Raw genomic sequence first — 112,898 nt, 5'->3', positions numbered from 1 at the left:
ACTCACTTTGGACGTTGGATCAATGACCCAGATGATGACACCTGCCAGAACACTCGAGCGAAGGTTTTAGTTCGTGACTCTGCAGGGCCTGTCACCTTTAGAAATGATAAAAAATGCGTCGTCGACACCGGCGCTTGGGAAGATCAGTACACAGGCCTAACATTAAATAATGCTCGGCAAGTTCAAGTCGATCACTTGGTTCCGTTAAAACACGCGTACGTAACCGGAGCATCGAACTGGGATTTTAGAGCGCGCTGCCTTTACGCCAACTTTATGGGGAACAAACATCACTTGATCCCTGTCTATGCTCACGAAAATATGAGTAAAGGCGATTCGGGTCCAGATAGATACATTCCGCCTAATCAAAACATCACTTGCGACTATCTAAAGACTTGGATGAAAGTCAAAATTGCATGGCGCTTGATTCTGCCTGCAGAGGAAATGTCTGCGATCATGAATCTGATCAAACAAAACGGATGTAGCACTAAGTCGTTCACAATTTCGGTCGATGAATTAAACGAGACTCGTCGTTTTATGAACGAGAATCTTGACTATTGTGTGAAAAATCGTCGGCAATAATGAAGTCCGCTTATATTAAAGGCTTCACTTGCGCCGCTGGAGCCTATATTTTTTGGGGTTTTTTTCCCTTATTCTGGCGACTCCTTGCGGCCTTCTCGCCCTGGGAGATTCTGATTCACCGAATCCTTTGGTCTTTTGTTTTCTACTATGTTGTAGTCTTCACTCAGGGTAATACCGCAGGACTTAAAAATTTCTTAAAATCGCCAAGATTGCTTCTATTAACTTTGGCATCGTCGCTACTCATAGCTATCAATTGGGTTGTATTTATATGGGCCATCAATAATGGCCATACCGTCGACTCAAGTCTTGGCTATTTTATTAGCCCAATTCTAAGCATCTTAATGGGGATCGTCTTTTTTAAAGAAACTCTGACTAGAAACAAATGGATCGCCTTGGTTATCACAGTCTCGACCGTTTTATGGCTGATATTTTCAAGCCCATACTTTCCTTGGGTGGCACTGAGCTTAGCAATTACGTTTTCCTTGTATGGAGTGATCAGAAAAGTATCTAAAAGCGAAACAATTCTACACTCGACGTTTGAATCTGGCTTAATAGTTCCCTTTGCGATTATTGCAGCGCCTTGGATCTGCACGATGAATCCTTTGACGGCCCCGTTAACGCCAACGCTACTGTTAGCCTTAGGGGGAATATTAACTGGATTTATTCTTTGGATTTTCGCCATCGGAGCTCAAAATCTTGACTACTCTACGATGGGGTTCTTGCAATTTATTTCACCGTTTTTGCAATTCCTTACGGGGATTTTTGTCTTCAAAGAACAACTGAGCCAACAACGATTGATAGCTTTTATTTTAATCTGGATCGCTATTGCTATCGTTTTACAAGATATCTTTGCGCAACGGAAACTGCGAAACAAAACGCTCGGCTAATGCTGTGATCGTAAGACTTGGATTAACTCCCAGGTTAACGGGCACCACGCTACCGTCGCAAACATAAAGACCTGGGTAACCGAATACCTCGTGATGACCATCAATGACACCATCCTGGGAACTTGACCCCATCACGCAGCCGCCTAAGATATGCGCGGTAGCTGGAATCCCCAACAAGACCTCTGAAAATACATTTTGGGGAATTCCTTTTACTTGTTGAGCCAAATGTTGGGTCGCACTCTGAGCCACCGGAAGAAAGCTTGGTATTTTCTCGTTCTTCTCGTCCCCGACTAACGAACTTCTAAACAAAGTCAAATAGCTACGCCCCCAGCGAATTTTCATTTTTTGCTCTGAAGATTGCATCACAAGAAGAATCACTGAACTTTTTGCCCAATCCTTTACAAATAAAAGTCGCAACATTTGCGGAAAAGAAAAAATCATGTTTACAACCAACTTTAACGGTCTAGTCCACACACTCCCCTGTCCTGTTAACGGCACGGCCAACCATCTCATCACGTCTGATCCCGATGGATAACGAACAGGCTCAATTTTAGTAATGGCGTCTGGGTGAATTGCTGAACCAATAGCAATCCCCTCGGACATATCTGTTTTATCGTCCAAGGTTGTTACTCCGCATAGGGATTCACCATTGGTTCGCACCGCGCAGCCTAACTGCGACGACAAATTAGGTAAAGTTTTGTGTTCAAATTTATTCTGAAAAAGAATTTTTAAGGTCCCCATCACACCGCCAGCAAGAATGACTTTCTTTGCCGAAAAAACCTTAGGCGATGCAAACCAACTTTGGGTCGAGCGGGCGTGAAGTAAATATCCACCACCTGTCGGCTCGATTTTTTCTACTAAAGTATCAGGCAAAATCTGCAATCCCAGCTTTTCACCAAGATAAAGATAATTTTTGTCTAAGGTATTTTTTGCTCCGACTCGGCAACCAACCATGCAAGCTCCACACCCCGTACAGGAAACTCGATCAGGCCCTTCCCCATTGAAATACGGATCCTTAAGCCTTTCGCCTTTTGAATTCGAAAAGCAAATTCCAACATCGGTGTAGTGAAAAGTAGAAGCACATCCTAATGACTCGGCCAAAGGCTTCATTAGATGGTCTGCGGTTCCAGGAAGTTGATTCTGAACAACACCCAACATCCGTTTAGCTTCCTGATAAAACGGAGCCAATTCTGACTTCCAGTCGATTCTTTTGTTGGCGATCAAGGGCCATGAAGGATTTTCGAAAACATCGGACGCTGGCTGCATCAGTGTATTGGCATAAACTAAACTTCCACCACCGACTCCCGCGCCGTGCAGAACCATCACCCCTTTCAAAAGACTGATTTGCTGAATACCGAAACACTTCGCCAAAGGAGCCCAAAAGAATTTACTAACCTGACGATTCGATGTCGGAAATTCACTATTTTTCCAACGACGACCTTTTTCAATAACCAGCACCTTATATCCTTTTTGCACAAGCCTATAAGCTGCGACCGAGCCACCAAAACCAGAGCCAACGATAACAAAGTCATAATCAAAAATTTTCGAGTCTGATGCTGTCATAAAAACCCACTTCCTTTGGAAGAATGCCAAAATGAGACACTCCTAAGCAACTACAAAAATCGTCGCTTGTGAATTTAGTAAACAGGCTAAAGCTATAAAAGCTCATTTGGTAAGACTTAATGTTAAATATCATGGCCATCCCTTTGCAGAAGTCTACACTATGATTACAAATTCCTTGAAAAATCAGATTATTGCCTTTGCCGTCTTCTTTTCTCTTGGCTCAACCTCCCTCGCGGCTCGCCCTGCCTGCGAAAATGTCTTCGACGATGCCCATGTAGCCTCCACCCGAGTTCAAAAGAATAAATTTGTAACAAGTCGTGACCTTTGGGAATACCAAACTTACCTAGAAAAAGGCTTCAAAGAAAAGCTTGAAAGCCTGGATGAAAACGGACACTGGATTGATCTTGGTGCCGGAAAAGCACAGGCCCAGATTGACTACTACATCAATTTTAAAAACCCAAAGATTGCCGCCCAATCCACAGCAGTTTGTTATAAATTAGATCGCTGGCTCGGAATTCCTCGCTTTCAAGGCAAACTGGAAGTCAAAGAAGGCATGTTCGAAAAGCAAAACACTCATGATTGGAAAAAGGCAGATTTAATTTCTGATTTCTTCGGCGTGATCTCATACACTCAGGATATGACCACCTCATTACAAAAAACTTTTGATTTATTGAAGGTCGGTGGGGAGTTATACATTCATAGTACAAACTATGTAACTCATATTCAGATGACTGAAAAGACAGTGACCTTGACCGAGTTCCTACAAGAAATTCCCGGCATCAAAGTCGAAGGGCGATTTGGTTCTTTGAAAATTACCAAACTTGAAGAACATATAGAAATTCCAGAAATGGAAATTATCAAATACAAAGATGAAGCCCCTCCGATTCGAGTATTTAAAATAAAGTAGGACAACCAGAATACTAAAAAAATATATTTCCTATTCTTCGGAAAGCTTCCATACCCCGTTGACTTTTGTTAACTGCAGCTCTCCAATTACAAGCTGACGCGGAAGCGCTTTATCAATTTGGTCAGTAATTAAAATTTTAACCTCATTCAAACTTAAAAACTTTTTATCCTGATTCATTCTCAATATTTTATCAGATAGATCCCTCGCTCCATCTGCAGACACTATGCTCATTTGATAGCGAACACGCATCTGGTTGTCGACAATTGGAGTGTGCTCATAACTTTCAATTTTTACCGTTTCCATAATCGCTACTGCTGCATTTTGCCTTAGCTCTGGCTGAAAGCCTAGGTAAGGGTTCAGCAGATCAGAAATATATCTTTGCTGCTTGGATGCAACCGATGTTTGTATCAATTCAAGAATCTCTTTGCGATGTCTCCAATTGCGATATTCCAAAATACCTAGGCCCGCAGCAAAAAGAAAAAAACTGATTAATATTATGCGCTTATACTTACTCATAGGTCTATCTCAGCAGAGAAAATAAATTATTTGAAGCTAAAATAACGAAAACCCAAATAGAGCCAGAAAGCCTGGACTAAAAAATTACAGCTGGGTAATATGAGATGCCCTTTATATTGAGTCGAAATTATCCGAGAAGATTTCATCGGGGATAAATATGGGTGACGTTTCAAAACGAGTTAAACCGGAACACAACAATTCCATAACAACATCGCAGATGAATGTTTTAGCAAGTGCGCTTGGGGCTCTTATCCTCTTATTTATTCCTTACAACATTCATGCAGCCTGCTCAAACCCAACGGCTAATGCCGGAGTCATTGAAAACTTCCCTGCAAGCAATACAAGTAAATATTGTGACGGCAACTCTTGGGTATCTATGCAGTATGGCGGACTCACTCCGATTGCCTCTCTCACTGATACTGACAATATTCAAACTCCCGGTGCCGTTACCGTTATCGGAAATTATGGTTACATCCTAGACTCTTCGACCTTACATGTTCTAAATCTGACAACACCAGGTGCTCCAGTTAAGATAGCATCCCTTGCTTTATCCGCCGCAGGAACCGCAATTACGGCTTCAGGAAACAATGTCTACGTCGCCGGAGCAAGCACCTTGTTTGTCATCAACGTGTCTTCGCCAGCGGCCCCGACAATTTCTGGACAGGTAACAAATTCAACCTATATATCAAGTGGCGCCTCTGATATTAAGGTCGTTGGAAACTACGCCTACATCGTTGGATCTAATACTCTTGGTATAGTTGACGTTAGCAATCCGGCAACGCCAACGGTGACAGGTTATCGCACCGATGCCACAAACATGTTCGGTCTAAAAAAAGTAGCGATCTCGGGCAACTACGCTTTTGTCACAGTCAATGCAGCGAAAATTACTGCTTTGAATATTTCAAATCCCGCCTCTCCAACCTTTGTATCCTCACTTTCCGACGCCGTGGATTTTGTTGATGCAAACGGCATCGTTACTTCGGGAAATTACGCCTATGTAGCTTACAGAAGTGGGAGCAGCGCCAACGGAGGCGTTACAATAGTTGATATTTCAAACCCAGCGGCCATGTCGAAGGTCTCGGTCTTCACCGGAAGCATCCAAGCATCCCTGATTGAAAAAAGAGGAAACTACCTCTATGTGTCCCAATACTTAAACGGCTGCGCCGTTTATACACTGGATGTAACTAATCCGACTCTACCAGTAACCCTAAGAGTCGACGACAAAGTTCCGTGCTATGGACTGACAGCAATGTCTGCGGGAACTTCGTCAACGAGAATGCTTGGCACTGCCGATGGGGTCATCTATACCTTTGACATTTCTGCGCAAAGTTTACTTTCAATGAACAGTAGCAAAACAATTTCTGATGGAGATGTCACTTACTTTAATGATATCTCAATATCGGGTAATATCGCTGCCGTCATTTCCGGAAATCATGACCTCATAACTATTGATGTCTCAAACCCATTAAGCATGGTTCCGCTAGCCCATTTTTCCGCTCGTGAATCCTACAATTTAAGCTCATCCTCCGTCGTTAACACGGGTTCTTATGCTTTTATGTCACTCACCAACTTCAGCAAACTGCGTCTGATCGATATCAGCACGCCCTCTAGTCCACAGTTTGTTGCTGACTTCTACCGAACTGAATATTGGAACATCGAAAAAATGGTAAAGTCGGGAAACTATCTGTACACGATTGGCGGCAATGGCCTGAATATTATTGATATCACGACACCAACAGCTCCGGTATTCAAAGCAAACTTCAACTCTGGACTAAGTTCGGCAAAGGGTCTCGCCGTTGTTGGAAACTATGCTTACGTATCTAGCGGAGGCAATAAAACTGTGCTCGTCATCGATATTTCAAATCCGACAACACCCTCTCTAGTTGGCAGCGTCGTTGATGCGACTTACTTACTGAACGCTCGGGATATCGCAGTTTCTGGCAACTATGCCTACGTCGCCGCCGATAACTACGTAACAGTAATCAATATTAGCACTCCTAGTGCTCCGACCATCGCCGCCAATCTGAATTCGACCAATATTGGCTCTTATGCTGGCAATCGATTGAAAATTTCAGGAAACTACCTTTACGTTAGCACGACTTGGAGTGGCAACAAAGCAGCAGTTATAGACATCAGCACTCCGACAACACCTAATGCTGTTAAATGGATGACGGTGACAAGCTCTGGAATTGAACTATCTGGAAATTATTGGTTTCACGCAAGCTCAGCCGGTGTCGTATCCTACGATATCACCACTCCCGCAACACCTGTTTTAAAACACACCGTTTCCTGGTCAGGGACGTTGCAAAGTATCGGAGGGGTTGCAGCATCAGGCAATTATATATTCGTTACATCCGGGGGCAGTAAAGCAGTCAGGGTCTTTGACATTACGAATATCTCAAATCCGACCTTGGTGGGCTCGCTAGTAGATGCAACAAGACTTTCAAGCGCCGGCCGATTTGCTTTCGATGGAAGTTATATGTATGTACTGGCGACAAACCAACTCACAATTGTAAACGCCTCGACGCCGACGTCCCCGACGATCCAGGGCTTTTTGCAGGATAGTACTAATTTGGCATCACCAGTAAGTATTGCAATCAATGGAAACTACGCCTATATCGCTGCGAGTGGACGATTTAGCGTTGTTAATATTTCTAATAAATCCGCACCAACATTCGTCGCGGGTTTAGTCAACGCCTCGCTTTCACAATGTAAAGGAATTTTCTACTCAGCAAATTATGTCTACCTCGCCTGCAATAATTTTTTCGCAATTATCGATGTATCGAATCCTTCATCACCGAGCCTTGCAAGCTCCTTAACAGATTCAAACTATTACAGCGGTGGCAATGGAATTGCTGTTTATGGAAATTATGCCTACTACAGCGCAAGTGCCACCTATGGCGGAGCCATAATTGACGTGACAGTTAAAACCAACCCGATTTGGGTTAAGGGCTACAACCCCTACTCATCCTCGGCTCAAAGCCAGGGTTTATATTTAAACGGAAGTACACTCTACTGGTCAGATTCCATCAATAGATACTTACAACAAATTGATCTTTCTGTAGATCCGCTTGGCTTTGAATTAATTTCGAAAGCCTTCTCATCTTCGCCTGGGGGTTACCCCTCTAATATGACCGTCGCAGGCAGCAAATTTGTAGGCACCGCCTACAGTTCGATCGAACTTTGGGACACCTCTCCGAAGACCTTGGCCGTCATTAAAGCTAGATCAAATATGCAAAATAAGTATTCTGGGGTAAGGGTCTCGGACATCAGTGGCAATAAACTCTATTCTATCAATTACGGTGGCGTGCTATCAGTCATCGATGTCAGCACACCAACAGCTCCGTCATTAATTGGAAGCTTCTTTCACACAGCTTTAAAAAATCCACAATCGCTTACTACAGACGGTAACTACCTGTATTTCACAGCCGAAGGAGGCTGCAGTTACTGTTTAGGAATCGTCGATGTTAGAAATCCTAGCAATATAAAACTCGCCTCCACTTCAAGTGATTTTACGAACGCTTATTATGCGACGAAATCCAAAATTATTGGAAATAATTGGTATGTAGCCACATCCGGCCGAGTTTCAATATTCAATGCTGCAAATAAATACTCGGTCTCGCTCCTTGGAAGCTTCAACACCTCAACGACCGTTGGTGGCTTTGATGTTGTGGGCAGCTACGTTTATCTTTGTGGCGGCGGAAAATTTCAAGCACTCAATGTCAGCACCCCCTCTGCCATTAGTTTAGCAGGAGAACTCAGCGACGCCGGCTTAAACAACTGCAAACAAGTGACTGTAAATGGAAACTACGCCTTAGCATCCTCAACTGACGGAGACTATCTAGTCATAGATATCAGTACTCCAACATCGCCAACTAAAACCAGTGGATTAAGAAAATATCAAGCACTTGGATTTGCCAACGCAGGAATTAAAACCAGCGGCAACTTGGCATTTATTGGTGGGTCTTCTGCTGTATCGGTCATAGATAATACAACCATAGCATCGCCAACGGTGATTGACGCAATCACAACCAATAGCACCAACTACACAATTGCAAATTCCGGAAATAATGTTTTTGTCATGAATACTAATTTTACTGTTTATAACTATATTCCGATCACAAACCTAGGAGCCTGCTCTCAGCCAGGGTCTTTATCCTACAACTCAGTTCAAAATGTTTACTCATACTGTGACGGCTCTTTCGAAAGACCGGTCGCTAACTACCCTGGAAGTGGTGGGGCTGGTTGTGCAAGTCCCACTGCGATTAACGGATCTCTAAAATACGATACGACTCTAAACAAGTATCGCTTCTGCGATGGAACTAACTGGATCAACATAACTGGAAGAGTCTCCCCGCTTGCAAATTGTGCGAATAATGCCACGGGCTCTGAAAGCATCAACCTAGCAGACGGAGAAACTTTTAGCTGTACATGCACAGCCAGTGCGGTTTCTGCTGGAACAGCTTACGGCACAACTATTTACTCTTACGACTCGTCGATATGCCGGGCCGCCCGTCACGCCGGTAAAGTTGGTAGCACTGGTGGAGAAGTAAAATATCGAATGCAAGCAGGTCAAGGAAGCTATACAGGCTCCACTCAAAATAGTGTCACGTCTAGCTCGAAAGCCAGCAGTACGCGCTCTTTTGATTTTCCTTAGATATATACTTCACCATCGAACCTATAAGAAAAACCCGACCTTTGAAGATCGGGCTTTTATGGAAAGATCTTGTCAAACTACTGAAAGAAAGACTTCTTTCTTTGAATTATATTGAAGGGAATCCACTCGCCTTGGGTTGCTTCGCTACGAACCATCACTTGTGCTCCTTTTTTAAGATCGTCTTTAGTAAGACCTTCGACGTTGATTTCGAAGTTTAAGACCGCACCACCCATGCTTTTACATGCGACCGAAAGGTTCAAAATATTTTTATTGATATTTATAGCATTTCCAACACAGTCATCTTTTGGATTCACTTCATCCATATTGCCATTTCTAAATACAATACGATCTCCCGCCGCGTTTACTTTAAACTCGACAGCATAATACGGACCTTCGATAGCAAGTTTTCCCACAATGTAGCTATCAAGAAAATCCTCTTTACTAATACTAATGCTGCCCGAACCAATCTGGCCGGTGCCCGAGGTTTTTACAGCGTGGGCTGACGACAACATGCCAAAAGCAAGGAATCCAACAATAAACTTTTTCATAAATACCTCTTCTTAAATTTTACTTGCGGGGCGCGCCTTAGCGGAGGCCGTAAGTTTTTTAAATTTGAGAAAATGACAAAGCAAGGGCAATGCCATTTACGGTCACTAAGTGATTCCAGCTATTTACAAATTTTAGCAGGCCCAAGAGTTGACTAAGAAATATGCATAATTGAAAAAAAAGAGACTATTCAATATCTTGAGAGCAAAACTGCTCTCAAGAACGCGAGCATTTATGTGAGTTCTGTCGTAACCGAAAACAGGTTCAAATTTACCTGAAAGAGGCGGCGCCCTTCAGTACCAGAATTATCGAATTTCTGAAGTTGCTCTTTGGTGAAAGCATTCAGGTTACTCAAAAAAATCTCAAATTCTTCGGGAGACAAGGCCATCAATAAACTTTTGTATCTGCGCTGATCGGGAGGCAGATTACGTGCAGCGATAGCATCCTGGAGAATCTTTTTATGGTACTCTAATAACACCTCACTGCCCAACTCCGAGGGCACTTTAAAACTATTCACGGTCGCTTTATATTTGTCCCCATAAAGCTCGGCTAAATTCAGACGTAATAACACCAACAAGCCTTTTTCGATCTCTAATGGGTCTACTTGTAGTGCTTTAGCAAGCTCTGCAACAGAGTGCGCTTTATCTCCCAGACTAAGCAAAACCTGCAATCTTGGAATTAATGGAGATCCCAAGAATTCTTCCGAGATTTCGACTTCCGTTTGATAGTAATTCCCCTTTAAAATTTGCAACAAGCGCTGCCCGTAAAGATCGCGTTCTTCTTTAGTGCGACACTTAGAGTAACGGGCTAAAACCGCAAAATGTTCTTGCTCTGGTGCCGTAAAGAAAAGTCGCTCACCTAGTTGCTTTGCTGTCGCCTCAGTCAAAGAACGCCGTCCAATAACTACTTGGCGTAAAAATGAACGATGCTGGAAACCTACCTCGTAAGCCCAGGACTCGTACGAAAATCCTTCTTCCGTGGCTTTCCGATAACCATACAGATCTTTTAAATAGTGAGATACATCAAGATAGTCTTTAAGTTGCGGTTTTTTTAAAATGTTCGTGCTCATCGGAATTATTACCGCGCAAACAAAATACAGAGTAAAGATAATATTTGAGAGCTTTTATGCTCTCAATAAAGATTTTGGACATAAAAAAACTGACCTTTTCAGTCAGCTTCGAATACTTTTTTTAATAAAAGAAGTGGTGCCCCGGGCCAGAATCGAACTGGCACGACCCGGTGAAGAGTCCCAGGATTTTAAGTCCTGTGCGTCTACCAATTTCGCCACCGGGGCACGCAGGAAACTATAGAATCATTTTTTATCAGACTTGTCACTATGTTAGAACGTTGCGCAATAAATTAAACCTTGAACAAGCCGCCTCTTTTATCGATCATCTTCAGGTGAACTTTTTTAAAAAGAATTTGACCATCTTCAAAGCCACCGCCCTACCGCTTCTGATTCTGACCACTCTCAGCAGCCTTCTAGAACAGTACACAAGCTCCCGAATTCAGCAAATACTTAGCTCGCACGATGGAATTCGCCCAATTCTTTATATCTTCATTTTATTGTCAGTCTTGATTTCCATTTTCTTTCCTTTAATCACAACAAGTATTGCAGTCCTCGGAGTTGCTCAAATTAACGGCAACATGGATGCTGAAACTTCAAAAAACGAAAAACCTTCACTAAAAATATTAACCCAAACCTGCCTTCACATTGAGCAACTCACGATTGAAACTCTTCGAAGCTGGGGCAGCATCATGACGTGGGGTCTTCTATTTTTAGTTCCCGCCTTTTTCAGATATCTGCAACTGCTTTTCGTTCCCTTCGTCGTACTACTTAGCAAGCCCTATTCTGTAGGGAAGATCGACGCCCTTCAAGAGTCGAAAAAAATTCTGAAAGATCGCTACATGGTCGTTTTCGGAATCCTGTTCATTTTTCATTTATTCCTACCGCTAATCACAACTGTCCTCTTTGACCAGTACGCGGATCTGACCAAAACACCCGTTGCCGCGGTTCTTTTAAATATTTTAGAAACTTATTTGATTATTTTATCCATTCAAATTCTATATAACGTATTCGTGAATCACCCGTCACAGCACAAGGAGACTCCGCTATGAGCCTGATGTTTTCATGGAAAGATATTAAAAACCGTCACAAAGGTCTTACCTTTGACGACGTTCTGATAATCCCGTCTCGATCGGATATGAGATCAAGACGCGATCCTTCTTTGACTTCACATATTACAAAAAAAGTGAAGCTCGAAACCCCAATCGTCAGTGCCAACATGGACACTATTACCGAATACGATATGGCACTAGCCATGCATCAACTAGGCGGCCTGGGTATACTTCATCGCTTTATTAGCATTGAAGAACAAGCATCCCAAGCCCGTAAACTTAAAGAGGCTGGTCTTAAACACATTTCAGCATCTGTCGGCGTCGGTGAAGAGTTCAAAGACCGCGCAACTGCACTGATAAAAGCGGGCGTTGATATCATCACTATTGATATCGCTCACGGACATTCGGTGCAAATGATGGAAACCATGAAATGGCTAAAAGACCATCATCCTGAAGTGGAAATTATCGCTGGTAATCTAGCGACTCCAGAAGCCGCAGAAGATTTGATTGAGGCTGGCGCTGATGCTATCAAAGTTGGAATTGGCCCGGGCTCAATGTGCACAACCCGAATCATCACAGGTTGCGGAGTGCCGCAGCTTACAGCCATCGCACTTTGTGCTGAAGTGGCAAAAGCTCGTGGGGTACCTCTGATTGCAGATGGTGGAATTCGTACATCAGGCGACATGGTAAAAGCTTTTGCAGCTGGCGCTTCGGCGATTATGTTAGGCTCAATGCTCTCGGGCACTATCGAGACTCCCGGAGAAATCAAAAACGGTAAAAAACAATATCGCGGAATGGCCTCTCGGGCGGCTCAGGATTCTTGGCGAGGTGGCGTACCAACTGGAATGGCCCCTGAAGGTGAATCGACACAGGTTAGCGTCAAAGGGCACGTTAAAGACGTTATCATGGAAGTCAGCGGAGGCATCCGTTCAGGAATGACTTACGTCAATGCCCAAACCATTTCTGAAATTTGCGAGAAAGCGCGCTTTATGGAAATGTCTCCAAACGGAATTTCTGAGTCGCGTGCGCATGGAGTAAAAATCTAAATGGATAATAGAAAGATCGGTGTTTTCGATTCTGGTATCGGCGGAATGACTGTGCTCGCAGAACTGCTTCACAGTTTTCCAAACGAAAGCTTTGTCTATCTTGGAGATACGGCTCGCCTTCCTTATGGCTCCAAATCTCCGCAGACGATTCGTAAGTACTCGGAACAAAACATCGATTTTTTATTAAAACAAGACGTGAAAGCGGTGGTCATAGCCTGCAACACCGCTTCGGCTCAATTTCGTGAATCTGAATGGAATGGCATACCTGTTTATAATGTGATCGAGCCTGGCGCTCGTGCGGCCCTTGAGGCGTCGGAATCAAAGACAATTGGGGTTTTAGGAACCCGTGCTACGATCAATTCAAAAGCTTATACACAAGAGATATTACGCTTAGAACCCCATGCAAAAGTTTACGATATTGCCTGCCCACTTTTCGTGCCCTTAGCGGAAGAAGGCTGGGATAATGATCCAGTCACAAACCTTATCGTGTATCGTTATGTAAGCCAACTACTGCCCTACAACATCGATACTTTAATCTTAGGTTGCACTCATTATCCTCTTCTAAAAAACTCTATCGCTCGAACTACAGGGCAGGCCATTTCATTGGTCGACTCGGGACAGGCTTTAGCAAAAATAATGAAAACAGATTTTGAGAAACAAAGACTTCAAGCCCGCATTGACCCCGAAAAACGCAGCATAGAAGTTATCACCACAGATTTTTCCGAGCAGTTTATGGAACTGGCTCAGAAAATCATGGCGCCAGAAAAGGCTCACCACTTTAGAGTGGTGAATCTTTAAATCACAACTTCCCTAGGCAGATCTTGCAAATTGTAAGTGCTAGCCATCGAGGCGCCGTAGGCACCTGCATCTTGAATAACAACAAAATCATCTTGATCGACTTTATCAATGTTTCGCTCTTTACCGATAAAGTCGGCTGATTCACAAATGGGCCCGACTATATCAACCTTCATTTTTTCATCGGAAGACCGAAGAGCCAAAACTTCATGATGAGACTCATACAAGGCCGGTCGAATCAAATGATTCATACCAGAATCAATGACTAAAAAATTTTTATATGAGGTTTTTTTAATATACTGAACCTGAGAAATTAAAACCCCAGCATGGGCCACCAACCATCGCCCCGGCTCACTTTGAAGATCCGCAACAACATCGCTCAACTCTTCAAAAATAACTGCCGAATACTGATCCAGTAGATCTTGCTCTGATTGCAAATCCTGTTGCTGGTAATGAATACCAAGACCGCCACCAAAATCAAATCGACATACAGAATTAAAGTGGGACTGCAGCTGAAGATAGACTATTTTTAATTTCCTTAAAGCCTCGCGCAAGCCTTCAAATTCGAGCATCTGACTTCCAAGATGTAAGGAAATCCCCACTAACCGAACATGCTTTTGGTGATTTTTAAAAAACTGAATCAGCTCGGGTAAAAGTGACATCTCGATACCAAACTTATTATCACGCAAGCCAGTTGCAATATACGGATGGGTTTTAATATCGACATCGGGATTTAAGCGCAATGAAACCTGAGCCACCACTCCTGATGATTCTGCCAACTCGGAAATTCGTTGTAACTCGGGATAGGACTCCACATTGATTTGATAAATTCCTAGCCGCAATGCCTCTGAGATCTCGTATTTTGTTTTACCAACTCCGCTGTAGACAATATCCCCGGCCTCAAAGCCCGCGGCCAAGGCCCTTTTAATCTCGCCCAAGCTTACAACATCAGCCCCCGCCCCTAATCCCTTCAAGAGCTTAAGAATTTCAAGGTGAGGATTGGCCTTCATCGCATAAAATATGCGCACGCCCGATAAGGCCTTCTGCATTTGCTCAAATCTGCTTTTAATGAAATCCAAATCATAAACATATAAAGGCCCTTGCCATTGGCGCACCAGCTCTGAAAGCTTCTTTTTTTTGGGCCCTAGCACCAGTTCTTGATTTTCGTAGAATAGAAAGCGAGAAATAGAGTTGTCCTTTTGCATTTTTAAAGTCTGGCAACCTTCACTGCCAGGGTCAACGAGGAAGCATGAAAACAAGTATTTTTGGATATAGCGCTTTAGGCCAACCCATCTTCGCACATCATTTCAACAACAATGGCCCCGAAGTCCTTATTTTGGGAGGCATCCACGGAGACGAAATCGAAGGTGTCACTGCGGCCCGTGCGATCCTTGCAAGCCTATTAGAATCCTGCCCTTACAAACTGAATTTAACTATCGTGACAGAAGCCAACCCCGACGGTGTACTTTTAAAAACAAGGGGCAATGGCCACGGCGTTGACCTTAACAGAAATATGCCAACAAAAGATTGGAGCCCGGAAGTTAAAACGCCTCGCTATCATCCAGGGCCTTCAGCAGGAAGTGAACCCGAGAACCAAGCACTGATGAAATTTATCGACAGCAAAAAGCCCGTCTGCATAATCTCACTTCATAGCTGGCACCCCGTTTTGAACGTGAACGGAGACTGCCGCAAAGTCGCCGAAGTGTTATCGAAGTGGACTGGCTACAAAATTGATGATGACATCGGCTACCCAACTCCTGGCTGCCTTGGAACATGGGCGGGACTCGAGCGCCAGAGCCCTACGCTTACATATGAAATTGAACGAGGTCAGGACATTGCAAGTATCATCAAAATTCACGTCCCGGCTGTTCTTGAAGCACTTAAAGTTTTAGAAAAATAAATACGAGGATAAAAATGAAAGAAGATTTATTAAAGGTTTGGGATGATATTTCATCTGGAAAAAAAATTGACGAGCTTAATAATCACGAGCTTCGACAAATTCATGAAACAATAAGCAAACTTGATCAGGGCGAACTCAGAGTTGCCGAAAAAATTGATGGTCAATGGGTTGTAAATGAGTGGATTAAAAAAGCGATCCTTCTTTACTTTAGAATTATGAAAATGGAGGTCATGCAAGCCGGTGATTTCCAATTTTATGATAAAATCCCTGTAAAAAAATGGGAAGAAGAGCACGGCGTTCGCGCTGTTCCCTTGGCTGTCGTTCGCAAAGGGGCCTTTGTTAACAAAGGCGCGATCTTAATGCCAAGCTACGTGAATATTGGTGCTTATGTTGATTCAGGCACCATGGTCGACACCTGGGCAACCGTTGGTTCATGCGCCCAAATTGGCAAGAACGTTCATCTATCTGGTGGAGTCGGTATCGGTGGCGTACTAGAGCCTGTCCAAGCCAGCCCAGTGATTATCGAAGACAATTGCTTTGTTGGCAGTCGCTGTATTGTGGTTGAAGGCGCGCATATTGAAGAAGGAGCTGTGCTTGGCGCGGGTGTGACAATAACATCGTCAACAAAGATCATCGATGTAACGGGCCCGACTCCGGTTGAATACAAAGGACGTGTTCCGAAAAACTCTGTCGTTATCCCTGGAACCTTAAACAAAAAATATCCAGCCGGAGACTATGGAGTTCCTTGCGCATTGATCATCGGACAGCGTAAAGCAAGCACTGACTTAAAAACATCCTTAACTGATGCACTTCGTGATTTCGGAGTTTCAGTTTAGTTTTTAATACGAAGAGCCTCCGCTGGGCGGATGGCTCGGGCGATGAGGGCGGGAATCCAAGAACCCGCCCAACTCATTAAGGCCCCTACGAACAAGACCAAGAGTACTAACCAAAAATCCACTTTTGCTGGAATTTCGTTATCGTAGTAGATATCTGGAAGTATCTTTAAAGGATTGGCTTGAATGTATAAACTAAGCCCCGTCCCAACTAAAACTCCCAGAACAACACCTAACATCGACAATGTAAATCCAATGCCCGCAAAAAGTCGGACCGCCGCACGCCCAGACATTCCTACCGTCTTTAAAATTGCGATATCTCGCTTTTTTTGCGAGATCAACAAAAACAGCACCGTTAAAACCCCACTTCCAGCAATCAAGCCGGCCAAGGATAGAAACAAACCAATCGTGAAACGCTCCATCTTTAAGGCAAAGAAAATACTTTTATTGCGCTCGCCCCACGTTTCGATTTTGACACCATCAAAGCTTGCAAGCTCTAACTTTTTTTGATCCGCATCTTGAGCCTTAGGAAGCCAAACTTCCACCCCTCGGCGCACCGTCTCTGACAGACGAGAAATGGGAGAATCTAAACGATAATACAAAGCCTGAGCATCTAAATCAGGAATATTCGTCGAGATAATGGCTTTCACCGTGACCTTTTCCATACGAGGTGATTCGCCTGCAGGCAACAGCAGCGCTTCAGGTGAAACAAGAGTCAGCGAGTCTCCCTCGAAGACACCTAAAGATCTTGCTAAGTCGACTCCGAGCAAAACTTCATTGGCCTCGGGAAGCTCGATATTATCAACAAATTCACTGTTTTTATTTTTTGAATTCATCTGTTTAAGCTCGGACAAAAAATAGCGAAAGCTCTCAGTAGTCACACCCCGCGCCATGGCCCCGCGAAACTGTCCATCATAAGAGCGAACGATCAAATCCTGATTTTCAAATAAATGCAGTCGATTGTGCGAGTCCTCTTGCAGACGCTGAACCACGGGCTGGCTCATAATCAATCGAGACTCTTGCACGCCTGCGATCTCGATATTCAAGTGAGGCTCTAATAACATAATTCGTTTTGCAATCGAGCCACTCATTCCATTCATCACAAATAAAACAACTAAGAAAGAGGTCACACTTAAGAAAATGGAAATCACGGACAGAAAAGCAATACGGCGGACCAAGGAGCCCGCTCTATTTGAAAATATAAGCTTAAAGAAAAACTGCCAAAGCATGACCTAATCATGCCTTGGAATAGACTTACTTGCCAAGCTCTTGGCTTGCTGGGAGGCGGCGTGCCTCTTCTTCCCGTACCTCTTGCGCATTGGACTTCATTAAGAAGGACTTTTGCATGGCCTTTAGAACCACCACCGTCTCGTCTAAAGCCTCAACCAAACGATGAGATGTTTTCGGAAGGTCAGGCTCGATGGATTTCATTGCCGGACCAAGTGCCTTCGTCATTGTCGCTAAATTCTGCGTCATAACAGCCAAATCTTTAGCCATCTCGGGATTGGCAGCATTGAGCTCTGGCAAAATTCGATTAATTTCAGCCGTCGTCACTGCCAGATTCTGTAAAACAATTGGCAAACTGTCGTCTTTATTCACCTGCTTTGAAAGCTTCGTCACTTCAAAACTCATGGTATTTAAGTTTTTAAGTAAAGGATCCAGTCGGTCAAAAATCCGAACAATAGATTCAGCCCTTCCTTTGTCTTTAAAGGCCGTCAAAAGAACTTCGATATTCTCTAAAAGCCCACCAACTTTAGAAAAATACTGGTTCATCTTTTTACCAGAAATAATACTCATCAAATCCAAGGCTTCATTCGAACGAACACTGGCATGCTGAGCTAGAGGCGGCATTGTCTCGCTGCCCACACTTAAATCCAAAATCCGTTCGCCGATGATGAATGGCCGAATCAGCTGAGCCGTCGAATCTTCGCGCACCCGATTTTGAAACTTGCCAATCACATAAAATTTTACTTGGATTCTGTTGTCAGCCAAAAGCTCGACATCTTCAACTGCACCTGCCCGCAAACCAGCCATCTGCACAACAGTCCCCTGATGGACACCATCTGCATTCTCGAAGGTCGTCGAATAATAGGTTTTGGTTTCGAACCAACCTTGTTTGATAGCAACTCCAATTGCTGCTGCCGCTGCACCCACAATAGCCGTCAGTACAAAAAGCCCAGCGACTCGTTCAAACTTATTGAACTTTGTTATCATAGATGAACCACTTTCTTTTCGTGATCTACCGCTTGTAAATAAAGATTGCCTTCGTCAACATGAATAATGTTGTAGTCAAAAAGGCTCATAAATTTTTCATCAAAAGATGAAACAAAAATATGCTGAAAAACACCTTCTTTACGATGCTTGTGAATATAGTCTACAAATGAATACATACTGTCGATTCCCAAGCCAACGCTAGGATCGTCTAGTAACAACATCTGGGGTCTGGTAATTAACGAACGAGCTATCACGGCAATCTTTCGCACTCGCCCCGGCACATGCGCTGGTCGCTCTTTGGCATATTTCAAAATATCAAAGGTAGATAAAAGTTCTTCTGCGCGAGCCTTTGCTTCTTCGGGATCTGCGAGTTTATGGTATAAAAGAGGCAAAGTCAGATTGTCGATCAAAGATCGGTTGCTAATCAATCCACCGTAATCGAACGAATATCCGATTTGCAACCGATAAGGTAAGAACTCTTCAAACGACATATTCACTACATCTTCGCCATTGATCAGATATTTTCCAGATTGTGGAATCTGTAAACCAGCCAAAATTTGTAACAGAGAGCTCTTACCAGTTCCCTCTTCGCCTTTAATCCAAGTCACTTGGTTCGTTGGAAAGTCAAAATCAAGATTTTTAAAGACCTGTTCTCCGCCCTCAAAGGCAAAACTCACTCCTTCAAATTTGATCGTTTCAAACTTCATAATACCCCCAAGGATTTAAGTTTGTTCAAATAAAACAAACCGGTCACAATCATATTAAAAACAACAACATAAATAATCGAGTCCACGACGGCCTGAGTAGTCACCTGAGGCACTTCGTGAGGACTCTTTTTGACTTGAAGACCCTGATAACAACAGACCACGACAATGATCATCCCGCTAAAGGCGTTCTTCAGAAAAAACATCAAGAAGTCTTCTTTATCTAAAGCCCTTGCAATCGAGTCCATATAAAAGGCAAAGGGCATATCCTGAAAAAATCGCGTGACGGCATAGCCGCCTAAAATCGCGATAGCATCAAAATAAAAAGCCAAACAAAGAACTGAAATCAAGCCACCTATGACTCGGGGAAAAACGATAAAGCTAAGTGGATTGATACCAATACTTTCAAGCGCCTCGATCTCGCGGTTCGCCCGCATATTTCCGACTTCACTGGCAACCGCTGTCCCCGAGCGGGCTATCACCACGAGGGCGACCAACAATGGCCCCGCCTCGCGAATGACCATCACAACCATGAAGCTACCGATCATCTGCATTCCACCCAGCAAAGCTAAATTCGACAGAGCTTGCAAAATTAAAATCGCCCCAACGCCTAAAGAAAGCACGGTGATCAATGGAAGAGCCTGAAATCCAGTAAAGTAAATTTGTGCTGAAATCACCGAGACAATTTGGCGAAAACCTTGCGCTTGATCTAAGATCGTGGCCCGTAAAGAAAGATAGACCATCAAAAGAATTCGGAATGTATACTCCAAATTCTTCGTCACAAGACGGCCTAGATTGTCGATTCTATTTAGAATGGACTGCAAAGATGACTCCTTCTTCGAGTCTTCTCTTCGGCTATATTTTGTTAAAAATGGACAAGACCAAGGTTCGGATATAAATGAAAAGGCTGTTCAGAATTAGAAAGCCCAGAACGAGTAAAAAATAATTTTCGCAGCTTCGACTAAGTTCTCAAAGCGACTAGACTGGACTCCGCCCGAAACAACCGCACGACGGTAAATGAAAATCTGCTCTGGAAAGGCAGAACGAAAACTAAGATAAGATCGCCGCATATGCGCCCGGGAGGTGATCAGAACGATGTCTCGACACCCAAGGGCTTCCACAATTGGTAGGCTCTGCTGAGCATTTCCAAAAGTGGTTTCGCTCCGGCGCTCCAAAATAACATCTTCTTCCTTTAGGTTTCCATAAAAAGGCCACATTGGAAGAATTTCCCGCAATCGAGAGTTTGCATGAACCCCGCTGATGATGAGCTTGCGCACTCGCCCCGTTGCCAGAAGATCAAAGCCTTCACGCACTCGCCCTGCGCCTCCTGTTAAAACCACAGCGCAGTCTGCCTGAATATCTTGCTGCCAAGCACTGATCGGCTCGGCTTTCACTAATTGGTATTCTTGCCAAAACTTAAAACAAAGCCCGCCGGCAAATACCAGCAGGGCCCAAAAAAGTTTTGATCGCAAATACTTTTTCATCACGGAATTCAATCACTAAACTTTAGATGCCATCACTTCGATTTCCACATTGACACCCTTCGGAAGAGCCGCCACTGCAATTGTCGAACGTGCTGGGAAATTTTCAGAGAAGAATTTCGAATAAACTTCATTCACCTGAGCAAAATCGCCCATATTAGTTAAGAAAATAGTCGTTTTGAAAATATCTGAAAACTTCATTCCAGCTTCAGTCAAAACGGCTTCGATATTTTTCATGACCATCTCGGTTTGGGTCTTAATATCACCCGTGAAAACTTCATTCGTCTCGGGATTAATTGAAATCTGACCACTGCAATATAGTACCGGCCCCATTTGCACAGCCTGAGAATAAGGCCCTACTGGATGAGGAGCTTTTTTTGTATAAATAATTTTTTTCATAAATGCCTCTCTATTAATTAGAAGTAGAAAACCAAACCCGCTTGAACCGGGCTTTCAGCGATCGTGCGGAAGCGAGTCGACCCTGTCGAAACAACCCCTAAACCACCTTCAAAGCTAAACCCTAAAGACTCGAGCCCCGGCAAGAAAAATTCGGAACCAAAAACTGCACTCAATTCAAAACCCGAGTCTTTATCCCCTGCATTTTCGTGATTGATCAGCCCAACATTTCCACCCATGTAGAAATTCATATTAGCTTCACGAAATACTATGCGCCTAACACCTCCGGTAAATGCAAATCGAGAATTATCTTTTTTCGTATCAATACCCAACGAGCTTGTAAGTCCAAAATCGGGATTTGGGTAATAAACTGCAGCTAACGCAGGCAAATTATCAACGGCTGTGTTTGTCTTGATGCCCACACCTAAACGATTTGTAAGTTCTTTGCCTTGAACACTAACTGCGCAAAGTGAGGCCATAACTATCAAAGCTGCAATCTTCTTCATGAACGACTCCTTGTTTAATCGAAAAAGAGATCTTCTTTTACGCCTGTCTCTTGACAGGGCTTAGCAGGACCTAGATCCTAATAGCACTTGAAAGCTTAACAACAAGGAGTCCGAATGAAAACATGGATTTTAAATCTTTTGCTCGTTTTTAGTTGCTCTGCGCAAGGCGCACTATTGGAACTCACTGCCAATGGGAAAAATGTCGAATCAGTGCCTACACACTCAGCAGCCATCGAAACACTCTCTGGTAGTAAAATCAGCATGGCTTCCAAAGGGGCAGGCCTTAGAAATAAAAAAATCGCTTTTGTTAAGATTAAAGTTTATGTCGCTGAGTACTTTCAAGCTTCAGGCGCGCAAGCCATGCGCCTTCAATTTTTACGCGATGTCGATGCCGAAAAAGTCATGAACTCTTTTAAAGAAGCCCTCGAAGCCAACTCGGTTGATTTAAAAAACCAAGATGTGCAAGCTTTCTTAAATGCCGTTCAACAAGGGGGCGAAGCTAAAGAAAAGACCTCAATGACCATCTTAAGCGTGGGATCTTCAGCCGGGGAAACTCTTTCTTACGAAAGCCCTTCCGGAAAAACCACAACCTTGAAAGTGGCCTCGGGTTTTGGCCAAAAAATCTTCTCGATTTGGTTAGGAAAGCCAGCAGACGACGGCCTTGCTGACCTCCAGAAGTCATTTCAAAAATAGCAATGCCATTCCCTAAACTTGGCCTTCTTGTTATTTGCGCAAGCACACTGAGTGCTTGCGCTTCTCTTAAAGACTCGCGCCTCAGTCTCGCCGCGGGCGCCGGCGCTATTGGAGCCTTTTACGGCTCGCAAACGGCCCCAGTGGATCAGACTCGGGAAAGCCACGCAGCTCTTTCGGGTGCCGCCCTGGCAAGCTTTGGATTTATTCTTGGCGAACTTCTGTTTTCGGATCAAAGTGTTCGTCTGGAACAGGAAAAACAAAACCTCATATTAAAACAGAGACTGTCTCATAGTCCTCCGGCCAAAAAGTTTAAAACCGTCTTTACTTATTCGGCGCCTACAGTGCTGGGAAAGAATCAAGAACTACAATTGCCTTCGGGAACACAAGTATTAGTTTTTCAAACAGATGACTGGAAGTGGATCGACGAACAACTATATCATCAAAATCTTCTGTACGAGTTTCACCTACCTGAAAAGACGAAGTAAAATTCTAGTCGCAGTGCGCTAATAAAAATTTCAATGGGGTCATTTTAAATTGCGTCACCGCTATGAAGTTTTTATAAGACCCTCTCTTAAAAAAACTACGAGGGGACTTCGAACGACATGAAACTATTAGCTGTTTTTGCATTGCTTTTCGCGACTTCTTTTTTAACTGCTTGCCACAAATCCATCCCAGCTTCAGCGCTTAGCACTGCACAGTCTGATACAATAGTGAATGGCCATGATGTTACTCAAGGCTCTAAATATCAAAAACATGTGGTTGCCATTTACGACTACCAAGATGAAGCCATCTGCACAGGCACTTTAATTCCTGGAAACATTATTGTCACAGCCGCTCACTGCATGGTGAATCCAGCTCATAAAATGAAAGTCATTTTTGGCCTTGATGCTTACGATCTAGCCCATGCTCGGGAGCAGGACGTCGTTCAATTAACTCAAAGAACAATCACAAGTTACAAAGTTCACCCCGACTACAACGAAACTCTGAACGAAGACAAAGAAACGAATTGGCATGATATTGCCATCGTTAAATTCAGCGGAAGCCTGCCACAGGGTTATGCACCTGCTAAGCTTTTGACAACAGATGCAGATATTCGTCGCGGTGTTATGATGACTCTGGTCGGTTACGGCGTCTCAAAAGTTGATGTTGAAGATGTGGAATACAGCCGCAGCAAAGAATTCCAAGAAGGCCTCGAGTACGGAGAAATCCTTTGTGATGATAATGATGAAAACTGTATCAAAATCAATCAATCAGGAGATGGATTGTTACGTTACACACAAGCGCCCGTTCTAGGAGTGCAAGAATCTGAATTTAGACTTGATGAACGCAAATCCGGAACTTGCTCTGGGGATTCGGGTGGCCCTGCATTCGTGACTGACAAAAATGGAGAATTCCTTCTTGCTGGTGTGACAAGTCGTGGTAATCTTACTTGCGATGACCAAGGCGTGTACACAAGTGTCGCGATTTTCACCCCTTGGATTGAAAAAACAATCCCGCAATTGAGGTAGTCAAATGCATCCATGGCATGATGTTCCCTGTGGTGACAATGCTCCGCTAATCGTAAACGCAATGATCGAAGTTCCGATGAACTCTAAGATCAAGTACGAAATCGATAAATCTACAGGCTTCATCATGGTGGACCGAATTCTTTATAGCTCGGTCCACTACCCTGCTAACTACGGTTTCATCCCCCAAACTTTGGGTGACGACAAGGACCCTTTAGATATTTTGGTTCTTTGCCAAGAAAGTGTTGTTCCCTTGGCTTTGATGCGCGCAAAGCCAATTGGCGTGATGATGATGACTGACCAAGGCGAAGGCGATGAAAAAATCATTGCTGTTCATGCCGATGATCCTGAGTTCAATCACTACAACCATATTCGCGATTTATCCCCACATCGGGTCCGAGAGATTCAACGCTTCTTTGAGGATTATAAAATCTTAGAAAACAAAGTGGTGCGCATCGATTCTTTTGGAGGCCCCGAAGAAGCCCATAAAATCATCTCTAGGTATCGGCAGCAATACGCCGAAAAGTTTAAAAAATAGTCCATGCTGTTAGCTAGCTTATGGATGCTACTGTCGTGCATCCTTTTTGCCTTAATGGGGCACTTTGTAAAAATCGCTTCGGATTATCATCACTCATTTGAATTGATGTTTTATCGTTCATTGGGTTCGTTAATTCTAATGACCCTTCTTTTATCTTTGCGACGAATCAGTCCAAAGACTCGGCATTTTCCGTCTCACCTAAACCGCAGCCTTTTCGGTCTGTTTGCTATGCTCTCGTACTTTTTTGCGCTCACTCATCTTCCCGTTCCGACAGCGATCACTCTGAATTACACTTCACCTTTATTTTTAGGAGTTTTTGGACTCTTCATTTTCAAAGATAAACCAAAACTATGGACGTGGCTGGCTCTAGTTGTGGGTTTCGTGGGCATCTTACTGTTAATGAAACCTCAATTCTCAAAAGACACTTGGCTTGCATCACTAATTGGACTCTCGTCAGGCGCCATGGCAGCTATGGCTTATTCTCATATAAAACAATTAGGGGCTTACAAAGAGCCCGCGCTAAGAATAGTTTTTTATTTTTCTTTGATTTCTAGTCTTGGCGCTGGCCTTTTCACCTTGATCTTTTTTGGGTTTAAACCCATCACCTCCGATTACGCCCCATACCTTATTGGCATCGGACTGACCGGAGGCTTAGCGCAGTGGTTGATCACGAAGGCCTACAGCACCGGTCACGTACTGGCGATGGGGTCCATTGGTTTTTCCACCATCGTTTTTAGTTCTTTGCTTAACAACTATTTAGCGAAGGAACCTCTAACGATGGCAGATTATATGGCGCAGGGACTTATAATTGCATCTGGGCTTATTAGTGTATGGGCTGAAGCAAAATCAAAATCCCAAACAAAATAAACAATCCACAAGCAAAACGACGCACCCATTGCATAGGAATTCTTTTAAGAAGTTTATCACCAAAGAAAATTGCCAATGCATTCGAAGCCATCATTCCTAACGTCGAACCCAAGGTGACCATAAACACACTCGCATATTGAGCACCTAAAGCCACCGTGGCAAGCTGGGTTTTATCCCCCATTTCAGCAATAAAAAACGAAACCAAGGTTGTCAAAAAAGCTCCAAAGGCTCCGCTTTCACGAACTTCTCCTTCATCATCAGGAACCAACAGCCACAAACCAAATCCAAAAAAAGTCGCAGCCAGAATCCACTGCAGATATTGAGGTGACACCCACTGACTTACCAGTCCACCGAGCGAGGCCGCCAAAGCATGATTCAAAATAGTCGCAACAAAAACACCCGCTAAAATAACCCAAGGTCTTCTAAATCGCGCCATCAGCACCAAAGATAATAACTGGGTCTTGTCACCCATCTCGGAAATAAAAACTAAAAAGAATGAGTTAAAAATTGAACTCAAAGTCGCTCCTATCAGATCCCTCATTTATTTAATTGAAGCTTCTCGAGTCACTATCGGCAGGATCAGGGCACGAAACGACACGATGAAGCAAGTTCATCTATGTCAGTCTCGTTAACAAAAGGTCTTTTTGTGGCCACACCGGAGTTTATACTCAGTATGTCGATGAGGCCCTATTCTTGGCCGATTCGGCACCAGAACAGCAAACTACTCCCTAACTAGCAAAGTTCTAACACCATTCTCATTACAATTTCAATAACTTTGTACGGAAATGGAGTCAAAGTGACCTCAAATACGATCCTTGAAGTCGGCACAGGAATTGAAATACACGCCCCTGGAAGCATTTTGCTCATATGCAACGAACTACTGGGGGAACCACATGAAAAGACTTGTAATTGGTACTTTAATTGTTACCAGCTTAACGCAATATTCAGCTCCGGCCTTCGCAGGCCGTGAAGAAGTTGGCAATATTATCGGCGGCATCATTGGTGGCGTCATTGGATCTAATGTCGGTAAAGGAAACGGCAACAAAGCCGCTATTATCATCGGAGCCATCGCTGGCGCGATGATTGGCGGCAAAGTTGGACGAGACCTCGAAGAAGGCGATCGCAGAGCCTGCGAAGAAGCTCAGCGCTATGCACTTCGTGAAGAACTTGGCCGCAGCCGCGAATGGCGTGGTCGTGATTATGGATCAGGCTCTGGAGCCTATGGCAGCTTCACATCTACTCGCGAAGGCTACAATATGAACGGCGAATACTGCCGTGAATACGTCAGCATTATTAACACCAGATCTGGACGCGAAGAAAATCGCGGTATTGCCTGCTCACGACCCGATGGCTCTTGGTATGAAAACCAATCTTCCAGCGTCGACTTTTCGGGCCGCAGACCTGGCCGCGGTGGCCATGAACCCAACCCACCACGCTACCCAGGTGAACCCGTTCGACCTGGCCCGGTCTATCCACCTCGTGAACCAAATCCGCCAACATATCCACCAGCACCGCCAAGCCGTGGATTGTACGAAGCCACAGGTGTCCTACAATCTGTGACTCGTCGAAGTGGCGGTGAATGGTTCCGCTTGTCATTCGGTCGCCCAGTTGCTCTTGACAGTATCGAAGTTCAAGCTCGCATGGCTGGATTACGAATCCACGAAGCTGTCATGTACACAGAGTACGGTCAACGCCTTAATGTGCGCGAGTTCTATGGAACACGAACAATTTACAACGGCGATCGAGTTTACTCTGAACGCTTGAATAGCAGAGATCGTATAACCACAATCGATATCCGCGTCGAATCTATGGGCGGATACGCAGATGCTCTTGTGACGTTCCTGTCATATGACCGCATCGAAATTCCAATGGTTTCTAGATTCTAAGTTCCAAAAAAAAGGCTCCTTAGGGAGCCTTTTTTTACATTCGATTTACTTAATATATTTTGCAAAGACCTTGTCTACTTGATCTACCGGTAAGCGCACGGCGATGGCCCCAAGCTCTAAAATATACAACTCTCGACACTCATCGGCCGACAACTGAGGGTAACCTGTCTGCAAATGCTTGATGGTATCTTCCTCGGCTTTTTTTAACATCTGACCAATTTCAGTATCCCGACCTTTTTGCAAATAGTATAAAACAAACAAATAAGGCATCAACTCAATCTTAGCCAAAACTTCCTTCATCCGCTGAGGAGCCGACGAAGTTGTCGCTTTCGAAGGACTTAAATCAAAAAATGTATCGATGATAAAACGATAAGCCTCATGCAAAATAGTGTCTTTCTCTTTACCAAAATAATAGTAAATCAAAGACCTCGTAATTTCGGACTCACGGGAAATATCACTAAGGGTCCATTCCATGTGGCCCTTCTCGACCTCAAGTTTAAGAATGGCACTACACACAGCAAAGTAGACCCGCTCTTTTTCTTGCATATTGCCTCCTAGTAACATTTGACAAAAACACGCAATTCTTGTCAATAAAAAGCCCCCCGTTTGACAGAACCCCGTCCTTTTCGTCAATGGCCTCGATAGGATTTGACCAGACTTTCAACTAAATTCAAACCCGTTGAAACAGTCTTAAATTAAATAACTAAACGGGGGCTCTATGAATCTTAGTCAGTATGCAATTAAAACCGGAGGACAAATCTACCTCAATTATTACTCGCGATTGATGAGCACGCATCATGATGAATTGATCAAAAAGCAAAAAAATCTTTGGAAAGAGCTTCGCAACGAACTTAAAGGGACTGAAATTTACGATACACTGAAATTAGAATTCATTGAAAGCTACGAAGACTATTGCAACCACGTCCCAGTTAATGACTTTGATTTTTATTCTCCGTTTGTAGACAAGATCTGTGATGGTCAAAAAAATATTTTATTCCAAGGTCGCCCGGAATACTTCGGCTTAAGCTCTGGCACCTCTGGGCAAAACTCGAAGAGAGTACCCTACAATAAACGAATGATGGATCTATTTATAAAATCTCAACGCCGAGTCGCAGCCCGAATTGCCCAGTTCGAATCTGAGATTTCGGTACTAGATGTTTCGCGATTGGCTTTTGGTTCTGCGCCATCTGTGTACGAAGTCGACGGCATCACCTATGGTTATATCAGCGGAATCCTTTCAACCAAAACGCCAAAGCTTTTAAAAAAGAAAACCTTTCCTTCAGATGAGGTGCTTTCTTTATCTGATTGGGATGAAAAAATAGCACGCCTAATTGATGAATCAACGAATCAAGACATTCAAATTGTGTCGGGAATTCCTACCTACATTATTTCGATCTTTGAAGCTGTCTTGAAAAAAACTGGAGTCAAAAACATCAGTCAGATCTGGCCCAATCTAAAGGTTATGGTTTATGCTGCCACTCCAATTAAACAGTATGAAGAGCGCATCAATCAGCTAGTCGGACATACCTTAAATTTTTATGGACTTTATGCCTCAACAGAAGCTCCGATTGGATTACCATTTAAAGCGGCCAACCATGGAGACCAAAAATACATTCTCAATCCTGATCTTATCTACACATTCACCGAGGAGTCCTCTGGTAAAACCGTAGGAATGCATCAGATAAGAATGCAAACTGAATATTACGTAAATATTTGTACACCAAATGGTTTCATAAACTATGCGATGAAAGATAAAATCATTTTCTCTAAGGAACGCAACCACCTCGTTTTTGAATTTGTTGGAAGAAAAAACACTGGAATGAATCTGGCAGCCGAAAAGGTCTCAGAGGACGAATTACTCACGGCCATTATTCAAACAAAAGAGACCCTGAATCAAGATATCCGGCATTATTTTGTTTCTCCAACAAAGGTAGATGGAAAGCCAGCCTATGCCTGGACTCTGTTTGTAGATGTGCAGCAGTTTCCGAATAACAATACTGTTGGTCAGATTTTAGATACACACTTACAAAATTTAAACCTAGATTATAAAGACTGCCGCGACGTTAATGTGATTGTCGATCCAGTCATTCGCTATGTTTGTGCTTCAAGATTGCAAGCCTACTTTGAAAAGAACCGATCCAAAGGCCAATTCAAGATGAAAACGTCCTTTCAATCACCAGAAGAGTTCGATAGCTTCATGCAGTTACATTTCACCCAGCACTAAATAAGGAAAGTGGTTTATGACTCTTCTTTTCTTTATTTTAATTGGATTACTTTCATCGCTACCACTAGGACCCTCGTTGTATGCTCTCTTTCAAATAAGCAACCGGGAAAAGCAGCTGCGCTGGAACTTTATCGCAATTTATGTACTGGCCGATTTAATTCATTTGGCTTTGGCATGGACGCTGAAGCCCTACTTAACCAACGCCTATATTAATAAAGGTCTCCTTCTGATGGCTGCAGTATTTTTTATTCTTAACGCAGTTAAATTATGGCAATTGAAAGGATCGTTAATTCAAAAAAACGAAGGCTCAACAGCGGGCCTTTCCTATTCAGGATTTTCATTGTTCAAAATAACACTTTTAAATCCAGGAATACTTTTATTTTACATCTCGCTTTTGGCAACTCAGAAGATAACGTTTATTTACTTCGTGGCTTTTTTGTTAAGCTTTCTAGTATCCTTATTATTTTTTTTAAAAACGACTCAATCCCTTGCTAATAAAATTAAATTTAATCCTCTTGTTCTGAATAAATCCGCAGCAGTTCTATTTATGATACTGGCCGGCCACTTTCTAGTTCAAATACAATAAACCTTTCGGAGATTTTATGTTACGCTTTATCTTAATCACTATTTGCTCTTTGATAATGACAGCGCCGATTTGGGCCTTTGCAGACCAGCAGGTTCAGATCGCACCAGAATTAGGCTCCTGCCGCCTTCAGCAAGCAATCGCAAATCAGCAGCACTTCACCTGCACGACTGCACAAACCGGCAAAGACTTTCACTTGTTGCTCTTAAATGGAACCTTCAACGAAACTGCCTATTACCATGGATTATTTTTAAGGTCTCAAATTGAAGATGGCCTTCTCAAAGGTATCAACACGGAGCTGGGCAGATCCCTTGCCGCTTTATCCAACCAGGACCGCGATCAATTTCAAATCATCTCGCAATGCGTACTTGATAGAATGTTTGATAGCTCATCAGAAAACTTCAAACAATCTCTGCGACAACTTCAGCGAGGCATGAAAGACGCTGGCAGCAGGGTATCATTAGAAGAAATCTATAAGGCAAATTTAATGGTAGAACTCTCCATCTATTTCGAAACGCTCGAACAAGAGCTGGAAATCACTCCACGGCAAACAAAGATGCAATTGATAAAAATGTGTCCCCGCCTGATTGGACATAGCATCGGTAATGTCTTTCAAAAAATGGCAAAAACCCTTCGTCGTTTAAAAATGGGCTGTACAGGTATTGCGGCCCCAGCAGCAAATACCATAGATCAATCACTGGTCTTAGGGAGAAACTTTGATACAGGACTTCTTGGATTTTTCGAAAAATATCCAACTATCGTAAAAATAAACCAGCCTTCAGGCATGACCACACTCGGCATCGCCTCTGCGGGTCTACACTACGCTGGTGGCATAAGTGGCATGAATTCTTCAGGCCTTGTGGCTTCGCTCCACCAACTTGAAACTTATGACACTCGTATCGAGCACGCAACCGGCTCAGCTGAAAGCGCACCTTTCTTGGTACAGCAAATATTGAACTCGGCCAAAAATCTTGATGAGGCCATTAGCATCGCCAAAAAGACCAAAGGTTTTGGAGCGTGGACAATATTTATTGGTGACTCTAAAACTGATGAATTGGCCTCGATTGAACTTTCAGGAAAGCAAACAGTCGTTGCAAGACGAGTTCGCTCTGAAAGCTTAGCCCAAACCAATCATTATCTAGATCCCCTGATGGCCAAAACCGGCTTTGAGTTTTCATTGAATAAGTCTTACGAATCTCGGGCTCGTTTAAGTTATGTGCAAAAAGAATTAACAAAGGATGAGGGAAGAATAGACGCTCAATGGGTTATCGACCACCTTTCAGCACATACGGACGATTTAGTAGGCCGTCGATCTTTCGGTAAAACAACTACAAAAGTGTATACCGCCTCAACCCACGTCATGATACCGCAGCGTCAAGAATGGTGGATGACTTTAGGAGAACAGTACCCCACCAATCAAGGGGCTTTTTACGGCATGAAACTTACCGAAAATGGAATTGATATCTTTGCAAAAACCTGGGCTCATCGCGAATACGATTTACCCTATTGGTACGAATCCCAGTCCCACTATGTTCAAGCTTTTAAACTGAATGAAGACAATTTTAAAAATATTGAAATAACCCAAAAGGTTCTTGCCGAGTTAGACCTAGCGATTGCTTTAGCCAGAAAAGACCATGTTGAAGAGCTTCCCTACCTCTACATTCGCGGTCGGACGCTTTTGAATCTGGGGCTTCTTTACTACCGAAAAAACCAAGTCGTGAGCGCAATGACAGCTTACCAACAAGCTGCCCAAGCTTTTGAAGAAATTCTTCAACTTAATAGCACAGGATCAATACCGATGATCTCTTATGAGATTGGACTGACTAAACTTTGGCTGGCACGAACTCAAAAGCAAATTCCGCAGCAAAAAAAGATCTGGTTGCAGACCGCAAAGGAATCCAAAACCATATTTCGCGAACTTGAGAGGTCAAACCCGAATCATTTTGGTTTCTTAAAAGTTTATTGGAGCGCCGACCAGGACCTTGATTCTAGCGAATTATTAGATATACCTATTTCGTTCCCAACCGTCGAATAGATATATTCAAAGGAGCCCTTTTGCTCGTTCTTAGAACCTACCAAAAAGAAGCCGTCGAGGCGACTTTAAAGCATTTTAGAACGAGCAAAGAGCCAGCGGTCATCGTCCTACCCACGGGTGCTGGAAAGTCCTTAGTGATCGCAGAACTTGCCCGCTTGGCTCGCGGCCGCGTTCTTGTGCTAGCCCATGTTAAAGAACTGGTAGAACAGAATTATAAAAAATTTACCGAGCTTAGTTCCGATTTTGGATTAGGGGCTGGAATTTTCTCGGCCGGACTCGACAGAAAAGACAAAGACTCGAAAGTGATTTTTGGCAGTATTCAATCCATTGCCCGTGCTTCCGACGATTTTTTTGATAATTTCTCATTGATGGTGATAGACGAATGCCACCGAGTTTCGATTGAATCTGAAACTCAGTATTTACAGGTTATTAGTAAAATAAAAGAGCGCAATCCCGCCTTGTGCATTTTAGGTCTAACTGCAACACCTTATCGTCTAGGCTTGGGTTGGATCTATCAATATCACCAAAATAAAAAAATTTTGCGCACCGAAGAACAGCGTTTTTTTAAGAAATGCATCTATGAACTGCCTCTGGCCTTTATGATCAATAACGACTACCTCACCCCGCCGGTCAAAATTGACTCGCCGGTGGCCTGTTATGATTTTTCAAGTTTGGTTACGCAGGGGATGCGCTATGTCCAAAGTCAGATCGAAAGTATTTTGAAAGATCAATCACGCATTACTCCCGTTATTATTCAAAATATTTTAGATCTATCTAAGGACCGCCAAGGAGTTATGATCTTTACCAGTACGGTCCAACACGCTGAAGAGATCATGGGCTATTTACCTAAGACCGAATCGGCTTTGGTAATCGGCGATACGGAATCTGAAGAACGGGATGGAATCATTAATGATTTTAAAGCGCGCCGTTTGAAGTATTTGGTAAATGTCTCGGTACTGACAACAGGATTTGATGCACCTCATGTGGACGTGATTGCGATCCTAAGACCTACTGAATCTGTCAGCCTTTACCAGCAGATTATTGGTCGCGGACTGCGCTTAAGTTCTGACAAAAAAGATTGCCTGATTTTAGACTACACGGGGCAAAATCACGACATTTACAGTCCGGAAATTGAAGAGGACAAACCCTACTCGAATTCAGAAATTGTCGATGTGCCCTGTCCTCAATGCGGGGCCATCAATCATTTTTGGGGACTAAAAAACAAAAACGGCGAAATAGCGGAACACTATGGACGTCGCTGCCAGGGAGCCTTCGAAGACCCCCTCGATGGCTCAATAGAAAAGTGTGATTATCTTTTTCGTTCAAAAATTTGTGATCAATGCGGAAAGGAAAATGATATATCCGCACGAAAATGCAAATCCTGTTCGCACCAATTGGTCGATATCGATAAAAAACTAAAAGAGGCCATGACACTTAAAGATGCCCATGTCATGCGCGTTGAAGAAATGTATCTTAAATCCGGTCTTGATAAGAAAAAGCAAGAACGTTTGGAAATCCAATATTACGATGCCAACGGTGAATCGCTAAAAGAATATTTTTACTTTAACCGTCCGGACTCGCACAAGGCGTTTTACTACAATTTTTTAAGAATGCATCTAAAGTGCCCGGAAAAAGCCCTTTTCATCAAAAATCCTGACGAAGTGCTAAAGCATCAAGATAAAATAAAAAAGCCACTTTTTATCGTGGCTCGCAAAAAAGAAAAATTTTGGGTGATCCGTGAAAAGGTCTTCGACACGGATCTTATGGGTTAGCCATTTGAAAGCTTAGCTGGCTTTACGCTGCTCGACCGCAGCTGATACTCGAGGGCTTCCGGATCCCCCCTCTAAGACCGTCTTTAGATCATAAACGACTTTTTTCATCAACTCGGCTTGAGCAGAAAGCTCTTCTGCGGCAGCAGCGGTCTCTTCAGCGCCAGCCGCATTAGACTGGGTCAAAGAATCAAGATCATGAATTGCTAAACTAATCAATTTCACACCTTGCCCCTGTTCAACACTGGCCTGGGCAATTTCGTTATTTACTACCGCCAAATCAGTGACTGCTTTAACGATCTCATTCAACGAGCGTCCACTTTCGTGAACCTTCTCAGAGCCATTCTCAATGTTTTGTACGCTCTCTTTGATCAAATCTGAGATCTCTTTGGCTGAAGAAGCACTTCGGTGCGCTAACGAACGAACAGCTTCTGCAACAACGGCAAAACCTTTTCCTTGCTCCCCGGCGCGGGCAGCCTCTACCGAGGCATTCAAAGCTAACAAGTTAGTCTGAAATGCAATATCGTCAATGACGGTAATAATCTCGGAAATTTTTTTCGAACTTTGAGTGATCTCTTCCATAGAACTGACTAGCGCTGTCACGACTTCTTGGCCAGCTTCGGCTTTTTTCTGCGCCAGCCCGGCAAGTTCCCGAGCCTTCTCTGTATACTCGCTATTTTTAACAATCATGCTGTTCATTTCTTCGGTCGAGGCCGAGGTCTGTTCGATCCGCGCAGCGGCGTCTGAAGCACTCGTACTGAGTTTTTGCGAGTACTCTGAGATCTCGTGAGACGCGGCATCGACCTGCTCTCCAGATCCTTGCAAAGATTCAACAACCATGATCAACGACTTCAAAGAAACTCGAACAAAAAGATAAGCTCCGCACATAGCTAAAAGCGAAGCTCCCAAGCCCCACAAAGCGATGTTTCGCGTGCTAGCCGCCGCCGCCGCATCCACTTCGGCCTTGGACGAGATTATTGCGAAACCACCATGAAGATATCCATCTTTCCAATTTTCCATTGAAATACCTAAAATATCTTTTCCGTTACCCCACGGGCTTGTTGCAGGATCACCATGACATACCATACAACCTTGCGACTCGGACAAACGAACGGGACGATACACAATAACTTTGTCTTCGGTCTCTTCTACGATCTCGCTTAAATTGGGTTCTTTTCCAAAGCGCGCCAAAATAGCGGCTTCAGTCTCTGTTGCCTTGTTCTTTTCATTCCGAGGATTTTCTGAAAAGACTCGGAATGTGTAATGCTCTTTATCCGAGTTCTCTTCGCCAACCTTCATGGCGGCGAACACCGGCACTTGCTTTAGAACATCAAGTTTAGCTTCTTTAGGTAAATTTCCATCTGGATATTTTTGTTTTAAGTTATCAACAACAAGCTTAAGGCCCCCTTGGGCCGCCACATAACCCCTCACAGATTCAAGACGAGATAAAATTGCCTGTGATTTCTCAACTAAGTTTTCAACTCCGGACTCATGGATCTTTCGAGCACTCTGAAAGATGGCAACCGAAGTGCTCAGCACCCCAGATACTGCAACAGCCAAAATGATCTTTGTTGAAAATTTCATAAGTTTCCCTCGCGACAAAATAATTCCATCGCTTTTATTACTTCAGTTAGTATCGGCGAAGAATTTGGAAACAAAATAAATAACTTAGAAAATTACCAAAATTTGACAACTGAGAATTTCGTCGGGGACAAATTGTCACAGACCCGAATTGGTTTATAATTTACCTGTAAACGTCTCGAAATATTATGAGACAGCCTATCTATAACTAGCTTCAAGGTTAAGAATCAGTAAAGAATTCTGCTCAAGAAAATCCTCTTTAGGGGACCTAAATTCTTCCTGTATTTGAGGAATCAGTACACGAACCAAAGTTTCAATCGTCTTTGAAGGCTCTTTTTGAAGGGTCTCCCATAAATGTTCACCAACCCAAGAACGGGCCAAAGCCAATCGAGAATGGACAGACCATAAGTTTAAACGGTCGACATCGGCGTATTTCATCGCAAAACTACGATATTGAAGCTCTTCAAACTGCTGATCCGAGACTTGATCGTAATATAAGGCCTTAAAAACTGCTTCTTTATCTTTAAAATAGAGGACCGAAATTACGTCCGCAAAAAACTCACTGTAAGGAATCATAGTTGTTCGATACTTAGAAAAATCAAACTGAGGATTTTGCTGTTTTATCAACTGAGCCAAAAGATAGTGCCCATACTCATGAGACGCAACCACATAAGAATCCCAACGATACTTCGAAATACTCCCACCGTAAGCCCCATAAAACACCATTTGATAGGGAACAGTCAGAGTCCTCTTTTCATCAAAACTGGCGTTATCTGACTTAGTTTTTAAATTCAAATTTATTGGAGAAACCGAGACCTGTAAACTTTTTTGAAGATTTCGAAATATTCCCTGCAAATCACGAACAAACGTGCAATCGATATCAGCGGCTTCCTCTACATGAACCTGAGAAATAATCGCCGAATCCCAAGCGCAATCCTCAGCCCTGACCAAGTGAGCAAAACAAATTAGAAGCAAAACCGATATTAAACGAACCATCCTCAACATTCGGTGAAGTATATAAAAAAGCTCGTTATAATTCTTTATTTTTATCTAGTTAAAGCAAATATAGGAAGGCTGTCAAAAATATCGACAGAAGAATACCTAAAAATTCGTATTAAAATCAATACATCCAATTAGAGGCTTTAACTTTGATAAATAATCTGGCTCCCGTTTTTGCATCGAGCACCCTATATGCGGAATCTCGCGTTACTCGTCACGGTCATTGCTGCACTTTTGGGAAGCCCCTCGGGGCAGGCCGGGGCTATGGGGCCCCAGATCAAGGATATTGTTTTCGACTTAGATTGGACCCTATTTTATTCGCGGGACATCTCTACATCTGTCGATAAAAACGCCGAAGTCGACCCTTTACTAAAACACAAGAATTCCATTTATCAAGTTTCCAAAAGTGCCGTCCCCGTCCTTCTGAATCTGCAAGAAAAGGGCTATCGCCTCTCTATTTTTTCCGGAGGCGACGAACAAAGAAATCAGCAACTTGTAGAATGGCTTCAAAAAGAGGCCAAAACACAATTTAACCAAGAACTAAAATTTTATAAAATCCTAGGTTTCCGAGCCTTGACCGAGCGAAGTCTAGATCCTGGACTTAAATTTTCACAGCGCTATGGCAAAGACTTAAAGCACATCAATCCAAATCTAGAGCAGATTATTCTGATAGATGACATACGCCAATTCGCCGTGATTGGACAAGAGCGGAACCTAGTTCACTTAGATAAGACCTATAACTTTATTGCCGACTATGATTCGTGGTCTAAATCTGGGTCTCCCCATACGAGCAATGAAAAGAGCTACGACCCACCGAACTACAAGGAATGGATTCGTGAACAGAATAAAATTGAACGCGTCCTAGAACTGATCGAGCAAACCGAAAAACTTCCCAACATGATTCAAAATCTACAAAGCCTTGCCATCAAGGAGCAATGTCGATACCTTTTACTGGACTAGGCATTCACTAGATCTAATTCAATGAGGATTCTTATGTCTAAAGAGTTTTTGACGTCTCGGGTTGGCAATACGCCACTTATCTACATTCGCAGCCTTAGTGAAATCACCGGAAACCATATTTGGGGTAAAGCAGAGTTTATGAATCCTGGTGGATCGATTAAGGATAGGGCTGCAAAATATATCATTGAAAAAGCCGAACAACGTGGCGATCTAAAACCTGGATACACTATCTACGAAGGCACTGCTGGTAATACAGGTATTGGGTTATCAATGCTAGCGGCTCAGAGAAAATATAAAACAGTGATTGTAATGCCGAACAATCAAGCCAAAGAAAAATATGACACTTTAATAGCCTTAGGCGCGGAACTGATCAAAGTCGATCCCTGCCCGTTTGCCAACCAAAATCATTTTTATCATACAGCGCGCAGATTGTCCGAGCAGAATGCAAATTCTTTTTGGGCCAATCAATTTGAAAACACAGACAACTTCTTAGCTCATTACGAAAGCACCGGTCCTGAAATATGGAAAGATCTAAAGGGAGCCGTCGATGCTTTTATTTGTTCCGCCGGCACCGGCGGCTCGATTGCCGGCATTTCAAGTTTCCTTAAAGAAAAAAATAGTTCGACTATTTGTCTACTTGCTGACCCCTTGGGGAGCGGCCTCTATTCGTATATTAAAACTAATGAAATCAAAAGCACAGGTTCTAGCATCACCGAAGGCATCGGGATAATGCGGATCACTCAGAATTTTTCAAAAGCCAAAATCGATGATGCCGTTCAAATTAACGACTCCCAAATGCTCGAGACTCTTTTTTATTTGTCTAAAAATGAAGGGCTTTTTCTTGGGACCTCGGCGGCACTTAACGTCCGTGCTGCCTTCGAGTATTCAAAGGCACACCTGGGCCAGAAAAAAAACATCGTCACGCTGTTATGTGATTCGGGGTCTAGATACGCCAGCAAAATATTTAATGATGAATGGCTTAAAAGCCAAAATTTAACATACCAAATTTGGACGCCCCGTGAAGATGTCTCAAAAAGTTGATTCTTAACATGAATACTTTTTTTTGATGGAAATTTCTGAAGGGATACTGAAAACTAATCCCAGCTACTCTTGTGGCGTGAAAGGGGGTGGTACTTGGTTATGTTAGAATGTGACTTTACCAAGGCGGAGGTGGCGGCTCAATAGCCGTTTGACTTTCGCCCTAAAAAACTAAAGGCGGTGTTTACACCGCCTTTTTTTATTTAAACATTTTAAAGCGAATAACGATGATACCAAGCTTCCAGAACTTCTTTCCATTTGGAATTTAAAACCTCATCAGATTCATCAAGACGACGGTTCTGCAACTGACTGCCTGACGCATCCTTTTCCATAAAATAGTGGGAAGATGCAATCAGCACACCCCGATCATCGGTACGAAACAACCATTGATCTATAAAGGTATGTCCATTTTCTTGTGGCATCCAGACCTCTTGAACGAACTCGTGACGGCTTACCAAAAAATCGCCCTCAGGAGAAAAAACGCCCACCGCACTGAAATAGTCGGCAAAACGATCGCCCTCGTTACCGATGTCGTATTTAAAGCTCAGGGTCATATACAGGCCTACAATCGTTTGCGTACCTTCACCTTCCCATATCGCTTTCTTTGAAAGCTCATCAAATCTTCCAGATGCGAAAGATGAAAGGGAAATAAAAATAAGACTCAAGATTAGGAATAACTTTTTCATAATTAAAACTTCACACGATGAAAATTTGAATGCAAATAAGAACTCTTTTTTTGTCTTGAAATCTAAGGAAGCACCAAGTCAGCAGCCGTTAATTATACATTTAACTACGTAAAGCCTTCAGGCAGTACTATAATTAAATCCATGAGCGAACCAACTTTGCAGGTCAAAATACAAGATATTCAATTGGGCACCGGACTTGAAGCCTCAAAGGGGGCTTTGGTTTTTATTAACTATACAGGCACTTTAGACGATGGAACCGAGTTCGACTCGACCCAAAGACACGGCCGAGCCTTTGAAATGGTCGTAGGTTCAAAAAAAGTCATTGTTGGAATGAGCCAAGGTCTTCTGGGTATGAGGGTGGGCGGAATTCGAAAAGTTTTTATTCCCTCAGCTTTAGCCTACGGTGAGCGCAACATAGGTAAAATACCTCCTCATTCAAACTTAACCTTCACAATCGAGCTTCTTGAAAGCCGCCCTCGGGAGTAAATATGAATTTAGCCTATGTCCCTACTTTGCTTGTTGGCCTACTGCACGTCTATATTTTAGTTTTAGAGATGTTTCTTTGGACCCACCCGAAAGGAATGAAGGCCTTTCGAATGACTCTAGAAAAGGCTCGGGCCACAAAGGCCCTTGCGGCCAACCAAGGACTTTACAATGGCTTTCTGGCGGCAGGTTTAATATGGGCCTGTATACACCCGGCCCCTCAAATCGCTTTTCAACTAGGAATATTTTTTAATATTTGCGTATTCATTGCTGGTCTTTATGGAGCTTATTCTGTAAACAAAAAAATATTTTTCATTCAAAGCGTTCCGGCGCTTATTGCGATTTCATTTTTGACTCTTTTTTCGGGCACGACTTTTTAAGAAGGATTGCTTATTTTGTATTCTATTTTTGTTATCCTTTCGATGATTTCTTTAGTTAGTGGAGCATCGATTGCGAAAAATTTATTTCAGCAAGTGGGTCCTGAAAGCACCTCCGTTGCTCGTTTAGCTATGGCCACAATTTTTATGTTTTTATTTTGGCGCCCCTGGCGCTTCAAGCTAAGCAAGGCGCAGTTAAAAGCCATCATGCTTTATGGGTCTTGCTTGGGAGTCATGAACTTCACTTTTTATCTAGCGATTTCGCGTCTTCCAATCGGCCTTGCGATAGCATTAGAGTTTTTAGGCCCTTTAAGTATTGCTATTCTTAGCTCTCGAAAAAAAATGGACTTTGCATGGATCGCCCTGGCCAGCCTTGGTATCGTGTTAATACTTCCGGGCAGCGATTTTGGACAACTCAGCCAGGGAAAACCCATCGACCTTTTAGGCGTTGTCTTTGCCCTTATAGCAGCAACCTGTTGGGCCCTTTACATTGTCTTGGGTAAGCGAACATCACAAGTCGCCCCCACCGCCCTTGCCGCACCTTACGGGATGCTATTTGGATTTATTTTAGTGCTGCCTTTTGGAGCTACGAATATTCCGCAACTTTTTGGCAGCTTTGATCTAATAGCTCTGTCGGCCTGCGTGGGCATCCTTTCCAGCGCTTTGCCTTACTCATTAGAAATGGTTGCTCTTCGCAAGCTTCCGACTCAACAGTTTAGCTTGCTCTTAAGTTTAGAGCCCGCCATAGGTGCCCTTGCTGGATTTTTCTTCCTAAGTGAGGTACTAACCCTTCAGCAGCTTTTTGCCATCACCTGCGTGATCGTGGCTTCAGCTGGAAGCACCTGGACGTCTCGGCCTCGCCCCACTCCGGAAGCCATGACTTAGTCAGCTCCAAGCAGACCTGGGTCTCGGGATTGAGCTGTGGGTACTTAAGAAAAAAGACATCCTGTCATGGGAGCTTCCCGCTCCCATACCCTGGGGTAAAGCCGGTCATCGTGACCGGCTTTTTGCGTTGTGTCTCTTGAAATAAAAAGGCCCATCTTGGCGAACCTTGTGATTTGATTTTTTTACTACGAAAAAAAAATTACAAAGGCCAAGAATGGACCTTCATCATTTGATCAACAGCTTATTAGGTCTGCAAGATTTAAATATTACCAACGCGGAGCTTTCAGAGGACTTTGTGTCTTGTCGGCTTTCGGCAGAGTTACCGTGGTCCCGCGCCTGCTGCGCGGACTGCGAGCATCCCTTATTGGAATTCCATCAATGGAGCTATCGAGACCTTAAAGTACCCCCTCTGGGGCTCTTTAAGGACGTCGTTATTCATTTACGATATCCACGAGGACTTTGTCCCGTATGCAATAAAATCCAACGCTCTAAGGTTTCAGGGATCCATTCAAAATTCAAAGGCCATAGCTGCAGCTTTGTCGAAACCGCGGGTCGACTCATGGAAGAAACCACCTGTGCTGCTGCGGCCCGGACCTTGAGTTCAGATCCAAAGACTTTATGGCAAATGGATCAGTGGCGTATGCGAGAAATGCAAAAGAATTTAGATGTAAACAGGTTTACAAAAGATCTTGATGTTTCTCGTATGAGTGCTGACGAGGTGCACTTTAAGACTGAAACTGAAACCAAAAGAGAGCACCCTTTTGCACCACGATGGACCGTAAAGTTCGTAACAAACTTAGTGTGTACGAAGGCTGCAAAGGTGATTGCTAACGCTGCTGGTAGGGATGCTATGGCCTTAGCAACGTGTTTAAAAACTCTATCAAGACCCCAGCGATTATCAGTGGAGTTTTTTTCAATAGACATGAACCCTGGCTACTTCCAAGCCGTGAGTAAACTCTGTCCCAATGCAGAGATTGCGATTGATCGATTCCACTTGGTTCAGAGCATGAACGAATACTTTGAAAAAGTCAGAAAAGAAGAGTTTCAAAAGGCAAAAAAGAACAAAAAAGAGTTCGAAGAAATCATGTTGTCACCATCGAGAAGGTTCATGTTTTTAGAGCGAGATGCTGTTTTATCTATCGAGGAGAATAATATGCTAGGAAAGTTAAAAGTGTTAAATACGAATATTTCAAACGCAATGATTATCGTTGAGTATTTCCATAAGGTTTTAGAAGAAAAAGGTGTCCACGGGTTTAGATCACGCTTGGCAAAATGGTATGGGTTGGTTCGAGATTCGAAGTTGCTGCCACTTCGGAAGTTTGCACTGCAAGTTCGCAAGTACCGGATCAATATCGAAGCCTATATACGATCAAATTTAACGACTGCAATCAGTGAAGGACTTAACAATAAAATCAGAGTTCTAAAGGCCATGGCCTACAGCTATCAGAATGAGGAATCGTTTATGCTAAAGATCCTTCAGAGGTGTGGATTTCTCAATTCGAGACACATGGATACCCGGCGTCTATTCAAATATAGCAGTCTGGCATGAAACCTACCCACAGAAGAAACCCGAGAGGCAGCAGACCTGGCTGACACCAAAAGTCTCTTGATCAAGACTTCGACAGGCCACAGCCACTTAGTTCCTGTTAGCATTGGAACTCTCTTTGCTGTCTTTAGATAAAGACTCTTCAGCAAAGGATGTGGTCTTGAACAGCCGTCTCATTTTGATACAAGCTCTGATAATGGCATTCAGTTCATTCGCCGTAGCCGGAAACCATGGCGAGGATGAACGTCAATTTGTATCGGCTTCATCGAATATTCAGATTCAAAATTTAGCGCGAGCCACAGCCGCCATGATTCCAAATAATATTTGGGCCAATCTAAAAAACGTTCAGAATTTAATTCAAAAAAGAAACTTTTGCCCCGACGAAAGATATTCCCAAATCCCATCTGTTGCCCGCTGCACTGGGGTCTTAATCGCTCCTCAAATTCTTTTAACAACATACCACTGTGTACCAACGCCCGAGGACTGTGCCGCCAATTCTTGGAGTTTCAACTTTCAAAAAGACGATCTTGATCAAGCGCTCAACCAAAAACAACAACTCAATCGATATTCTTGTAAACGACTTATTTCGGCAGAAAGAAATCTTATGACCTTAAAAGATTTTTCAATAATCGAGCTAGATCGGCCTGTCATAAACGCGGAACCCGTGAAAATTGCAAAGCAACAAAAGCTTGCCAACGAGGCTAAAGTTTTTATGTTGGGGCACCCCTATGGATTGCCTTTAATGACGACCGGCCCCAGTGCGATTTTGAACAACAATCTTGACCATTATTTCGAAACCGAACTTGATGCATTTGCTGGCAATTCAGGATCACCCGTATTCAACGCCGAGACCATGGAACTAGAAGGTATTTTTGTTCGCGGTGGCACAGATGAAGTTTCTGATTTGGATACCGATGATCTATGCAAACGCTGGTACAGTTGCGAAATTGGAACAGACTCTTGCCAAACCGAAGATGTCACACGAATACAGTCCATACTTATGTCACATTAAAAAATAAAAACGTGAAAAAATTTAAGCTTGAATTTCTGTTCTACCAATATCAAGCTTAAAGACAGACAAAAGTCGAGATCCTAGGTCACGATGAGCAACAAGGTAGGACATCATGAGTACAGTTATATCTTTTATTAATCAAAAAGGCGGAGTTGCCAAAACAACAACAGCCATTAACGTTGCCGCTCAATGGGCAAAACAAGGTAAAAAAGTACTGCTTGTGGATTTAGATCCACAGGCTTCTGCAACAAAGGCTATCTTCGGTCCTCAGGAATTTGAAGACACCATTTTTGATGTCCTTACGAATGAAATTATGGCCGAAGACGCCATCGTTCGCTCGGAAGCGTTCGGCATCGACGTGATCCCCTCAGAAATCATGCTCAGTGGTATTGAGGTTTTACTTTCTACGAAGTTTGGTCGCGAGAGCATTCTTAAAAGAGCCTTGGCCGAAGTGAAAGTAAAATATGATGCTATTCTTATCGATTGCTCACCATCACTAGGCCTACTTACCGTCAACGCTCTTATGGCCAGCAAAGATATCGTCATTCCTATTTGCCCAGAATACTTCTCGGTTATGGGAATCGATTTAATTCTAGAAACTTTAAAGCATATCAAATCCGGCCTTGGCCACAAAGTGAATGTTCGCGGCATTATTATTTCCAAATTTAAAAATCGCCGTATCGTAGACCAGATCATTCGCGACCTTCGGGACAAGTATCCAATTCCTGTCTTCAATAACTTTATTCCAGAATCTATCGTTGTCGAAGAGGCTCACCACCGTCACCTTCCGATGGTTGCTTACTCACCAAAAAATCCTGCAGGCATTGCATTGGCTAATTTGGCAATGGAAATGTGGAATTGAAATCAATAAACCCTTTATTCGTAGATTCAACTCAGGCCGTTGGTGATAAATTTATCACCAACGTCGAGTTGTATCAAAAATCACTATTCCCCAGTCAAAGTCTTTTTATTGAAATAAAAAATCAGGGGCAAAAGAAAACTGCTCGTTTTGAACTCATTAGAAAACAAACTAAAAAAAGAACATTTCACACTGCAGAATTTTGGACAGAATCTGAACAAAAATATCAGTTTCGTTTTTTGGTCCTTGAGGCAAATAAAGAAGTTGAAGCGACTGGTTGGCAAAGCCCCAATGGACAAAATCATCTTATTTCGGACCTACAAGCTGCCTTTTCGTTTGCGCCTCTAGCTTCTGAAAAAATAAAGAAGTTGAAGCAAGTAAAGCCCCTGCAATCCAGTCTTCAATTAAACCTTCTTAGCGATACTGCAAAAGATCTTTTTTAAGATTATTTCCACCCCTTGGTAATGCCATCCACACTTTGCCTTCGACATTTAAATCGATCCACTTTGACCCCACGAGTTTCCGCGTGCTTTAAATGACCTTGGGTATTGGCTCGGCGGCGCCATCGTTCAAAATCTTTTCGCGGCAGCTGCGTCCGCATAAAACGCACAAATTCATTGGGATTTAAGCCAAATTGAACCTCGATAGCATCGAAGCTGGTCCGATCCTCCCACCCCATACGCACCAAGCGGTCTTTGTCTTCATCTGAAAATGACTCTATTTTTTCCTTTAATTTTTTTGAAATACTCATTTTAAATCTCCATCTGACAACCAACGCCTTCGATAAATTCCCAAAGGATCATAGTCCCCTGCTTGCTTTTCAATATTAAACTTTCTAGATCTAGGATCAGAGCCTCGCCCCGAAAGATACAACCAGTTCCCCCAATTTAGATCCGGATCATAATCTAAAAGTTGGGATTCAAAATAGGCGGCTCCATATGTCCAGGGTATATTTAAATCGTGAATCAAGTAACTAGCGACGTTCTGGCGTCCTCGATTCGACATCCAACCGGTCAAATTTAATTCCCGCATGTTCGCGTCTATAAAATCTTCCCCAGTTTGTCCCAGACACCATTTCTTATATAAAGATTCATCAAAAATGGGCCTCTGCAAACTTCCCTTAACTCCCCCCAAAAGAAAGATTTGCTGCTGATACTTCAAAGAAAAAAATTTAAAATAATCCCGCCAAAGAAGCTCAAAAAAGATCCAATACGAGGACTCGGAACCTCCAAAATTTTTCTCGAATTCCTTTACCAAACTAAAAACCTTTAAAGCCGAAATACATCCTGAATTCAGCCAAGGCGAAGTCTTTAATGACTCCTCAAAATTTAAAAGACCATTTCTGGTTTCTTTATAACTGTGAACCCGCTTCGGATCAGATAGATACTTCGTAATATGGCAATGAGCTTCAGTCTCTCCACCAATAAAATGAAAGCCTCGCGGATCCGATCGAAAGTCGTCGCCTAACTTTGAAAGATCTGAAAGATTTTTTAGATATAACTGGTCCCTAAAGCTATCGTTCAAACACCCTTCAATGGAAGAGGGCCACGGGCCCTGCGGCGCTTCCATCATCGTCGGAAGCTCTGGCCCTGCCTTCAAATTTTGACCTAAATTTTTATCCCAGTGCTTTTCTAAACTTTTTCTAAAGTCCGTAAATACAAAAGGCATGGCTTCAATCTTAAATGGCAACTTATGAATATCGATCAGCGTGCTTTGCCAAAGTGAAAATGTCCCAATCTGCCGATCCTGACAAAACTGCCTGATACTGGCTTCTTCCTGTCTTTCATAAAACGCAGCTTCTTCGCTATAAAAAACTTTATTCACCGAAAACACTGAAGTCAGGTGGCTAAAAAAATCAAAAAATTTTAAGCCCGTGATTAAAACTTTTTGATTCCTTAAGGACAATGACCTCTCTAAGTCTATTAAGCATTCTGTTAAGAACCTCTTCCTAAAGCCACTTGCGCCTTGCAGGTTCGAGCCCAAAGAATAGACAATCAATAAAGGCAACTGCCGCAGGTTCGAGTCTTCGACCGCTGCAGCTAATACTCTATTATCGGAAAGCCGCAGATCATTTCGCAGCCAATAAACATTCATTTTTATATGCCTCAAATTTTTAGGACGAGTTGGAATCGCCTCATTATAATAAAACTTTACTCGGCTTAATATCGTCACCTGCATCTATTGTTAGAAGACACGCTTTTTAGACCAGAAGAGCTTTCCCCGTCTTGACAGATGAGCTTTCCAAGAACTGAAATAGAATTTGTAACGATAGGAATCAAAAATGCTTAAAGCGTCCCTTTATTCTGTTATTGGATTATGCATTGCCACCAATTTGATCATTGGCTGCTCGGGCAAAACCAGCAGCGGCACCACCTCGAACAATTGCAATCTAACTCAATTGGAAAGCTCGATGAGCAGCTCCCTGTCGAATCTTAATACTGACGCCGATTTCTTGTATCTGATTTCAAAAAACGATAACAAAGAATTTTCGTTCTCTAAAGGCTCAATTGCAGAAAACACTTTACTAGAATCCGCTTCGACCTCAAAACTTGTCACCGCAGTAATCATCCTAAGAGCCGTTGATGCCGGGTACTTAAGCTTAGAATCAAAACCTCAAGACTATATCAGCTCTTGGCCGATCAGCTCTGGAAGTCCTCTTTACAATATCAAATTAAAGCATCTGCTATCTTTCACTTCGGGACTCAAGGATGAACCGACCTGTATTAATCTCTCGGCGGGAAACTTCGAAACTTGTGTCAATACGATTGCAACGACGAACTCTTCCTACACCACAACTCCGGGATCGGAGTTTTACTATGCCTCGACCCATCTGCAGGTAGCTGGGTTAATGACCGTCAAAGCTCTGGGGGTTTCAAGCTGGCAAGATGTCTTTCAAGCGTTCAAAACTCAGACAGGATTATTTGCAAACTCAAACTACAACCTTCCCTCAACAACCAATCCTCGGCTTGCTGGTGGCATGCGCTGGACTCCCCGAGATTACTTTAACTTCTTAAAAAAATTAAAAACGAAAACATTGCTCTCGACGTCGAGCCAAAACTTTTTAGAAAGCCCTCAGAATCTGAGCAGTACTATTGCCTACTCTCCAACCTCGGTCATCAACGAAGACTGGCGCTACGGAGCTGGATCGTGGCATGAGTGTTATGCCAGCACTTACAATTGTAGTGGAGACCTGAGAATTTCAAGCCCAGGAGCCTATGGCGCCTATCCTTTCTGGGATCGAGAAAAATCTTTTGTTGGCCTGGTCGCACGCCAGGGAAGCATTGGAACTTTTCCGAAGGGAATTGAGGTCGACAAAGCAGTGCGCACCGATTCTAAGAAGTGGGCCGATTGCCAATAAGTGGTTTGATTTCACAAAATATTTCAATCTACGACCGTTTGATCTCGCAATAAGGGCTTTGCTCGCAACTTTTTCTGGGTAAATAAGGCCGCACTTTGACAAACAGACGATAATTTATGTTTAAAAAAGACCTCACCGGTGACTTTGTGGCCAATCCTGCAAGCCAATTCAAACTCGGAAGTGTTTTCCAAATTAAAATAAAAGTTTCAACACCTTTGACAATCTGTCCATCACTAGTGCGGGCATGAAGCTCTTTATGCACAAGAAACGGATCAAGGCCTTCTTTTTCCGCAGAAAACTTCGGCGAGGTGATGTCCACAAAGTCAATGCCGTCGGCCCCCTTCATTCGGCGATAGGTTTCTATTTCCGCCGAGCAAACCCGGCAAAGACCATCATAAAAAACCTGAATTTTAGTGGATTGGGCGGAATCAGCCATACAAGATTTTCCTTCTATGAATGACATGATGACATGCCGCCGGTTTATTTTGTATATCTACTGCCAAAGTACATGGTAAACACGTACCAATACGGGATAGGCATGGGCAAAAAGAAACCGACAACAAAGAAAAAAGCCGTCGTGGCAAAAAAAGAACCCCCTATCGACACTAGGACCCCGCGCATGTTTTCAGACGAACCTGCAGAGCTAGCCATTCAGCGTGCCACGAAAATTTCTGACTTAAAAAACCTGGGTCCCAAAGCCGCAGAAAGCTTTCACAGAGCTGGTATACAAAGCGTGGACCAATTTAAAAAATTAGGCTGGAAAAAAGCCTTAGTAAAATTGATCGCCCTAGACCCCAAAAATCGCCACACGCTGTACGCTTATGCCCTGATTGGGGCTTTGACCAACAAAGAGTGGAACGCCCTGCCTGAGGAACATAAAATCGAAGCCAAAGAATTTATCCAATCCCTAAAACCCAAAAAATAAAGGGGGTTCTCCCCCCGCAAAAAAAATCCTATACACGGCAATGAATCTAAAAGCTTGGTATTGATTGGCAAGCATTTCCAATCGCCTCGCGAATTTGCATGCAAGCCGCCAACATCGCTACCTTCGCGCGGTTCTGACCATCAGCCCAGCACTCTGGGTCCATGTGACAAGAAACCAACTCGGCATAAGGGCAAGGCTCTGTCGGCCCCGAACATTGCTCTACACTTAACGGAGCGCTAACTGATTTTACATTCCCACGAGTCACAGCACATGTAATTAAATCCATCCCTGTAAGCCCAGCGCAGCTATCCTCGTTGGCCATCACTACATTTGAAGTCAGCATTGTCAGCATCATCGTGGCAGCCATTAAAAGTTTTCTCATTTCGTCGTCCTTTCGTTGTTTCTGGAATCACTATCGGATAGATTTTAATGATTGTGTACCGAATTCATCATTGGTTTTATCTATATCGATATTGACACTTGATGATTGCCTTAACGACCAGAACGGTCTATTCCTGTGGGAGGTTCCACCGATAAGGTGAACATAACAAACTCAGGGAGCTCTCAATGAAAAACATCTTACTTTCACTTATCCTAATGGCAAGCCCGACACTATCTTTAGCTAAAACCAACTGCACCATTCAGGCGGTTTTAAATGAATCTCAGTTCTTTCTTAAAGACTTCACAGACGTAACGGACGGATTCGCCTTCGAGATCAACCATTACCGCTATTTCTTTTTTCAGGATGAAGCCACTCAGCAAAGCACAATTCAAATTCAGAGCCTATTTTCAAACAGAACCTATTCGGCTACCGAAAAAACGGAACCCTACCGCCCCCTACGTCTCGATGTCTTCGAAAACGGCCGTCCGATGGCCAGCATGGTCTGCCGCGGGAACTAATCCCGCCCCCCCCCCAACCAGCTAGCAATATTTTCAGGTGCTGCTTAAGGCTTAGACAGCCTAGGGCACCTGAATCCAAATAGAGTAACTAATAAGCCTCTTATTTTACCCCTCCCCCCAATTGAATCCTCCAATTGACGCCATCGGCAATTTGCATTAAACACTGGTAAGTAAAAATACGGGCGGCTCCGAACGATGGCGTTTGGACAAAGAAGAAGGCACAACATGTTCATGGTTTATTTAATCAAGACTTTGAAATTCTTGTTTTTAAATATCCCCTTCGTTCTTCCTATGATTTGGATTTTTGGCTCTTTGCTTTTTTATTTTAAGCGCGAGCGAAAACACCAGCCCTTCACGGACTTTTCCAATCAGCCCTATACAATTCTGATCCCCTGCTACAATGAAGAAGAAACAGCCGAATCAACGATTCGCTCTTTAGACGCTTTACCTGCAGATCAATGCGAAATCATCGCAATCAACGACGGCAGCCGAGATAAAACACAAATGGTTTTGGAAAAACTAGCAATGAGTCGGCCAAATATGCGGGTCATTAATTTAGTCCAAAACCGAGGCAAAGCCGCAGCCCTGACCCTTGGAGCCATGGCCAGCCGTCATGACTTTATTCTTTGCATTGATGCCGACTCTGAACTTGATATCAATGCGCCCAGACATATGATGGAGCACTTTAAAGATCCCGATGTTGCCGGAGTCACTGGCAATCCTCGCGTCAAAAATCGTGGCACCTTGGTGGGGCGCCTTCAAGTGGGCGAGTTTTCCGCCTTAGTCGGCATGATCAAACGCTATCACCAAACCTTGGGACGCCTTTTTGCCCTGTCCGGAGTCCTAGTGATGTTCCGCAAATCTGCTGTCGAAAGCATTGGCTATTGGGATACTGACACAGTCACCGAAGACGTCGGTATTAGCTGGAAACTGCAAACCTCGGGCTGGGCCCTGAAATACGAACCAAAAGCGACCTGTGATGTTCTCATGCCCGACACCATTAAAGGACTTTGGAAGCAGCGACTTCGCTGGGCTCAAGGTGGCTTTGAAGTGATTTTAAAACATGGCCGCTCGGTATTAAAGGGTCATGATACGGGACTTCGTCTGATACTCTTGGAATATATGTTCTCGGTGACTTGGGCCTTTTTGCTTCCGGTGACAATTGCCTACACGCTGTACAATCGCAACATCCACCCGATCAACCTTCATTACGCGATTTTACTGACGGGGATTATTAGCTTTGTCCAATTCATGGTCGGCCTTTTCCTGCACGGTCGATATGAAAAATCAACCGGTCTTGGCTTTATCGCCATCTGGTATCCATTTGCTTATTGGATGATAAATAGTTTTGCTTTATTCGTGGCGATTCCTAAAGTACTCTTTGGACCAAAACGCCAATTTAGCAGTTGGGTAAGCCCGGACCGCGGCGGAGTGACATATGCGAAAAACAATAGAAACAATTAGCACCCTTGCCCTTTGGGTCATTTGGTTTGTTGGCAGCGAATTGGCTATTTCAGAGTTTCTTTCAAGCCACGTAGCTCACAAAAAAGTCATGCAACATCTGGGGATTATTGCATGGTCTCCTGTGATTTCTATTTCGGTGTTCGCTTTTATGATGCTGGCAGTTTGGCTGTCTAAAGATCCCCGAGATAAAAAAACAATTCCTAGCGAGCACATTATTAAGTGGTCAAAAGACGATTTAAACAATGCTCAAAATGGTAAAATCATCGACCTGCACTTTTCGGGCTCTTGCCTTGATTGTGAAGTGAAAAATCGCGAAGAGATCGCCGAAGTGTTACACAATGAACAGCAGTCAGAACCAGAGACTGCAGCGGAAGCAACGGACTCCAACTCAAACAAAAAAATAGACGATTCTTCTGTAGGTTTACTTCAAGAAGCTTTCTAGTGAACCAAATAGGGGTTTTGCTCTGCCCCCAAATATGTCCTTAAAAACGACAGATCATCGAACGAATTAAAACTGACCGGTAAAAAATAATTTTTTATCCCAAGCTTCTGCAATTGTTGTTGGCTTTTGGTAATGCTTTTGGTGCCTTTCCCATCAAGTGCGACAATCATTTTAGGATCTAAAAACTCTTTCACAACTTTGGAAGTTTTCTTCTTGGCCAAGACCAACGAAAAATCTTTAATGATATATTTGAATTTTACTTGATGCTTCGATGAAAAAGCCCCGACCAATCCATAACTCCAGGCAGGTCTTAGCTCGGTTCCCGTCGACATCGCCTGAGCCATCAACTCATCACCCTCTTTGCCTTTGAAATCCTTGGCATCAAAGAACACTCCATCAATATCAGCGTAAAGAGCCAAATCACGAACCAATCGGCGAGTTGTTTCGACATCCTTTAAAAGCTTCAACGGCAGTGTTGCATACACTTTTTCAACTCGGGCTCTATTCTGCAACACATGGGCGACCCGAGAAAAATAATTGGCCTTTACCGGCAAAACAGAGTTCGGAAAGAAGGCTTCTCCTTGCGCGGTAAAAGTTTGAATCAAGGCTACATTCGGTCGAACCTCTGCTGCTTTATCGTTCAATTTTCCCAGTCTGATGTTGGAATCTTCCTCGTTGCCTGCCCAAACCGAATCCACATCAATTCTGACGGCTTTGATCGCAGCCGAATTATGGAATGAGCTCTGAAGAGCCTCAGCAAAGACCGGCATGGAAAAAGAAGCCAAGACCATACCACGCCGAATGAAATTCAGGTTGCTCGCGTTGTTAAGACCGTGCTCGATTGAAAACTGCATAGATAGACCAAGCTCTGTCGCCGCTTTTTGCGAAAGGCCGTTAAAAGTCCCGTAGGGCCAAACCATGATTGGATAGCTTTTTCCAATATGCTGACGAATCAACTTATCGTTTTTATCAAGATCCGCCTTCACACGATTATAAAAATCAGTTTCAGTCTCGTAGGACTTCGTCACGGTATTGTATTTTAAATAACCCAAGGCTGCCTGCTCATTCCCCTGGGGATTAAATACATGCCCATAATGGGAGTTGTACGAGTGCGAAACCACAGCGACCAAGCCCGAATCCGACATTTCTTTCAGTTGCTTCCAAGTCACCATCGAAGGATTGGACCCGACATAACCATAATCCGGGGACTTACCATCTTCGACCCACTTCCCCACCACCGCAAAAACGGCAGGGAACTTATATTCTTTCAACAAAGGATAAACTAATTCGTAGAAGGATTCCAAACCATCATCAAAGGTGATCACAACAGCCTTCTCAGGCAAGGTCTGCTGCCCCTTGGAAGCTGCGATAACATCGTCAATACTCACAACATGATAGTTTTTTTGTAAAAAATCGAATTGCTCGCGAAGCTGTGCTAGTGTCACACCATAGGCATCTTCGGGGTTCGATTTGCTGACATCGTGATAGCATAAAACCGTAAAATCATTAGGGCTTGCCATTACGTTTAAAGGCCAAAAACCAGCCCCAAAAGCAATCACGGCCACCAGCATTTTTAAAAATATCCGAGCACGGAATAAATTCATAGGCCCCCACAATCATGAAACATTTTTCGATGCCACTCCTTCATAAATGAGTGGTTCATTTTGGTCAAGAAGGACGCAAAAATCAGTTCTTACTTTGCTGTTTTTGGTCTATAAGTAAGACATTCCATCACTAAGGTCTTTAATGAGTAAAGTGCGATTTATTCCAGAGGTAGAGGGACTTCGAGGCATTGCGGTGCTTTCGGTCTTGATATTTCACTTAAACAAAAATTTTCTCCCCGGGGGCTACCTCGGTGTGGACATCTTCTTTGTAATTTCAGGATTTTTAATCACCAGTATCTGCCTTTCTGAATTCGCAGCCACCGGATCGATCTCTATTGCCGAGTTCTATCGCAAACGAATTAAGCGCATTATTCCGCTATTTAGCTTAGTAGTGTTAGCGACTTTGCTTGCCGGGTATTTACTATTTTTGCCCGATTATTTTCTACTGCTTGGTCGCAGTGTTGCCGCCTCCCTGACTTTTACCTCGAATTTCTTTTTTAGCCAAAGTTTGGATTACTTTGCCAACAACTCGAACGAGTACCCCCTGCTTCATACCTGGTCCTTATCCATTGAAGAGCAGTTCTATTTTATTTGGCCTTTGATTTTGATTGTTTCTTTGCGCCTGTTCTCGTTGCGAAATATTCTGAAGGGCTTAGCTGTGGCGGTGCTTGGAAGTCTTATTTATGCCGATGCTTTGCGACTGACAGATGCGTCCTCGTCAGGAACTTACTTCAACTCCATTCCTCGCTTCGGGGAAATCGCGATGGGGGCCTGCTTAGCCTTCGTCTTCAATATAACTTCCTCAGATTGGAATAAGCAGTATCACCGCTTCGCTAGCTACTTGGGACTGCTACTGATTGCGGTTTCAGTGCTGTTCATTCAAGATGATTTTTGGTTCCCTGGCTTGCTGTGCCTGGTTCCTTGCGGGGGCGCGGCTTTACTAATTTGGTCGAGCCGCTCGGCCGGTGCCCACGGGGGCTCGCGCCTGCTCAATAGCGGACCACTTAGAAAAGTGGGCGACATATCATTTTCGCTTTATCTTTGGCACTGGCCAGTTCTAGCAATCACTAGGTACCTGACCGGAGCCTATGAAATTCCGTTGGATCTGCTAATTTTAGACCTCGCTTTGATCTTCGCACTTTCTTTTGTGACCCGATACTACTTCGAAAACAAATTTATTGCTTTAAAATGGGGTTTACCTAAGGTGTTTGCTGCCCTTTTGGTTGTGCCCTTTGCCGGTTTTTGGTGGGCGACAACAGCTATTGAAAATAGCGAAGGGGCTCCGCAGCGAATCTCTAAAATCGAAAGGTTCGAGACCGAGACCTCGTTTATTGATGATAAATACTGTCACAATCTTGAAAACGAAGACTGCGAATTTGGCAGCTTAAAGTCCCCTCGAAAGGTGTATCTGGTCGGCGACTCCAATGCCGGTCACTATACGCCGTTTTTAGTTTCAGCTTTAGGCAAGGATTACCTGATCGAAGCCAAAACGGTTGATACATGCCCACCCCTATTGAGTATTTCAAAGGAATCCAAAATAGATATTGAAACTGCCTCGAACGAAAATTGCTTCGAACTTTTAAATCAGTTTAAGCAAGATCTTCCCGAGCAGGACGTGATCGTATTAGCAGCAAATTGGGGAGCTTATATTCAAAGTTTCAAAAATTTCGAGGCGGACTTTCGAGCCACCCTGAAGTTACTTCAAGGGCACAAAGTGGTCGTCCTGGGGCGTATTCCGGGCGTTGATAGTTCGCACTACAATCAGTATCTTCGGGAAACCTACAGTCCGTTGTATCAGCGCTTGGACTTAAAAAGCCATGTTGATAAATTCGAACTTCATAGCTCGCTGACTCCGAATACTGTTGCGAATGCTAAAATTAAAAATATCACTTTAGAATTTAAGAACGTAAAGTTTGTGGACCCCTTAGATATCAACAGAAACTTTTGGAAGACGGCGCCCTTGTCCTCTGAAAATATTTTGATCTACAAAGACGCCGCCCACCTGAATCAATACGGTTCGGATTTATGGGGGAAGCAGTCTGCTAACGAGGTCCGCCATATTTTTGGTGAGCTTTTTAAAAATAAATCGAAATTATAATGGATCTTGAGGTATTAGAGCTTCTTAGCAAGCCTCAGTCGAATCGCCCCTTTGGCCGTTGATGGATCCACCACCTGGCCTTTTTGCGTGATCAGAACCAGGCCTTTAGCAACAAGTAAGCGAGCCGAGGCGCGTACCAATTCCATTTCTTGTTTGTCTTGCTTAAGCTCCGCCAGCAAAACCTCCGAGGGACAGATGACTCTGCCGCAGACTACGCACACCTTCATATCAGACCTCTATCGGGAAATTATACAATTTACAGAGCAGGCACGCAATAAATGGGCTTTTGAGCTTTAACAAAAACCAAACATGACTTAGTCGCCGCCGCCAAGGTATCTGGTCCCTACGTTAAAGCCATTCAAAGGAGACTAAAATGAAGAGCTTAATGATCGCCCTTTCGATGTTTATTTGTACTCAGGCCTTTGCAAATCCCAACCTGACATTCAAATCAAAAAATCTGAATCGTGTTGTCGCTATATTCGGAAAGTATTCTCCGGATTTAGTAAAAAATGGCGAAGTCGGATACACCTATTGTGGTCAATCCGGTGCTGAATTTTCGCTTAAAAAAGCCACGGCTCAAGAAATTGCCGGCAAATACATCTACAATGCCTATTTAGCAAACCTTGATGAGGTGGCCTTTGCGGCATTAGAACTTAACGACGATCAATTATCAGCTCTGAAAGAAGAGATCATGAGTGCGACCAACTACGACTTCCCGAACCTTTCAATGGGCTTCATGAGCACCTACACCATTGATTCTGACGGGGTCATCACCAACCACGCCCACGACCCAAGTTACTTAGCTTTCCACGACATCCAAACCAACGAATACCTATTAGCCCAAGGAGCCGCTTGGCAGGATGACTGCGATTAATCGCTGAATAGATTCGTAATTCAACTCGAAGCTCGAATCCTATAAAAAAATCCCCTCACTCTGGAGGGGATTTTCTTAAAAATCACACTTGGCTTGGACATCAAAGACATCAATCAAGTCGATATCGAAATTATCTCCTGCAGTAATATCAATAATAGTCGAACCATAAGGCGCGACCGATCCTTCACCAGATAAATCTACGAATTGGCCATATTTAGCAATTCCGCGTCCGACCACCAAGCAATTTACTTGTTTTGGAATGTGATTCTGAACTGTGCACTCAGCCGAAAACGGAGTTGCAATATTACATTTAACTTGTAAGTGAATATTTTCAGCAAATGAACTTACAGACGTTAAAAGTGCGATAGCTAAAACAATTATTTTCATTTTTTCTCCAAGTTTCTTAACGGTCGACTCTTAAATCCAAAATCAATATTAGTCAATTAAACGTGGTTCCTGGCACGCCAAACCTGCCACGCAAATGTATTCGGCTGAAATTCTGCAAACCACGCTCCTATAGGTGTCAGGCATATCGATGGTAATCAATTGTTTTGGCGCGCTTACTATACGGATCGTCGTCGAACGGCTACTCAAGAAATAAACTCCACTGGACTCCAGCAGAATGAATCTGTTTAAACAATAATTGTCATCGCAATTATCTATTTTATCTATAATCTATCTTCAGGTAATTTTCTTCTTATAGCCCCCTACTTTTTGGAGAACAGGCCTATGAAGCAACAGATCCTTTTAATAGCTCTTACTAAGTGGAAAAGTTTAGAGGCAAAGACTAAAAAAAAGCTTCTGATCTTTGCGGGACTCTTCACGGTATTGACTGTGGCCTTTGGGGCCTTTGTCCTTGTTATGATTTTTAAAGCAGGTGTTTTTTTATTTGATAAGACATTAGAGATTGGAAAGAGCGCATGGACTCAGACTCCAGCGGTTGCCGGTCAGTCTCTAGAAACTCCCCCCGCGCTCCTGAAAATAAATTCGACTCAGCTGGTGAATTGCTCTGAAAAACTTCAAAGTTTGTTATCGTTAGATCCATGGATCAAAGTCTAAGACATATAAAAGAGGGTTTCCTGAAACCCAATGTCTATGCTCCCAAGGGAACTACGCTCAAACTCCCCGATAATGAGTCCTTATGTTGCACTCCTCGCCCCGATAGGGGCTAACCGAGAGCTGGTAACTGGTAAAATAAACAGGGTTTTTCGTCGCTTTCGGTAATTAGGCAATAGCACCCCACTCCTGGTCAGATTAATTCACCAAGTTGGATCGCGTTGATCTATTTCATCGATGAAAAAGTCATCAGAACAAGGCGGACCACGAGATTCTATGACCTCTAACGGTCGAAACGAACTTAATTCCCCAAGACTTTCTAAGATCTTTTTTGCAGCGGCTTTATCCTTAATAACAGCAATCTGCTCTAACCTGCCGGAACACCTTGGGCAGACTGTCACGTCAATTTTGAAAGTACGCTTCAACATCTCTGCCCAACGAAGACGCTCTTTTTTTACTTTTTCAACCTTCGCAAAATTATTCACAAGATAAGATTCGTTTGTTCCCTTTTTCTGCGATGGTCGTTTGACGATCAAATCCCGATCTTTAAAGTTCGGAGCAAAACAACCATGATACCTCACCATATTCATGCGTGGCGGGGGAATCAACGCCACCAATCTTGCAATAAAATCTAAATGCGAAAAACTAACGTGTGTTGTGCCATCACGCCAAGGGGATTTCATTTTGTAAACCAGCTGATTAGGAAATCCTTCCGACAGCCTTTCTGTTGCAATAGGCCCACGAGCCATATATCGAATCAGCTGTTCAAGCCTTTTGCGATCTTGCGCTGGAACACTCACACTGGCATTTAAGCTAAATCCGTCGATCTTCGCGGAATAAGGATCCTGACCTTCGGGATCCACTTCTATTTTTTTAACTCCAAATCTTTTGAGCCCCGTCCCTGCTCGATCACCGAACGCAGCTTTTTGTGTGATGGAAATCGACTGCATCTCGCCCAACGATTCCTCGTCAAAAAAAGTTTGAAAATCTTCTACCAGCCCCATTTTCTCGATGGCGTTTAAAACCTTCTTGCGGATTTTTATGGCGACGGAACAAAGTTCCACAAAACTCGGCTCTGCCAACCGATGGAACCGATATCCGTCTGACGTTTTATAAAACACTCCGTCAGGGATCACTGTGTGAAAGTGAATGTTTAAATTTAGCGCTGAACCAAATCTTTGAATAAAAGTCACAGCCCCACTCCGGGGCTCTTTAAAACCTGCAGCTTTGGCGCTTTTCCTTTGAAACGATTGAATTTCATTAATATAAATTTTCAAGGCCTTATTCATCAGACTTTGATTTCGAGCTATCAGTAATCGCATTTTAAATGGAAAAGACAAAACCCACTGCCTGGTGGGAACTTCCGGGATCACGGCATCAACTAGATGAGCCGCCTCATCATTCATCCGCCGCGCACAGCAACTGGGGCAAAAACCCCTGCGCTTACAAGAAAAAGGAACAATGCCGGAGTACCGGCATGCATAACAATAAGTTCTAACGAATCCGTTTTCTGGAATTCCACACTCCAGAAAGTCATCGAACTCATCACTTATAAAATGAGGTAAGGTTTTGCCGACTTTTCTTTGTTCGTTTACGAAAATCGGCCAATAGGTTTCGATGGTCCGACACAATAGATTTTGCTCCGGCCTGTGGCGCCGATAGGATTTGATTTTTAAACTATTGAGAGCCGCCACCATGGGCGAAATTCAAAGCAAATTTATTGCCGACACAAAAAGTACACGGTTAAGTATTCAACGACTTCACCTAATTACTGAAAAACCACCATATAAACGGTTGAAAATATTAATTTTCATGATTCACCGCCACTAGGTACGCTCTAGATTCTGGATACTTTTTCACTGATATACACTTCCCAACTTTTAGGGATTTAATTGTATTGGGGTGAATCACAAACTCCTCCACTTCCCTAAGCGACTTATTCCCCGTCGGAACATCCAGCCAAAGCATCTTTGAAGACTGCACCGTCTCCTTCCAAGCTTTGCGGGTTCCTGCCATCGCAGAGATCATCTCCGCACTCTCCGGACGCTTCTGAAGAAAGGCATACAAGGTTGATGTATTCCCCATCAGGCGGCCTGCAAACTCAGGGCTGATTCGCATCAAATCACATATCTCTTGGTGCGCAACAATAACCGACATTTTCGAACTTCTCGCACGATCCAGGAAACCAATGAAGTCTTCCTGGGCTAAGTCTGCGAACTCATCAATTATCACCGTGAACGGACGACGTTGCTCTTTCGGAACTTCGGCATCAACCTTTGCCGAAACCATTTTTAAATCTTGCAGGATAAATCGACCAACCGACTTCGCCGTCTCTCCATACCTGCGGGAATCCAAAAACACAAAAGCGATCTTTCCATTGGATACAGTATCGTACAAATTAATACCTGGATCTTCCGAAGTGATCATATCTCCGAAATCTGAAAGAACTAGCGACTCGATCTGAGTTCGTAACCCCTGAAGTGATTTATAGTTATCCTGGGAGTTCAGAAAGTTATAACACTCTTCCAACGCGGATTTCACCCTTCGCTCACTTTCCGGCACCTTCAGCGACAGACCTTCGACAAATTCAGGGTTGCTTGAAGCTTCAAGCACAGTTCCCAAGTGAAATCTGAATGACTGCTTGTCGCGGAGATAACAAAGACCAATCAGCATTTTTAAAAGGAAACTGGCAGACTGATTTTTATAAAACTCTTCCGACCAATTTAATGCCAACATGATTTTGTCGCGCAACTGCGTCGGCGTTCCGTCTTCAATCAAATTATAAGGAATAGATAACTTCTGGTCCGACAGTGAGAATATCTGCAGATCCTCAATTCGGTCGTTGTCGGCAACAAACTTTGAAAACTTCATGATCGTCTCTATGTCACCTTTCAGATCAATAAAGAGCAAACCATTCCCCTGCTGAATTCGTTGCTTGATTATATGAGAAAGCAAAACTGTCTTCCCATATCCTGATGCCCCAACAATATGAACGTGGTGATTAAGCTGACCTTCTGTCAGTTCCTCCTTGCGCCACAAGGAACCACTGACCTTGCCAAGGACAACGCGATCAGCAGAAGAAGGTTTAAGATTGCCACCGCCACCGGAAACCAAATCTTGAACGGCATTAAGCTTCTTCATGCTGAACCTCATCATTTCTAAAGAAGAAATCTTCAACGGTCACGACTTCAAAAAGCTCCCCATAGATCCGGGTCTCTTTAAGCAAAAACTTTACGACAGTATCTTTCGCGCAAACAAACTGAACCCGATCAAAAACCTTATGTTGCATATTGATTGAACGCATAAGTTGAACATATTTTTTGATTTTGTCTTGATAACGACTTTTCGCCTTCACAGCAATTTCAAGTTCAAAGGCAACTCGTACACCAGCCGGAGTTACATAAATGGCGTCGGGAATATATTGAACGGCCAGACCACCAGCTAATTCTGTCGAAGACTTTAGTTTACGATCTGAAATCCAAGAGTTTACTTTTCCCAAAGACTCGAGATGCAAGCGCGCCCGCAAAACGCCACGGTCATGCAAGAAGGTCCGCTGATCAAATCCCCCACTGGGTTTACTCACAAATTTCTCTGGGTTAAATTGCGACAACGCATAGTATGCTTTGAAGGTGGTAACGTAGTATCTCGTGCTTTCAGAAAAGGATCGCATCGACTTCAAAAAGTTTGCCTTTTCAAGTTGGCAAAGTCGCTTCCTCGCCCACTCCGAACTCTTTGCCGATTCATTGGACAAGGTTATCTTGAAAAACCTCTCGAACACCTCTTCCACGCCTGCGAATTTCATATCCATGATGAATTCTAAAATTTCAAAATCCCTCTCGGTTAATACAATATTCTTTGCCGAGGTTCGTTTTTCTGTAATCTCTGGGAATATCCCACTCAATGCTAATTGCACTCATTCCTCCCTAAAAAGTTTAAATCTGCCCGCCCTGTTGGTAGCCAATCTTTGGCTATTGGTTTTGCCTGCCTTGTGAGCTCCGCTGCTGACCACCTGATCTCGTAGAGAGCGGGTGGTCAGCAGGAATAAGGAGCGAGCAAGGCAAGCTAAACCAAGTCACCTCGCTGACTTACAGGGCGGGCCTTGTAACGCGGGCAACTTGGTCTTGGGATGTGCTTAGGGATGAGTGGTTTGTATCAAAAAAATCGTATAGCCAACGTATAGCCAGATATAGCCAAACAGGGTAATTCCCCGTAATTCGCTGTAACGGTACACGCGCGAAGAGACCCGTAAGTTATTGAAACCACTTGTTTTGAATTTTCAGCTATTTATGATTTTTGGGTCTTCACACTTCACTGTATAAAGCATTGAGTCAAAAAGAATAGGCATGGAACAGGATTCTTCATAAGATTTGTTTACCACAACACATCTTTTTCAGGAGCCTAGACCATGCCCACGGACTTCAACTTAGCCGATCAAATGCTATCTGAGGAACTAAAATTTTTGTCTTCAAGAGGTTTTCGCAACGGATATCTTTGGGAGGTTAAAAAAATAAGAGCTTCCTGCGAAGTTTGTCCCAAATGCGCTACACCATCGAATACTTTAGCTGGAAAAGCATTCAGCGTCGTCCGCGATGCGCCAATTAGAGAAAGGCCATTATGGCTGCGTATTGAAAAGCATCGGTACTATTGCAAGAACTGCCGCAAGCCCTTTACAGAGGCAGTAAAAGGTATTTGGCCACGCCGAAGAAGTACGGGACATTTTCGCAATGCCGTAGCCAAAGACTGCAAAAACTACGTGAATCTAGAATTAGTGCGAACGCATCACTCTTGCTCCAGTGGATTTATCTATAAGGTCCATTATGAGGCTCTGGCTGCGAAACTCAAAGATCGCGACGGAATGAAGTGGCCGGAAATATTGGGCATCGACGAACACTTTTTCACTCGTAGAAATGGTTATGCAGAGTTTGCAACGGTGTTCTGTGATCTAAAGAAGCGTCGGTTGTTTGAGATGTGCAAAGGTAAAGATGCGAAATCAATTTTCGAAGCTGTTGAACACTATCCAGGCCGAGACAATGTCAAAGTGGTAGTGATAGATTTGTCGAACGGATATTTAAGCATTGTGCGAAGACTCTTCCCAAACGCTAAAATTGTAGCCGATAAATTTCATGCTCTCCGGCTTCTAAATCCTGCAATGATGAAGTTGAGAAAACAAATTAACGGCAATAAGTTGGAGCTAAAACAACGTCGCCTAATCCTGAGAAATCGCGAAGACTTAAATTATACAGAAAAAAGAGATCTCGATAAGTTCCTCCACAAGCACCCCGATCTTGAGGAGTTGTATTGGTACAAAGAACGCCTGCGGCAGTTTTATAATTGTCGGAACCGACGCCAAGGGAGAAGAAATCTTGAGTGCTTTATTAATGACTTAAAAAACTCAAGCCAGTCAGCTGCCAATACTCTCGGAAGAACCCTCAGAAAGTGGCTGGAACCTTTAATTGGATACTTTGAAAATCGTTGGACAAATGGATTTACGGAGGCTACTAACGGGAACGCAAAGGCCCTCCAGAAGCGGGCCAGAGGGTTTAAAAACTTTGTAAACTATCGACTGAAAACCTTAAATGCTTGTTTTTATTGAATTGCGCTGAGTGATAAACAGTTAAATGAGAAGAGCCGCGCTGAGTGATAAACAGTTAAATGAGAAGAGCCGCGCTGAGTGATAAACAGTTAAATGAGAAGAGCCATTTTTTGAGAAGGGAAAAATGGGGTGACCGACGGGGCTTGAACCCGCGACACTCGGAATCACAATCCGATGCTCTACCAACTGAGCTACGGCCACCACTAGGAACTGTAACGTTCAAGGAGACATTGTTGTAAGACCACTCCCCGGAAAAAGCAAGGGGGATTTTTTAAAAATCCCCCGGAAATTGCAAATTCTTAGTAATCACAGGGGCCTACGGCCGAGGGGGACTTACATAAAATGCGTGCTTTTTCAGCAGGGACCTCGGTTTTTTCGGCCCACTCCCCGTTGGCGTTGCAGCGGACTCGTACGCAGGGAGCCCCGGCAACCGCTCCTTTTTTAGCAGCGGATTTTGCCCCCGAAAGCCATGCGCACTGATTGAACTTTCCCATCGGACTTTTACAGATATAGCCCTCGGCCAACAAACGGGCCTTTTCGGCAGCAACTTTGGCCGCCGCCTTTTTTACGGCCGCTTCCTTTTCTTTTTGAATGCGCTCGAATTCGCGAACCTCGTTGGGGTCAATACTCTCTAACGGCAACAGTTTTCCACGCGGAATCTTTTTTCCCTTTAACAAAACATCGTAGGCAATCGCCCCCTCCTCCAGAACTCCCTGAAAGCCGCTTTTTTGCCCCTTATTCACCACCACGGACTGCTCGGCATTCAAAGCCGAAAACTCTAACTTACCTTCAAAGACCTTCACCGTCGCCACACCCATATTAGGATCCATGGCTAAAGAGTATTCCCCAGCAGGCAAAATAAACTGAAATAAGTCCGAACTGATCGCCACATTGTAGGCCGCTCGATAAGGATAAGGAGTCCACCAACGAATCGAACCAAATTTTAAAATCAATAAGGGTGCCTGCTGAGACTCGTAACTGATCGAAGGAATTAACAACTCCGAACCCGGCATCACCCTGAACTGGCGATCCTCGTCCAACTGAACGGTGACATCAGCATCCTTTGCCGTCTGCAAAGTTGCCTTTTCAATAAGAGGCTCTTTCGCTATTGCACGCCTTTTTTCCCCATTCACCAAGGTCAACATCACATCGCCCGAAACCTCTTTAATAAAAGGATAACGTAAAGCCTTACTTGAGGTTTTTGTTTCAACCGCAAAAGATGAAATTACAAAAAACAAAGCGCATGAAAATAAAAAAACTCTTTTTACCATGACTATCCCTGCTTTCCTTTCAAGGCATCCCCTGCTTTACCCTGCAGCTTTTGCATCTCCCATAGCTTGGCCATTTTCAAAAACATGGAATACGCCGCCCCCACACTGATGATAAAGCCCGGCAAACCATCTAAGAATCCCAACTTAAAAACATAGGTCTCTAAAAACTTAAAGTGAGGCTTTACCAATAACTTTATTAATAAAAAGCGCTGACCTTTTTTATGTAATTGCTCGGCCCCGATACTTGAATACCGATCATTCGTCACCACCTGATGACTGATTCCCGTAAACACCCAATGCAAAATCGGCTTCTTGAATTTTGCCAAATGTTTTACTTCTACTTTTTCATGCAACTCTTCGGAATTCCAATTGGATTTTGATTTATTATAAAGTCTTAGTTGGCAATCAGGATACCATCCACCAAAACGAATCCAACGCCCCAAATGATAACTAAGACGCGGAAATCGATAACCCGTTTCTGCGTCCAATTCTGAAAAACGCGCGTAGATTTCTGATTGAAGTTCTGGCGAAAGCGCCTCGTCTGCATCTAAATTTAAGACCCAGTCGTTTTTAGCTAAACTTGTTGCAAAAGCTTTTTGCGGACCGAACCCCCGCCACTTTTCTTGGACGACATTAGCCCCTAACGACCGAGCCAGCTCGACAGTGCGGTCCGTCGAAAAGGAATCCACAACGACAATATCATCAGCAAAGGGCACCGATCGCAGGCAGCGCTCGATGTTCTTTTCCTCGTTCAAAGTGATCACAACTAAACTCAGGGGAAGCTTTTTCATAGAATTAGATTTTCTGGTTAAACGAGTGTCTTGTCAAACCTAAGTCTTGTCGCTAGCATATCAATAACACGGAAGGAATCTGTCGATGCGTTCAACGCTTTTAATTTCATTATTGGTTACTTTTTTTAGTCTTCAATCTTGGGCCTACCTCAGCATGGCTGAATCTGGCGAACTTGTGGAAGAGGGACTTTACCAAGTCGGTATCGAGCCTCAAATCTTCACAAATAACGGTGGCGGCACGAATTTAAATCTTCTTTTTGATGCGGGAATCAACGAGTCCACCAGCGCCCGATTAAGCCTTGGCGTCGGAGCCATCGACTTCAACGCTTTCGGCTCTGTAAAATATGTGCCCTTTCCTGATGTCGACAATCAACCTGCTATCGGCATTCGCCTGGGAGCTGGCTTCACTAAAGAAGGCAGCGAAAACATGCTCAATACACAAATAGCTCCACTTCTTTCTAAAAAGATCGAAGCCGATATGTTTGGCGTTTTCACACCTTACTTAGCAATCCCTATTACCTACGTGATTGCAAAACACGAAAACTACACAGCTAGCAATTTTGTCATCGGATCCGAAGTCAACGCTTCGGAAATCCCAGAACTTAAATTTGGTGGCGAACTTGGATTCGATATGAATCGCTCGTACTCCTATATTTCTTTATTTCTGACTTACCCATTTGAAGCCAAAGGTAGATAGGGTTTAATCGATGTTTAGCTGGTTATTTAATACCGATGATGTTTCAACTGGAGCAGACCTTTACGTGGATCTAGGCACCGCAAACACGGTGATCTCGGGGCGCGATAAGGGCATTATCTTGAATGAGCCTTCTTTGATTGCCTATCAAAAAAATGGTCCCGGTAAAAAGCGCGTGGTCGCAGTGGGCTTCGAGGCCATCGACCGCCTTTCCAAAAATCCAGGAAATATCTTTCCGCAAAAACCCATCCGCGATGGAGTTATTGCCGACTTTGAAACCACCGAAGTGATGCTTCGCCAGTTTCTATCTAAACCCGGCGTCAAGTCCGCCTTCCGCAAACCACGCGTGGTTGTTTCACTTCCCTACGGAGTCACTGAAGTTGAAAAGAAAGCCGTTATCAAATCTTGCAAATCTGCCGGAGCAAAATCGGTCTTTTTGATCGATGAACCCATGGCCGCGGCCATTGGCTCGGGCCTTCCTGTAAAAGCGGCCGCCGGCAGCATGGTGATCGACATCGGCGGAGGCACATCTGAAGTTGCCGTGATCGCCTTAGCAGACATCGTTTACTGCGAGGCTGTGCGTGTTGGTGGTCATAAAATTGATGATGACATTATCAGCTACCTAAAGCGTGTTAAAAAATTGGTAGTCCCAGACTTGGTCGCCGAGCAACTAAAACACGAACTAGGCACTGCGGTTCCTAAAAAAGATATTCGCTTCAAAGATGTCACCGGTCGCGATTACGATACAGGCTTAACAAAAACAATCGAGATCAGTTCGGAAGATATTGGCCTTGCAATGAATAACTGCATCCAAGAGATCATCAATGCCATCCATCGCGCTCTTGAACACACTCCACCAGAGCTTGTTTCCGATATTATTGAAAGTGGTATCGTGCTTGCTGGCGGAGGCGCCTTGATTCGCGACCTCGATATTCGTATTCAAAACGAAGTGCGCCTTCCCGTTCGCGTTGCCAAAGATCCTTTATTAGCTTTAGCCCGCGGCGGAGAAATCGTCCTGCGCGATCCCGATTTATTAGATAAAATCCAATTGGAAGTTTAATCAGATGAGGCAGCTCCTCTTCTGATTTAAACCACAGATGCTCCGTTCTGAAATTCTTGACGAAGCAACTGACAAAGCTCGAAGGCCACAGGGAATTTTTCTTTAAAACCACCCCCTGTGGTCTTTTCGTATCTACGCCCCTCGTACTGCTGCACTGGCAAAACATCCAAAGTTGTTCCAATCATCATCAATTCTTGCGCATCCAAAATCATTTGCTCGGTAATATCCCCCTGGGAAATGCCTTTGATTTTCCCCTGCTGCTGAAGTGATTTGGCCAAATCTAAGGCCAAGGTCATCGTTGTGCCCTTTAAAATTTGTTGCGGCTGGGGACGCATCAAAATTCCATCTTTGGTTAAGACCACCATATTCTCAGTTGAAGACTCTGTTAAAGCCCCTTGGCTATCAAAAGAGACTGTAAAATCCAATGATCGGTCTACAGATTCTTTTTTCATCATCACATTCGGAAGATAATTGCAGGATTTCACCGTCGCCATCCATGACTCTTTAGGTGGAACCTGACTTTTTCCAACCAACACACCCTGCTGATATTTTTCATCAGCGACTGGAACCCATTTTGTGATGATAATGTATAATTGGGGCGCAACAGAATCATAAGGATTTGTGGTAAACCCGCCAGGGCCTCGCGAAACAAACAAACGCACAAGCGCATCACTCGAGTTTGCTAGACGCAAACTCTGATGAATCTTCTCGCGAATCCCCGCCAAGCCCCCCAAAACCGTCAAATCCAGACCTAGAGCCCGAGCCGAGGCCTCGAGTCTTTGCAAATGAGGTTCTAATAAAAATATTTTACCGCCGATCACTTTGATGGCTTCAAATATCGCATCCCCGCGATGGACTTGATGATCATCAACCGGTACTAACATCAAGTGAGGCTCGCGAACAAAACCTCCGTACCAACTTGAATACATTAACAAATATGTGTTTTGTTGTTTGTATGACTTTTCTGCAAGCTTTTGAAGAATATCCTGAGAGCTTAAAATCTTTATCATGTCTTAAGTCTGCCACACTTGTTAGGCATTGACCAAGGCCAGTCAGAACTTCAAACTAATTTTGTTCTAACATTCAGGAGTCACTATGAAATCAATCTATCCAAAAAGCTTAGTCATCCTCTTGGCCATCTCTTTAGGTGCTTGTGCTGGTCTACGCCCTCAACGCAGCACCTACACTCAAACAACCAGCAACACGAGCGGAGTCACCACTGACTCAAAACCCCTAACACAGACTTCTGTCGAGCCTCAGGCCTTAGGCAAAACAGAAACATCAGATTCAACCAAGGCAGAATCGAAAACAGAGACTCCTGCACCAGCAAGTGCTGTTGATGTTCAATTGGTCGATGCTCAAGGAAAAAAATCCAACGCTCCAGCCGAAGCCACTTCCAACGACATCAAACCGATGACAAAAGTAGAAGTTCCGACTAACGAGGCTCACGATCACACACCCACCCATGTTGACGCTCACACTGATCCCCATGCCCACAGTGGTCGCCATGCCGGCCCAATCCCTGCGGAAAAAGCCTTGGGTTGGTTGAAAAATGGAAATACTCGTTATTTACGTCAAACTTTACGCAAAGATGGGCAAGGGCCTAACGATATTCGCCGTCTTGCAAGCGGACAGCAGCCTCATTCAATTGTTTTGTCTTGCTCGGACTCTCGGGTTCCACCTGAAGTTCTATTTGACCAAAAACTTGGAGAGATTTTCGTCGTTCGCACCGCCGGTGAAAGTTTAGATGCCATGGCAATTGCCTCTATCGAATATGCTGTCAGCCATTTAGGTTCAAACTTGATCGTGGTGATGGGTCATGAATCCTGCGGCGCTGTGAAGGCTGCCCACGGTACTTTTGGTGGTAAAGACGCGGGCTCTGAAGCACTGAATAAATTGGTGGCCGACATTCAGCCGCGCATCAAAGAATTCGAAGGACAGACTTTATCAAAAGGTGCTCTTTTAGAGGGGTGGGCCAACGTTAAAGGCGTTGCCAAGGACCTTTTAGAGCGCTCCGAGATCATTCGCCAAGCGGTTGCCACAGGCGAAGTGCGCATAGAGCAGGCAGTCTATCACCTCAGTGACGGCCACGTAGAGTGGGCTCAATAAAGACTTAATTGCGCGAATAAAAAGTTACCCAAAAAACACAATTTTAGATAAGATCAAGGGCTCTGAAACGAGCCCTTTTTCATTAGCAGGTCCTTTGTTTGCAGAATTCATCGGAGGTATCTTTTGTCTACATCTTTGAACACATCTTCACCTGCATCTGGTCGCAAGATAGTTATCACCGCCGCCCTTCCTTATGCGAATGGCTACATTCACCTTGGACACTTGGTTGAATATCTTCAAGCGGATTTTTGGTCTCGCTTTCAAAACATGCGCGGCAACGATTGCACTTACATTTGTGCTGACGATACTCACGGAACTCCGATCATGGTGAAAGCCCGCGAACTGGGCATTACTCCCGAATCCTTAATTGCGAAAAGCTGGGACGAGCACACTAATGACTTTGCTGGATTCCAAGTGAAGTTTTCACACTATGGATCAACCAACTCTGCAGAAAATAAAGAGTTATGTGAACAGTTTTACCACGCGATGAAAGCCAAAGGACATATTGCAGTTAAAGAAATTCAGCAGCTTTACTGCGAACACGACAAAATGTTTTTACCCGATCGCTTTGTAAAGGGCACCTGCCCTAAATGTGGAGCAAAAGATCAGTATGGTGACTCGTGTGATGTGTGTAGTGCGACGTATTCTCCAGCGGATCTTAAAGATACGGCCTGTGCTATTTGCGGATCGCATCCGGTGATGAAGCCGTCAGAGCATATCTTTTTTAAATTGAATGACTTTAAACAATACCTAACCGAGTGGCTTCCTCAACATACAGCACCTGAAATTTCTAAAAAAATGATGGAATGGTTTAACGAAGATCTTCGCGATTGGGATATTTCGCGGGATGAACCTTACTTTGGATTTGCAATTCCAGGCACTGAGGGTAAAAAGTTTTTCTATGTTTGGGTTGATGCACCAATGGGCTATATTTCATCAACCTACCAATGGTGCAAAAAAAATGGCTTGAAGCTTGAAGACTACTGGAAGAACCCAAATACCGAGATCTATCACTTTATCGGAAAAGATATCGTCTATTTCCACACTCTTTTCTGGCCGGCTCTATTAAAAAGCGCTGACTTTAGATCACCGAACCAAGTTTTTGTGCACGGTCACTTAATGGTGAATGGTGAAAAAATGTCCAAATCTAAAGGGACGTTTATTGCCGCACGCACATATTTAAATCACCTCAACCCAGAATACTTACGCTACTACTATGCCTCTAAGCTATCGAGTTCGGTTGACGATATTGATTTGAATCTAGAGGACTTTGTATTGCGAGTGAATAGCGATCTAGTAGGTAAGATCACAAATCTTGCTTCGCGTGGCGCTCAAATGCTGAATAAAAAATTAGATGGCGTTATGAGTTCGCCCGACGCTAATGGTTTGGACCTAATAAAATGGGCACAAGCGAAGGCCGAATCCATCGCGGCTCACTACGAAGCCCGCGACTTCGGTAAAGCCATGAATGAAATTCGCGAAATCGCGGATGCTGCGAACAAATATTTTGACGAAAAGGCACCGTGGAAAACGGTCGATACAGATCCTGTTGGAACAAAACAGGTTCTGACAACGACACTGAATTTATTCCGCATTATCGCCATTTTCCTAGAGCCGATCTTGCCAGAATACACTGCCAAAGTTGGCCGTTTATTTGGCCCCGAGTTTAGCAAGCTTTCAAACACCAACCGTAAATTAGGCTTCACCTATACCTGGAGTGATGCGCAACATGTGTTGGAAAATATCAAAATTGACGAGTACCAACACCTGATGGTGCGAATTGAAGCAGATAACGTCAAAGCCATGGTAGAAGAAAGTCGCAAGATAAACGAAGAGATCGCAGCCCAAAAGAAGGCGGCCCAAAAAGCCGCAGCCCCGGCGGCAGCGACCAACACAGCAAAGCCAGAAACAGCCAGCAATGAAAAAACACCGGAAATTGAGTTTGACGATTTCATGAAGGTTGATCTGCGAGTAGGTAAAGTGATCGAAGCTGAAGAAATCAAAGAGGCAGATAAATTATTACGTCTTAAAGTCGATATCGGTAATGGCGAGATCAAACAGATTATCGCAGGCATCAAGGCCGCATATTCACCGGAAAAACTTTTAGGCCGCCAAGTTTTAGTTTGCGTGAATTTAAAGCCTCGCAAAATGAAATTTGGAATGAGTGAAGGCATGGTCTTAGCTGCTGGCAATGGCGGCAGCGATCTTTTTGTGCTTTCGCCAGATGCTGGCGCACAAGTCGGTCAGCGAGTTAAATAATGTCTCAAAAATTAGCCCCGGATGATTTAAAAAAACTTGAGCTGTTGTGGACACACCTACGACAGCTCGAGAAGGACTGGGGCCATTCGGGGACAGAGACACCCTTTTTAACTACTGCAAAGATTGATAATTTAAAAAAGGAATTTTTGCAGTTTGAAGCTTCCGAACTATTTGAACTTAAGAAGATCTCTGAAATTCACAGACATTTAAAGCCAGAATTATCACTGAGCCAGTTCACACCCTTTCTTTTACCTATCGAGCGTTTGCTGAATAAAAATCTGATTGATCAAGATTTTTTAATTCAAAGTGAAGATAAAATACAAACTCAGCGCAAAACCTACCCTGTAACTCTTGTCCTTGATAATATTAGATCTTCGTTTAACGTGGGATCGATCTTAAGATCCGCAGAATGTTTGGGAGCCGAAAACGTCTACTTATGTGGCTACACGCCTTCTCCGGAAAACAGCAAAACATCAAAAGCTGCCATGGGGGTTGAATCTTATATTCCCTGGCAAAGCAGTCCAAATGCAATGCAGACCTTGCAAGATCTAAAAGTGCGAGGCTACAGAATTATCGCTCTTGAAACAACAACAGAAGCAACAGAGCTTTATACAGAGTTCTCTAAAAACCCTTGCGCATTTGTTTTGGGTAACGAGCGTTTTGGCTTAGGACCAGAAATTTTGCAGATCTGCGATGAAGTTCGAAAGATTCCCTTAGTCGGAGTGAAAAATAGTCTTAACGTAGGTGTGAGCGCAGCCATCGCGCTGAGTGAATGGAAAAGACAGTATGAGCGATAAATTAGAACTAACACCCATTGGCTACTTTCACTCTTTACAAACTCACACATACGATGCTGGACGCCAACCCGATGAAAATTCTTTTCCAGGATATATTGAGTTAGACAAGGGACATAATTTCGAGCAGGCCTTAACTGGTCTTAGCGATTTTTCACATATTTGGATATTGTTTCAGTTCCATCACAATGACAGCTGGAAACCCATGGTGCTTCCACCACGAGGCAGCAGCCAAAAAGTTGGTGTGTTTGCGACACGCTCCCCTTATCGGCCGAATTCCATCGGTATGAGTGCGGTCAAATTGGTTCGCATTGATGGACTTAAAATTCACGTGGGCCCCTCGGACTTATTAGACGGAACTCCGATTTTTGACATAAAACCATACCTCGCCTATTGCGATGCTATCACCGAGGCCAACGAAGGATGGATTCAGTCAAAAAAATACGGACTTCGTTACTCTCCCGCTGCAGAAGAAATGCTCGAGTTCCTAGAGAAAAATGGCCTGGTTCAAGTTCGCCCCTTTATCCAACATCAACTAGAGCACGAACCCACCGACTCCCGTCGCAAAAGAGTCAAAGAACTCAACGCAGGCCTTTGGGAGCTTGCCTACCGCACCTGGCGCATAAGCTTTATCTGTGACGAGCATCAGGTATCAATTTTATCGTTATACTCGGGCTATAGCCCCGAAGAGTTAGGTTCTTCCGAAGACCCTTATCAAGACAAAGACCTGCACAGGTCTTTCTGTGAAGAGTTTAAATAATTTCTTACCTGTTCGGAACTAGTCGAACTTCAAATTCGACGGACTCACTGGGGGTTGTCTCTATGGAAGCTTGCTTCGGTAAGTTTTGCGACCCTAGGGCGCGCAATAGCTTCCTGTGCAGTCTTTTCTCTGCAGCGTAGCCTTCCGTGACCAATGCAGCAAAAGCGTCTTTTTCGGAGTCCGTATTTGAAGCTTGAACTTGTTCGCCGTCTGCGTGACCTGCGAAGGCCTGATGACCTATTGAACTAGTTAAAATGACTGCTAAAACTGTTTGAATCACGAAGCGCATCCTGGCCTCCTGGCTCGTCCCTTCAATAGGACGTCTATCTATTGGATGCACCGACCCGGGTGCCGGGTTAAAAAGTGACCTTCTTTTTCTTTAAAGCCTCCATTGAAGCCAATGGACCTGCAAATAGTAAGCGGAAAAAGCCCCCCAGAAAAAATAAGACATAATAGGCCTTCATACTTTCGCCAAGACTCCACAGAATCCGTCCCCCAACAAAGGTGCCAATAATGATCGCCATTGAATTTATAAAATTGTAGAATGTCACGACCGGAACCTTTTCATCTTCCGCCAATTCATTAAAGAAGATCATCGAAAGCCCAACTTCAACGCAGGCCCAGGCCATCCCACTAATAAACTGCAAAAAGAAAATATAATAGTGATCAATAGAAAAAGCCCAAGCCATCGGAAGCGGAGCAATTGTCATCGCCCCAACTAAAAATAAACGCTGCCCCGAGATTTTTCCTTTTAGTCGGTTCACAACTTCCAGACTTAAAACTTTTCCAATAAATAGCGCCGCCACCGCAACCATAAATGTTCCATAGTCCATTTTGGCTTTAGCCAACATATATGGTGGCACAAACGGCGCCGTGATAAATACAGAAGCTTGAAAAGGAATTAATAATAAAAAGAACTTTCGCTTAATAGGATTTCGCCAAAAAATTTTCCATGACTGCCGAATTCCAATTTTGGGCGCCGACTCACTCCACTCTTTTTGATAGTGCTGTTTAGACAACAACAAGGATGAGGCCAATCGGCTGATAAAGGCCAAGACAAACAAGATAGAAAAAACCGACGTAAAGGGACCAAATCCCACTTTATTATGAAGAGCCACTCCCCCAAGCATCAGTCCAAATAAAATTCCAAATTGTGAAATCTGTGCCCGCTTGGCCAGGTAAACACTTCCCTGCTCGACCTGAACCAAACGCCCCATCCAATAATTCCAAGCCGGTCCCGCCGCAAAGCCCGAGGCCCAATACAAAGTCAGAACTAGAAATAACATCCAAAAATTCGGCGCTGATGTCAGAGTAAAGTAAACAAGCGGAACAAATGTCAACGCTTGCATCGTCGCTGAAGCCACCACCCAATTTTTATGCGTCTTTAATTTTTGTAATCCATGCGGCGTAAATAATTGCAATACAGCACCACTAACCAACGGCAAAGTCGCAAGCAGGCCAGCAAAAGTCTCTCCCATCCCCACTGATAAAGAGTAGGCCGGCAAATAAGTTTCGCCGACCCCAATCATTAACGAATAAAGAAAGGCGTCCAACAAAGAAAGTCGGAGACTATTTTCTTTTTCCACGCTGCTCCTTGATTTCAGCTTTGCAGGCGTCTGAAAGCTTTTCTTTATTTTCTTTCATGCACTTCATAATACGCCCTTTACCCTTCTCAATATGAGCACAGTGCGTTTCAACGTCGCCTTTGCAAGATTCAGAAATTTCTTTCATCATCTCTTTCATCTTTTCTTTCTTTTCGGCCATATGTGCTTTGCATCCAGCAGATAATTTGTCTTCATTATCTTTAAAGCACTTCATCATGCGTCCATCCCCGTGCTCAACATCCTTACACAATGTTTCGCGATCGGTTTTACAAGGTCCATCTTCTTTTGCATGGGATGTCACTGCAAGTGATGTCGCAACTAACATAGCTCCTAGTAGAAATATTTTTTTCATAGATCCTCCTTAGAAATCTCTGTTAAATAGCATGCCTTTATTCAATTGATTTGTGCAGGGCCGGTTAGCCTAGACCCAGACTAAAACTAGTTGAAGTTTTTAGAACTCAATTTTTTTTAAGAACCCCAAGTGCGAATGAAGATTTCCTGAGCAAAAAAGAAAAGACCCACAAAAAATGAAAGGGCTAAAACAGAGCAAATCCAAGACACTACCATCGCCCAACCGTCTTCTTCTAAATAGGCAAAGGCCATAATTAAAATCGGTATTGCTGGAATAGTATTAGACAAAGGTATTGGCATCGGCAACGCCAATAAAAAGGCACAGCCAATAAAAACCACAACATTCAAATTCCGAATCGTCTGGGACTGAAATAAGTGCTGAGCCCTTTTGCGTAGAAAACGACTTAAAAAATTCTGAATCTTGTAGGCTACTTCAATAATTTTTTCTACTTGCTGAGTGGTCAACTTAAGCTCTTCAAATTTTTTAGGTAATACCGGAGGACGGCGTTTATACAATTGCCACGCAACCACCATTTTGATAACGCTTAACGGTAGCGACAAACCAGGCAAAGGTAGAGGTTGAAGATATGGTAAACACAGAAAGATCAAAAGAAGGCTGTGACCATCTTGATCTAGTAAAGCAAAGATCTGTTTAAAACTGACAGGACCTTGTTTGGAAGCCTCACCAATTTTTAAAAGAGCAGAATGAAAATGACCTTGTCTATCGGATATGTTCACACAACAATAATCATAGATCCAAATCAAGTGTTCAAGGAGAATCCATGAAAGCGATCATTCTGGGAGCCACAGGTCTTGTTGGACGACAAATTCTGAAACAGCTTGAAGCCCTACCAGAGTGCTCGCACATCTTGACGATCACTCGACAACCTCTGTCGTCGTCAACAAAACACAGCAACTTAGTTCTTCAAGATCCTTTAATGGATGGCGAAAAAAATATTTTATTAAAACACCGGATCGATTTAATTGAAAAACTTCAATCCTTTGAACGTAACAAGACCGTCATTTTTTGCGCACTAGGAACGACTTTAAAAGTAGCCGGCAGTCGCTCTAAATTTTATGAAATCGACCACGATCTTGTCATGGCCTATGCCAATCTTTTCAAAAAATTAGAATTTCCTAGTTTCTGGCTTATTTCCGCAATGGGCGCCAACGTCAACTCATCGATTTTTTATAATCATGTTAAAGGCGAAACCGAATCTGACATTCAAGATTTGAAATTTCCCATTGCAGGAATAATTCGCCCCAGTCTTTTACTGGGAGATCGCAAAGAGTTTCGCACTGGAGAAAAATTTGCAACTTTACTCAGTCCATTTATTTCCCCGCTACTTATTGGCGGGCTTCAAAAAATTAAGCCGATCCACGATCACCAAGTGGCTCGCTTTATGATTCAAAAAAGTTTAAGTCTCCAAAAGCAGGGACAACAAGAACGGCCTCAATTTTTGATTTTTGAAAATGATCTGATTCACAAATAAAAAAGGAACCCGAGAGGGTTCCTTTTTTATTTGCACTTGCGTGCTTTTCGCCTGACGGCTACTGTCTAGCGATGGCCCGTGGGGCCATGCGCTTTTCGCGCGGCACGCGCGTTAACCGCCGATAGTTGCGATAAGTTGAGCGATCAACAAGGCAACAACGGACATTACTTTGATCAAGATGGCTACACCTGGACCAGAAGTGTCTTTGAATGGGTCACCAACAGTGTCACCGACAACAGCCGCTTTGTGAGCGTCTGAACCTTTTTTGTGACCTGGAAGATTTCCTTTTTCGATGTATTTCTTAGCGTTATCCCAAGCGCCACCAGCGTTAGCCATGAACAATGACATTGTTGCACCAACTGCTAATGAACCAGCAAGAAGACCTGCCAATGCTTGAGGACCCATCACGAATCCAACAACCACAGGAGCAAGAACCGCAATCACACCTGGCAAGATCATCTCACGAAGAGCTGCCTTCGTTGCGATATCAACGATTTTTGCTGGTTCTGGATCAGCTTTACCTTGAAGAAGACCTGGAATCTCTTTGAACTGACGAGCGATCTCTTTCACGATTTCTTGAGCGGCACGGCCCACAGAAGTCATTGTTGTTGAACCAACAAGGAATGGAAGAATCGCACCCAATAAGATACCAATCAATACGCCAGAAGATGCAAGATCCAATGACATTTTAGCAAGACCTGCTTTTTCACGAACGTGGTTTACTTCCATGTTGAACGCAGAGAAAAGCGCCACAACAGTGAGGATTGCAGAACCGATCGCGAAACCTTTACCAATAGCTGCAGTTGTATTACCAACAGCATCTAGTTCATCAGTGATCGCACGAACATCGGGTCCAAGACCTGACATTTCAGAGATACCACCAGCGTTGTCAGCGATAGGACCGTAAGCATCTACAGTCATAACAACTGCAGTACCAGCCAACATACCTACAGCTGCCAAAGCAATACCGTAAAGACCCAATGCTCTGTCAGCAACGAAAGCTGCGATCACAACAACCAAAGTTGGGATGGCTACAGATTCCATACCGACAGCCAAACCACGGATCACGTTTGTTCCAGCACCTGTCAATGAAGACTCAGCCACCAAACGGATTGGTTTTGCCGCTGTGTAGTACTCAGTGATCAAACCGATCAAAGCACCACCGAAAGCACCCGCAGCCAAAGCCACAGTCACACCTTGAGACATACCAAACATTGGCATCAAGATATAAGAAGCAACAGTCAAAAGAACTGGAGGGATGATCAATGCATTTCTAAGTACAGAAGCAGGTTGACCATTTTTCATCGCACGAGCTCCGAAGATCACGACGATAGAAATCACAAGACCCAAAGTTGAAAGCAACAATGGAGCTACAACCGCAGCCGTACGAGCTTGAGCCGCATCACCAGAAGAAACCAATGAAAGGATTTGTTCCGCAGGAATTGTCAAAGCAATCGCCATCGCAGAAACAATCGCAGCCACCATAGATTCATAGATGTCTGCACCCATACCAGCAACGTCACCCACGTTATCACCAACGTTATCGGCAACAACACCAGGGTTGCGTGGATCGTCTTCAGGAATACCTTCAATCACTTTACCAGCGATGTCAGCACCAACGTCAGCTGCTTTTGTATAGATACCACCACCGATACGCGCAAAAAGAGCGATCGAAGATGCACCCACTGCAAACGAGTGAAGAACTGTTCCAACAATTCCAGTGTCTTTGAACGCAAGGTAAAGAGCACCCATACCGATCAATGCAAGACCTGCCACAGACAGACCCATCACCGCACCACCGTCCAATGCAGTCAACAATGCTGCTGCTTTAGAACCTGTCGATGCCGCCTGAGTCGTGCGGACGTTTGCATATGTCGCAGCTTTCATTCCGAAGAATCCAGCTAGCAAAGATAAGAAAGCTCCAAGAACAAAGCTTCCCGCCGCTACAGCACCCAAAGCGTAAGCCAAAGCGGCTCCGACGATGATTGCGTAGACGAACAATACTTTATACTCACGTACGAGGAAGGCCATTGATCCTTCGCGAACGTACTGAGCGATACGATTCATGGTCTCGTTGCCCGCAGGTTGTGCCTTCACGCGAAGGTACAATGCCACAGCCACAACAAGTCCAACTACACCGGCGATCACCGGAGAGATTAGCAATGATTCGCTAAACATTCGTGTACTCCATTGTTGTTAATATCGTTAATTTACGAAGACTTAGGGTTAAAAAAAACCATGCAATTAGTCAATAAAGGTCAGCAATAACGCAGCGCCATTTATTACATTCGTATAAATAAGGAAAAACTACCCCAAAGCTCTAAAAATCTATAACTTCAATTCGATGCAAAAATCTTGGTCCGACTTTTCAGATGAAGATCTCCTTCTCGCTCTTATAGATGGCGACCGCCCGGCCTTGGATGAGCTCTTTTTGAGACATGGAGGCAAGGTGCTTTCTTTTGCACAAAAAAGAGGCTTTTCGCGGGACCTGAGTGAGGATGTTGTTCAAATCGTCTTTTTGCAACTTTGGCGAAAAAAACACCTGTATAAACCGGAATTTAAGGGCCTTGCCTGGATTTACGTTATCACCAAAAGCGAAATGCGCGACCTGTGGTTTAAAGAAAAACGCCATCAAATCGGAAAAGATGTCGATGATTTGTCACAAACCGTAAACTTGACACCTAATATTGATGAGACCCTGGCCGTCCACCAAGAAATCCAGACAGCTATGGGCCATTTAAAGTCCAAAGAACAACTGGTGCTTCAGATGAAGTGGATGGAAGAGATGGACTATCCAGAAATCGCCGAAAGACTGCAGGAAAGCGAAAGCAATATTCGGCAAATTGCCTCTCGGGGTATGAAGGCCCTGAGGAATTTTTTCGGAAAGGAGTCATAGAAATGTCTGAAAATAAAAATGATTTTAACGAATTTCTAGCGTCTTCAGAAAAAGGCTCTGCAAGCCACTCGCCCCGCCATTTAATTATTAAAGTTCAAGACAAAATCTCGGCAGAGCTTCCTTCTTTATTTGAAGTTTTCACCTTGCTTGGACTCGTTCATCTACTGGCCTCTGTTGTCTCTTTGGCGGCTTGTCCTCAGTTTGGGATTCGCTTGTTTTTCGAAGGACCGGCACTAGATCACTTTTTCATGCCCCTTGGACACGAGGCGTGTTTTTTCCTATGCGGCTTTTTTTACTTAGGGAGCTCTTTTATTTTTGCCAAGCTCGTCTTCCCAACTGATGCTTGGATCGTGTTAAAGAAGTCTCGGTTCATCTCGGTCACAGCTTTAGGACTCCTTTCAATGGGGACGTTAAGCATGATCGGCCACGCCCTGAGCTTCGAGCTTTCATTAATTTGGTTTTTTGGGGCCTATCTTGGAGCCTGGTTGCCATTTAAATTGCAAAACCTTAGATCACTACGGAATACCTAAATGCTTCGAGTTTGCCTACTTGCTTTAATGATGAGTCTCAGTTCTTGTGCTTCATTTTCGGCCCTGAAAGAGCCTCGGCTGGAAATTAAGTCTGTGCAGCTTTCTCAGATTCAACTCTCTGGAGGCGAAATTGAAATCACCTGTGAAGTTGACAACCCAAATTCTAAAGAACTTCGCATTAAAAATATCGACTATCAATTAGCTCTTAATGAAAAAAGTCTGTTCAAGGACCGTATTACAAAAGAATACGTACTTAAGCCCAACGCCAAAACAATAGTAAGCATTCCCCTTCGGTTTTCGATGAACCAAATAAAAGATGGAATCGAAATTCTTTCTCAAGGTCGCCTCATTAAATACGAGGTCATCGGAAAAGCCGATGTCGGCATCTTTACCCTTCCCTTCACACAAAAAGGCGAATGGAAGTTGTTTTAAATAAACCAACGCAGCCCAAAGCCCGATGCCCAGATATATTTTTCTTTTTGAAGTTCTTCATTATTAAAAGCTGCAATCGCCCACTGATCTAAAAGCCCACTATGAATATAAACTTGAATACTCTTAAAGTGAAAATGACTCTCTAGCATGAATACCGAGCGATAGCGAGTCTGTGCATAATAATAGCGTTCGGGATACTGAGAAGGCGAAGAAACATAACCTCGCTCATCAAGCCATCGGGACACCTGCACCCCAATCCCTACAATGTTGGTTGTAAATCTTTTGTCCAATATACGACTACTAAGTATGAATGGCGAATATACGTATTTAAAATTTATCTGTTCTACATTTTTCTCGGAGACTCCTAACGTCCAGCCGTATCCCAGCTCGGATTGATGACGCCCATTAGAAGATAGATACCCCACTCCAACTTGTTTCTCACCCCCATAGGAACCACTCCCCAGCTGCATTTGCCAGCGACCAGAGTCCGCGTAATGACTTTGTGCAAAGACATCGCTACTGAAGAACCACAGACTGATCAGCACCAAAATAATAACTTTGGGATTCACAACGGCCTCCTTGACAGTTTTCAACTTTGATTTTTTCAGGTTCAACGATCAAATGGTGGTACTGTTCTCCTTGCACTCGAGCAAAAGACTGCAACAGGGTCTTTTTATAAAAAGTTGTCGTATTCACATGGATGTGCCCGAAGAAAACCGCATTCACTTTGCCGGTATCTAGAATGGATTTAAATCTTTCAAGATATGCCTGGTCAAAATACTCGATATTAAATGGATTGACGTGTTGAAATATCAGGACAGGATAAGGGCTTTGTTGAACTTGCAACTCAAGCCAATTCAAATCAATGCCTTCTTTTATAAAATCCAAACGATTGTTGTTGAAGAAAATCCACCGTACACCCGAATAATCAAATGCATAATTCGACGAACCAAATATCCGACGATAAATTGATTTACCACTTCCAACACTGTCGTGATTCCCAATCACTGAAAAAAGTGGCTTTTTTAAAGGACTGATAGAATATAAAAAGGCATCGTACTCGACAGCTAAGCCCAAGTCTGTCATGTCACCTAGGTTGATAACGAACTTCGAAGGATCCCCCTGAATTCTTTGCGCCACCTTTTTTAGATCTGAATAATTCGCATGAGAGTCTGTAAACAAAGAAACGGCGACGGGTTCATTTTGTTTTGCCTGTATAAAGGTCGCTTCATTAGATATTATCGGAGAAATAATATTTGCAGGTATCTCGGCATGGGTTTGTTCACCAAAGGCTGTGTTTCTGACCGGCCCACATCCGAGTAAAACCTGGGTGATAAGAATTGCGATCAAGGAAATTAGCATTATTGTTAGCTGCTTCATTGTAAGGCTCCTAACAATAATCTAACATATAGCTAGGTTCCTTACAATATGCCAACATATAATAAGGCAAATGACAAATAGATGAAAATGAGCTATTCTTAAGACATGGAGGCCCTAAATGGAAAACAAACCATGTAAAAACAGTAACTTAGATGGATTTATTGATAAAATAAACCAGAACTTCCTTAATTTAAATGGCCCCCATTTAAAGCTACTGAAATCGATGTTCATCTTCATTGATCAAATTGAGACCCTTCGCAAAGCCGACCTTCAAAAACACGGCTTTTCAGAAGGTCGCATGATGGTCCTTATAACCCTATGGTTTCACCAACATAAAATGAACTCAAGTGAAGTGGCCCAGCATATTGGAGTCACCCGAGCAACGATGACTGGATTGGTAGATGGACTCGAAAAAGACTCTTACATCCAAAAGGTCCACTGCAAAGAGGACCGACGCGTCCAGTACCTTGAACTGACGGATAAAGGACATCAATTTTTAAACACCATTATTCCAGAACATTTTGGTTGCTGGAAAAACTTTACCCAAGAACTGGATAATAAAGACGCTGAAGAGATGAGTCTCTTATTCGACAAATTGTTTTCTGTAATGAAGACATCTTTCGACTGCAAGAATTAAAGAAGGCGGCCTAGGCCGCCTTCTTTAATTCTCCTCCAGAACTTCCGACAAGTTGCAAGAGACTCTCTGAGGCTTCTCGAATTTCCTGGGACTGAATATTTAATGCCCCCAACGTCTGTGAATTTTCAGCTGCCAACTTCGCATTAGTCTGAGTCACTCGATCCATTTCCATTATCGCGGTGGTAATCTGCGCGAACCCATCACTTTGCTCTTTAGAAGCCTGGGCCACTTCTGTGACTATGTTATCTACTTGACGATTTTTCTCTAATATTTGCTCAAAGCCCTTCATCACTTTTTGTGAAAGCTCAACACCTTGAGAACTCCGCTCTAAGGCACTTTGAATTTTTTGAGCTGTTTCTTTTGCAGCATCTGCCGAACGCTGAGCCAGATTGCGCACTTCATTAGCAACGACCGCAAAGCCTTTTCCCTGCTCTCCTGCCCTTGCCGCCTCGACTGCTGCATTGAGTGCCAACAAATTCGTTTGGAATGCGATATCGTCAATCGTATTCATAATAACCGAGATCTCATTGGATGATTGCTGAATTGCATCCATTGCCCGCTTCATTTGTTCCATTTCCCGGGCTCCGGCTTCGGCCACCAAACGCGCCTCGTTCGAGGCTTGTTTTCCAGCATCTGCATTTTGGGCATTCATTTTTGTCATACTGGTTAACTCTTCAATGGAGGCACCGATTTCTTCGATCGAGGCTGCCTGCTTCGCTGCACCTTCTGAAAGGGACAAACTAGATCTGGAAATTACCTGAGAGACATCAGCAATCTGCTCTGAAGAGACGTCCAGCTGACTTGTGACTAATCTTAAAGGTGGCACAATCGAACGAACAATCAAATAAGCCATGAAGGCCGCCAAACTAATCCCCACCCCCGCAAGAATGTACATCAAACGCTCGAAGCCGTGAGCAATATCACGTGCCGTTTTGGATTCTTGAACATTAGCGGCTTCCTGATAATCAATAAACTTATTAATGCGCCCAAGCCATGTTTTAAACAAGGGCTTTGCCGTTCCCATCAATAGATCATGAGCCTCTTTACCTTGCCCATCACGATATAATTTTACTACATTTTGAATCACGGGAAGTGTTTCGGCTTCTATGGCCTTGATATCGGCCAAAAGTTTCTTCTCGGTATCCGTAACTTCGGCGCCTAAAAAGATCTTATCTAATGGCCCCGCGGACTCTTTGTAAAAATCTTCGAGCGTCTTAATTTCAGCTATAGCTTTTTCGGACTCTTCCTTAGAGGCCCCTAAGACCACATCACGAAGACTGATTGCTCGATCATGAACACTGCCTCTGAAGTTAATAGCATAACGCTGCTTTACTGAATTCACATCGTTAATAACTGCTAAACTGTGATCGACCGAATTGACCCTTTGCACCCCAACGACAATTAAGACTGCCATAATTACAGGAGCAATCGAAAACCCCAGCACTAAACGAGCTTGAACACCGTAACTCTTAGACATACAACACCTCGCAGATGGGTATAGAGATCGGCATCACAATTTAAATTGTGTAATAGATAAAGCCTATTCATATATTCCAAATTCCAATATGGAGACCTAAATAAAAAAGCTGCCATATGACAGCTTTTTTTATTTAAAAGATAATTTCAATTCGAAAAGATCTTATTTTTCTGATTCATATTGAGCGGCTTCAAAATAAACCTGAACTTTAGTTCCAGCCGGTTGCTGAGACCACTGAATATCATCACCAAGGACTATCGCATTTTTAGAAGGGTCAAAAGACCAGCCATTCTTATAGCCCGGGGGAATAATCTGACTTCCGTAAGTGACTTTAATTGTCGAAACAACAGGAGCCCGATTCAAATAAATAACTCCCCCAACATACTTCGCAATATCTTTAGACAAATCCGCAAGCTTTGTACCAAACGCAGAATCACAAAGATTCATAACGTTTTTACCAGCATTGATTGGCATCGCTAAAAAATTCTCGATACGACTTGGAAAATTCATGTCATCGCGGGAACAATTTGATACTGCAGAGGGAACAATAACACCATAAGCTAGGACCTTATCCTTGTTGGCCTTTAAATTCGTTAAGAAATTAAAAGTAGACGTCGCATCGTAGTCTTCACTTTGATCTTCAGCATCTGTGATGAAAATCACAGCCAAGTGCGCATCTTGCCTATAGAACCCAGCATTGAATCCTGTAATCAACGGCGCAGAAAGAGCGGCAACAACAGGGTCAAAGCTTTTTTCTTGCCAATCTCCACTTGTACCAAGTCCTAAGATATTGGACGCAATGGTCTGAAGACCATTGGGAGTCAATCGATTTACAAAACGAACCTGCCCTTGCAAGCGTCCTGAGTGGTAGTTATCCGACATATCCGTCGACACTACGCCAACGTTGTAATCAATTTGCATCGTTGCAGAAAATGACTGAACGAATTGATTAATGTTTGCGGCTAGATTGTTTTGGTGCGACCCCATCGAGCCCGAGTTATCGATGACAAATAAAATATCAACCTTAGGAGTAAAGGTGAAAGCATCAGAATCTGTGCTTACTTTGTCATTGCGTACCTCCGGCTTCGGTATCAACTTTGGAGTCTCTGGAGAGCACGCCATCATTGATGATGCAAAAACCGCTAGTAAACATGTTTTAAAAATACTTTGAACCATGTACTACCTCTTGATGCTTTGGCAGCCCTTTTTCACATCCACACGATAATTGGAAAGTTCGTCGAACCAAACTTCTTTTTCGGCAGGGAAAATAAGCGCGTCTGCTTTTTTAGATCCAGTGATACCTTTTTTCTCGTCCACTTTATCTGTCTTGAACTCGGTCAATCTAGAAGCCATATCAACTTGCTGAACAAGTTCCGCCTCTACGATGTGCATTTTGTCCAAAATCTTTTTAATTTCTTGAGTCTCGGCTTTTGCTAAATCCTGAACTCTTGAAACACTGGCCGCCATTGCATTGGCCTCACGGGTTTTAATAGAGTTCTTCAGTTCATCAAACTGCCCCTGTAAACCCGTCATCGCTAACGACTCGGCATAAACCGCTTCTGCGGACTTAGCTTCTTTTTCGAAAGCAAGCTGTGTTTTTAGAAGCTGTTGAAGCTTGTGGTCCCGATTTACATTCATCGGTAAAGAATGAGCATCTTTACCCAAAGCTTGCCAAGTCAGATTTTGCACCTTCAACTTATTTAAAGTTGCAGTGATAAGCTCTGGCTTTTCACCTTGTGCTACTTTGTTCAACTCGACAGTTCTTTGTCTGAAAATCTTCGGAAAAGCCAACAAACTATCCATAACCTGCGGATAGTCGCAAACTTTTAGATAACCTAAGCTTGCCACAAAATAAGATTCAGCCCCTACCTGCCCAATAAAGGATGGGTTCACCAAAGTCTTCGATACGGCCAAGGCATTCTGAGGCTCACCCTTACGCATATATGACCAAGCAAGCTCTTCTTGAGACTCCAACCAATAGTCTGATTTCTTACCGATTTTTTCGTAATATTTAATGGCAGCGTCAAAATATCCATTTTGAAACAACAAACGGCCAGCCGTGATATTCACCAAATCAGCGCTAATCGGAGACTGAGGATTCTTAAGAAGCTGAGCCAAAACTTTTGCAGCTTGATCCGCTTGATCATTTAAAGCATGACTTAATGCCAATTGCCAATCTACCAAAGCTCTTTCACGCGTATTGACTGGCGTTTTAGAAGCCAAATCTTTCAGTTTTTCAATATCCTGTTTTAACGAAAGATTACGAATCATCTGACGAACTTCAGCACCACGTCCAAAAATTTCAGTCCAAGCATCGCCCCAAGTAACCTGAGCCATCTCCCAAACTGCATTCTTTTCATCAACACTTTCGCGCCAAGTCTGCAAAATCTCAGTGTGGATCTTCTTAGGCTCTTTCACTTTAAATAAAGTTTCGATACCTGTAACTTGAAGTCCTGCCTTGAATTGCAAAAGACCTTTTAATGCCATCGCATTTTCAGACTTTTCAAATGCCGTTGCACCAAACGCCGGAGTAAATTGAATAAGCGCCTTTGACCAAGCTTGATTTTCCAAATGTCTAAGGAAAACTCTTTGCTCTGCAGTCAATTTATCGACCATCGTAGAAACGGCAAAAGACAGTCGAGTCTGTTGCGAAGCCACCGGTGCCTGCTCTGGCGCCTTGCCTTCAAGTAGTGACTCTAGATCCTGCGCCATTGCTGGCGAAACAAGAGCTAAAATCACAGAACCACGAACAAACAAATTCTTCATCATAACAACCATCCAACTTGGACTGATGCCACTGCTAAATCCAACTTAAGAGGACCCGTTAAGTACTTCGCTGTGTAGTTTTGATAGCGCAATTCAAAGCGCGTAGAAACATTTTGATTTGCCCAAATACCAACACCTAGACCCGCAGAATAAGTTGAAGTTGCTCCGGACTTCAGCTTCACCTGACCAGCCCCTACTTGAGTGTATACATCAAAGTGAGCAACACCTTGATCCAACCATTTCATTTTACCATAGATTGGATAAAAGTTTACGTAAGCACCCATTTCATTCAAAGGGTAATCCATATCAGGAATTGCAGCTTGAGAAGTCTGAGGATTCGCATTGTGATCTGCAATCGCCTTCTCGACCATCGCATTACCTTCAGCTGTCAAACGATTGAAGTAGTAGCTATATTTAGCACCCACAGACCACTTGTGGTTGATGTGGTATTGAGTATTGAAACCTAAGCCAGTCGCCCGGCTATAAGTATCGCCACCAAAAGTCCCCGACATTTCAGGAGCAAATTCAAACCGATTTTCACGATTAACTGTACGATTTTGCACAATTGAAGTATTCACTTCTGGGTTTAAAGCACGAGCCTTTTCAAGCAAAACTGTGTTTCCACCTAAGCTATCAAAATCTTTTTCAATATTTTCAGCTGCGTTAGCAGAAGTAGCAACCGCTACCGTCAACAAAGATAAAACTAATTTTTTCATTTGTTAGTCCCTTCATCAGGCAAACCAGGATTTGGAAGTGGAGCAGCTGTCGACGCAACTGTTGTTACATTAAAGCTGATCGTTTTTTGAATCTTTTTAGAGTCCAAAGAGCTTCTATTTGAAAGCTCAACATCCATATTGATAGTATAAACTTTCATAAGCTCTTTTTGATCAGGCGTCCAAGTGAATCGGCATTTGTGCAAAGAGTTCTTTGCAAAATTACACTTCAATTCCGCCATAGCTGGTAGACCACGGATATTTTTAATTCCAATCACGGCTTCAGCTTTTTGATCAAAAATCATGAACGGGATCACGTTCTTTTCACCAACCAGAACTTCATTTGTCGCTTCAATGGTGGTATCCACAGCTCCGAAATCTGTAGCCACGTTCACATTGACTTTTGAGGGAGCCGAGAACAAACCGTATCTGTTCAAAGCCACCAGCTCAAAACCAGAAGCTAATACCGAATCCGTCAATTCAACGCCACTTAGGTTTACTTTCAAATCAATCGTCCATTCCTTCGTAGTCAAATCACCACGGTTTCCGTACTCTGTAATATAAGGCGCCAACGAAAACTTGTAGTTACCAGAAGAAAGAACCAAACGTGGCTTTTCGCTGTCAACACCAGTACCCTCTGGATCCTGGACAACAACTTTAACGTAATAAGTAGAGTTTTCTCTCATCAAATTATCTTTAACTTCGATAGATTTGATGATCGGATTGCGGGCCACCTTTTGAACAACAAAGCGCACTTCTTTATGAGTAATCAAAATTGGATCATTGGCTTTAGTTGATTGAGCCACGCCTTCAAGGTGAAGAACCATCTCTTGATAATAACCATTGAAAACAGTGCCGTTAGCTGGGGTCCAGATAAACTCACCTGTCGCAGCATTAAAACTTGCACCAGGGAAAGCCGCCAAATTCGAGATTGAAACTTCACCAACATAGTCGGGAAGTAAGGATCTTAATACGAATGTGACCTTTCCGCTCTCGCCCTCACGAAAAGAAACCACTTCGGGTCCATCAATGCGTAAGGCATCGGACTCGATTGGTTTTGGAATCTCAGGCTTTGTCTGAGGCGGCTGAGCATTTTCAACAGCTTCGCCTTTACCTGCCAACGGATTTTGTTTTAAATCCGAACAACCCAAAGTCAAAACCAATGACAACGCCAAAGGAAGACTTGCAATTTGGAATAATGAATTCGTATTTTTCATATTACTACCCCTGACCTGATCTTCTTAAAACAAACGGATAAGTGACTTCAACATCGACGCCGCCCTCTGGGACTGGGAATTTCCATGTCTTTAAGCGCATCACGATACAATCTTCAACCGCTTTTGAATTCAAATTTGATGAATCAACATTAGCTGATTTTACTAATCCAGAACCGCCAATCACAAAGGCAACCGCAACACGACCATTAAGACCTGCATTGCCTTGTAGACCTTGTTCATAGCAAAAGCGCACTTGACCTAAATTACGATTGATAACAGCTGCAATTTGGTCACGATCCAAACCCTTTGCAACAGATGCTTCCGCACCCAAAGGAATCGGAGTCGCCCCCGTTGAACCCGTTAACGCTAGTTTACCGTAGCCGGCTTGTCCGCCACCTTTACCTTTAGTGCCGTATCCGCCAGCTCCATTCACATTGTTACCTGCGCCTAAGGCCGCACCAACAACACCTTTTGCATAAAGAGACGTTTGAACTCCACCCGAACCTTGTGTTCCGCCGCCCAAACCTGGCCCTGCAGAACTTTGTGCAGCTCCAATATCCAAGCCACCTTTATTCTTTCCAGAACTTAGACTTCCAAGCGCAGAAAGTGCACCCATCCTTTTCAAACCAGCCACTTTTGATGGAGCAACTTTGTTTGTCGTTTGAGTTTGTACATTTGCCTGCTGCTTCATTTTTACAGTTTCAGGTTTTGGAATATTTTTGACAATCTTTACAACCTGCTGCTTCAACTCTTCCTCTAACTTAGGAGTTGTCTCGGGAGCAAACTTAAGCACCCCAAGTCCCGCCGAAAAAAGAAAAATCATCGCAAGAACCGACATCCACCATAACTTTTCAGTTTCTTCTGGATTCTCGTTATCTTTATGAGTTGCCTCTACAGCTTCAACAATTTTCAAATGCCCCAACGAACCTACTAAATAAGGCTTTTGAGTGGTCAATGAAGAGTCAATCTGACCTAACTCTTGAAAGTTGATTTTCTTCTGCTCAAGTAGAGTCGTATCTTTGACAAGCTCTAAACGGCTTGTATCTGCGCGACGAATAACTTTAGCTGCGCCGCCATCCCAAGCGAACACACGAACTACTTTTCCTTCTTTATCTTCTAAAACTAAATTTCTTTCCATGAATCACCTACTGCTTCGTTGCAGACTCTTCCAAGCGATCTTTGAAGTCAGTTCGCACACCAATTAAAGAATCAAATACTTTGTCTGCTTCGACAGTAGTCACTGCTTCATCAGAAAAATGATATTTACCTTGAACCAATAAATCTTCGAAATTGTGGTTAGTTGTCGAAGCTCCCGCCTTTGCTGCGGCTTCCTTCGCCTCGGCGGCCATCACCACATTCGAAGTCAAAAGCATCATCAAAGAAGTCAAAAGCATCGCAAAATGTTGTTTCATTATTGAACTCCTTTTTGGCTTGTTTCAGCCGACATATTCGCCATACGCCCCTCAAGATATTGAACCATTGCCTTATTACCGGCTTTCATCTCAAGATCCTTCAATTTTTCCGCCGCCACTTTATCCATCGGTTGAGCCCGCAGCGCATTTCGAGCAGCTTCAAGCTCTACCAATGAAGGTTTCGCCTGTTGAACGGTACTAGGCTTTAAAGCTGTTAAAAATGCTTTATCATCAGCAGGAGCTACCGCAGTCAACGCTTGCACTTCTGCCTCGAATAACGACTTCAAACGGAACTCGACCACAGAGGCTGCTTGCAAAGACTCTTTCCAAGAACTTGACCAGAACTCTTTTACCTTCGCAGCTGCCATATCCGATTTGTTACGATAAGGCGCTGACTGTTGACCTAAAAGACTCATGTACTCTGATTGCTCGGCATCAGAAAGACCTTCAGGCAAAGGCAAACTCAAGATTTCATTATAAAAACGATCTGCTTCTTTAGCGACAACTGTCAATCCAACGACCTGCGAAGTCCAGTCTCCAGAGGAAATAGCTTTTGCCGCCAACTTCTCAAAATCCTCTAAAAGTTTAGCACGATCTTTGATCGACTTAACCATCAGCTTCTGATTGGCAGCATCCATTTTATGACTTTCAATTTTCACTGAAGATGCCAGCATTTGCTTAATAAGGTCATCCTTAAGAATCAACTTTCCTGCCACCGTTTTCTTCAACTTCTCTTCTTTTTCAACCATCTGAACAAGACTCGCTGAAGGCGTTTCAACATACTTATCAAGCATCATTGAAGCCAGAACCTCTGGATTTCTTAGCAAAGAATTCCATTGTTTTTTCAGCTCAACTTCGAACTGAGGTGAATTCTTCACAAGCTCGGCTGCTGCCACCGCTTTTTCGTCTTCACTTTTCGAAACCTCAATGAACTTTTTCAAATAAGGAGCAGAACTCGCGCCGGTCAGCTCTGCATATAAAGCCAATTTAAGAGCTTTTTTATCTGCAGCTAGAATATTTTCCGGCAAGACTTGAGTGGCTGCCATCGCGCCCTTGAAATCCATGCGCAAATCCATGTAGTGCGCGGTTTTCGCAGTGGCCATCGCCTTATCTTCCGCCGACGCGGACGATAATAACGTCAAGTCCTGAGCCGCAGATAATGCGGCAGCAAGATCGCCACGCTTTTCAGCCAATGCCATTTTGTTTTTCAAATAAACCGCTTTATCTTTTTCATCAGCAGCGGACATCTTAAATCTTTGAAGAGCCGTCCAAGCCTGGTCCGCACTGACTGCCGCCAAAGAAGCAACTTGATTCAGAATGGACTTCTGGGAAAGAGCCTGAAGGTTCGACCCCGCTGAATTGTACTGTTTAGACTTCACAAACGAATTGTGAAATTCGACAGCGGCCACTTCAATCGCCGCATCGTCTTTCATAGAGGCCAAAATATCCAAGGATAAGTCTGAAGCTTTTGTACGCAAATCCATTGGGGCCGCTTCATTTAAAGCCAAGGCTTTTAAAAGAGGCAAGGCATCCTTCATCTGATCAGCTTCGTAAAAGCGATAAGCCTGTTGATAACGAACTTCCCACTGTTTTGTTTTTAAAGGAGACTTCGTTAGGTATTCGTTTTGGGCCATTGATAAAATGACGTTGTCCTTAGATTTTTCACCAAGTTCAATGCCTAATAGAAGATGATTTTCAAGTTCTTTATCAACCAAAGTGCCAGAGGCAACTTGGTGAAGTTTCCAAGCACGCTCCCATTGATTTAAATCACCAGCCAATTGAACAGCCCATTGATTCATCTCTTTTTCAAATCCAAAGGAACCCAAATAGCCTTCATAAGCAGAAAGTAACTCAACAGTTGGAGCTTTTTTGTCCGCTTGGTTCCATGTTACGATAGAGACCTTAATAACTTTACGAGCCTCTTCGACCTCTTTTGGAAACTGCGCCTTCAATTGCGCAGCTAAAGAAAAAACTGCTGCAAAAGTATCGTATGCTTTTTCTTTTTGACCATTATCCAAATACAGAGCTGCCAAGTGGGCTTGGGTTTGAATTCTTTCCTGCGGAAGGCTTTGATACTGATAAACATGTTCCCAGGCTTTTAAAGCATCGGCTTTTTTACCCGTGCGCTCAAGTTCAGCAGCAACGGTCGTGATATTGTTAATTTTAGTTTTTTCTGGAGACAGCGTAAAAACAGCCTCCAAGTCCCCAGATGCAAATTCGCGTCCCGCAAAAGTTGCATAGTCTGCCGCCACTTCTTCATGGAACCCAGGATCGATCTGATTGGTAGCAGAACCTGTCTTTGATAAAAGAGCAGGGTTTTTCAAAATTTCATTTAACGCAGTCTTAGCCTTCGCTATTTGGCCTTGGTTAAACAAAGACCAAGCTCGGCGATAAGCTGCAAAACCTCGCGAAGAGGCATTGGGAGTCGCCAAAACCAATTCATAGTTTTTTTGCGCCTCTGCCCAATTGTTTTTCTTATAGTTAATTTCAGCGATCGACAAATACGCCTCGGCTTTCGCCACTGGATCAATAGCGTCGGCCGCAATTTTATTATAGGTCGTGATTGCAACTGCATCATTACCCAAAAGTTGGTGAAGGTGACCCATTTGCACCATCACCTTTCCTTTTGAGGCGGCAGGAACTTTCTCTAGGACTTCATTGTAAAGTGAAAGTGCTTTCTTTCGGTCCGCGGCACCGGCAACGCAGGTGACACAACCAGAATCAAGCTCTTCCATAGAGGCTACCCGAGCTCTTTCAGCCAGCAAGTCTGCTAAACGCAGAGTCACCGCGACTCGAGAGTTATCCATAGGCGCCAAAGTCAGATAAACTTTGTTTAACTTTTCAATTAAGTAGTCTCTATTTTTTGCACCGTCATCAGCTTGAGCTTGCATTGAAGCCAAGATCGACAAAGCAACGATTAGACTTTTCCCGTTTAAGTTCATACCCCTCATCCCCACTTTTTGAGGTTTACCTTGCTCTACTTCGTCAATACGGCAAAACGAATCTCACTGTATCCAGTGTGAGCCATTGCCAAAACGACAGAGTTCAAAGTTTCATACTTCGTCCGACGGTCCGCTTGAATAGTCAAAATACCCTTAAATTCCTCTCCAGGATGAGTCTTTTGCCATTCTTGTCTTGCCGTTAATAATTCCGCAACCAAGCTGTCTTGGGTTACTTCTTTATCTTCAAGGAAGTATTTTCCATCTTCAAATTTTACGACAGTATTACGTTCTAACAAATCTGCAGCCGCCGCTTTCGGAAGCTCGGTATTCTTGCTAAGGAAAAGGATGTCTCCTGTACTAGAGAAATTCATCAATAGGAAGATTACCAGAATCGAAAAGGCATCAATCAATGCAGTCAAAAGAAGATCTGCAAACAGACTTCTTTTTCCTTTGTTAGACTTTGGATTCAGAACCGAGTGTGACGCCAGTTCAGATCCTAATGTTGTTTCAGCTAAAACACTACGACTGATCATTTGCATACTCCCTTAGAGTGGAACAACACCCAGGTCTCCCATGCCCGCCTTCTTAAAGGAGTCCATGAGATCAATGATGTCTTCGTAATTAGTTTGTGACTTTGGTTGAATCAATGCTGTTCTCAAGCCCGGCTCAACATGACGGATTTCCGTTGCAAGCTTATTGACTGCATCTAAATCCGGCTTGCCTTGCACCCCTTGAACCTTTGCTTTTCGCAAATTCGCAGGCACTGCTGCAGAATCCCGAACATCAATAGTTACAGAACCATCAAGCTCCATGAAAATCCAAGCGATCGGCTTTTTTTCTGTTTCAGCAGCCGATTGACCGCCAACAGCTTGCTTAACATTCATCGATCCAATCTGCATCCACACCGCTGTGATCAACAGGAAGCAGATGCAAGTTGAAAGTAAATCGATGAACGGAATCAAGTTCAATTCAAAGTCTAAATGCTTTTTATTGTGGCGCATACGCACTCCAATTTTTATTCAAGCTTTAAGACTTGATTAAGCGTTAATTTCTTTATCTTTATTTTGACCTTTGAACGACTTGAATCCTACTGGCTCATATGTGTACGAAAGCCAATTGAAAACTTTCAATGCACCTTGATTCAAATCTTCTGAAAGGTGGTTCGCACGGTTCATCAAAATTGCGTAAGCAACAAGCGCTGGAATCGCAGTGATAAGACCGTAAGCAGTCGCGTTCATCGCCTCAGAGATACCTGCCGCAAGCAAAGCTGCTTTTTCAGCAGGAGCTGCATAAGAAACCGCCGCGAAAGACTTGATCATACCAGTGATAGTTCCAAGTAGACCAACTAGTGTTGCCACGTTACCCAACATTGACAAGAAACCAGTACGACGATCTAACATCGAGTTTTCGTGAATAAGAACTTCATCCATTTTTGCTTGGATCTCTTCTTTACCACCAAGGAATTTTGCTGATTTTGCACCCGCTTCAATAGCGCGAGCAACAGGCTCGTTAGCAGCCATGTTTTTAGCTTTGTCGATCACTTGATCGATTTCGCCACGACGAATGTGATCTTCAAACCCAGCAGCAATTGCAGTCTGAGTGATCTTTTTCTTGAAGAACAAGACATTCACTCTTTCAACGATAATCGCAAAAGACGCCAACTGAAGTAGCAAAATTGGCCACATCCAGAAACCGCCGTGCTCAAATGCAAGTGCCATTTTTGTTAGAATTTCCATAACCCCTCCGTGTATTTAACAGTTTTTATAAACCGCTTTTTTAACCATGTTTTTTTAAACAGTTTTTTTTCTTTTTAAATCTGCCCGACCTTTACCTACCAAGGTCTAGTACGCTTTTAGCAGACCACCTCGTTAAGAAACTGTCATCAGCAAATTGACATAGTTCTGACATTTTCTTTCTATATTTCGCAGAATGTTGGAGTTTAGCTCTGATATAACAGCTATTTAGCAGGTAAAGAAACTAAGCCAAAAACAGCTTGATGCTTATTTTTTAAGCTATTGTTTAAGATCTTAAATTTACTGGTATTAGAGTGATAACTCACTCTATCGATAGTAAGCTGCCGCTTTTTTAAACTTCGCTTACAAGAATATGATTTATTTTTTTAGAATAATTTTAGCTTCCAGAGGAAAGTGATCCGAAGTTACGACGGAGTGCAGTATTTTTGTATCTAAAACATCAAATCCCCGCACAAAAAGATGATCCAACTTCAAAAATCGACGGTCCAAAGGAAACTCAACATGGTGAAGTTGCAAGTCTCTAAAAATAGCTTTCATTGCCAAAAATCTTTTTAAATTCCAGGTATTAAAGTCACCGGCAAGCAACACAGGCCCTGAAAACTGGGAAACCTTCTGAGCAATTTCTTCAAGCGACTGTATAAACACACCGGTCGTCACAAAATTCAAAACATGCGAAGAGACAATCAAGGCCTTGGTCCCTTGAAAGTCATACTCTGCAAACAAACTAATCTTAGGAGTCAACCAAAACAACTCGCGAGAGCGCGGCCTTAAAAAATCCACCTGACTGGCATTTTGTTTTGATCCGATTGCGACTCCTGTGGAAGATTTATTTAAACTGTATTCAAAACTCTGAGCCACATTCCAACACAACTCCCCCAACTGAACTTTCCACTCCGGGGGAGTTTGCTGAAACAACATGGTCTCTTGTAAAAGTAAAAAACTTTTTTCTTCCGATAGACTTCGAAGATCTCGAGCAAAATTATCTCCACGCTGACCTTTGAAGACATTCCAAATTAAAATGGAATGCGCTTCATTAAGCTGTAGCGCACTTTGAGTTTCACCCCACTGGGACAATGTTTGCTGCGGATACTTCCAAATCAAAGTCAGCTCGTTTCTAAATACTTACTTCACTTTTGCTAGCCATTCGTCGCCAACAGAACTAACCGGCAAAGCCAAAGCCTGCTCTTTTTCCGCTTGAGCCAGTAAAGTCGACAAATAGCGTTCAGTATTTGAGGCGATAATAACTACGATGTTCTTACCTTTGTTTTCAGGTAAACTTGCAAGCTTCAAAGCCACCTTTATTGCCGCGCCCGAAGAGATTCCAACAGGAATTCCTTCTTTGCGAATCACCTGCCTAGCCATTTCGAAGGACTCTTCACTTGAAACCTGTTCAATACTGTCAATGACCGACCGATCAAGTAAGCCCGGAATAAATCCCGCACCGATTCCTTGAATTTTATGCGGACCTGGCTTTCCTCCAGACAAAACTGGGCTCTCTACAGGTTCGACAGCAACCATTTGAACCGCGGGCTTCTTCGATTTCAAAACTTGTCCAACTCCCGTTATTGTTCCACCTGTTCCAACGCCACTGACAACAATGTCAACTTGCCCGTCCGTATCATTCCAAATTTCCAGAGCGGTTGTTTCGCGATGAATAGCCGGATTGTCTAAATTTTCAAACTGGGAAGGCATGAATGAATTATTTCTCTCTGTTGAAAGCTCTAAAGCTTTTGCGACAGCCCCACGCATACCCAACGGACCTGGAGTCAAAACTAACTCAGCCCCTAACATTAACAACAAAGTTCGACGCTCTTGAGACATCGTCTCCGGCATAGTCAGAGTCAATTTATACCCCTTCGCCGCGCAAACAAAAGCCAACGCAATGCCCGTATTTCCAGAGGTAGGTTCGATGACTTCCATACCCGGCTTCAATCGCCCTTCAATCTCGGCCCGTTCTATCATATTCAGCCCAATACGGTCCTTAACCGAACTTAAGGGATTAAAGAATTCCAGCTTTAGAAAAATGCGTGCCCCTAAACCTTTATTGAGTCTTTGCATTTCCACCAACGGTGTTTTTCCGATAGTCTTTGTGATATCCGCAAAAGTACGCATAGATTCCCTTTCTGAGATGATAAGCCCTTTAAAACTATCACTAGTTCTTCAGAGCGAAAAGTCAGGTTTTGAAGATGTCCAGTTTTGCAACAGACCGCCAATAAAAACCTAATGTTTATTGCCGCAAAACACAGACTTTTGTCGCTAGAACAAGCACTGCTTTCTCAAGGGGCCGCATTCTTAGAAACAAACACGAATCTTACCAGCATTTCACCCCAATTTAGCAGGAAGACTTTTAGGATAAACTTATGACTATCACTCAAAAAGACAGTGTATTTACCGTCTCTACAGAAATGATTCCCGTCGACAAAGTCATCCCCTATGACCTTTATATAAACTCTTCGGGCCGCGAAGGCTTCGAACGCTTCGTCTGTATTTTCCGCCGAGGACGTGTCCTTTCGGATCACGAACTGCACGAAATAAAACAGCGATTTCAACACCTGTATGTTCGCGAAACCGAACGAGGCCCTTTCTTAAAAGCTTTCACCGACCTTACGGGAGTGCCTCAAGAAAAACGAGCCTTGGTCGTTAAAGACTCTGCCATCAAGCATCTTGGAAATATTTTTTCAAAAGACAAAGAGCTCACCTCCGAAGTCCTTAACGAGTCCCTGGGAGGCTGTAAAGACTCGGTTGAAAGCATGGTCCAACTGATCAAAGCTGACGATGTAGATAAAATTCAAGAATTGATTGGCAAGCTATCGTTTCATGACTTCTATACTTTTGATCATTCAATTAATGTCGCCATGTACTGCATCTCTATTTACAAAATGATCAAACCCGATGCCTCCGATCAAGAGTTGATCGTCGCTGGCCTTGGGGGCCTTTTGCATGATATCGGCAAAATACGCATTCCAACAAATATCATCAATAGTCCCTTTAAACTAAAGGATGACGAATATCACATGATTCGCCAACACCCAGGTTGGGGCAATGACCTTATCGCTCAGCCTGATGTTTCAACCCACGGCACTCCAAAAAATATTATTCAACAAGTGATCTATCAACATCATGAAAATTACGATGGTTCTGGCTATCCAAACAACCTTCAAGGTGAAAGCATTCACGTACTTGCCCGGCTAACCGCAATGTCCGACTTTTTTGATGCGATCACCACTCGCCGTAGTTACCACGAAGTTCTTAGCGCTGAAGAAGCCCTTAATTTAATGAAAAACTCGGTTGGTAAAAAGCTAGACCCCAAACTGTACAAACTTTTTAGCAGGCATATGATCAACCATAAGCATTGCCATGTTGACGGAGACTACCATGTTTGCATTCATGACAGTTTTGATCCTTGCCAGCCTAGAATCGTTGCTCCCTGGGAAATTCCAGACGATCCCGTTGATAATGCCGCGACTATCGTCCATCAAGATTTTAAAAAGTCTTCCTAAATTCGACATGGATTTGGTCTTTTGATAGCCTTTATCTATGAAGACCATTTTCTTTTTAAAAGCGATCGCCTTTGGGGGCATTATTGCTTGGAATGCCAACGGAATTGCTCAGAATCTACCGGCAGACGCAAAAAGCAGCCCATCTAAAATCAGTATTCTCATCTATCAAAAAAATCATTTAGGCTTTAAAAGCTCGGATAAAATCGAAAAATTACAAAATTCAATCTCTGTCAATGGCCTCAGTATTCCTGCGTCCTCTTATGAAAAAGCCTTCGAAATTTTCCAAAAGCTTGAGCGTCTTGAAGAAACCAGTAAGATTCAATGCGACGCAGGTATATACGTCCACACAGTTATCCAAGATAAACAAAAGAAATTTGTCACGAACTGCCTCAATTCATCTCATTTTGCCGAACTTTCAAAATCGTTATCTAGACTTAAAGAATTAGTGAAGAAATAATGTTTATGCTAAGAAAAATTCTCAACTCAACATTCACAATTCCGTTCTTAATCCTGCCAAACTTAATCACAGCGAGTACCTCGTTAGCAAATGAATCCTACTCGCTGGATGGGGCCCGAGCCGACTTCAGTCAGCTGCTTCAGAACATTCAAAAAATTCAAGGCACGGCAACCGCAAATCCATGCAAAATCGGAGACTCAAAGAGCTGCCAAATGGAGGACTACTGCGAACAAATTGCCCCGAACAAAGAACAGTTGCAGCTTTATAAGAATGAAGAAGGCCGATCACTACCTAATTTCGTGGTCATTGAAAACTTAAACTTTTTGAATTCTTGTGGAGCCAATGACTTCATCACGACGGTGGGACAAACTGAACCCTACTCTCAATCAAGATATGCCTACTACCCGCCCAGAGATGAAACCCCAGAATACAAAACCTATGTTAAAAATCTAAATGCTCAACTGAGCAAAGACGTACCACGCATAAAGAAAAGCCTCGAGACGACCCGGCAAGGTGTGATTCGTTTTATCGAAAGCAAACGCAATTCTAAAAACTCGAAAGAGGTAGACAATATTATTGACCGAGTTAAAAAAATTAAAATGGTCGATATTAACTTCAAGGACGACATACAGGCGGCCTCTTGCGCTATGCCGAATGCCTTCTACAGTCCAGATGAACACTCTATTCTGATTTGCCCTAGCCTTTTTAACATACCAGAAGCGGCTTTAGAGCAAGTTCTAGCCCACGAACTTAGCCACGGGATAGATCCTTGCGCACTCACAAGAAACTATATGGGCGTGGAAAACGCGAATAAAGGCGAAGGTTTTAAAGCTCTGAAGCCGGACGAGGGAATCTTTGCAGGAACTCTTAAATGCTTGGCCAAGCCCACCAGCATGAATGTTCGTTCAAGTACGGCGGATCAAGTCCGTAAAGAACTTGAAGCACTTTACGATGAAACTATGAGTGAATTCGCCGATGAGTATGCTAATGAAGACAGTGCCGGAAATGTTTCAGACACTGGCAAGGCTTCTTTTATCGAAGAACAACTCTTTAAAATCGGCGACTCTGAAGATGAAATTGGTCGATGCTTTGACTCCGCAGGTTCAGCACAGACACGCGAGGCTTTTTCAGACTGGGTGTCGTCAAAAGTACTGAGTGAAAAAATCAAGAACACCCCTGATATCAATCGCCGTAAACAGATTGCTTTTGAATCTATGGGATTATTTTTGGCCACTGGCTGCAACGCTGTGATCGGAAACTCAAAATCCTATCAAGGCGATGCCTTGAAAAACTACCCCAATCTTATGAGCTGCTCGAAAGCTGCCATCGACAGCGCAAAAGAACAAGAATCTAGGATGAAAATGAAGCCCGTCGAAACACATCCTTCGAATGAAAAGCGCTCGACCCGGCTATTTTTATCAGATCCTGAATTTCAAAAAGCTCTGGGATGCAAAAAAATTTCAGATGTTGAAAATTGTAAATAAAAAAAAGAGTCTCGATGTGAAACCTCGAGACTCCTTTTTTTAAATTAATTGCACCTGATAGAGCTGCACTTCCGAGACATTCCCCATGGCCCCCGGCTGCCCATCTACTGCAGGTTTTCCCGAAGAAGCATCAGGCCCCCTTTGACCTTTGCAGATATTGTCAACGTCTGCACCAGGGGGCCCTCCACGCTGCCCACGTTGAGGCTGAGAGGCTCGTCCCCCTAAACCTCCCGCTCCAGGCTGTTGATACAATCGCACAACCAGGGATCCCTTAGAGCTCTGTTTAAAAATGAGATTCGCCGTATCGGCCCCCGGCTGTCCATTTTCTCCCGGAATCGCGTCCGCGCCCGTGATTTCCCCGGGAAGGCCATCGTTTCGGCTTCGACAGTATGTCACCTCTTTGATTTGACTCTCTCCGTTTTTACGAACAACGCCCAAACTCTTTATGTCCACAACGGCTGCGGGGCCTCGGCCAGCCTGGCCAAGATCGGGCCACTCCCAAGATGCAAAGTCTTTACCGTTAGCACCTGGAAGCCCTCGATTGTAAACCGTCAGCAGACCATGAGCTTCTTGCGCTTCGATGCTAATGATAGAGGGCGTCTCATCATTTTGCCGAACTCGCTGTAGGACCTCGTCCTGAGTATAAGTTTCAATGATGGCACCCTGACTTTTAAAAATGATAGACTTGATTCTTAACGCATATCCGTGAGTGATGATGCGGGCCGTGGATTTAAGTTCAAAGCTGTAAGCCTCGATTTCAGTGTCTCGCTCAAGCTCAAGGGTTTTATCTAACTGCCAAACTCCATCTTTTGAAGAGGCCTGAAGGCCACCATCGGGAACTGCGGATGTCCCTACGTTTTTGTCTTTTATATCCACTTGGCAACCCAACTGCAGCGTATACAAACTCAAAATTAATACCGCCTTTAACACGCAATTCTTATTCATAACTCTCCTGAATTAATTAAGTGCAGGACAGTTCTTCAAAAAGCGCCACGGCCTAATTTTCAATCAAAATTGTTTTTAAAAAAGACCGTCCGCCTTCCGGATATCACAGGCGGACCAATAATCGGACATCGAAAACTAGATTGTTCGGCAAATCTAATAATTGCCCAAAACTAATTTATTTAATCGAACTAATGCCAATAACGGATGGCGACTTCTTACGTTCTCGGAGTCTGGTAATACCCAATCGGGATTTAAAGTCTGCAAATAACGTCCAACCGTCATTGCTGGAACTGTCGTGCTTGCAAAATGCCAAACACCAGCACCTTCAGGACTTTTAACGCTTAATTCCCCGAGCATATACAAGTGTTCGACGGCTTCCATCACAGGATACCATTGCCTAAAAGCGCCCGGGTTTTCAATTTGGGGTAACGTTTGATTCCGCACCGCCCTTTGAATTTCACTCCACAACGGACTGCTGTCATCATGACACTCTAAACATTGAGTCGAAGGCATTCGAACTACAGAAAAGCTTTTGCGATGTTGTTTGTATTTTGCTATTGAAAAAAAATGTTTAGAAAAACTATTGATCAAGTTTTCGCGAGCAGCCAAAGAGGCCGAAAAAAAGTCTTCACCAAAAGGAGGAAGCTCTTCTGAAAGCTCCTGATCACTTTTTTTGTAGGACAAAACATGGTCTGTGCTTAACGTGATAAAAGATCTAACTGATTCAACCCGCTTAATTCCCTCTAGAATCTGCAGTGATGAACCCAAGTTTCTTTCAAAGATCAAAGAAGTCGAAATTTGGTTTTTCAATTCCTGCCGATCTAACTGAATCACCAGGTCCGGCTGAAAGTACTCTATGGCCTGAATAAGAATTGGGCCTTCGTCAGATTCATGAATCAATAGCGAAATCTGACTCCCTAGGTTCTTTTCATCAAACAATGATCCACGCTGATCCGGCCAAGAACTGCCCGCCACCTGCCATCCAGCTTCTAAAAACCTTTGGCTAAGATGAGTTCCCAAACAACTACGAATATTGGTGATAAAAACCTTCATAAAGATTTCATATCGCAAAATATCGGGCTTGGCTATGCATGAAATAATAGCCACAAACACTTGATGGTGGATTCATCGCATAGGTCTCGGTCAACTGCACACCAACCTGCTTTTCGACATCCAATAACTGCCAAATTTTTAATTTTTGACTATGGTTAGGACAAGCTGGATAGCCTGGCGCTGGGCGTATCGAGCGATACTTTTCAGCGATAACTTCTTCAGTGCTCAAGTTTTCAGTTTGGCCAAAACCAAAATTATCACGCATCTGTTTATGAGCGTATTCGGCTAAAGCTTCCGCAATCCGATCGCCCAAGGCTTTGACCAAAATAGACGAATAATCATCGTGCTGTGCTTCAAACTCTTTCGCGAACTTCTCGACTTCAAAACCCGAAGTCACCACAAAAAAGCCAATATGATCATCCCCGCCCTCGTCGACCGGACGGATAAAATCAGCTAAAGAGTAGTGCACTTGATTATTTACAACTTTTTTTCGTTGCTGCCGCTCGAAATTAAGATCTACCAACAGCTTCTTTTGAGAATCGTAAACATGAACGGTCTCGTCCTGAGCTGCAGCAGCAAAAACACCAACCCGTATTCGTGGATTAAATCGCTTTTCTTGAACGATTCTTTTTAACAAAATCTGAGCTTCGTTAAATAACTTTGTTGCCTCTACACCGTATTTTTCGCTTTTTAAAATCTGCGGAAAGCTACCCTTTAGCTCCCACGCCCAAAAGAAGGGGCCCCAATCAATAAAGGGTTCAACTTGCTCTAATGAAACTGGAATATCCCAAACACCCGTGCGCTGAGGAACGGGTAAAGCTTCTTTTTTCCAATCGCACTTAAACTTTGCTGCCCGAGCCTCTTCCAAAGAGATCTCTTCCGACGCATTCTGGGAATTTTGATAGTACTCGCGAGTCTCTTTGTTTTTATTTTTTACTTCTTTACGATACTCCGTTTGCGTCGTCGGACTCATTAACTTATTACAAACCTCGACAACCAACGAAGCATCCGCCACGTGAACGACAGGCCCTTCATAATGAGGGTCCAATTTTACAGCTGTATGCACCCGACTGGTGGTTGCACCACCGATGAGAACTGGCAAATCCATTTTTTGTCTTGATAGCTCTTGGAGGTTAAAAATCATTTCATCCAAGGATGGAGTGATAAGACCACTCAACCCCAACATATCGGCTTTATGCTCTTTAACGCTTTCTAAAATCTTAGACATTGGAGTCATCACTCCCAGATCCACGACTTTATATCCGTTACAAGCCAATACAACCGAGACAATGTTCTTTCCAATGTCATGCACGTCGCCCTTGACCGTCGCCATTACAACCGTACCCTGGCTTTGCATTGATGCGGCCTCGGCTTTTTCTTTTTCCATAAAAGGTTCTAAGTGCGCGACGGCCTTTTTCATCACCCGAGCACTTTTCACAACCTGAGGCAAAAACATCTTCCCTTGCCCAAACAATTCACCAACGACTTTCATACCGTCCATCAATGGACCTTCGATGACATTCAAAGGCCTACCATATTTAAGTCGTGCTTCTTCGGTGTCCTCGACAATAAATTGATCAATGCCTTTGACAAGAGCGTGACTGATCCGAGACTCTAACGAGCCGTTTCTCCATGCAAGTTCTTCATGAGAGGCCGAGTTTTGTGTCTTATCGGCTTTGAACTGATCTGCAATCTTTAAAAGCTCCTCGGCAGCATGAGGATGGCGGTTAAGAACGACATCTTCGACACATTTCTTTAAGTCAGGATCTATCTCTTCATAGACCTCTAGCATACCCGCATTAACGATCCCCATATCAAGTCCCGCTTGAATTGCATGGAACAAAAAGACGGAATGCATGGCTTCGCGCACTTTGTTATTTCCTCGGAAACTAAAACTAAGATTACTAACACCCCCCGAGGTATATACCTCGGGCATCTTTTGCTTGAGCTCACGAACCGCTTCGATAAATTCGACCGCGTAATTATCGTGCTCTTCCATTCCCGTAGCAACTGTCAGAATATTCACATCAAATATAATATCTGCCGCATCAAAATCCGCTTGGGTTGTTAATAAGTCATAAGCTCGGCGACAGATTCGAATCTTATCTTGCTTGGTAACGGCCTGTCCTTGTTCATCAAAAGCCATCACCACAACTGCCGCACCATATTTTTTGATCAAGCGGGCTTGTTTTAAAAACTCTGTTTCACCCTCTTTTAAAGAGATTGAATTTACAATCGCTTTTCCCTGAAGGCATTTCAAACCTGCCTCGATGACCTCCCACTTTGAAGAATCCACCATCACCGGGACCCGAGAAATATCTGGCTCGGCAGCCATAAGATTTAGAAAATGAGTCATCGCCCGAGGACCATCGATCATTCCCTCGTCAAAGTTCACATCAATGATATTTGCTCCATTATCAACCTGCTGCCGTGCAACCTGTAAAGCCCCATCATAATCATTCTCTTTAATGAGTTTTGCAAATTTGGGCGACCCTGTGATATTCGTTCTTTCACCGACCATGACAAAACTTTTAACGTCTTGCCAAACCAAATTAAATGGTTCCAGCCCTGATAAACGAAGCCCTTGGATTTTTTGAATAAAGTTTTTCCGAGTCTCTTTATCTTTTAATGTCTGCACGACCACCGAGATATGCTTCGGCGTCGTCCCACAACATCCGCCCAAAATATTAACAATGCCTTGCTCGACCATCAGGCCAAGCTCGTAAGCCAAGGACTCTGGTGTTTCGTCATAACCGGTCGGGCTGAGGGGATTTGGAAGCCCCGCATTCGGGTAACAACTAATATAGCAGTTTGCCACCCGCGAAAGCTCTTCGATATAAGGCCGCATTTCGTGGGCCCCCAAAGCACAGTTAATTCCAACACTCAACGGCCGTGAATGACGGATTGAATTCCAAAAGGCCTCGACAGTTTGCCCCGACAAAGTACGCCCCGAAAGGTCCGTGATCGTAACCGAAATCATCAAAGGAATGCGGGTGTTTAATTTTGCCTCGACAGTGGCATGAGCAAATAAGGCCGCCTTCGCATTCAATGTATCAAAAATAGTTTCCACTAAGATAATATCGGCTCCGCCCTCAAGCAAGGCTTCGATCTGCTCTTGGTAGGCCACAACCAACTGATCAAATGTAACAGCTCGATAACCAGGATTGTTTACATCCGGGCTCAATGATGCCGTTCGATTAGTTGGACCGACGGCCCCGGCTACGAAAGTGCGACGTCCCGTTTTTTGCTGGTAATCCGCACAGGCCTTTTTCGCCAGACGAGCGGCCTCGATATTTAATTCTTTGACGATTGAAGCCAGGCCATAATCTTCTTGGGCAATCGTCGTCCCGTTAAAAGTGTTGGTTTCAATGATATCAACGCCGGCCTCTAGATATTGGCGATGTATTTCGTAAATAACCTCGGGCTTAGTTAAAACCAATAGGTCATTGTTGCCTTTAAGATCTTTTTCGTGTCTAGCAAAACGGGTTCCTCGATAGTCGGACTCTTGCAACTTATAAAGCTGCACCATCGTGCCCATGGCACCATCAAGAAACAGCAAACGTGAATTCAATAATGCAGAAAGCTCCTGCCAGCATTGAGCATGGATGTTCATTTAAATTCCCTAGGAACCTTTCAATCACTTAAATTTTTTAACAATATTAACGACCGTTTCAACGTCATTAAGAACATAGAAATGAGCACTTGGCACCCCGGCGGCTACCAAGCCTTCTACTTGCTTTTCAGCCCAACGCTGACCAATCTCGGCAGCGTGAGAGGGATTCTTTTGAACCTCATCTACTAATACATCCGGAAGATCGATATAGAAACTTTTAGGTAGGGACTTTAACTGCGACGCCGATCTAAGAACTTTTAACCCAGGAATAATTGGTACTTCGATGCCAGCTCCTCTGCACTGAGCTACAAAATCAAAATACTTTTGATTATCAAAAAACATCTGGGTCACAATATACTCGGCCCCAGCCTCGACTTTTTCTTTCAAAAACTGAATATCCTGTTTAAGGCTTGGCGCTTCAAAATGTTTTTCAGGATAACCCGCGACCCCTACACAAAAATTCAAAGCCGAAGCATTGTCCAACTCGTCAAGGAAATGCCCTTCGCGGAGGCCATGAATCTGCCGAACCAAGTCCACTGCAAAATCATTTGTCGAGCGATCAGGTCGAACTGGCTTTTTATAATTTAAAGCATCGCCTCGAAGAGCCAAAACATTTTCAATGCCCAAAAAGCTAAGCTCGATCAATGCATCTTCAGTTTCCTCGCGGGTGAAACCGAGGCAAAGAATGTGAGCCACAGTGTCGATTTTAAATCTATTCTGAATAATCCCACAGATACCTAAGGTGCCAGGTCGCTTTTTTAAAATTCTCTTCTGAATGGAACCGTCGTCCTTTTCGAGAAAGGAAGATACCGACGAATGAGACGTCACATCAATCCAGGCCGGCTGCAACGGCGCCAAAGCCTCAACCACATTTATAATATCCTTTGCACATCGCCCACGAGGCGGAGGTACAATTTCAAAAGAAAACAACGGGGATTTAGCATTTCTGATATGTTCGATGACGGTCATTCTCTATTGTGTAGAGATGTTAGGCCCTTCACGCAACTAGAATTTGCTCCTTCAGATGAAATACACCACATCAATAAAAAAGGGTCCCAAGCAGAGACCCTTTTATTTCTTAGAGTTAACGATCTAGTTTTTTCTTCAAAGCATCAAACTGAGGCGTTTTCATCCTGTTGAGCCCACTTCAATAAGCCAGCTTCAACCCCTTGCCCACGATGATCTGCTCGCACCCACATCACCATCTGAGCCCCCTGAGGAGTCCAGTAAAAACCCACTGGATCAGAGCCATGAATAGCAACAACCAATCGTCCATGACCTTCAGTGGCTTTCATCTTAAGTAAAGTCTGTTGAAATGAAATATTTCGAGACGCTGCTGTCCCCTCTAGGTGAAAGTCAGCCCTTAAAGAAGCTTCCTTCGGCAAAGCCCCTACGAGTGATTCCTCATAAGCTCGCGCTAGTAACGCAAGCTCTACTAAATTATAAAGTGATTCTCGGTAGTAATATTCCATAGAGCCAAGCTACCAAAAAATTAGATTTCCGCACAGTCGTGAACTGAAATGAATCAGGAACCCAGTCCAATGACTGGGTCTTAGCCTAACCAAAGCGTCCCGTGATGTAGTTTTCAGTCCTTGAGTCCGTTGGCGTCGTAAAGATTTTTTCAGAGGCACCAAACTCGATCAAATCCCCTAAATACATGAATGCAGTATAGTCTGAGACTCGAGCAGCTTGATGTAGATTGTGAGTCACCATTACGATCGTAACGTCTTTTTTTAGTTCACCAACGAGCTCTTCAATATGAGCCGTAGAGATTGGATCTAAGGCACTGGTGGGCTCATCCAAAAGTAAAATTTCCGGCTCCGTTGCAAGCGCACGGGCTATACAAAGACGCTGCTGCTGACCACCGGACATTGCGGTGGCCGATTGATGCAAACGATCTTTAACTTCATCCCACAGCCCCGCCTGCTGCAACGACTTTACGACCGTCTCTTCGACGAAAGAGCGATTTTTAATACCGCGGACCCGCAAACCATAAGCAACGTTTTCGAAAATAGTTTTAGGAAAAGGATTCGGCTTTTGAAAAACCATCCCGATGCGCATTCGCACTTCCATGGGGTCTATTTCTTTCGAAAGAATATTACGACCACCTGGATGCAATAAAATTTCACCCTCGTAGTCCGTCGTATTATAAAGATCGTGCATACGATTGAAACATCGTAAAAGAGTGGTTTTCCCACAACCAGACGGTCCAATCAAGGCCGTGATTCTATTTTCAAAAATGGGCAATGAAACACCCTTGATAACTTTTTTATCACCATAGCTAAAATGCAGATCTTTAACTTCGGCCCGCAACTGAGGCACCGAAGAAGTTTGATTGTCTAAATTCATATAACTACCACTTCATTTTTTTTCTGAATTTGTAACGGATATAAATGGCAATACCATTCATAAAAAGAGTCATTCCCAGCAATACCACACCGGTGGCTGCCGCATTCACATGAAACTCGGCTTGAGGCCGAGAGACCCAATTAAACATCTGGATCGGCATCACCGTGAAGGGATCTTTCAACCACTGAAACGACAGATAAGGAAAATGCCCCTGCACCGGAGCAGAAGGTAGAAACGCGATAAAAGTCAAAGCACCAATTGTAATCAATGGCGCTGTTTCACCGATAGCCCGAGACAGCGAGATAATGACACCAGTCAAGATCCCACCAGAGCTGTAAGGCAAAATATGATGGCGGATGGTTTGCCATTTACTAGCCCCAAGAGCGTAAGAGGCTTCGCGAATCGGTTGAGGAATTGTTCGGATCGCTTCTCGGGTTGTCACAATAACAATTGGCAAAACCAATAAACCTAAAGTTAAACCCGCCGCCAAGATCGACTGCCCCAACTGCAAACGATAAACAAAAAGACCTAATGCCATCAAACCAAACGTGATCGAAGGGATTCCTGCAAGATTTATGATGTTTAACTCGATAATCAAGGTCAGCCAATTCTTTGGAGCATACTCTTCCAGGTAAACACCCGCAGCCACACCTAATGGAATCGCGCAAAGGGCCGTCACTAGCATCACGCAAAACGTACCTACCCATGCGGACAAAATCCCTGCTCGCTCTGGAAAACGACTTGGAAAATTCGTAAAAAATTCGTAACTCAGTCTTGGCACACCAGTCATAGCTAAATCTAAAATTAAAGCCAATAACACAGTTAAAGCGAACAGCAATGAAAGCAATCCCACAAAGGCAAAAGCAAAATCTTTAAACTTTCTTTGGCGAATGTTCTTTTTAAGATCAAAAGAACTCATGACTCTTTCTCCTGAAATCGACGGCGAATCCAAAGACCCAAAATATTAAAGACCATCGTGAAAACCAACAGCGTTAGTCCCGCCACATAGATAGATTGATAGCCAATCGATCCATGCGGAAGATCACCTAAGCTCACCTGAACAATAAAAGCCGTGATAGTCTCAGAGGGTTGAGTTGGGTCCAGACTTAAATTCGGCTGCATACCTGCCGCAATAGCAACCACCATGGTTTCCCCAAGCGCCCGAGAAATTCCTAAAATATAAGCCGAAGTGATTCCTGAAAAGGCCGAAGGTATAACGACCTTAAAGGCTGTTTGCAAACGACTCGCCCCCATTGCGAAAGACGCCTCACGCAGATGGCTTGGGACCGCCCTCATCGCATCTTCACTAAGTGATGACACATAAGGAACTATCATAAACCCAATAACCAAACCCGCAGACAAAACGTTAAATCCAGAAAGATCTGGCATCAACTTCTGCAAAAATGGTGTTACGAACAACAATGCAAAATATCCATAGACAACAGTTGGCACTGCCGCCAGAAGCTCTAAAACAGGCTTCAATACTTCACGTACTTTAGGATTGGTGTATTCTGATAAAAAGGTCGCAGCAATTGTACCCATTGGAATTGCCAAACTTAAAGCAACAAATGTAGTTAAAAAAGTTCCGCTTACTAAGGGCAAAATACCGTACTTCGCATTTTCAAACAAAGGAGTCCACTCAGTGCCCGTGACGAACTCTTTCAACGTTACATGCTGAAAGAATGGCAAGGACTCCTTTACCAAAATAAACACAATACCTGCCGTTACAGCAACAGAAGACGCCGCTGCTAAAAAAAGCACGCTTTCGATGACACGTTCCTTAAAACGGCGCATCCGCCGAACCGGGTGGTTGGCGGATGTAAATTCAAGCAATCTTTTTTGCGAATTTCGCAAATTTGTAGATCCAGACAATTACATTTTTCCTTCGCGCTTAAGTAGATCTTCGATTCTCATTCCAACTTCAGAATGTCCACCAAAAACCGTACCCAATTTATTTTTCTGCAAAGCATTTTGACCCAATTCATAGGCCTTTTTAGGCAAAGCAACATACTTAACTGAAGGAACGATTGTCTCTGCATTTTTCAAATAAAATTGAGCAAACTCTTTCACTTCTGGGCGAGTCATGGCTTTTTCGCTAAGGTAAATGAAGATAGGTCTTGAAAGTGGTTGGTAAGATCCATTTTCAACAGTTTCTTTGCTTGGCAAAACACCCGCTTTAGCCCCAGTTGCCACAATTGCTAGAGCTTTAAGTTTAGTTTTATTTTCTGCATAGTAAGCCAAAGGAATATAGCCTAATGCAAACTTATCGTTCGCTACGCCCGTTACAAGGGTATTGTCGTCCTCAGAAGCCGTATAATCACCGCGAGATGACTTCGCTTTACCAACAATAGCTTCCGTAAAGTAATCAAAAGTTCCGGAATCAGATCCAGCTCCGTAAAGTTTGATCGCTTCGGCTGGCCACTTTGGATTCACTTCATTCCATTTCATGACTTTTGCTTGAGCCTCTGGTGCCCAGATCGTCTTCAATTGTTCAACCGAGATTTCTTTCAGGAAAGTATTCTTAGGGTTAACAACAACCACTGTAGCATCGTAAGCAATCGGAACTTCGATAAATTTAATTCCAGCAGCTTTACAAACTTCCATTTCAGAAGCCGTGATCGGACGGGACGCATTTTGAACATCAGTTTCACCACGGCAAAACTTTTTAAATCCGCCACCCGTTCCAGAAATTCCCACCGTAACTTGAATCGCGCCTTTTTTGGCAGCCTGAAACTCTTCAGCCATCGCTTCTGTAATAGGGAAAACTGTCGAAGAACCATCGATTTTGATCGTGGCTTTTTGGGCCAATGCCAAAGACGATACCAACATCAAACCTGCAAATGTAGTCCATTGAACTTTCATGAAACAACTCCTTGTTACAGATCTAAGTCTAGCAATATTCATTTTGAAGTCATGTCAGGGTTTCTTTAAGGTTATCCTGAACCGCGTTAAAGACCCCTTCTTGCGTCTAGAGCATATATTCGAAATAATCTTATCATGGAACACTCCTTGAACTTCGATCAGGTCCTTTCAATTTTAAATCAGTCGCCAGCCTTTATTTATATCTTCGACCTTGAAGCGGGACGATTTACCTACACCAACCAGACAATGATCGAACTTTTGGGTTACGACCCTTCAAAGTCAACGCTATCCCGAAAAGAACTTTTTGAACAAATGATTCACCCCGAAGATCTTGAGCGTCTTCGCCGAGATTACGAAGAGATTAATAAAATTCGCAGCCTCAAAAAGGCCCCCCAAGAATACAGAATCAAAAACCATAAAAGCGAGTGGCTGTGGATCCGCGAAGAGTCCATTGTGTTTAAAGCAGACTCGCAGTGCCCGTCGCGAGTTTTAGGTTTTGGAACTGTTATTGACGAGTACAAAAGAACTCAACTTAAGCTGGAAGGCGCCCTCGAAGACTTAAGTCTTTCTCAGGGCCAAATGACCACTTCAGCAAAAATGGCCGCACTCGGGGAAATGTCCGCAGGTATAGCTCATGAAATAAACAATCCACTGACCGTTATTCAAGCTCGGGCCTTTCAACTTCAACAGCTTTCAGAAATAAATAAATTAGATAAAGACAAAGTAAATCAAATTTCTGAAAGCATTTCAAAGACAGCAGATAAGATTGCCAGAATTATCAAAAGCCTCAGAAGCTTCGCTCGAGACGGCTCGAACGATCCTATGGATTTATTGTCCGCCCGCTCGGTCGTTGAAGAAACCCTTGAGTTCTGTCGATCCCGCTTTAACGGACAGGGTATCGACATTATAATTGACGGACTCCCCGAAGAAATTGAAGTTGAATGCCGCATTGTTCAGCTTGAGCAAGTTCTATTGAACCTGCTAAACAATGCTTTCGATGCTATTTTAAAACTTGAAAAAAAATGGGTTCGGATTGACGGCGTCGAGACAGATGCGTGGGTGGAAATTTCAGTCACGGATTCTGGAACTGGCATCCCGGCAGAAATCGCTGAAAAAATAATGATGCCTTTTTTTACAACTAAAGAAGTCAATAAGGGTACGGGGCTGGGCCTTAGCATTTCACAAGGAATTATTCGCAGCCATGGCGGCGAACTGTTTTATGATCCAAGTTCGTCACACACTCGTTTTGTGATCCGCCTTCCAAAAAACCAAGCCTTTCAAAGTCAAATACCGAAGCCAAATTGACCCCAAGATAGATACAAAAAAATTGGCAGAGCTCTTGCAATAATCCCTGAGGGGCCAACAAATGGTCTTACAGGGGGAAAAATGACACCAAAGAGTTTACTATTTATCGCTAGTCTATTTTTAAGCCTTCATTCCGGAGCCCAAGAAAAGCCCGCTGATGCAAGGATCGTCAACGTGAGCGTCTCGGGCTCGGGATGTGATGCCAATGCGACAAGTGTCGTTATTTCTCCGGATCTTGCGGACCTTTCCTTATTGTTTGATAACTACGGAGTCGAAATTGGAGCAGGATCTACAAATCCCGGCATGCGAACCTTGCAAAAGGACTGTCGAATTCTGGTCGACATTGCGATTCCTTCTGGATGGAGTTTCGCTTTTGATTATGTCGACTATCGGGGATTCGCGGCGCTCCCGAAAGGCACTTGGGGTTTTCACAGAATGAGCTATTCAACAAGCCTACGCCAGGTTTCTTCTGCCAAAGAAGTCACCCTTCAGGGGCCGTTTAACGACGTTTACACTATGAGATCCACTCAGCGTCCTGAACGCGTGGTCTGGACTCCTTGCAACTCGAACGTTCAGCGCATCGAGCTTCTGTCTCAATTAGCTGTGAATTTTTATCCAAATATCGCCAACAATCAAATTGCTCAAATCGCTTTGGATACAACAGACTTTTCAACTCGCCAGAGCTTTGGAGTCAAATGGAGAAAGTGCAGTCCAAACTCGAACCCGAATCCTGGCAACGGTGCCCCAGGCCCTCGCCCACCAGGTCCCATCCGCCCGGGTCCACGCTAATCCTGCCCTATGAACTCCTAAATACGAAAAAAGCCCCGATCGGGGCTTTTTTTTATTCAATACAATCTGGGCATACTCCAAAAAAATCAAGTCGATGCTGGACCGATTGATAGCCCATCTTTTTTACGGCCTGAATATGAACATCCAAATTGCAAAGATGAAGAACCTCAACTTTGTGACATTTGCGACAAATAACATGATGATGGTGATGACCAGATTCAAATGTCAGTTCGAATCGAGCCACACCATCACCAAACTCAAGCCGAGTTACAATTTCGGTGTCTTCAAATTTCTTTAAACAGCGATAGATCGTCACTAAATCCATCTCGTCGGAAGGAGATTGCTTCGCTAAGATTTCATCCGCAGACATCGGTTTAGAAGAATCCAAAAGAGACTGCAAAATAGCCATTCGCGGTTGAGTCACTTTGAGACCTTTAAATCTGAGACGGTCACCCAACGAATCTAAAGTGAGATTTTTTCTTTCCTGTACACAGCTTTTTGACATACCCACTTTATAAGCTATTTTTAGCCATTTTGAAAGCGTCTCTGAATAAACCTTCGTATTACCCCCCCCTTTTTTTATGAAAATTTAATTCCTCCCACTGCAGACTATCCTAAAAAATGCCGAAAAATAGAGGGATCCCAGCATTCCCTCGATCAAAAAGTTAAGGATGGTTTTTGCTGCATGGCACTTAGAAAATACGCCCTTTT

At 43.5% G+C, this 112,898-nt stretch carries 114 protein-coding genes and 2 tRNA genes (2 of these 116 running past the window's edge); 54 read left to right on the top strand and 62 right to left on the bottom strand.

The window, feature by feature from the left end; translation table 11 throughout:
- Both AC04MN_RS12795 and rarD read left to right on the top strand, forming a co-directional pair.
- Positions 1–579: the 3' portion of an HNH endonuclease family protein gene (locus AC04MN_RS12795; protein ID WP_475383592.1), read on the top strand. It extends 282 nt beyond the left edge of the window; the window shows 579 of its 861 coding nt (coding positions 283–861); its start codon lies beyond the left edge, outside the window; its stop codon occupies positions 577–579.
- Positions 579–1,466 (top strand): EamA family transporter RarD, encoded by an 888-nt coding sequence (rarD, locus tag AC04MN_RS12790; RefSeq protein ID WP_475383591.1) that lies wholly within the window; start codon positions 579–581, stop codon positions 1,464–1,466. The genes AC04MN_RS12795 and rarD overlap by 1 nt, the downstream gene beginning before the upstream one ends.
- Here the strand turns inward: rarD and AC04MN_RS12785 are convergent.
- Entirely contained in the window at positions 1,416–3,029 is a 1,614-nt protein-coding gene (locus tag AC04MN_RS12785) for a GMC oxidoreductase (RefSeq protein ID WP_475383590.1), read from the bottom strand. The two genes, rarD and AC04MN_RS12785, sit on opposite strands and share 51 nt — an antisense overlap.
- A 160-nt stretch (positions 3,030–3,189) precedes the next feature.
- On the opposite strand from AC04MN_RS12785, the gene AC04MN_RS12780 reads away from it, so the two are divergent.
- Positions 3,190–3,936 carry a hypothetical protein gene (locus tag AC04MN_RS12780; RefSeq protein ID WP_475383589.1) on the top strand — a complete coding sequence of 249 codons (747 nt, stop codon included), beginning with the start codon at positions 3,190–3,192 and terminating at the stop codon, positions 3,934–3,936.
- A gap of 30 nt (positions 3,937–3,966) precedes the next feature.
- Here the strand turns inward: AC04MN_RS12780 and AC04MN_RS12775 are convergent, their stop codons facing one another.
- Positions 3,967–4,452 (bottom strand): hypothetical protein, encoded by a 486-nt coding sequence (locus tag AC04MN_RS12775; protein WP_475383588.1) that lies wholly within the window; start codon positions 4,450–4,452, stop codon positions 3,967–3,969.
- 157 nt (positions 4,453–4,609) lie between these two features.
- Here AC04MN_RS12775 and AC04MN_RS12770 point away from each other — a divergent pair, with 157 nt between their 5' ends.
- Entirely contained in the window at positions 4,610–9,109 is a 4,500-nt protein-coding gene (locus AC04MN_RS12770) for an LCCL domain-containing protein (RefSeq protein ID WP_475383587.1), read from the top strand.
- 77 nt (positions 9,110–9,186) lie between these two features.
- Here AC04MN_RS12770 and AC04MN_RS12765 read toward each other — a convergent pair whose 3' ends face one another.
- From AC04MN_RS12765 to AC04MN_RS12755, 3 genes are all read right to left on the bottom strand, one after another.
- Positions 9,187–9,657 carry a hypothetical protein gene (locus AC04MN_RS12765; RefSeq protein WP_475383586.1) on the bottom strand — a complete coding sequence of 157 codons (471 nt, stop codon included), beginning with the start codon at positions 9,655–9,657 and terminating at the stop codon, positions 9,187–9,189.
- 230 nt (positions 9,658–9,887) lie between these two features.
- Positions 9,888–10,724 (bottom strand): TIGR02147 family protein, encoded by an 837-nt coding sequence (locus AC04MN_RS12760; protein WP_475383585.1) that lies wholly within the window; start codon positions 10,722–10,724, stop codon positions 9,888–9,890.
- 134 nt (positions 10,725–10,858) lie between these two features.
- Positions 10,859–10,949: transfer RNA gene (locus AC04MN_RS12755), tRNA-Leu, on the bottom strand.
- Positions 10,950–11,002: 53 nt separating this feature from the next.
- Here AC04MN_RS12755 and AC04MN_RS12750 point away from each other — a divergent pair.
- The 3 genes from AC04MN_RS12750 to murI are packed head-to-tail and all read left to right on the top strand — an operon-like array spanning position 11,003 to position 13,617.
- Positions 11,003–11,773 (top strand): hypothetical protein, encoded by a 771-nt coding sequence (locus AC04MN_RS12750; RefSeq protein ID WP_475383584.1) that lies wholly within the window; start codon positions 11,003–11,005, stop codon positions 11,771–11,773.
- Positions 11,770–12,819 (top strand): guanosine monophosphate reductase, encoded by a 1,050-nt coding sequence (locus AC04MN_RS12745; protein ID WP_475383583.1) that lies wholly within the window; start codon positions 11,770–11,772, stop codon positions 12,817–12,819. Before AC04MN_RS12750 ends, AC04MN_RS12745 begins: the two co-directional genes overlap by 4 nt.
- The gene (murI, locus tag AC04MN_RS12740) at positions 12,820–13,617 is read left to right on the top strand and encodes a glutamate racemase (RefSeq protein WP_475383582.1); all 798 of its coding nucleotides are present in this window, start codon (positions 12,820–12,822) and stop codon (positions 13,615–13,617) included. It begins immediately after the preceding gene.
- Here murI and lysA read toward each other — a convergent pair.
- Positions 13,614–14,819, bottom strand: a complete 1,206-nt coding sequence (gene lysA, locus AC04MN_RS12735) for a diaminopimelate decarboxylase (RefSeq protein WP_475383581.1) — start codon at positions 14,817–14,819, stop codon at positions 13,614–13,616. The two genes, murI and lysA, sit on opposite strands and share 4 nt — an antisense overlap.
- A gap of 44 nt (positions 14,820–14,863) precedes the next feature.
- Between lysA and AC04MN_RS12730 the strand changes: the two genes are divergently transcribed.
- Both AC04MN_RS12730 and AC04MN_RS12725 read left to right on the top strand, forming a co-directional pair.
- Positions 14,864–15,514, top strand: a complete 651-nt coding sequence (locus AC04MN_RS12730; protein WP_475383580.1) for a M14 family zinc carboxypeptidase — start codon at positions 14,864–14,866, stop codon at positions 15,512–15,514.
- A gap of 14 nt (positions 15,515–15,528) precedes the next feature.
- Positions 15,529–16,350, top strand: a complete 822-nt coding sequence (locus AC04MN_RS12725) for a 2,3,4,5-tetrahydropyridine-2,6-dicarboxylate N-succinyltransferase (RefSeq protein ID WP_475383579.1) — start codon at positions 15,529–15,531, stop codon at positions 16,348–16,350.
- Here AC04MN_RS12725 and AC04MN_RS12720 read toward each other — a convergent pair.
- The 7 genes from AC04MN_RS12720 to AC04MN_RS12690 all read right to left on the bottom strand — a co-directional run bounded on the left by AC04MN_RS12720 (position 16,347) and on the right by AC04MN_RS12690 (position 21,648).
- Positions 16,347–17,576, bottom strand: a complete 1,230-nt coding sequence (locus tag AC04MN_RS12720; protein WP_475383578.1) for an FtsX-like permease family protein — start codon at positions 17,574–17,576, stop codon at positions 16,347–16,349. The two genes, AC04MN_RS12725 and AC04MN_RS12720, sit on opposite strands and share 4 nt — an antisense overlap.
- Before the next feature lie 25 nt (positions 17,577–17,601).
- Positions 17,602–18,561 (bottom strand): MlaD family protein, encoded by a 960-nt coding sequence (locus AC04MN_RS12715; protein ID WP_475383577.1) that lies wholly within the window; start codon positions 18,559–18,561, stop codon positions 17,602–17,604.
- Positions 18,558–19,268: an ATP-binding cassette domain-containing protein gene (locus tag AC04MN_RS12710; RefSeq protein ID WP_475383576.1), complete on the bottom strand. Its 711-nt coding sequence runs from the start codon at positions 19,266–19,268 to the stop codon at positions 18,558–18,560. Before AC04MN_RS12710 ends, AC04MN_RS12715 begins: the two co-directional genes overlap by 4 nt.
- The gene (locus AC04MN_RS12705) at positions 19,265–20,089 is read right to left on the bottom strand and encodes an MlaE family ABC transporter permease (RefSeq protein WP_475383575.1); all 825 of its coding nucleotides are present in this window, start codon (positions 20,087–20,089) and stop codon (positions 19,265–19,267) included. Before AC04MN_RS12705 ends, AC04MN_RS12710 begins: the two co-directional genes overlap by 4 nt.
- Positions 20,090–20,182: 93 nt before the next feature.
- A complete protein-coding gene (locus AC04MN_RS12700; RefSeq protein WP_475383574.1) occupies positions 20,183–20,749 on the bottom strand; it encodes a YdcF family protein in 567 nt (188 codons plus the stop codon).
- Between the two features lie 15 nt (positions 20,750–20,764).
- On the bottom strand, positions 20,765–21,145 hold the full coding sequence (locus AC04MN_RS12695) for a RidA family protein (RefSeq protein WP_475383573.1): 381 nt from the start codon (positions 21,143–21,145) through the stop codon (positions 20,765–20,767).
- Between the two features lie 17 nt (positions 21,146–21,162).
- Entirely contained in the window at positions 21,163–21,648 is a 486-nt protein-coding gene (locus AC04MN_RS12690) for an organic solvent tolerance protein (protein WP_475383572.1), read from the bottom strand.
- A 114-nt stretch (positions 21,649–21,762) separates the two neighbouring features.
- On the opposite strand from AC04MN_RS12690, the gene AC04MN_RS12685 reads away from it, so the two are divergent.
- The 5 genes from AC04MN_RS12685 (at position 21,763) to AC04MN_RS12665 (ending at position 25,251) form a co-directional block, all read left to right on the top strand.
- Positions 21,763–22,341, top strand: coding sequence for a chalcone isomerase family protein (locus tag AC04MN_RS12685; RefSeq protein WP_475383571.1), 579 nt, complete (start codon positions 21,763–21,765; stop codon positions 22,339–22,341).
- Positions 22,342–22,343: 2 nt separating this feature from the next.
- Positions 22,344–22,826: a hypothetical protein gene (locus tag AC04MN_RS12680; protein WP_475383570.1), complete on the top strand. Its 483-nt coding sequence runs from the start codon at positions 22,344–22,346 to the stop codon at positions 22,824–22,826.
- Between the two features lie 117 nt (positions 22,827–22,943).
- Complete coding sequence (locus AC04MN_RS12675) at positions 22,944–23,849, top strand: S1 family peptidase (RefSeq protein WP_475383569.1); 906 nt, start codon at positions 22,944–22,946, stop codon at positions 23,847–23,849.
- Between the two features lie 4 nt (positions 23,850–23,853).
- Positions 23,854–24,384, top strand: a complete 531-nt coding sequence (locus AC04MN_RS12670; protein ID WP_475383568.1) for an inorganic diphosphatase — start codon at positions 23,854–23,856, stop codon at positions 24,382–24,384.
- Positions 24,385–24,387: 3 nt separating this feature from the next.
- Positions 24,388–25,251: a DMT family transporter gene (locus AC04MN_RS12665; protein ID WP_475383567.1), complete on the top strand. Its 864-nt coding sequence runs from the start codon at positions 24,388–24,390 to the stop codon at positions 25,249–25,251.
- Here AC04MN_RS12665 and AC04MN_RS12660 read toward each other — a convergent pair.
- Complete coding sequence (locus AC04MN_RS12660) at positions 25,208–25,768, bottom strand: TMEM165/GDT1 family protein (protein WP_475383566.1); 561 nt, start codon at positions 25,766–25,768, stop codon at positions 25,208–25,210. The genes AC04MN_RS12665 and AC04MN_RS12660 overlap by 44 nt on opposite strands.
- Before the next feature lie 376 nt (positions 25,769–26,144).
- Between AC04MN_RS12660 and AC04MN_RS12655 the strand changes: the two genes are divergently transcribed.
- Positions 26,145–27,137 (top strand): beta-sandwich domain-containing protein, encoded by a 993-nt coding sequence (locus tag AC04MN_RS12655; protein ID WP_475383565.1) that lies wholly within the window; start codon positions 26,145–26,147, stop codon positions 27,135–27,137.
- 45 nt (positions 27,138–27,182) lie between these two features.
- On the opposite strand, the gene AC04MN_RS12650 is transcribed toward AC04MN_RS12655, so the two are convergent.
- Positions 27,183–27,683 (bottom strand): TetR/AcrR family transcriptional regulator, encoded by a 501-nt coding sequence (locus AC04MN_RS12650; protein WP_475383564.1) that lies wholly within the window; start codon positions 27,681–27,683, stop codon positions 27,183–27,185.
- A 172-nt stretch (positions 27,684–27,855) separates the two neighbouring features.
- Here AC04MN_RS12650 and AC04MN_RS12645 point away from each other — a divergent pair, with 172 nt between their 5' ends.
- Genes AC04MN_RS12645 through radD form a run of 4 tightly spaced genes read left to right on the top strand, consistent with a single transcriptional unit; the run spans position 27,856 to position 33,751 of the window.
- The gene (locus AC04MN_RS12645) at positions 27,856–29,361 is read left to right on the top strand and encodes a GH3 family acyl-acid amido synthetase (protein WP_475383563.1); all 1,506 of its coding nucleotides are present in this window, start codon (positions 27,856–27,858) and stop codon (positions 29,359–29,361) included.
- A gap of 16 nt (positions 29,362–29,377) precedes the next feature.
- A complete protein-coding gene (locus tag AC04MN_RS12640; RefSeq protein ID WP_475383562.1) occupies positions 29,378–29,947 on the top strand; it encodes a hypothetical protein in 570 nt (189 codons plus the stop codon).
- A gap of 16 nt (positions 29,948–29,963) precedes the next feature.
- Positions 29,964–31,979 (top strand): C45 family autoproteolytic acyltransferase/hydolase, encoded by a 2,016-nt coding sequence (locus tag AC04MN_RS12635; protein ID WP_475383561.1) that lies wholly within the window; start codon positions 29,964–29,966, stop codon positions 31,977–31,979.
- A 20-nt stretch (positions 31,980–31,999) separates the two neighbouring features.
- The gene (gene radD, locus AC04MN_RS12630) at positions 32,000–33,751 is read left to right on the top strand and encodes a DNA repair helicase RadD (protein WP_475383560.1); all 1,752 of its coding nucleotides are present in this window, start codon (positions 32,000–32,002) and stop codon (positions 33,749–33,751) included.
- Positions 33,752–33,763: 12 nt separating this feature from the next.
- On the opposite strand, the gene AC04MN_RS12625 is transcribed toward radD, so the two are convergent.
- Entirely contained in the window at positions 33,764–35,332 is a 1,569-nt protein-coding gene (locus AC04MN_RS12625) for a methyl-accepting chemotaxis protein (protein WP_475383559.1), read from the bottom strand.
- 195 nt (positions 35,333–35,527) lie between these two features.
- Complete coding sequence (locus tag AC04MN_RS12620; RefSeq protein ID WP_475383558.1) at positions 35,528–36,334, bottom strand: hypothetical protein; 807 nt, start codon at positions 36,332–36,334, stop codon at positions 35,528–35,530.
- Between the two features lie 186 nt (positions 36,335–36,520).
- Between AC04MN_RS12620 and AC04MN_RS12615 the strand changes: the two genes are divergently transcribed.
- Entirely contained in the window at positions 36,521–37,288 is a 768-nt protein-coding gene (locus AC04MN_RS12615; protein WP_475383557.1) for an NIF family HAD-type phosphatase, read from the top strand.
- Positions 37,289–37,321: 33 nt separating this feature from the next.
- Positions 37,322–38,329, top strand: coding sequence for a cysteine synthase A (locus AC04MN_RS12610; RefSeq protein WP_475383556.1), 1,008 nt, complete (start codon positions 37,322–37,324; stop codon positions 38,327–38,329).
- Positions 38,330–38,538: 209 nt separating this feature from the next.
- Here AC04MN_RS12610 and AC04MN_RS12605 read toward each other — a convergent pair whose 3' ends face one another.
- On the bottom strand, positions 38,539–39,012 hold the full coding sequence (locus tag AC04MN_RS12605; protein ID WP_475383555.1) for a hypothetical protein: 474 nt from the start codon (positions 39,010–39,012) through the stop codon (positions 38,539–38,541).
- A gap of 141 nt (positions 39,013–39,153) precedes the next feature.
- On the opposite strand from AC04MN_RS12605, the gene AC04MN_RS12600 reads away from it, so the two are divergent.
- From AC04MN_RS12600 to AC04MN_RS12570, 7 genes are all read left to right on the top strand, one after another.
- The gene (locus tag AC04MN_RS12600; RefSeq protein ID WP_475383554.1) at positions 39,154–39,498 is read left to right on the top strand and encodes an FKBP-type peptidyl-prolyl cis-trans isomerase; all 345 of its coding nucleotides are present in this window, start codon (positions 39,154–39,156) and stop codon (positions 39,496–39,498) included.
- A 2-nt stretch (positions 39,499–39,500) separates the two neighbouring features.
- A complete protein-coding gene (locus AC04MN_RS12595) occupies positions 39,501–39,875 on the top strand; it encodes a DUF1304 domain-containing protein (RefSeq protein ID WP_475383553.1) in 375 nt (124 codons plus the stop codon).
- A 15-nt stretch (positions 39,876–39,890) separates the two neighbouring features.
- The gene (locus AC04MN_RS12590) at positions 39,891–40,757 is read left to right on the top strand and encodes an EamA family transporter (RefSeq protein ID WP_475383552.1); all 867 of its coding nucleotides are present in this window, start codon (positions 39,891–39,893) and stop codon (positions 40,755–40,757) included.
- A gap of 214 nt (positions 40,758–40,971) precedes the next feature.
- A complete protein-coding gene (locus AC04MN_RS12585) occupies positions 40,972–42,306 on the top strand; it encodes an ISL3 family transposase (protein WP_475381169.1) in 1,335 nt (444 codons plus the stop codon).
- A gap of 193 nt (positions 42,307–42,499) precedes the next feature.
- On the top strand, positions 42,500–43,315 hold the full coding sequence (locus AC04MN_RS12580) for a trypsin-like serine peptidase (RefSeq protein ID WP_475383551.1): 816 nt from the start codon (positions 42,500–42,502) through the stop codon (positions 43,313–43,315).
- 112 nt (positions 43,316–43,427) lie between these two features.
- A complete protein-coding gene (locus AC04MN_RS12575; protein ID WP_475383550.1) occupies positions 43,428–44,177 on the top strand; it encodes a ParA family protein in 750 nt (249 codons plus the stop codon).
- On the top strand, positions 44,174–44,617 hold the full coding sequence (locus AC04MN_RS12570) for a hypothetical protein (RefSeq protein WP_475383549.1): 444 nt from the start codon (positions 44,174–44,176) through the stop codon (positions 44,615–44,617). The genes AC04MN_RS12575 and AC04MN_RS12570 overlap by 4 nt, the downstream gene beginning before the upstream one ends.
- 2 nt (positions 44,618–44,619) lie before the next feature.
- On the opposite strand, the gene AC04MN_RS12565 is transcribed toward AC04MN_RS12570, so the two are convergent.
- The gene (locus AC04MN_RS12565) at positions 44,620–44,925 is read right to left on the bottom strand and encodes a TIGR03643 family protein (RefSeq protein ID WP_475383548.1); all 306 of its coding nucleotides are present in this window, start codon (positions 44,923–44,925) and stop codon (positions 44,620–44,622) included.
- Positions 44,922–46,268, bottom strand: coding sequence for a DASH family cryptochrome (locus AC04MN_RS12560; RefSeq protein WP_475383547.1), 1,347 nt, complete (start codon positions 46,266–46,268; stop codon positions 44,922–44,924). The genes AC04MN_RS12565 and AC04MN_RS12560 overlap by 4 nt, the downstream gene beginning before the upstream one ends.
- A gap of 187 nt (positions 46,269–46,455) precedes the next feature.
- Here AC04MN_RS12560 and AC04MN_RS12555 point away from each other — a divergent pair, with 187 nt between their 5' ends.
- Complete coding sequence (locus tag AC04MN_RS12555; RefSeq protein ID WP_475383546.1) at positions 46,456–47,532, top strand: serine hydrolase; 1,077 nt, start codon at positions 46,456–46,458, stop codon at positions 47,530–47,532.
- Positions 47,533–47,560: 28 nt separating this feature from the next.
- Here AC04MN_RS12555 and AC04MN_RS12550 read toward each other — a convergent pair whose 3' ends face one another.
- Positions 47,561–47,995: a thiol-disulfide oxidoreductase DCC family protein gene (locus AC04MN_RS12550; RefSeq protein WP_475383545.1), complete on the bottom strand. Its 435-nt coding sequence runs from the start codon at positions 47,993–47,995 to the stop codon at positions 47,561–47,563.
- Between the two features lie 75 nt (positions 47,996–48,070).
- On the opposite strand from AC04MN_RS12550, the gene AC04MN_RS12545 reads away from it, so the two are divergent.
- Positions 48,071–48,457 carry a TfoX/Sxy family DNA transformation protein gene (locus AC04MN_RS12545; protein WP_475383544.1) on the top strand — a complete coding sequence of 129 codons (387 nt, stop codon included), beginning with the start codon at positions 48,071–48,073 and terminating at the stop codon, positions 48,455–48,457.
- A gap of 46 nt (positions 48,458–48,503) precedes the next feature.
- Here AC04MN_RS12545 and AC04MN_RS12540 read toward each other — a convergent pair whose 3' ends face one another.
- On the bottom strand, positions 48,504–48,839 hold the full coding sequence (locus AC04MN_RS12540; RefSeq protein ID WP_475383543.1) for a hypothetical protein: 336 nt from the start codon (positions 48,837–48,839) through the stop codon (positions 48,504–48,506).
- Between the two features lie 185 nt (positions 48,840–49,024).
- Here AC04MN_RS12540 and AC04MN_RS12535 point away from each other — a divergent pair, with 185 nt between their 5' ends.
- From AC04MN_RS12535 to AC04MN_RS12525, 3 genes are all read left to right on the top strand, one after another.
- Positions 49,025–49,357: a hypothetical protein gene (locus AC04MN_RS12535; protein WP_475383542.1), complete on the top strand. Its 333-nt coding sequence runs from the start codon at positions 49,025–49,027 to the stop codon at positions 49,355–49,357.
- Positions 49,358–49,582: 225 nt separating this feature from the next.
- Positions 49,583–50,821 carry a poly-beta-1,6-N-acetyl-D-glucosamine synthase gene (gene pgaC / locus AC04MN_RS12530; protein ID WP_475383541.1) on the top strand — a complete coding sequence of 413 codons (1,239 nt, stop codon included), beginning with the start codon at positions 49,583–49,585 and terminating at the stop codon, positions 50,819–50,821.
- A complete protein-coding gene (locus AC04MN_RS12525) occupies positions 50,796–51,263 on the top strand; it encodes a hypothetical protein (protein WP_475383540.1) in 468 nt (155 codons plus the stop codon). Before pgaC ends, AC04MN_RS12525 begins: the two co-directional genes overlap by 26 nt.
- Here the strand turns inward: AC04MN_RS12525 and pgaB are convergent.
- Complete coding sequence (gene pgaB, locus AC04MN_RS12520; protein ID WP_475383539.1) at positions 51,260–52,867, bottom strand: poly-beta-1,6-N-acetyl-D-glucosamine N-deacetylase PgaB; 1,608 nt, start codon at positions 52,865–52,867, stop codon at positions 51,260–51,262. The two genes, AC04MN_RS12525 and pgaB, sit on opposite strands and share 4 nt — an antisense overlap.
- 142 nt (positions 52,868–53,009) lie before the next feature.
- On the opposite strand from pgaB, the gene AC04MN_RS12515 reads away from it, so the two are divergent.
- A complete protein-coding gene (locus AC04MN_RS12515; RefSeq protein ID WP_475383538.1) occupies positions 53,010–54,965 on the top strand; it encodes an acyltransferase family protein in 1,956 nt (651 codons plus the stop codon).
- A gap of 14 nt (positions 54,966–54,979) precedes the next feature.
- Here AC04MN_RS12515 and AC04MN_RS12510 read toward each other — a convergent pair whose 3' ends face one another.
- Positions 54,980–55,192, bottom strand: a complete 213-nt coding sequence (locus AC04MN_RS12510; protein WP_475383537.1) for a DUF3253 domain-containing protein — start codon at positions 55,190–55,192, stop codon at positions 54,980–54,982.
- A 146-nt stretch (positions 55,193–55,338) separates the two neighbouring features.
- Here AC04MN_RS12510 and AC04MN_RS12505 point away from each other — a divergent pair, with 146 nt between their 5' ends.
- Positions 55,339–55,839, top strand: a complete 501-nt coding sequence (locus AC04MN_RS12505; RefSeq protein WP_475383536.1) for a hypothetical protein — start codon at positions 55,339–55,341, stop codon at positions 55,837–55,839.
- A 75-nt stretch (positions 55,840–55,914) separates the two neighbouring features.
- Here the strand turns inward: AC04MN_RS12505 and AC04MN_RS12500 are convergent, their stop codons facing one another.
- Positions 55,915–56,226 (bottom strand): hypothetical protein, encoded by a 312-nt coding sequence (locus AC04MN_RS12500; protein WP_475383535.1) that lies wholly within the window; start codon positions 56,224–56,226, stop codon positions 55,915–55,917.
- A gap of 342 nt (positions 56,227–56,568) precedes the next feature.
- On the opposite strand from AC04MN_RS12500, the gene AC04MN_RS12495 reads away from it, so the two are divergent.
- Complete coding sequence (locus AC04MN_RS12495; protein ID WP_475383534.1) at positions 56,569–56,898, top strand: hypothetical protein; 330 nt, start codon at positions 56,569–56,571, stop codon at positions 56,896–56,898.
- A gap of 200 nt (positions 56,899–57,098) precedes the next feature.
- Here AC04MN_RS12495 and AC04MN_RS12490 read toward each other — a convergent pair whose 3' ends face one another.
- The 3 genes from AC04MN_RS12490 to AC04MN_RS12480 all read right to left on the bottom strand — a co-directional run bounded on the left by AC04MN_RS12490 (position 57,099) and on the right by AC04MN_RS12480 (position 60,808).
- A complete protein-coding gene (locus AC04MN_RS12490; RefSeq protein WP_475383533.1) occupies positions 57,099–58,592 on the bottom strand; it encodes a transposase in 1,494 nt (497 codons plus the stop codon).
- Between the two features lie 106 nt (positions 58,593–58,698).
- Positions 58,699–60,036 (bottom strand): type IV secretory system conjugative DNA transfer family protein, encoded by a 1,338-nt coding sequence (locus tag AC04MN_RS12485; RefSeq protein WP_475383532.1) that lies wholly within the window; start codon positions 60,034–60,036, stop codon positions 58,699–58,701.
- Positions 60,023–60,808, bottom strand: a complete 786-nt coding sequence (locus AC04MN_RS12480; RefSeq protein WP_475383531.1) for a hypothetical protein — start codon at positions 60,806–60,808, stop codon at positions 60,023–60,025. The genes AC04MN_RS12485 and AC04MN_RS12480 overlap by 14 nt, the downstream gene beginning before the upstream one ends.
- Before the next feature lie 492 nt (positions 60,809–61,300).
- On the opposite strand from AC04MN_RS12480, the gene AC04MN_RS12475 reads away from it, so the two are divergent.
- Complete coding sequence (locus AC04MN_RS12475) at positions 61,301–62,488, top strand: ISL3 family transposase (protein ID WP_475381257.1); 1,188 nt, start codon at positions 61,301–61,303, stop codon at positions 62,486–62,488.
- Positions 62,489–62,613: 125 nt separating this feature from the next.
- On the opposite strand, the gene AC04MN_RS12470 is transcribed toward AC04MN_RS12475, so the two are convergent.
- The 3 genes from AC04MN_RS12470 to AC04MN_RS12460 form a co-directional block, all read right to left on the bottom strand.
- Positions 62,614–62,689, bottom strand: a tRNA-His gene (locus AC04MN_RS12470).
- A 98-nt stretch (positions 62,690–62,787) separates the two neighbouring features.
- Complete coding sequence (locus AC04MN_RS12465; RefSeq protein WP_475383530.1) at positions 62,788–63,759, bottom strand: FecR family protein; 972 nt, start codon at positions 63,757–63,759, stop codon at positions 62,788–62,790.
- A gap of 2 nt (positions 63,760–63,761) precedes the next feature.
- Positions 63,762–64,550, bottom strand: a complete 789-nt coding sequence (locus AC04MN_RS12460) for a glycosyltransferase family 2 protein (protein ID WP_475383529.1) — start codon at positions 64,548–64,550, stop codon at positions 63,762–63,764.
- Positions 64,551–64,635: 85 nt separating this feature from the next.
- On the opposite strand from AC04MN_RS12460, the gene AC04MN_RS12455 reads away from it, so the two are divergent.
- Complete coding sequence (locus AC04MN_RS12455) at positions 64,636–65,247, top strand: hypothetical protein (protein ID WP_475383528.1); 612 nt, start codon at positions 64,636–64,638, stop codon at positions 65,245–65,247.
- A 10-nt stretch (positions 65,248–65,257) separates the two neighbouring features.
- Positions 65,258–66,304, top strand: a complete 1,047-nt coding sequence (mreB, locus tag AC04MN_RS12450) for a rod shape-determining protein MreB (RefSeq protein ID WP_475383527.1) — start codon at positions 65,258–65,260, stop codon at positions 66,302–66,304.
- A 26-nt stretch (positions 66,305–66,330) separates the two neighbouring features.
- Here the strand turns inward: mreB and AC04MN_RS12445 are convergent, their stop codons facing one another.
- Complete coding sequence (locus AC04MN_RS12445; RefSeq protein WP_475383526.1) at positions 66,331–67,314, bottom strand: aminotransferase class IV; 984 nt, start codon at positions 67,312–67,314, stop codon at positions 66,331–66,333.
- An 85-nt stretch (positions 67,315–67,399) separates the two neighbouring features.
- Between AC04MN_RS12445 and AC04MN_RS12440 the strand changes: the two genes are divergently transcribed.
- The 4 genes from AC04MN_RS12440 to tsaA all read left to right on the top strand — a co-directional run bounded on the left by AC04MN_RS12440 (position 67,400) and on the right by tsaA (position 72,226).
- Positions 67,400–68,413, top strand: a complete 1,014-nt coding sequence (locus AC04MN_RS12440; RefSeq protein WP_475383525.1) for a carbonic anhydrase — start codon at positions 67,400–67,402, stop codon at positions 68,411–68,413.
- A gap of 123 nt (positions 68,414–68,536) precedes the next feature.
- Positions 68,537–70,672 carry a methionine--tRNA ligase gene (gene metG, locus AC04MN_RS12435; protein WP_475383524.1) on the top strand — a complete coding sequence of 712 codons (2,136 nt, stop codon included), beginning with the start codon at positions 68,537–68,539 and terminating at the stop codon, positions 70,670–70,672.
- Positions 70,672–71,469: an RNA methyltransferase gene (locus AC04MN_RS12430; RefSeq protein WP_475383523.1), complete on the top strand. Its 798-nt coding sequence runs from the start codon at positions 70,672–70,674 to the stop codon at positions 71,467–71,469. The genes metG and AC04MN_RS12430 overlap by 1 nt, the downstream gene beginning before the upstream one ends.
- Positions 71,459–72,226: a tRNA (N6-threonylcarbamoyladenosine(37)-N6)-methyltransferase TrmO gene (gene tsaA / locus AC04MN_RS12425; RefSeq protein WP_475383522.1), complete on the top strand. Its 768-nt coding sequence runs from the start codon at positions 71,459–71,461 to the stop codon at positions 72,224–72,226. The genes AC04MN_RS12430 and tsaA overlap by 11 nt, the downstream gene beginning before the upstream one ends.
- 4 nt (positions 72,227–72,230) lie before the next feature.
- Here tsaA and AC04MN_RS12420 read toward each other — a convergent pair whose 3' ends face one another.
- The 4 genes from AC04MN_RS12420 to AC04MN_RS12405 form a co-directional block, all read right to left on the bottom strand.
- Complete coding sequence (locus tag AC04MN_RS12420; protein ID WP_475383521.1) at positions 72,231–72,515, bottom strand: hypothetical protein; 285 nt, start codon at positions 72,513–72,515, stop codon at positions 72,231–72,233.
- A 67-nt stretch (positions 72,516–72,582) separates the two neighbouring features.
- Positions 72,583–73,812: an MFS transporter gene (locus AC04MN_RS12415; protein WP_475383520.1), complete on the bottom strand. Its 1,230-nt coding sequence runs from the start codon at positions 73,810–73,812 to the stop codon at positions 72,583–72,585.
- Complete coding sequence (locus AC04MN_RS12410) at positions 73,796–74,182, bottom strand: cysteine rich repeat-containing protein (RefSeq protein WP_475383519.1); 387 nt, start codon at positions 74,180–74,182, stop codon at positions 73,796–73,798. The genes AC04MN_RS12415 and AC04MN_RS12410 overlap by 17 nt, the downstream gene beginning before the upstream one ends.
- A 116-nt stretch (positions 74,183–74,298) precedes the next feature.
- Complete coding sequence (locus AC04MN_RS12405; RefSeq protein WP_475383518.1) at positions 74,299–74,919, bottom strand: exopolysaccharide biosynthesis protein; 621 nt, start codon at positions 74,917–74,919, stop codon at positions 74,299–74,301.
- A 44-nt stretch (positions 74,920–74,963) separates the two neighbouring features.
- Between AC04MN_RS12405 and AC04MN_RS12400 the strand changes: the two genes are divergently transcribed.
- Positions 74,964–75,674 carry a Rossmann-fold NAD(P)-binding domain-containing protein gene (locus AC04MN_RS12400; RefSeq protein ID WP_475383517.1) on the top strand — a complete coding sequence of 237 codons (711 nt, stop codon included), beginning with the start codon at positions 74,964–74,966 and terminating at the stop codon, positions 75,672–75,674.
- Between the two features lie 111 nt (positions 75,675–75,785).
- On the opposite strand, the gene AC04MN_RS12395 is transcribed toward AC04MN_RS12400, so the two are convergent.
- A complete protein-coding gene (locus AC04MN_RS12395; protein ID WP_475383516.1) occupies positions 75,786–77,852 on the bottom strand; it encodes a sodium-translocating pyrophosphatase in 2,067 nt (688 codons plus the stop codon).
- Positions 77,853–78,018: 166 nt separating this feature from the next.
- On the opposite strand from AC04MN_RS12395, the gene AC04MN_RS12390 reads away from it, so the two are divergent.
- The 3 genes from AC04MN_RS12390 to AC04MN_RS12380 are packed head-to-tail and all read left to right on the top strand — an operon-like array spanning position 78,019 to position 79,532.
- Complete coding sequence (locus AC04MN_RS12390) at positions 78,019–78,570, top strand: RNA polymerase sigma factor (RefSeq protein ID WP_475383515.1); 552 nt, start codon at positions 78,019–78,021, stop codon at positions 78,568–78,570.
- A gap of 2 nt (positions 78,571–78,572) precedes the next feature.
- Positions 78,573–79,100, top strand: coding sequence for a hypothetical protein (locus tag AC04MN_RS12385; protein ID WP_475383514.1), 528 nt, complete (start codon positions 78,573–78,575; stop codon positions 79,098–79,100).
- Positions 79,101–79,532, top strand: coding sequence for an LEA/WHy family protein (locus tag AC04MN_RS12380; RefSeq protein ID WP_475383513.1), 432 nt, complete (start codon positions 79,101–79,103; stop codon positions 79,530–79,532).
- On the opposite strand, the gene AC04MN_RS12375 is transcribed toward AC04MN_RS12380, so the two are convergent.
- Positions 79,529–80,101, bottom strand: coding sequence for a hypothetical protein (locus tag AC04MN_RS12375; RefSeq protein ID WP_475383512.1), 573 nt, complete (start codon positions 80,099–80,101; stop codon positions 79,529–79,531). The genes AC04MN_RS12380 and AC04MN_RS12375 overlap by 4 nt on opposite strands.
- Positions 80,049–80,912: a metallophosphoesterase family protein gene (locus AC04MN_RS12370; protein ID WP_475383511.1), complete on the bottom strand. Its 864-nt coding sequence runs from the start codon at positions 80,910–80,912 to the stop codon at positions 80,049–80,051. Before AC04MN_RS12370 ends, AC04MN_RS12375 begins: the two co-directional genes overlap by 53 nt.
- A gap of 118 nt (positions 80,913–81,030) precedes the next feature.
- Here AC04MN_RS12370 and AC04MN_RS12365 point away from each other — a divergent pair, with 118 nt between their 5' ends.
- Positions 81,031–81,549 (top strand): MarR family winged helix-turn-helix transcriptional regulator, encoded by a 519-nt coding sequence (locus AC04MN_RS12365; protein ID WP_475383510.1) that lies wholly within the window; start codon positions 81,031–81,033, stop codon positions 81,547–81,549.
- A gap of 10 nt (positions 81,550–81,559) precedes the next feature.
- Here AC04MN_RS12365 and AC04MN_RS12360 read toward each other — a convergent pair whose 3' ends face one another.
- The 13 genes from AC04MN_RS12360 to cysK form a co-directional block, all read right to left on the bottom strand.
- A complete protein-coding gene (locus AC04MN_RS12360) occupies positions 81,560–83,026 on the bottom strand; it encodes a methyl-accepting chemotaxis protein (RefSeq protein ID WP_475383509.1) in 1,467 nt (488 codons plus the stop codon).
- Positions 83,027–83,188: 162 nt separating this feature from the next.
- The gene (locus tag AC04MN_RS12355; protein WP_475383508.1) at positions 83,189–84,202 is read right to left on the bottom strand and encodes a vWA domain-containing protein; all 1,014 of its coding nucleotides are present in this window, start codon (positions 84,200–84,202) and stop codon (positions 83,189–83,191) included.
- Positions 84,203–84,205: 3 nt separating this feature from the next.
- Complete coding sequence (locus tag AC04MN_RS12350; RefSeq protein ID WP_475383507.1) at positions 84,206–85,795, bottom strand: tetratricopeptide repeat protein; 1,590 nt, start codon at positions 85,793–85,795, stop codon at positions 84,206–84,208.
- A complete protein-coding gene (locus tag AC04MN_RS12345; protein ID WP_475383506.1) occupies positions 85,792–86,508 on the bottom strand; it encodes an outer membrane beta-barrel domain-containing protein in 717 nt (238 codons plus the stop codon). The genes AC04MN_RS12350 and AC04MN_RS12345 overlap by 4 nt, the downstream gene beginning before the upstream one ends.
- Complete coding sequence (locus AC04MN_RS12340; RefSeq protein WP_475383505.1) at positions 86,505–87,722, bottom strand: hypothetical protein; 1,218 nt, start codon at positions 87,720–87,722, stop codon at positions 86,505–86,507. The genes AC04MN_RS12345 and AC04MN_RS12340 overlap by 4 nt, the downstream gene beginning before the upstream one ends.
- Before the next feature lie 4 nt (positions 87,723–87,726).
- Positions 87,727–88,860 (bottom strand): AgmX/PglI C-terminal domain-containing protein, encoded by a 1,134-nt coding sequence (locus AC04MN_RS12335; RefSeq protein WP_475383504.1) that lies wholly within the window; start codon positions 88,858–88,860, stop codon positions 87,727–87,729.
- Positions 88,861–88,867: 7 nt separating this feature from the next.
- The gene (locus tag AC04MN_RS12330; RefSeq protein ID WP_475383503.1) at positions 88,868–89,134 is read right to left on the bottom strand and encodes a hypothetical protein; all 267 of its coding nucleotides are present in this window, start codon (positions 89,132–89,134) and stop codon (positions 88,868–88,870) included.
- A complete protein-coding gene (locus tag AC04MN_RS12325) occupies positions 89,134–92,076 on the bottom strand; it encodes a tetratricopeptide repeat protein (protein WP_475383502.1) in 2,943 nt (980 codons plus the stop codon). The genes AC04MN_RS12330 and AC04MN_RS12325 overlap by 1 nt, the downstream gene beginning before the upstream one ends.
- A 35-nt stretch (positions 92,077–92,111) precedes the next feature.
- On the bottom strand, positions 92,112–92,609 hold the full coding sequence (locus AC04MN_RS12320; protein WP_475383501.1) for an ExbD/TolR family protein: 498 nt from the start codon (positions 92,607–92,609) through the stop codon (positions 92,112–92,114).
- A gap of 12 nt (positions 92,610–92,621) precedes the next feature.
- Positions 92,622–93,077, bottom strand: a complete 456-nt coding sequence (locus AC04MN_RS12315) for an ExbD/TolR family protein (RefSeq protein ID WP_475383500.1) — start codon at positions 93,075–93,077, stop codon at positions 92,622–92,624.
- A 36-nt stretch (positions 93,078–93,113) separates the two neighbouring features.
- Entirely contained in the window at positions 93,114–93,812 is a 699-nt protein-coding gene (locus tag AC04MN_RS12310; RefSeq protein WP_475383499.1) for a MotA/TolQ/ExbB proton channel family protein, read from the bottom strand.
- 375 nt (positions 93,813–94,187) lie between these two features.
- Positions 94,188–94,931 carry an endonuclease/exonuclease/phosphatase family protein gene (locus AC04MN_RS12305; protein ID WP_475383498.1) on the bottom strand — a complete coding sequence of 248 codons (744 nt, stop codon included), beginning with the start codon at positions 94,929–94,931 and terminating at the stop codon, positions 94,188–94,190.
- 21 nt (positions 94,932–94,952) lie between these two features.
- Positions 94,953–95,942 carry a cysteine synthase A gene (gene cysK / locus AC04MN_RS12300; protein ID WP_475383497.1) on the bottom strand — a complete coding sequence of 330 codons (990 nt, stop codon included), beginning with the start codon at positions 95,940–95,942 and terminating at the stop codon, positions 94,953–94,955.
- Positions 95,943–96,190: 248 nt separating this feature from the next.
- Between cysK and AC04MN_RS12295 the strand changes: the two genes are divergently transcribed.
- Genes AC04MN_RS12295 through AC04MN_RS12285 form a run of 3 tightly spaced genes read left to right on the top strand, consistent with a single transcriptional unit; the run spans position 96,191 to position 99,271 of the window.
- On the top strand, positions 96,191–97,330 hold the full coding sequence (locus AC04MN_RS12295; RefSeq protein ID WP_475383496.1) for an HD-GYP domain-containing protein: 1,140 nt from the start codon (positions 96,191–96,193) through the stop codon (positions 97,328–97,330).
- A gap of 37 nt (positions 97,331–97,367) precedes the next feature.
- On the top strand, positions 97,368–97,787 hold the full coding sequence (locus AC04MN_RS12290) for a hypothetical protein (RefSeq protein WP_475383495.1): 420 nt from the start codon (positions 97,368–97,370) through the stop codon (positions 97,785–97,787).
- Between the two features lie 5 nt (positions 97,788–97,792).
- Positions 97,793–99,271, top strand: coding sequence for a hypothetical protein (locus AC04MN_RS12285; protein ID WP_475383494.1), 1,479 nt, complete (start codon positions 97,793–97,795; stop codon positions 99,269–99,271).
- Positions 99,272–99,310: 39 nt separating this feature from the next.
- Here the strand turns inward: AC04MN_RS12285 and AC04MN_RS12280 are convergent, their stop codons facing one another.
- The 9 genes from AC04MN_RS12280 to AC04MN_RS12240 all read right to left on the bottom strand — a co-directional run bounded on the left by AC04MN_RS12280 (position 99,311) and on the right by AC04MN_RS12240 (position 110,093).
- On the bottom strand, positions 99,311–100,216 hold the full coding sequence (locus tag AC04MN_RS12280; protein ID WP_475383493.1) for a hypothetical protein: 906 nt from the start codon (positions 100,214–100,216) through the stop codon (positions 99,311–99,313).
- A 153-nt stretch (positions 100,217–100,369) separates the two neighbouring features.
- Positions 100,370–101,269, bottom strand: coding sequence for an NAD-dependent epimerase/dehydratase family protein (locus AC04MN_RS12275; RefSeq protein WP_475383492.1), 900 nt, complete (start codon positions 101,267–101,269; stop codon positions 100,370–100,372).
- Positions 101,270–101,276: 7 nt separating this feature from the next.
- Positions 101,277–104,882 carry a methionine synthase gene (metH, locus tag AC04MN_RS12270; RefSeq protein ID WP_475383491.1) on the bottom strand — a complete coding sequence of 1,202 codons (3,606 nt, stop codon included), beginning with the start codon at positions 104,880–104,882 and terminating at the stop codon, positions 101,277–101,279.
- Between the two features lie 24 nt (positions 104,883–104,906).
- Positions 104,907–105,851, bottom strand: a complete 945-nt coding sequence (locus tag AC04MN_RS12265; protein WP_475383490.1) for a methylenetetrahydrofolate reductase — start codon at positions 105,849–105,851, stop codon at positions 104,907–104,909.
- Between the two features lie 143 nt (positions 105,852–105,994).
- On the bottom strand, positions 105,995–106,354 hold the full coding sequence (locus tag AC04MN_RS12260) for a hypothetical protein (protein ID WP_475383489.1): 360 nt from the start codon (positions 106,352–106,354) through the stop codon (positions 105,995–105,997).
- Between the two features lie 85 nt (positions 106,355–106,439).
- Positions 106,440–107,231, bottom strand: a complete 792-nt coding sequence (pstB, locus tag AC04MN_RS12255; RefSeq protein WP_475383488.1) for a phosphate ABC transporter ATP-binding protein PstB — start codon at positions 107,229–107,231, stop codon at positions 106,440–106,442.
- A gap of 4 nt (positions 107,232–107,235) precedes the next feature.
- On the bottom strand, positions 107,236–108,150 hold the full coding sequence (gene pstA, locus AC04MN_RS12250) for a phosphate ABC transporter permease PstA (protein WP_475383487.1): 915 nt from the start codon (positions 108,148–108,150) through the stop codon (positions 107,236–107,238).
- A complete protein-coding gene (gene pstC / locus AC04MN_RS12245) occupies positions 108,147–109,025 on the bottom strand; it encodes a phosphate ABC transporter permease subunit PstC (RefSeq protein WP_475383812.1) in 879 nt (292 codons plus the stop codon). Before pstC ends, pstA begins: the two co-directional genes overlap by 4 nt.
- Before the next feature lie 78 nt (positions 109,026–109,103).
- Complete coding sequence (locus AC04MN_RS12240) at positions 109,104–110,093, bottom strand: PstS family phosphate ABC transporter substrate-binding protein (protein ID WP_475383486.1); 990 nt, start codon at positions 110,091–110,093, stop codon at positions 109,104–109,106.
- Between the two features lie 135 nt (positions 110,094–110,228).
- Between AC04MN_RS12240 and AC04MN_RS12235 the strand changes: the two genes are divergently transcribed.
- The gene (locus AC04MN_RS12235; RefSeq protein WP_475383485.1) at positions 110,229–111,398 is read left to right on the top strand and encodes a PAS domain-containing sensor histidine kinase; all 1,170 of its coding nucleotides are present in this window, start codon (positions 110,229–110,231) and stop codon (positions 111,396–111,398) included.
- A gap of 81 nt (positions 111,399–111,479) precedes the next feature.
- On the top strand, positions 111,480–112,187 hold the full coding sequence (locus AC04MN_RS12230; protein WP_475383484.1) for a DUF4360 domain-containing protein: 708 nt from the start codon (positions 111,480–111,482) through the stop codon (positions 112,185–112,187).
- Positions 112,188–112,239: 52 nt separating this feature from the next.
- Here the strand turns inward: AC04MN_RS12230 and AC04MN_RS12225 are convergent, their stop codons facing one another.
- Positions 112,240–112,692: a Fur family transcriptional regulator gene (locus tag AC04MN_RS12225; protein WP_475383483.1), complete on the bottom strand. Its 453-nt coding sequence runs from the start codon at positions 112,690–112,692 to the stop codon at positions 112,240–112,242.
- Between the two features lie 180 nt (positions 112,693–112,872).
- Here AC04MN_RS12225 and AC04MN_RS12220 point away from each other — a divergent pair, with 180 nt between their 5' ends.
- Positions 112,873–112,898: the start of a chemotaxis protein CheX gene (locus AC04MN_RS12220; RefSeq protein ID WP_475383482.1), read on the top strand. Its footprint extends 865 nt past the window's final position; 26 of the gene's 891 nt are visible here — the first part of the coding sequence; it begins with the start codon at positions 112,873–112,875; the stop codon falls past the right edge of the window.

Source organism: Bdellovibrio sp. ZFWA1 (genome assembly GCF_056175665.1).
This window is presented reverse-complemented; position numbering and strand designations above follow the sequence as displayed.

What these genes read in the sequence shown, in the direction of transcription:
- rarD (WP_475383591.1), top strand. Translation starts at nt 579, where the DNA reads ATGAAGTCCGCTTATATTAAAGGCTTCACTTGCGCCGCTGGAGCCTAT.
- AC04MN_RS12785 (WP_475383590.1), bottom strand. Translation starts at nt 3,029, where the DNA reads ATGACAGCATCAGACTCGAAAATTTTTGATTATGACTTTGTTATCGTT.
- AC04MN_RS12780 (WP_475383589.1), top strand. Translation starts at nt 3,190, where the DNA reads ATGATTACAAATTCCTTGAAAAATCAGATTATTGCCTTTGCCGTCTTC.
- AC04MN_RS12775 (WP_475383588.1), bottom strand. Translation starts at nt 4,452, where the DNA reads ATGAGTAAGTATAAGCGCATAATATTAATCAGTTTTTTTCTTTTTGCT.
- AC04MN_RS12770 (WP_475383587.1), top strand. Translation starts at nt 4,610, where the DNA reads ATGGGTGACGTTTCAAAACGAGTTAAACCGGAACACAACAATTCCATA.
- AC04MN_RS12765 (WP_475383586.1), bottom strand. Translation starts at nt 9,657, where the DNA reads ATGAAAAAGTTTATTGTTGGATTCCTTGCTTTTGGCATGTTGTCGTCA.
- AC04MN_RS12760 (WP_475383585.1), bottom strand. Translation starts at nt 10,724, where the DNA reads ATGAGCACGAACATTTTAAAAAAACCGCAACTTAAAGACTATCTTGAT.
- AC04MN_RS12745 (WP_475383583.1), top strand. Translation starts at nt 11,770, where the DNA reads ATGAGCCTGATGTTTTCATGGAAAGATATTAAAAACCGTCACAAAGGT.
- murI (WP_475383582.1), top strand. Translation starts at nt 12,820, where the DNA reads ATGGATAATAGAAAGATCGGTGTTTTCGATTCTGGTATCGGCGGAATG.
- lysA (WP_475383581.1), bottom strand. Translation starts at nt 14,819, where the DNA reads ATGCAAAAGGACAACTCTATTTCTCGCTTTCTATTCTACGAAAATCAA.
- AC04MN_RS12730 (WP_475383580.1), top strand. Translation starts at nt 14,864, where the DNA reads ATGAAAACAAGTATTTTTGGATATAGCGCTTTAGGCCAACCCATCTTC.
- AC04MN_RS12725 (WP_475383579.1), top strand. Translation starts at nt 15,529, where the DNA reads ATGAAAGAAGATTTATTAAAGGTTTGGGATGATATTTCATCTGGAAAA.
- AC04MN_RS12720 (WP_475383578.1), bottom strand. Translation starts at nt 17,576, where the DNA reads ATGCTTTGGCAGTTTTTCTTTAAGCTTATATTTTCAAATAGAGCGGGC.
- AC04MN_RS12715 (WP_475383577.1), bottom strand. Translation starts at nt 18,561, where the DNA reads ATGATAACAAAGTTCAATAAGTTTGAACGAGTCGCTGGGCTTTTTGTA.
- AC04MN_RS12710 (WP_475383576.1), bottom strand. Translation starts at nt 19,268, where the DNA reads ATGAAGTTTGAAACGATCAAATTTGAAGGAGTGAGTTTTGCCTTTGAG.
- AC04MN_RS12700 (WP_475383574.1), bottom strand. Translation starts at nt 20,749, where the DNA reads ATGAAAAAGTATTTGCGATCAAAACTTTTTTGGGCCCTGCTGGTATTT.
- AC04MN_RS12695 (WP_475383573.1), bottom strand. Translation starts at nt 21,145, where the DNA reads ATGAAAAAAATTATTTATACAAAAAAAGCTCCTCATCCAGTAGGGCCT.
- AC04MN_RS12690 (WP_475383572.1), bottom strand. Translation starts at nt 21,648, where the DNA reads ATGAAGAAGATTGCAGCTTTGATAGTTATGGCCTCACTTTGCGCAGTT.
- AC04MN_RS12685 (WP_475383571.1), top strand. Translation starts at nt 21,763, where the DNA reads ATGAAAACATGGATTTTAAATCTTTTGCTCGTTTTTAGTTGCTCTGCG.
- AC04MN_RS12680 (WP_475383570.1), top strand. Translation starts at nt 22,344, where the DNA reads ATGCCATTCCCTAAACTTGGCCTTCTTGTTATTTGCGCAAGCACACTG.
- AC04MN_RS12675 (WP_475383569.1), top strand. Translation starts at nt 22,944, where the DNA reads ATGAAACTATTAGCTGTTTTTGCATTGCTTTTCGCGACTTCTTTTTTA.
- AC04MN_RS12670 (WP_475383568.1), top strand. Translation starts at nt 23,854, where the DNA reads ATGCATCCATGGCATGATGTTCCCTGTGGTGACAATGCTCCGCTAATC.
- AC04MN_RS12665 (WP_475383567.1), top strand. Translation starts at nt 24,388, where the DNA reads ATGCTGTTAGCTAGCTTATGGATGCTACTGTCGTGCATCCTTTTTGCC.
- AC04MN_RS12655 (WP_475383565.1), top strand. Translation starts at nt 26,145, where the DNA reads ATGAAAAGACTTGTAATTGGTACTTTAATTGTTACCAGCTTAACGCAA.
- AC04MN_RS12650 (WP_475383564.1), bottom strand. Translation starts at nt 27,683, where the DNA reads ATGCAAGAAAAAGAGCGGGTCTACTTTGCTGTGTGTAGTGCCATTCTT.
- AC04MN_RS12645 (WP_475383563.1), top strand. Translation starts at nt 27,856, where the DNA reads ATGAATCTTAGTCAGTATGCAATTAAAACCGGAGGACAAATCTACCTC.
- AC04MN_RS12640 (WP_475383562.1), top strand. Translation starts at nt 29,378, where the DNA reads ATGACTCTTCTTTTCTTTATTTTAATTGGATTACTTTCATCGCTACCA.
- AC04MN_RS12635 (WP_475383561.1), top strand. Translation starts at nt 29,964, where the DNA reads ATGTTACGCTTTATCTTAATCACTATTTGCTCTTTGATAATGACAGCG.
- AC04MN_RS12625 (WP_475383559.1), bottom strand. Translation starts at nt 35,332, where the DNA reads ATGAAATTTTCAACAAAGATCATTTTGGCTGTTGCAGTATCTGGGGTG.
- AC04MN_RS12620 (WP_475383558.1), bottom strand. Translation starts at nt 36,334, where the DNA reads ATGTTGAGGATGGTTCGTTTAATATCGGTTTTGCTTCTAATTTGTTTT.
- AC04MN_RS12615 (WP_475383557.1), top strand. Translation starts at nt 36,521, where the DNA reads ATGCGGAATCTCGCGTTACTCGTCACGGTCATTGCTGCACTTTTGGGA.
- AC04MN_RS12610 (WP_475383556.1), top strand. Translation starts at nt 37,322, where the DNA reads ATGTCTAAAGAGTTTTTGACGTCTCGGGTTGGCAATACGCCACTTATC.
- AC04MN_RS12605 (WP_475383555.1), bottom strand. Translation starts at nt 39,012, where the DNA reads ATGAAAAAGTTATTCCTAATCTTGAGTCTTATTTTTATTTCCCTTTCA.
- AC04MN_RS12600 (WP_475383554.1), top strand. Translation starts at nt 39,154, where the DNA reads ATGAGCGAACCAACTTTGCAGGTCAAAATACAAGATATTCAATTGGGC.
- AC04MN_RS12595 (WP_475383553.1), top strand. Translation starts at nt 39,501, where the DNA reads ATGAATTTAGCCTATGTCCCTACTTTGCTTGTTGGCCTACTGCACGTC.
- AC04MN_RS12585 (WP_475381169.1), top strand. Translation starts at nt 40,972, where the DNA reads ATGGACCTTCATCATTTGATCAACAGCTTATTAGGTCTGCAAGATTTA.
- AC04MN_RS12580 (WP_475383551.1), top strand. Translation starts at nt 42,500, where the DNA reads ATGGCATTCAGTTCATTCGCCGTAGCCGGAAACCATGGCGAGGATGAA.
- AC04MN_RS12575 (WP_475383550.1), top strand. Translation starts at nt 43,428, where the DNA reads ATGAGTACAGTTATATCTTTTATTAATCAAAAAGGCGGAGTTGCCAAA.
- AC04MN_RS12565 (WP_475383548.1), bottom strand. Translation starts at nt 44,925, where the DNA reads ATGAGTATTTCAAAAAAATTAAAGGAAAAAATAGAGTCATTTTCAGAT.
- AC04MN_RS12560 (WP_475383547.1), bottom strand. Translation starts at nt 46,268, where the DNA reads ATGAATGTTTATTGGCTGCGAAATGATCTGCGGCTTTCCGATAATAGA.
- AC04MN_RS12555 (WP_475383546.1), top strand. Translation starts at nt 46,456, where the DNA reads ATGCTTAAAGCGTCCCTTTATTCTGTTATTGGATTATGCATTGCCACC.
- AC04MN_RS12550 (WP_475383545.1), bottom strand. Translation starts at nt 47,995, where the DNA reads ATGTCATTCATAGAAGGAAAATCTTGTATGGCTGATTCCGCCCAATCC.
- AC04MN_RS12545 (WP_475383544.1), top strand. Translation starts at nt 48,071, where the DNA reads ATGGGCAAAAAGAAACCGACAACAAAGAAAAAAGCCGTCGTGGCAAAA.
- AC04MN_RS12540 (WP_475383543.1), bottom strand. Translation starts at nt 48,839, where the DNA reads ATGAGAAAACTTTTAATGGCTGCCACGATGATGCTGACAATGCTGACT.
- AC04MN_RS12535 (WP_475383542.1), top strand. Translation starts at nt 49,025, where the DNA reads ATGAAAAACATCTTACTTTCACTTATCCTAATGGCAAGCCCGACACTA.
- pgaC (WP_475383541.1), top strand. Translation starts at nt 49,583, where the DNA reads ATGTTCATGGTTTATTTAATCAAGACTTTGAAATTCTTGTTTTTAAAT.
- AC04MN_RS12525 (WP_475383540.1), top strand. Translation starts at nt 50,796, where the DNA reads ATGCGAAAAACAATAGAAACAATTAGCACCCTTGCCCTTTGGGTCATT.
- pgaB (WP_475383539.1), bottom strand. Translation starts at nt 52,867, where the DNA reads ATGAATTTATTCCGTGCTCGGATATTTTTAAAAATGCTGGTGGCCGTG.
- AC04MN_RS12515 (WP_475383538.1), top strand. Translation starts at nt 53,010, where the DNA reads ATGAGTAAAGTGCGATTTATTCCAGAGGTAGAGGGACTTCGAGGCATT.
- AC04MN_RS12510 (WP_475383537.1), bottom strand. Translation starts at nt 55,192, where the DNA reads ATGAAGGTGTGCGTAGTCTGCGGCAGAGTCATCTGTCCCTCGGAGGTT.
- AC04MN_RS12505 (WP_475383536.1), top strand. Translation starts at nt 55,339, where the DNA reads ATGAAGAGCTTAATGATCGCCCTTTCGATGTTTATTTGTACTCAGGCC.
- AC04MN_RS12500 (WP_475383535.1), bottom strand. Translation starts at nt 56,226, where the DNA reads ATGAAAATAATTGTTTTAGCTATCGCACTTTTAACGTCTGTAAGTTCA.
- AC04MN_RS12495 (WP_475383534.1), top strand. Translation starts at nt 56,569, where the DNA reads ATGAAGCAACAGATCCTTTTAATAGCTCTTACTAAGTGGAAAAGTTTA.
- AC04MN_RS12490 (WP_475383533.1), bottom strand. Translation starts at nt 58,592, where the DNA reads ATGGTGGCGGCTCTCAATAGTTTAAAAATCAAATCCTATCGGCGCCAC.
- AC04MN_RS12485 (WP_475383532.1), bottom strand. Translation starts at nt 60,036, where the DNA reads ATGAAGAAGCTTAATGCCGTTCAAGATTTGGTTTCCGGTGGCGGTGGC.
- AC04MN_RS12475 (WP_475381257.1), top strand. Translation starts at nt 61,301, where the DNA reads ATGCCCACGGACTTCAACTTAGCCGATCAAATGCTATCTGAGGAACTA.
- AC04MN_RS12465 (WP_475383530.1), bottom strand. Translation starts at nt 63,759, where the DNA reads ATGGTAAAAAGAGTTTTTTTATTTTCATGCGCTTTGTTTTTTGTAATT.
- AC04MN_RS12460 (WP_475383529.1), bottom strand. Translation starts at nt 64,550, where the DNA reads ATGAAAAAGCTTCCCCTGAGTTTAGTTGTGATCACTTTGAACGAGGAA.
- AC04MN_RS12455 (WP_475383528.1), top strand. Translation starts at nt 64,636, where the DNA reads ATGCGTTCAACGCTTTTAATTTCATTATTGGTTACTTTTTTTAGTCTT.
- mreB (WP_475383527.1), top strand. Translation starts at nt 65,258, where the DNA reads ATGTTTAGCTGGTTATTTAATACCGATGATGTTTCAACTGGAGCAGAC.
- AC04MN_RS12445 (WP_475383526.1), bottom strand. Translation starts at nt 67,314, where the DNA reads ATGATAAAGATTTTAAGCTCTCAGGATATTCTTCAAAAGCTTGCAGAA.
- AC04MN_RS12440 (WP_475383525.1), top strand. Translation starts at nt 67,400, where the DNA reads ATGAAATCAATCTATCCAAAAAGCTTAGTCATCCTCTTGGCCATCTCT.
- AC04MN_RS12430 (WP_475383523.1), top strand. Translation starts at nt 70,672, where the DNA reads ATGTCTCAAAAATTAGCCCCGGATGATTTAAAAAAACTTGAGCTGTTG.
- tsaA (WP_475383522.1), top strand. Translation starts at nt 71,459, where the DNA reads ATGAGCGATAAATTAGAACTAACACCCATTGGCTACTTTCACTCTTTA.
- AC04MN_RS12420 (WP_475383521.1), bottom strand. Translation starts at nt 72,515, where the DNA reads ATGCGCTTCGTGATTCAAACAGTTTTAGCAGTCATTTTAACTAGTTCA.
- AC04MN_RS12410 (WP_475383519.1), bottom strand. Translation starts at nt 74,182, where the DNA reads ATGAAAAAAATATTTCTACTAGGAGCTATGTTAGTTGCGACATCACTT.
- AC04MN_RS12400 (WP_475383517.1), top strand. Translation starts at nt 74,964, where the DNA reads ATGAAAGCGATCATTCTGGGAGCCACAGGTCTTGTTGGACGACAAATT.
- AC04MN_RS12395 (WP_475383516.1), bottom strand. Translation starts at nt 77,852, where the DNA reads ATGTTTAGCGAATCATTGCTAATCTCTCCGGTGATCGCCGGTGTAGTT.
- AC04MN_RS12390 (WP_475383515.1), top strand. Translation starts at nt 78,019, where the DNA reads ATGCAAAAATCTTGGTCCGACTTTTCAGATGAAGATCTCCTTCTCGCT.
- AC04MN_RS12385 (WP_475383514.1), top strand. Translation starts at nt 78,573, where the DNA reads ATGTCTGAAAATAAAAATGATTTTAACGAATTTCTAGCGTCTTCAGAA.
- AC04MN_RS12380 (WP_475383513.1), top strand. Translation starts at nt 79,101, where the DNA reads ATGCTTCGAGTTTGCCTACTTGCTTTAATGATGAGTCTCAGTTCTTGT.
- AC04MN_RS12370 (WP_475383511.1), bottom strand. Translation starts at nt 80,912, where the DNA reads ATGAAGCAGCTAACAATAATGCTAATTTCCTTGATCGCAATTCTTATC.
- AC04MN_RS12365 (WP_475383510.1), top strand. Translation starts at nt 81,031, where the DNA reads ATGGAAAACAAACCATGTAAAAACAGTAACTTAGATGGATTTATTGAT.
- AC04MN_RS12360 (WP_475383509.1), bottom strand. Translation starts at nt 83,026, where the DNA reads ATGTCTAAGAGTTACGGTGTTCAAGCTCGTTTAGTGCTGGGGTTTTCG.
- AC04MN_RS12355 (WP_475383508.1), bottom strand. Translation starts at nt 84,202, where the DNA reads ATGGTTCAAAGTATTTTTAAAACATGTTTACTAGCGGTTTTTGCATCA.
- AC04MN_RS12350 (WP_475383507.1), bottom strand. Translation starts at nt 85,795, where the DNA reads ATGATGAAGAATTTGTTTGTTCGTGGTTCTGTGATTTTAGCTCTTGTT.
- AC04MN_RS12345 (WP_475383506.1), bottom strand. Translation starts at nt 86,508, where the DNA reads ATGAAAAAATTAGTTTTATCTTTGTTGACGGTAGCGGTTGCTACTTCT.
- AC04MN_RS12340 (WP_475383505.1), bottom strand. Translation starts at nt 87,722, where the DNA reads ATGAAAAATACGAATTCATTATTCCAAATTGCAAGTCTTCCTTTGGCG.
- AC04MN_RS12335 (WP_475383504.1), bottom strand. Translation starts at nt 88,860, where the DNA reads ATGGAAAGAAATTTAGTTTTAGAAGATAAAGAAGGAAAAGTAGTTCGT.
- AC04MN_RS12330 (WP_475383503.1), bottom strand. Translation starts at nt 89,134, where the DNA reads ATGAAACAACATTTTGCGATGCTTTTGACTTCTTTGATGATGCTTTTG.
- AC04MN_RS12325 (WP_475383502.1), bottom strand. Translation starts at nt 92,076, where the DNA reads ATGAACTTAAACGGGAAAAGTCTAATCGTTGCTTTGTCGATCTTGGCT.
- AC04MN_RS12320 (WP_475383501.1), bottom strand. Translation starts at nt 92,609, where the DNA reads ATGATCAGTCGTAGTGTTTTAGCTGAAACAACATTAGGATCTGAACTG.
- AC04MN_RS12315 (WP_475383500.1), bottom strand. Translation starts at nt 93,077, where the DNA reads ATGCGCCACAATAAAAAGCATTTAGACTTTGAATTGAACTTGATTCCG.
- AC04MN_RS12310 (WP_475383499.1), bottom strand. Translation starts at nt 93,812, where the DNA reads ATGGAAATTCTAACAAAAATGGCACTTGCATTTGAGCACGGCGGTTTC.
- cysK (WP_475383497.1), bottom strand. Translation starts at nt 95,942, where the DNA reads ATGCGTACTTTTGCGGATATCACAAAGACTATCGGAAAAACACCGTTG.
- AC04MN_RS12295 (WP_475383496.1), top strand. Translation starts at nt 96,191, where the DNA reads ATGACTATCACTCAAAAAGACAGTGTATTTACCGTCTCTACAGAAATG.
- AC04MN_RS12290 (WP_475383495.1), top strand. Translation starts at nt 97,368, where the DNA reads ATGAAGACCATTTTCTTTTTAAAAGCGATCGCCTTTGGGGGCATTATT.
- AC04MN_RS12285 (WP_475383494.1), top strand. Translation starts at nt 97,793, where the DNA reads ATGCTAAGAAAAATTCTCAACTCAACATTCACAATTCCGTTCTTAATC.
- AC04MN_RS12280 (WP_475383493.1), bottom strand. Translation starts at nt 100,216, where the DNA reads ATGAATAAGAATTGCGTGTTAAAGGCGGTATTAATTTTGAGTTTGTAT.
- AC04MN_RS12275 (WP_475383492.1), bottom strand. Translation starts at nt 101,269, where the DNA reads ATGAAGGTTTTTATCACCAATATTCGTAGTTGTTTGGGAACTCATCTT.
- metH (WP_475383491.1), bottom strand. Translation starts at nt 104,882, where the DNA reads ATGAACATCCATGCTCAATGCTGGCAGGAGCTTTCTGCATTATTGAAT.
- AC04MN_RS12265 (WP_475383490.1), bottom strand. Translation starts at nt 105,851, where the DNA reads ATGACCGTCATCGAACATATCAGAAATGCTAAATCCCCGTTGTTTTCT.
- AC04MN_RS12260 (WP_475383489.1), bottom strand. Translation starts at nt 106,354, where the DNA reads ATGGAATATTACTACCGAGAATCACTTTATAATTTAGTAGAGCTTGCG.
- pstB (WP_475383488.1), bottom strand. Translation starts at nt 107,231, where the DNA reads ATGAATTTAGACAATCAAACTTCTTCGGTGCCTCAGTTGCGGGCCGAA.
- pstA (WP_475383487.1), bottom strand. Translation starts at nt 108,150, where the DNA reads ATGAGTTCTTTTGATCTTAAAAAGAACATTCGCCAAAGAAAGTTTAAA.
- pstC (WP_475383812.1), bottom strand. Translation starts at nt 109,025, where the DNA reads ATGCGCCGTTTTAAGGAACGTGTCATCGAAAGCGTGCTTTTTTTAGCA.
- AC04MN_RS12240 (WP_475383486.1), bottom strand. Translation starts at nt 110,093, where the DNA reads ATGAAAGTTCAATGGACTACATTTGCAGGTTTGATGTTGGTATCGTCT.
- AC04MN_RS12235 (WP_475383485.1), top strand. Translation starts at nt 110,229, where the DNA reads ATGGAACACTCCTTGAACTTCGATCAGGTCCTTTCAATTTTAAATCAG.
- AC04MN_RS12230 (WP_475383484.1), top strand. Translation starts at nt 111,480, where the DNA reads ATGACACCAAAGAGTTTACTATTTATCGCTAGTCTATTTTTAAGCCTT.
- AC04MN_RS12225 (WP_475383483.1), bottom strand. Translation starts at nt 112,692, where the DNA reads ATGTCAAAAAGCTGTGTACAGGAAAGAAAAAATCTCACTTTAGATTCG.